Source organism: Lysinibacillus sp. FSL K6-0232 (genome assembly GCF_038008325.1).
GTDB lineage: Bacteria > Bacillota > Bacilli > Bacillales_A > Planococcaceae > Lysinibacillus.
Window position 1 is genome coordinate 589212 of record NZ_JBBOYW010000001.1, and the last position, 115343, is coordinate 704554.

The following is a 115343-nucleotide window of genomic DNA, read 5'->3' on the forward strand; positions in this document are numbered from 1 at the left end:
TGGGAGATATTCAGCAATACTTTATAGACCATAAGGTGCGTAACTATTATTCTGTTTCCATTTCTGGTTACCATATTGCGGAAGCTGGAGCAAACCCTATTTCTCAATTAGCCTTTACATTAGCAAATGGCTTTACGTATGTAGAGTATTATTTGAGCCGTGGCATGAATATTAATGATTTTGCACCAAACTTATCATTCTTCTTCTCCAATGGGCTTGATCCTGAATATACAGTTATTGGGCGCGTAGCTCGTCGTATCTGGGCGATTGTTATGCGCGATAAATATGGTGCAAATGAGCGTGCACAGAAGCTAAAATATCATATTCAAACATCTGGTCGCAGTTTACATGCACAGGAAATTGATTTTAATGATATTCGTACAACATTACAGGCATTAATGGCATTACAGGATAACTGTAACTCATTGCATACAAATGCCTATGATGAGGCGATTACAACACCTACAGAGGAATCTGTACGACGTGCTATGGCTATTCAAATGATTATTACAAAAGAGCATGGCTTAACGAAAAATGAAAATCCACTGCAAGGTGCATTTATTGTGGAAGAATTGACAGACCTTGTAGAGGAAGCGGTTCTTGAAGAATTTGATCGCATTAATGATCGTGGTGGCGTACTAGGGGCAATGGAAACACAATATCAGCGAGGTAAAATTCAAGAGGAGTCTATGTATTATGAAATGCTTAAGCATTCAGGTGAGCTACCAATCATTGGTGTTAATACGTACTTAAATCCGAACCCACCTTCTGATGCAGATATTGACAATATGGAAATTGCACGTGCATCAACAGAGGAGAAGGAAACACAAATACGTAATTTACATGCTTTCTGGAAGGAGCATGAGGACGAAAGCGCAGCGGCGATTGCTCGTTTACAAGAAGTGGCTGTCAACAATGGCAATATTTTTGCGGAGCTAATGGAAACGGTGAAAGTAGCTAGTTTAGGGCAAATTACGAAAGCTTTATATGAAGTAGGCGGACAATATCGCCGTAATATGTAATTTATTTGAAGTGTCTAGTCTTCGGATTAGGCACTTTTTTGTATTTTAGTTATAATAGAACTGTAAAAAAGAGGAGGCGCGGTAGAGGATGAAATCGATTCTTCACTACATCATCATAGTAGCTTTAGTATTGGGAGCCATTTTCCTGTATAATAAGCAAATTGGCGCTATTCCTCTATTGCTATTATCTGTCTACTTATTTTATCTAGGCATTAAAAAAATGCGTAATATAAAAAACAGTAATTGAAGCTAGCAAAGGGGCTAAAACTTTGTATATAATGGGTATTATGCTTATGATATGAAAAGTGACTTTTGCGTAGCTTTTTTGCTGCGCTTGGAAATAAAGCATCATGTAATTTTAAAACCATTGTGATAAGGGAAAGGAAGTGCACGAATTGAATTTTCGTGAAATGACAAAGGAACAATTAGCTGAAGAGTCGTTAATTAACTTAGCGTATGCAATTTTAAATGAAAAACGTACCCCAATAGCTTTTAATGATTTATTGAAAATTATCCAAGAGCTTGTGGGCTATAGTGATGAAGAAATAAAATCTCGCTTACTGCAATTTTACACAGATATCAATATAGATGGGCGTTTCTTATTTAACCAAGAAACAGGCTGGGGCTTACGTGAATGGTTTAAAGTAGAGCAAATTGAAGAAGAAACAGCGCCTTCTGTAAAGGTACAAAAGAAAAAATCAAAAGCTGTTCTCGATGAGGACGATGATCTTGTAGAAGATATCGATTTAGACGAAGAAGATATTGACTTTGATGAAGATTTTGAAGAGTTCGTGGAAGACGATGAGCTTGATGAAGAAGATGATGATAAAGAAGATATCGATTTTGATGATGACGACTTAGAAGACATTGATGAAGAAATTGACGAAGACTTTATCGATGAAGAAGAAGAGTTTGAAGAGGAAGAAGAAGAGCTTTAAGAGCAATAAGCTTAGAATTTTCTTCTAGGCAAGAAGTAAAAAATCTTGACTTCTACCACGGTTACGTTTAATCTTTTACTTGGGCTCCTTAAAAGAAGGAGAAAGACCGTGTATATAATACGTTCCCCCTGCAAACCTATGCAGGAGGAACGTTTTTTTATTTTTTACCTTGGTTCAGTCCAGTTCTCCCAATACAATTGTAAACGTTGGCTGACTACATGTTAGTGTTTCAGGATTTAAAGGAAAGTGATAAAGAGATAGAACCGATTACAGCTTCGAATCGACTACATTTTTGTAGACATTCTCGGCTTTTCTTGTTTTAGGGTATATTCCCGATTCAAACAATGGAACTAGCAATTTTAGTACATCATAAGGAGGAATTTTTCATGACGAAGTATATTTTTGTAACAGGTGGAGTTGTATCATCACTTGGAAAAGGGATTGTTGCAGCATCCCTAGGTCGATTATTAAAAAATCGTGGTTTAGAAGTTACGATTCAAAAATTTGATCCATATATCAATATTGACCCAGGTACAATGAGCCCTTATCAACATGGTGAGGTTTTTGTGACAGATGATGGTGCAGAGGCTGACTTAGACTTAGGGCACTATGAACGTTTTATTGATATTAACCTAGGAAAGCATTCTACAGTAACTTCAGGCCGAGTTTACCAATCTGTATTACAGAAAGAGCGTCGTGGTGATTACAATGGTGGAACAGTACAAGTTATTCCTCATATTACAAACGAAATTAAAGATCGTATCCAACGTGCAGGTCGTGAAACAAATGCAGATGTAGTAATTACAGAGGTTGGCGGAACAGTAGGGGATATCGAATCATTGCCATTCCTTGAAGCCATTCGTCAAATGAAAACAAGCTTAGGGCATGATAATGTCATGTATATCCACTGTACATTAATTCCTTATATTAAAGCTGCTGGTGAATTAAAAACAAAACCAACACAACATTCTGTGAAAGAATTACGCTCTCTAGGCATTCAACCAAATATTATTGTTGTGCGTACAGAGCAAGAAGTACCACAGGATATGAAGGAAAAATTAGCTTTATTCTGTGATGTGCAACCACATGAAATTATTGAATCTCGCGATGCGGAGCATTTATATGAAGTGCCATTAAACCTACATGCACAAGATATTGATGATATTGTGCTAGATCATTTTGGTATTGAAGCACCAGAGGCAGATATGGAAGAATGGCGCGACCTTGTAGAAAAAGTGAAAAATCTACCAAATAAAAGAAAAATAGCGTTAGTAGGGAAATATGTGGAACTACAAGATGCTTATATTTCAGTTGTAGAGGCATTAAAGCATGCAGGTTATGCATTTAATTCGGATATTGATATTGAATGGATTAATGCAGAGCATGTAGAAGCGGACAATGTAGCGAGCCTATTAAAAGGCGTTGATGCTATTTTAGTACCAGGTGGCTTTGGTGATCGTGGTGTTGAAGGGAAAATTTTAGCGATCCAATATGCGCGTGAAAACAATGTACCTTTCCTAGGTATTTGCCTAGGCATGCAGCTAGCAACAGTAGAGTTTGCTCGTAATGTTCTTGGCTTAAAAGGTGCGCATTCTACAGAGCTTGATGCAGATACAGAGTATCCAATTATCGACTTTTTACCAGATCAAAATGATAATGTAGATATTGGTGGTACATTACGCTTAGGATTATATCCATGTAAATTAAAAGATGGCTCTAAAGCAAGCAAAGCTTATGGCAAAGAGCTTGTATATGAGCGCCACCGTCACCGCTATGAATTTAACAACGAGTACCGTGAGGCAATGGAAGCAGCAGGACTTGTCTTCTCAGGAACAAGCCCTGATGGAAAATTAGTGGAAATTATTGAGCTGCCTGATAATGAATTCTTTGTAGCCTGCCAATTCCACCCAGAGCTAGTATCACGTCCAAACCGTCCACAACCATTGTTCCGCGACTTTATTGGAGCAACATTTAAATAAACAATAAATAACAAAACCCAAACTATTACGAAACACTAAATGGCTGTTTCATACAAATAGTTTGGGTTTTTCTTTACTAGAAATTCTGTTATTCTACAGCTCTTCCTCATCAAATTCCAGCATTTCATCATAGGCTATTTTTATTGCTTCGTACACAAAAAGACCAGCAAGCGCATGTGGTACAACAATTCGCTGTCCAGCATCGTTTGGCAATAAACCACCTTTAACACGTGTAGAAATATACGTATAAGCTAAATCTGCCAGCGGATTGTCGGCATTTGCCACTTCACTAGCAATAGCCGCAAATGGAATAAAGCGCTGATGTAATTCTTCCGCTAAGGCTAATGCTTCTATGTTATATGCACTACGGGTAAAAATACAAACACGATCTGCCTCCGTTAAAACCGTATCTGCTGTCCAAGGAACCAATTTATGGAATGGCTCAACTGCTTGCAAGGCATTTAGCTCAATCGTTTGCATTTCACCAAAGCAAGCGAAATAGACATGTCCTTCACCAATGGCTGCTTGTGCAAGGAGCCTTGCTGTTTCCTCAATGGCATCTTCTTCATTTTGCGTAATTCGTTGTAGTAAACCACTTAATTGTGTTGTTAAAATTTTTGACATGTTCCCACCTCTCTCCATATTATAGAGGTGGACAAGATAGAAAGCAAAAGCAGATAATTTACAATATTAGAAGGTATTACGCGGAAAAAGGCGAATAATTAATAATGAAGAAAATTTTTATGAAACAATAAAATAAAAAAGGGTGGAATGGAATGATGGAATGTGAAAAGATTATTAATTGTCGATGATCAGCAGGGGATTCGGTTGCTATTAAATGAAGTATTGAAAAAGGAAGGCTATACGACATATTTAGCAGCTAATGGACCAGAGGCATTAAAGTTTGCCAGTGAGCAAGAGATGGATTGTGTGTTATTAGATATGAAAATACCGGGAATGGATGGTATTGAAATTTTAAGACGTTTAAAAGAGAAATGGCCAAAGCTTCCAGTATTTATGATGACAGCATATGGTGAGCTAGATGTTGTACAAGAAGCTTTAAAGCTAGGAGCAATTCGTTACTTTACAAAGCCTTTTGATATTTTTGAAGTGCGTGATGAGGTTAATAAAACATTACAAGTTTAACTAACGGGCGGTGTAGCTACACGGCCTGTTTTTATTTTAGTTATTTTGTGCGTATTTAGCTCAGAGCCGCGTGTATTAGCATGGACTCCGCGGGTATCTACTCTTAAATCACGTGTATTTCCTTAGATCATAGCAAAAATAATAGCCCCTGCTTTTCAGGGGCAAGAGAGCCTATGTTGCGTTTCACTTCACTTCGGTGGACACTGACGCTTCGTTTCACTGCGCTTTCGTGTAGAAAATAATAGCCCCTGCTTTTCAGGGGCTATTATTTTTGCTATGATTGAGGAGCATATTTATGTAGAAAGAATAGTCCTATAAGGAGGATTTTTAGTATGGCATTAGTATCTATGAAAGAGATGTTAATTAAAGCAAAAGCAGAAGGTTACGCTGTTGGTCAATTCAACATTAACAACCTTGAATGGACGCAAGCAATTTTACAGGCAGCAGAAGAAGAAAAATCACCAGTGATTCTTGGTGTTTCAGAAGGCGCAGGCAAATATATGGGCGGCTTTATCGCTGTCGTTCATATGGTAAAAGGTTTAATGGAATCTTATGGTACTACAGTTCCTGTAGCGATTCATCTTGATCATGGTTCTAGCTTTGCAAAATGTAAAGAAGCAATTGATGCAGGCTTTACCTCTGTTATGATTGACGCATCACATCATCCATTTGACGAAAATGTCAAAATTACTTCGGAAGTAGTAGAGTACGCACATGCTAAAGGTGTTTCCGTTGAGGCAGAATTAGGAACAGTTGGTGGCGATGAAGACGGTGTTATTGGCGGTATTATTTATGCTGATCCAGAGGAGTGCCGTAAAATGGTTGAGCTCACAGATATCGATTGCTTAGCACCAGCGCTTGGTTCTGTACATGGTCCTTACAAAGGTGAGCCAAACCTAGGCTTTAAGGAAATGGAGGAAATTTCTAAGTTAGCAGACCTTCCGCTTGTTTTACATGGTGGTACAGGTATTCCAACAAAGGATATCCAACGCTCCATTTCATTAGGTACAGCTAAAATTAACGTCAATACTGAAAATCAAATTGAAGCAACAAAAGTAATTCGTGAAATTCTTGACAATGATAAAGTTGTTTATGACCCTCGTAAATTCCTTGGGCCAGCACGTGAAGCGATTAAAGCAACAGTTATTGGTAAAATCCGCGAATTTGGTAGTGCACAAAAAGCATAATTTTTGCATTTCATATATGGAAAAAGTATAGATAAATACACATAATAAGAGAAGTGTTGATGCTATCAATCGACCTTCTCTTGTTTTTGAAATCATGAATTTTGGCAAAGACTAAATATAATTAAGGAATGATCAGGAGGAAATAGTATGAAATTTTTCATTGATACAGCAAACTTTGAAGAGATTAAAGAGGCACATGCATGGGGTATTTTATCAGGAGTGACAACAAACCCATCATTAGTTGCTAAAGAAGAGAATGTTTCTTTCCATGATCGTCTTCGTGAAATCGCGGAGCTTGTTGACGGCTCTGTAAGTGGAGAAGTGATTGCACTTGATGCAGAAGGTATGATTAAAGAAGGCTTGGAATTAGCTGCAATTGCGCCAAATATTACAGTAAAGCTACCAATGACACCAGCAGGATTAGAGGCTTGTCGCTTCTTTGCCAACAAAGGCATTAAAACAAACGTAACATTAATCTTTAGTGCCAACCAAGCATTAATGGCTGCGCGTGCAGGTGCTACATATGTGTCACCATTTATCGGCCGTTTAGATGATATTGGTCAAAATGGTGTTGAGCTCATCGAAACAATTGCAGATATTTTTACAATCCATAATATCGATACGCAAATTATTGCTGCCTCTGTTCGCCATCCACAGCATGTTACAGCAGCAGCTTTAGCGGGCGCACATATTTCAACGACTCCATTTAAAGTATTAAAGCAACTTTTCACCCATCCATTAACGGAAAAAGGAATTGAAGGATTTTTAGCGGATTGGAATAAGAGAAAAAGCGAATAATAAGATTATAAAGTGAGCCAATCGCAAAAAACTACTTTCCAATCATGAGGGAGAACGCAAAATGGATGTTTATAAAATTACTGGCGAGAATCGTCTACAAGGTACAATTAAAGTTAGTGGTGCAAAAAATAGTGCAGTCGCCTTAATTCCTGCATCAATTTTGGCGAACTCTCCAGTGACTATTGGAGGGATACCTGAAATTTCAGATGCTTGGACGTTAAAGGCTTTATTAGAGGAAATTGGTGGGGAAGTGACGTTTGAAGATGGCAAGATGACCATTGATCCAACAGAGATGATTGCATTGCCATTACCAAACGGCAACGTGAAAAAGCTGCGTGCCTCTTATTATTTAATGGGCGCTATGCTTGGACGCTTTAAAAAAGCTGTAATTGGCTTGCCCGGAGGCTGCTTTTTAGGACCTCGACCAATTGACCAACATATTAAAGGCTTTGAGGCATTGGGTGCGAAAATTACCAATGAGCATGGAGCCATTTATTTACGCGCGGATGAATTGATTGGGGCAAAAATTTATTTAGATGTTGCAAGTGTTGGAGCAACGATTAATATTATGCTAGCTGCTGTTCTTGCGAAAGGACGTACTGTTATTGAAAATGCGGCTAAGGAACCTGAAATTATTGATGTTGCAACTTTACTAACAAATATGGGAGCTAATATTAAAGGTGCAGGTACAAGTGTTATCCGTATTGAAGGTGTAGAAGAGCTACATGGTACAGCACATACAATTATTCCAGATCGCATTGAAGCAGCAACATTTTTAATTATGGCTGCAGCAGTCGGTGATGGGATTACCATCGATAATGTCATTCCACTGCATTTAGAAGCGATTATTGCCAAGCTTCGCGAAATGGGTGTAAAAATTGAGATTGGTGAAGAAAGTATTTATGTGCCAAAAACCGATCTCGCAACATTGCAGGCAGTGGATGTCAAAACATTGGTCTATCCAGGGTTTCCAACGGATATTCAGCAACCGCTTGCTGTGTTAATGTCACAGGCATTTGGTTCCTCAAAAGTAACGGATACAATTTATACAGCTCGATTTAAACATATTGACGAGCTTCGTCGTATGAATGCTAATGCTCGTGTAGAAGGCAATACAGCAATTATTAAAGGCCCAAGTAAATTGCATGGCTCTACAGTCACTGCTACAGACCTTCGTGCTGGAGCTGCTTTAGTTTTAGCAGGGTTACTAGCAGAAGGCGAAACAGAAATCCATGATATTTACCATATTGAACGCGGTTATAGCTCACTTATTGAAAAATTACGTGATTTGGGCGCTGATATTCGACGTGAAACAATCATGGCACGCGTAGCAGAAGCAAAAGAATAATGAGAGCTAAAAGTTTTCATCTAACTATGTTACAATAGAGGTAATTTGAATGTTTCGGCGCAAAAAGCTGCCGATAGCGGGAGGCAAAGCAACAATGGAACGTAGTTTATCGATGGAAGTAGTACGAGTAACAGAAGCAGCAGCAATCGCATCCGGGAAATGGATGGGACGTGGCTTGAAAATTGAAGCAGATGATGCAGCAACAACAGCGATGCGCAAAATGTTCGATACAATTCCAATGCATGCTACAGTAGTAATTGGTGAAGGTGAAATGGATGAGGCACCAATGCTTTATATTGGTGAAGAACTTGGCTTACGCAATGGTGGTCCGCAAGTAGATATTGCCGTGGACCCGTTAGAAGGTACAAATATTGTCGCAAAAGGTACAAATGGTGCAATGACAGTTCTTGCAATTGCAGATAAAGGAAACTTACTGAATGCACCAGATATGTATATGGAGAAAATTGCTGTAGGACCAGAAGCGGCGGGCAAAGTAGATATCAATGCTTCTGTCACTTATAACTTATTACAAGTAGCAAAAGCTAAAAATAAAGATATTTCTGATGTTGTAGCTACGCTATTAGATCGACCACGTCACCAAGCGATTGTGGATGAAATTCGTGAGGCTGGTGCACGTATTAAATTTATTCAAGATGGCGATGTTGGCGCAGCGATTAATACCGCTTTTGATGAAACAGGCATTGATATTATGTTTGGAACAGGTGGAGCACCAGAGGGCGTTATTGCAGCAGTAGCCTTAAAATGCTTAGGTGGAGATTTCCAAGCAAAACTAGTACCAGAAGATGAGGAACAATTAGCACGCTGCACAAAGATGGGTGTAGATGTTGAGAAAGTTCTTTATTTAGATGATTTAGTAAAAGGTGACGATGCTATTTTTGCAGCAACGGCTGTAACAGATTGTGAGCTATTAAAGGGTGTTCAATATAAAGGTGCATATGCATTAACACATTCAGTTGTTATGCGTGCAAAATCTGGCACAGTACGTTTTGTTGAAGGCCGTCATGCTCTTGAGAAAAAACCTAGCTATTAATGATATTTTCTTCTAAAATATACCTAGTGCATCTACTTGCGCTAGGTACCTTCTTTCTTACAATCAATTATGTCTTGGCGTAATTGTACCTGTCGCGAATGCTTTCAGCACATAAAGCATCTGCTGCTGGCGCTTCGCTTTCACGCAGATAAACAATGTGTCCAGATTTTTTCGAATTCACTCGAAAAGCTCCTCTTCAAAATCTGTGACATGATCTTGATTCAACGGGCGTTTCTATACCCACCGAACTAAGATAAACCATCCCATAGTTTTGTAGGGCTTTGTTTCAATGGTTTATGGTTGTGAAGAGTGCCTATAGTTTGAAACAACCAGACAAGCATTAACAGAGTCATTGTAAAAAACTTCAATGATAACCCCAAAAACGGCATTATATTTTGAAAAAGACTGGAGTTGTGCATATGTCTGCATTGACAATCGCTCAATTAGAAAACATGACGTTAAAAGAGCTTTACGCCCTTGCACGCCAATACAAAATTTCATATTATAGCAAGCTAACGAAAAAAGAATTAATATTTGCTATTTTGAAAACGCGTTCAGAGCAAGAGGGCTACTTCTTTATGGAAGGTGTATTAGAAATTGTTTCGCAAGAGGGCTTTGGCTTCCTTCGACCAATTAACTATTCTCCAAGTAAAGAGGATATTTATATTTCTGCATCTCAAATTCGCCGCTTTGACCTGCGTAATGGGGACAAGGTATCAGGAAAGGTGCGACCACCAAAAGAAAATGAGCGCTATTATGGCTTATTACAGGTGGATGCTGTCAATGGCGAAGACCCTGAAGTAGCAAAGGAGCGTGTCCATTTTCCTGCGTTAACGCCTCTATATCCAAATCGTCAAATTAAGCTTGAAACAACACAGCGTAATGTATCGACACGTATTATGGATTTAGTTGCGCCTGTAGGCTTTGGTCAACGTGGCTTAATCGTTGCTCCGCCAAAGGCAGGGAAAACATCTTTGCTAAAAGAAATTGCAAATGCTATTACAACAAATCATCCAGAGGCAGAGTTAATTGTCTTACTGATCGATGAGCGTCCTGAGGAAGTAACAGATATTGAACGTTCTGTGAATGCAGATGTCGTTAGCTCAACATTCGATGAAGTGCCAGAAAACCATGTGAAAGTGGCTGAAATTGTTTTAGAGCGCGCACGTCGATTAGTAGAGCATAAACGTGATGTTATTATTTTAATGGACTCTATTACACGTTTAGCACGTGCCTATAACCTAGTAATTCCTCCAAGTGGACGTACATTATCAGGTGGTATTGACCCTGCTGCTTTCCATAGACCTAAACGTTTCTTCGGTTCTGCGCGTAATATCGAAGAGGGCGGTAGTTTAACAATTTTAGCAACAGCTTTAGTAGATACAGGTTCTCGTATGGATGAAGTAATCTATGAGGAATTTAAAGGGACAGGCAATTTAGAATTACATTTAGATCGTCACTTAGCGGAGCGCCGTATTTTCCCTGCGCTTGATATTCGTCGTTCAGGTACACGTAAGGAAGAGCTTCTTCTTGCACCAGAGCAACTTGAAAAGCTATGGGCGATTCGCAAAACCTTTTCAGATGCACCAGATTTTGCAGAGCGTTTCCTGAAAAAGTTACGCACTACAAAATCGAATGATGAATTCTTCGAAAAGCTAAATGAAGATATGAAAAAGGCAACAAAAGGTAAAGGACTTTTATAGCATAAAGATCACCATTGATAAGAAATTATCGATGGTGATTTTTTTATCGCTTATTGAAATTGATAATCATTATCACTATAATAATGCTATATACAGCTATTTTTAAAGGAGATAAAGATGAAATATGATGCCTATATGCTTCTCTGGCAAAATGCATTTGTGCAGGTAAAGCATATTGATTACATAAATAAGTCAGATGTTCAAGTGTCAAAGCTATTGACATATAGCACCTTGCTAATTATTACTACAGGAGAAGTACAAATTGTAATTGATAAGCAGCCTTACTATGTACAACGCTTTACAATTTTTCATATCGGCAAATCATAGTATCTTCAAATAACAGCACAGCAGCATGTTAGATACTTTCTTATTAGCTATAAGGGTGATGTGATGTATCAGAATGCCCTTATATAGCATTTGCAAATGTAATACCAGCCATTCCAAACAACGTTCTCCTGTGCTCCAGCAAGTTCTATAGCTATTCAGACAATTCTGCGAGATATGTATAGCAAATGGCAGTCAGGCTCTATTCAAGAGCATTTATCTGTGAAGGCCTTTTTATATGAGTTAATTTATCGGCTATTTCAAGAGCTAGCCGAAGGGCAAGGAAAACCTCATGCAATAGATAAGGCAGAGGCAGCGCGCTTATATATTGAGCAACATCTTCATCAACCATTATCTATACAAGCACTTGCAGATATGCTTCATATAAGTACACGTCATTTATAGCGTACTTTTAAAGCCAGACCACAAGTTTAGTTGCAGCAATTAAGGATAGAAAAAGCAAACCATTATTTACTGGGATTATGAATAGGAGGCTACATTATGCTATTACAGCGTTTTTTTTCATACTACAAGCCATATAAAGGCTTATTTATTTTAGATTTTAGCTGTGCCATATTAGTGGCATTAATTGAGCTAGCATTCCCGATTGTTTTAAATAAAGTGATTGATGATATTTTACCAGATGGTGAATTAAAGTGGATTATTATGGCGAGCTTATTGCTATTTGCCTTATATATTGTTAATTCTATTTTCCATTTTATCGTTTCCTATTGGGGGCATATGCTAGGAATTAATATTGAAACAGATATGAGAAAAGAAGCCTTTAGTCATGTACAGAAGCTATCATTTCGCTACTTTGACAACAATAAAACAGGGCATCTTGTTTCTCGTTTAACTAATGACTTAATGGATATCGGTGAACTAGCTCACCATGGTCCAGAGGATATTTTTATTGCTGCCATGACGATTATCGGTACATTTGGAGTTATGTTCTATATTGATCCAACCTTTACACTTCTTATTTTCCTCCTTGTACCAATTATTTTAGTGCTAACAATTATTTTTGGAAAATTAATGTCTAAGGCTTTTCGCCAAATGTTTGGAGATATTGCCGATTTTAATGCGCGTGTTGAAAATAATGTCAGTGGTATTCGTGTTGTCCAAGCCTTTACAAATGAAGAACATGAGATTAAACGCTTTAAAGTTAACAACGAACGATTTCGAATGACAAAGCTTTTTTCTTATAAGGTGATGGCATGGAATGAAGCCGTTTCAGGTATTCTGACAAAGGTTTTATCATTATTTACACTTTTTGTTGGAGCTTATTTTGTATTAAATGGGCATTTAACAAATGGTGATTTTATTGCCTTTATTTTGCTAGCGGGTATTCTCTTAGGCCCTATTAATAAAATTAATATGTTTATTGAAAGTTATCCAAAAGGTATGGCAGGGTTTAGACGCTATATTGAATTTTTAGAAACGGAGCCCGAAATTGCCGACCGTCCTAATGCAAAAGCTATTGATGAAATCGATGGGGCCATTACATTTACAAATGTTTCATTTGGCTATACAGACAATCAACGTGCCCTTCATCAAATACATTTAAAGGTGCAGCCAGGTGAAACAGTTGCGCTAGTAGGACCGTCTGGAGCAGGGAAATCGACTATTTGCAGTTTATTGCCACGCTTTTATGAAGTAAATGAAGGCTCGATTAAAATTGACGGTATCGATATACGCGATTTTAAGCTACAATCTTTACGTTCACATATTGGTATTGTTCAGCAAGATGTCTTTTTATTTGACGGAACAATTCGTGAAAATATTGCCTATGGTAATTTAAACGCTAGTGAAGAGGAAATTTGGTATGCTGCACAGCGTGCACAACTAACGGATGTGATTCATGCACTTCCAGAAGGAATGGATACATTGATTGGTGAGCGCGGAGTGAAGTTATCAGGTGGGCAGAAGCAAAGATTATCCATAGCGCGTATTTTCTTAAAAAACCCGAAAATTTTAATTTTAGATGAGGCAACATCTGCACTTGATACAGAAACAGAGCAGGCCATTCAACAAGCGTTAAATGAGCTTTCGATTGGTCGGACAACACTAGTGATTGCCCATCGTTTAGCAACAATTAAGGATGCCGATCGAATTGTCGTTGTATCGAAAAAAGGCATTATCGAGGAAGGTACACATACACAGCTAATGGAAAGACAAAATGCTTACTATGGTTTATATACAGCTCAATTTGGCTTACAAATATAAAAAATGAAAGGAAGTTAAAAATGTCGGTACTTGAAATAGAGCACGTTGCAATTGGTTATTCCTCAACGCTAATTGTGAATGATTTAAGCGTAGAGATTCCTGAAGGGCAAATTTCTACGATTATTGGTCCAAATGGTTGTGGTAAATAGACGTTATTAAAAGCGGTTGACAGATACAATTACGTTGGGGCGTAATTGATATGCTAGCTATTTAATATTTTTTACTTGAAAAGATCAAAATACTTATGCTATACTTCATAGGTATGCAACGTGTACATATATAGCTGACATTCCACTTTCAATATAAATTATTGATCGACATATTCGGGCTATGTAAGGTACAGTTCGAGAATACTCTGTTCCAGATGGTTCAGGGCGAGAGGAGAAAACGAATATGAAACAAGGAATTCATCCAGACTACAAAGTAGCAACAGTAACTTGCTCTTGTGGTAACACTTTCCAAACTGGTTCAGTAAAAGAAAACATCGTTGTTGAGTTCTGCAACGAATGTCACCCATTCTATACTGGCCGTCAAAAATTCGCGTCTGCTGATGGTCGCGTGGATCGTTTCAACAAAAAATACGGTCTTAAAAACTAATGTTAGTTTAATACCTGCCAAGCATGTGCTTGGCAGGTATTTTTTTCAGTATATAGAAAATAGTCTTTTCAAAATCTAATGTGATAATAAGAAAGGGAGAAGACATAGATGGCACAGCTTTATTTTAAACATGGTGCAATGAATAGTGGTAAATCAATAGAAATCTTAAAAGTTGCTCATAATTATGAAGAGCAAAAAAAGCCTGTAATGATGTTTACTTCAGGTTTAGATACTCGTGATGAGGTTGGCTTTGTTTCTAGTCGAGTAGGCTTACGACAGCAAGCGATTCCTGTTTATGAAGATACAAATATTTTTGAGCTAGTAAAGAGCAATGCTGTAAAGCCATACTGTGTGCTTGTGGATGAAGTTCAATTTTTAAAAAAGGCACATGTTTTACAGCTTGCAAATATTGTGGATCAATTAGATATTCCGGTGATGGGCTTTGGTTTAAAAAATGATTTTCAAAATGAGCTGTTTGAAGGCAGTCAGTATATGCTTACATATGCGGATAAAATTGAAGAAATGAAAACCATTTGCTGGTTTTGCCATAAAAAAGCAACAATGAATTTACGAGTAGATGAAAGCGGTAAGCCTGTTTATACAGGAGATCAAATTCAAATCGGTGGCAATGATGCTTATTATCCAGTTTGTCGTAAATGTCACGCAAATCCGCCGCTCTAATGCATTGCTAAAGATAGCAAGAAAAAGTAGCATCCATGCAAAATTTTTCTTATACTAAGTAGTGGAAATAGCAATGTTCGTTAATTGTGAAAAAGAAGAAATGCTTAAAAAACTAAATAGAGGTGAAATCCATGTTTGATCGATTACAAGCAGTGGAAGATCGTTATGAAAGGCTAACAGAGCTTTTAAGTGATCCAGATATTGTGAACGATAGTAAGAAATTACGTGAGTATTCAAAAGAACAATCAGATATCCAAGAAACAGTGGATACTTATCGTGAATATAAAAGTGTCAAAGAGCAATTAGCAGATGCACGTGAAATGTTAGATAGCGAAAAAGACCCTGATATGCACGAAATGGTGAAAGAAGAATTTAACCTATTAAAAGCACAGCAGGAAGAATTAGAAGAACGTTTACGTATTTTGTTAATTCCAAAAGACCCGAACGATAATAAAAACGTTATTATGGAAATCCGTGGGGCAGCAGGTGGCGACGAGGCTAATATTTTTGCAGGTGACTTGTTCCGTATGTATTCTCGCTATGCAGAGGCACAGGGCTGGAAAATTGATATTATGGAAGCAACGCCAAACCCAATGGGCGGCTATAAAGAAATTATTTTTATGATTAATGGACAGGGAGCCTATTCAAAATTCAAATTTGAAAATGGCGCGCATCGTGTACAACGTGTGCCTGCCACAGAATCGCAAGGTCGTATCCATACGTCCACAGCGACTGTTGCATGTTTACCAGAGGTAGAGGAAGTGGATGTTGAAATCCATGAAAAGGATATTCGTGTGGATACATTTGCATCTTCTGGTGCAGGTGGGCAATCAGTAAATACAACGATGTCAGCCGTTCGTATGACCCACTTACCAACAGGTGTTGTGGTATCGATGCAGGATGAACGTTCACAAATTAAAAACCGTGAAAAGGCGATGAAAATTTTACGTGCCCGTGTTGCAGATATGTATATGCAGGAAGCACAAAAAGAAATTGATGCTACACGTAAGTCTGCTGTTGGTTCTGGAGATCGCTCTGAACGTATTCGCACATACAATTATCCACAAAACCGTGTAACGGATCATCGTATTGGTTTAACAATTCAAAAGTTAGATCAAATCGTTGAAGGTAGATTAGATGAAATTATTGATGCACTTATTTTAGAAGAACAGGCATCAAAGTTAGAGCGTTTAAATGATGACCTATAAAAATGTGATGGAGGCCCTTGACTGGGCTTCTTCTTTTTTAGTGGATAATGGTCGTGAAGAAACAGCAGCACGTATCGTGATGCAACATGTACTTGGTACTAGCTATGCAGAGGTAATGTTGCATGTACAAGATGAATTAACAGCAGAGCAGCAAACGAAATTTACAGCAATCATAAAGGAGCATGCAGATGGTCGCCCTGTACAATATTGTGTAGGGATGGAGGAGTTTTATGGTCGTTCTTTTGTCGTAGATGAATCGGTTTTAATTCCTCGCCCGGAAACAGAGGAATTGGTATTTGGCACGATTACTCGTATGAATAAGTTATTTCAGCAGCAAGCGTTGAAGCTAGCGGATATTGGTACAGGTAGTGGCGCGATCGCGATTTCAATGAAGTTGGAATGCCCAGCTCTTACAGTTGTTGCTACTGATTTATCAGAGGCTGCATTAGTAACAGCACAAAACAATGCACAAAGATTACAGGCAAATATTGATTTTCGATTAGGCGATTTAACAACACCGCTTGCTGGGGAGAAATTTGATATTGTGTTATCAAATCCTCCATATATCGCCTTTGATGAGGCACAGGAAATGTCCAGTGTTGTTTTAGAGCATGAGCCACATAGTGCGCTGTTTGCTGAAGAGGATGGTCTTCTATTATATCGGAAATTAGCCGAGCAATTACCTGCGCATATGAATAGACCTGCACTTATTGGGCTAGAAATCGGTTATACACAAGGGGACAAAGTAGCCAAACTCTTTCAAGATAGTTTTCCACAAGCTACAATTTCCATAGAAAAAGATATTAATGGTAAACCTCGTATGATTTTTTGTGAGATTCATGTATAAAGAATCCTAAACTTGCCAACAATGTTGAGCAAGGAGGGATTTTTATGTTAAACGAATATAAGATTACAAGATTACCAAAACAGCATATCTTTTTAGCCTTTGCTAGACTTGTAGTGATTGCCATTACATTACAATTATGTATTTTATATATTCCAACAATTATCGGCTATGCAAAGGAAGCTACACAGCAAGTACAAGAAGAGGATTTTCGGATACGTGTTATTGCGAATAGTAATACAGCGCAAGACCAACAAGAAAAAGAGCAGCTTGTGAAAAAGTTAAAGCCCTATTTTACGCAAGTTACTACTGCTGGCATAATTGAAAACGAGCAAATTCTGTTATTAAAACAACAAATTGAAACGGAATTAAGCAGAAATTATCCACAGGTGGATACACAAGTTGTACTTGGGGATAACGTATTCCCACCAAAAAGACAAGGTGCTGTATTATATCCGCAAAATGTCTATCATTCTATTGTTGTAAAAATCGGTGATGCACGTGGAGATAACTGGTGGTGCAGCATTTTTCCAGCTATTTGTGAGCCTGAAAAAGAAGAAGTAAAAGAGGAAGAGCAGGAAGAATCAGAGCGTGTAACATTCTTTATTTGGGAATGGATTAAAGGACTTTTTGAATGAATTGTGCACAAATTCAGATAACTTATACACAATTTTTTCTAAGTTATAAACAATATGTGGATAATTCAGTAAAAACGAATAATTGAAGGAAGGTTTTAATGATGAAAACCGTTTGTAAAGTTGTGGATAGTAATGTGAATAGTCAGACTAATTATACACAAGCTGTGGATATCTTACATGCAGGAGAAGTAGTGGCATTTCCTACAGAAACGGTTTATGGTTTAGGAGCTATTGCTACAAATGATTCAGCAGTGAAAAAAATATTCGAAGCGAAGGGGCGTCCTTCAGATAATCCTTTAATTGTCCATATTGGTACAAAAGAAGAGGTGACGCTTTATGTAACTCATATTTCTGAAGTAGCGAAGCAATGTATGGAGTTATTTTGGCCAGGTCCGTTAACACTGATTATGCCTGTAAAACCGAATGTACTGGCTCGAAGTGTAACAGCTGGCTTATCAACAGTCGGGATACGGATGCCCAATCATCCTGTTGCACTAGCATTATTACAGCAGCTTCAACAACCACTTGCTGCGCCAAGTGCTAATCGTAGCGGTAAGCCAAGCCCCACTGAAGCGGTTCATGTAAAAGATGATTTGGATGGATACATACCTTATATTTTAGATGGAGGCTCTACTGGAATCGGGCTTGAGTCCACAGTATTGGATGTAACACAGGAGCCTCCAGTTATTTTACGTCCAGGCGGCATTACAAAAGAAATGTTGGAGGCTAACATAGGTCCTGTTATACAGCCAACTAAATTAGAGCAAAAGCTTGAGGAAACACCAAAGGCTCCAGGCATGAAATATACACATTATGCACCAAATGCTCCTGTCCTGTTAATTGACTGTGATAAAAATGTGGTGAGTAATGCTGTTCAGCACTTGCAGCGTGAGGGACATATCGTTGCATTACTTGCCCCTGCTAGCTTTCACACGGTCAATGTGGATTTTTACTTTTCGGTAGGGGAAGCAGGAAGTCAAGAAGAAATGGGTGCTACATTATACAATGCACTACGAGCATGTGATAAAACAACTGCGACCATTATATTAGCCACAGCAACTTCAACTGAAGGCGTAGGGGCAGCTATTATGAATAGGCTCGATAAAGCTGCTGGCGGGAAATGGTATTCACACTAATTGTCAAAGCTGATACGGCAAAAGATGTATGGAAACATCTTTTGTCGTTTTTTGTTGAGATGAAAGAATAGAAGGCGCTTGAGTTAATTTTATAATTCTAATTTCTTTCGTATCAAGGGTTCTGCAACAATAAAAAAGCGAGCATCTTCCCAAATTCAATATAATGGTAGCGACCAAACTAAATCGTACTGAATGAGGTGATGCCCTATGACGATTGTAAAGAAAATGAACTTATTTGACATTCGAAAATTATTAGAAATAGGAAGTTCCTGTCATTTTGATGCCATTTTTCTACTTTCGACGTACAGTCAATTTTTTAGCTATTTTCAAAAAAGACGTTACGCGGTGCGCCACGTGAATTAAATTACGGTACGATAATCTAGTTGCTCTTGACTTGTATTATCGAACGCATTCCAATCAGTCAGGATTTCTGTATTTCGCAATTGAAATGTGAGTCATATCGCAATCGAAATTTTAGAACATTCTGGTGGGCAAGATTATCGATATAGCAAGTTTATGGGTAGGCTTTACATGGAGCCCCAGCGGGTATAATTCGCGCTTAAAACGCATAGCCACAAGGATTTAACACCTAAACAAGGGTAACATGCTGCCACTCCAAATAAAGCCGAGGCGTGCATCTGAAAAAGTCACATAGGTTTAAGTAGCTCACTATTGGGTTGCGATATACAGATTTCGTTACACGTTTGGTCAACGATTCGTGCTTTTGGAAAATATGATTTATGAAATTGATTCACTTATGATAATAATGTATTTCCAAGCATAAAATGATAAAATATTAGGGAGCGAAGGAGTGCGTTCTTGCAGGGAATTCTTGCAGGCATATTAACGTCTGTTGATGTAATCGGTCTATATGTTTTGCTGCCAAATGTTAAATATCGCTTATTGTTAGCACTTTGGACGGCTGCATTGCATATGCTGTTCCCGCTATTAGGGTTTGAATTAGGGAACTATTTAGTTCGTTTCCTATTAGAATGGGGACAATGGATTTCGAGTATTTTATTATTTTGTATTGGGATGCATTTACTATTATTTTCTCATAGGGATGAAAAAGTAACAATTTCACCAATACTTTTAGCTGTGACTGCAAGCCTAGATACCTTTTCAGTAAGTGTTTCTTTTGGTATGCTAAACTTAGAAAAAACAATTTTTATTATTAGTGCAGGTATAAGTGCTCTTATTTGTGCTTATGGGTCATTAGTAATAGCTCGAAGAAGCCAAGTCTTTTTTGGCAATAAAATTCAAATAATGGCTGGTATTGTCTTTATTATTATGAGCATTCTAGCTATACAACAATAGATTAGACAGTGGAGAGTGATAAGTGTGAAAATATTATTTGTTTGTACAGGCAATACTTGTCGCAGTCCAATGGCGGAAGTTATTTTAAAACATAAACAGGTGGACAATATCGAAGTGCGCTCAGCAGGTATTTATGCTATGCCAAATGCACAAATGTCAGCATATGCACAGCAGGTATTAGAGGAAGCGCAAATGTCACATCAACATTTGGCAACTCAATTATCAAATGACGAAATAGAATGGGCAGACTTAATCTTAACAATGACGACCACCCATAAAGACACTATTATTTCTAGTTATCCACAAATAGAACATAAAGTATTTACATTAAAAGAATATACAAGTGAAGGTAGCCTAGAAAATGTAGTAGACCCTTATGGAGGCAGCAAAGTAATATACGAAGCAACATTTGAAGAACTAAAGGCACTGATTGATCGATTAATACAAAAACTAGAAAAGAATTGAGGGGCACTATGAAAAAACAATTTGGTTTACGTCTTAAATTGGTGTTGTTTGTTAGCGTTCTTGCGTTAATTACCTACAGTATTAGCTTTATCTACATTGAATTTATACACCCTACTTTCTTCCCTGATACAAATCGAAAATTATTTGAAGTTATTACCTATGTGCTAGGTATAATCTGGTCGGGTATATTAGCTGCTATTTTTAGTATTATTTTAGTGAAACCTTTACAGCGACTTGAACATTCTGCAACTCTTGTAGCTGAAGGGAAAATTGGGCAGGATGTACAAATGCCAAAAACAAATGATGAGATTCGTTCTGTTGCAGAAGCATTCCAACAAATGGTACTCAACTTACGTCAAATGGTAGAAAGCATCGACCATAATTTCCAACAAACAAATCAATCCATTATTCAGCTTTCAGATGAAGCAGAGGTTGCAACCAAAAAGGCTGAGGGTATTGTGTCAACAGTCAAGCATATTTCTACAGGAGCAGAAGCATCGGCAACAGCTGTCCAAGATACTGCTGAAGCGATGGAAGATGTACGAGCTCTAGCAACAGAAGTAAATAGTAGAGCAGAGGCTTCAGCATCGCAATCGAAAGAGATTTTACATAATTTATCAACAACAACAAAAGCGATTGAAACATTAGTGAACAGTATTCAGCAAATTGCTGCTGGCAATAATGAGGCATTGAAAAGCATTCATGCACTAGAGGAAAATGCAGGTCAGGTAGAACGTATTATTGGCTTAGTTGGTGATATTGCTGCACAAACGAATTTATTAGCATTAAATGCGTCCATAGAAGCAGCCCGTGCAGGAGAGCATGGCAAAGGCTTTGCGGTAGTAGCAGAGGAGGTTCGTGGTCTGGCTGATGAGAGTGCCAAGGCTGTCCAAGGTATTACAGCACTTATCCAATCTATGCAGCAAAATGTTGAAGTGGTGGTCAAACAAATGAATCAGCAGGTTGCATTTGCCACACAGGAGGCAGCGCGTGTGTCGGAAACAACAACAGCAGTCGAAGGTATGTCATCCAATGTACATGAAATGGCAACAGCGATTGTTGAAATTTCTTCTTTAATTGAACAGCAAATGCAAAATATTGAAACAACAGCTCGACAATCTCAAGAAGTTGCAGCAATTGCTGAGGAAACATCAGCAGGAGCACAGGAGGTTCGCAGTGCAGCAGAAGAGCAAGCATACGCAATCGAGCAAGTAGAGCACCTTACTCAAAGCTTAAAAGCACAATCAGAAGCATTGCACAAAATGATTCAGCAATTTGATAGACAAGCATAATTCCCACAGGCTATATATAAATGTGATAATCAATCATATTTTATATATAGCCTTTTTATCTTTGTTCAGCAAATTCTTTTTGGATCGAAAGCGAAGTGTCAGATGCTTTATGTACCGAAAGCATTCGCAACAGGTACAATTACGCTGGGGCGTAATTGCTGACAAACGATTGTCCACTGTAGTGAAAAAATAAAAAAACTACAGAAGATAGAATATTACAACAAAAGACCATTATCCGAATTTATACACAAAAATATACACATTATCCACAGAAAAAGACTTTAAAAATGAATGATAATTTGTTAACATACAATTAATGTTCGTCTTTTAGGGGAAATCAGCATAAAAATACAAGAAAAATCATGTTATTCTTTAGAAAGAAGTGGTACACTAAGGGTGACTATAATTCGAAAAGAGGGAACCCAGTGAGAATAGCAATTTCTTCTGATCACGGAGGCAATAACTTACGTCGTGAGATTATGCAGCTATTAGATGAGCTTCATATTAGCTACGAAGATTTTGGTCCACAATCTGCGGATTCAGTAGACTATCCTGATTATGCAAAGCCTGTTTCTGAGGGTGTTGCGAATGGAAAATTTGATAAAGGTATTTTAATTTGTGGCACAGGAATTGGTATGTCCATTGCTGCTAACAAAGTAAAGGGTATTCGTTGTGCATTAGTGCATGATGTATTTAGTGCAAAGGCAACACGTTGCCATAATGATTCAAATGTTTTAGCGATGGGTGAGCGTGTTATCGGTCCAGGCCTTGCGCGTGAAATTGTCCAAGCATGGTTAGCAACAGAATTTGAAGGTGGTCGTCATACACGCCGCATTGAGAAAATTACTGAACTAGAGCAATAAATGAATAGATGAAGGAGCTGAGATAAATGGTTGTCCAACAAATAAGAGAGCATTTGACTCAGTTACTCAGTGAATTTGAAGAGCAGACAACACTACGACCTCATACAATTTTTGTCGTAGGATGCTCCACATCTGAAGTAATTGGTCAGAAAATTGGCACAGCAGGCGCATTGGAAATAGCTGAAGCCATTTTCGAGCCGTTACAAAAATTTGCCGAAAAACACCAGCTCTATTTAGCCTTTCAAGGGTGCGAACATATTAATCGTGCGATTACAATGGAGGCATCAACTGCTGAACGATTTGGCTATGATTTAGTAGCTGTTGTGCCAGTACGAACAGCAGGTGGGTCCATGTCCGCCTATGCCTATACACAATTTGCCCAACCAGTAGTTGTTGAAGCAATACAGGCACATGCAGGTATCGATATTGGACAAACATTAATTGGCATGCATTTAAAATCGGTGGCTGTTCCAGTTCGTACATCTGTGAAAATGGTGGGAGAGGCAGTTGTCACAATTGCAACAACACGTCCAAAGCTAATTGGCGGAGAACGTGCAGTATATAAATAATTATCACTATCATAGTGATAAATAGAAACAATGATACTTAGGAGGCTTTTTCAAACATGGCATACGAAAAATTAGCAGTACAAGACAAAGCAGTATTAGACGGAATTCTTGCAGAGCAAAAACGTCAACAAGCAAATATTGAATTGATTGCATCTGAAAACTTTGTATCCGAAGCAGTAATGGAAGCGCAAGGCTCAGTGCTGACAAATAAATACGCTGAAGGCTATCCAAGTAAACGCTACTATGGTGGCTGTGAATTTGTAGACGTAGTAGAAAATATTGCACGTGACCGTGTGAAAGAAATCTTTGGTGCAGAATATGCAAACGTACAACCACACTCTGGTGCACAAGCAAATATGGCTGTTTACCATACAATTTTAGAGCCTGGTGATACTGTTCTTGGTATGAACCTTTCACATGGCGGTCACTTAACACATGGCTCTCCTGTAAACTTCTCTGGTATTCTCTATAATTTTGTGGAATACGGCGTGACAAAGGATACACAAGTCATTGACTATGAGGATGTACGCCAAAAAGCATTAGAACATAAACCAAAGCTTATTGTTGCAGGTGCTTCTGCATACCCACGTGAAATTGATTTCTCCAAATTCCGTGAAATCGCTGATGAAGTAGGCGCGTACTTCATGGTGGATATGGCGCATATCGCTGGTCTTGTAGCTGCTGGTGAACATCAATCACCAGTGCCATATGCAGATTTTGTAACATCTACAACACATAAAACATTACGTGGTCCACGTGGTGGTTTAATTCTTGCTTCAAAAGAATGGGAGCAAAAGCTAAATAAATCTGTATTCCCTGGTATTCAAGGTGGACCATTAATGCACGTAATCGCTGCGAAGGCAGTAGCATTTGGTGAAGCATTACAGCCAGAATTTAAAGACTATGCAAAGCAAATTATTGCGAATGCTAAAGCTTTAGCAGAAGTGCTAATTGCTGAAGGTGTGGAAATTGTATCTGGTGGTACAGATAACCATCTATTATTGTTAAATGTGAAATCTCTTGGTTTAACAGGTAAAGTAGCAGAGCATGCACTTGATGAAGTAGGAATTACAACAAATAAAAATACAATTCCATATGATACTGAATCACCATTTGTAACATCTGGTATTCGTATTGGTACACCTGCCGTTACCTCTCGTGGCTTTAAAGAAGAGGATATGAAGGAAGTTGGTGCGATTATTGCAGCAGTTCTGAAAAATCCTGAAGACGAGGCAGTAAAAGCAGAAGCAAAAGAGCGTGTGAAAGCATTAACAGATAAACATCCACTATACGCATAATCAAACGATAAAGCTGTGTTTAAAGTGAAAACTTCCTTTAAACACAGCTTTTTTATCATTTTCCGACAGAAGACGCCCACTTCAAGGAATGTGTAGGGCGTAGCCGAATGCGTAGGTGGGCGATGAATGGCGGTTGGTGATAGCCAAAGCTACCCCCTTTCGGTTAAAATAGAAACGAATATTCGGGTAAAGAGAGAGGTGTTTCGTGTGTGGGTCAACAAAGCATACAAATTCCGTATCTATCCAAACAAAGAACAAGAAATCTTCATCACAAAGGCGATTGGCTGTTCTCGTTTTGTGTTCAATCATTTTTTAGCAAAATGGAACGACATGTACAAAGAAACAGGCAAAGGATTATCTTACCATTTATGTTCTGCTGAATTAACGCAATTAAAAAAAGAATTCGTATGGTTGAAGGAAGTAGACAGCATTGCGCTTCAATCTGCCCTTAAAAATCTTGCGGATTCGTATACTCGTTTTTTCAAGAAGCAAAACCAAGCACCACGATTTAAGTCTAAAAAGAATCCTGTTCAATCGTACACAACGAAATATACGAACGGCAATATAGCGATTGTAGGAAACAAAATCAAGTTGCCCAAACTTGGATTCGTCAAGCTTGCAAAAAGTCGTGAGGTTGAAGGGCGTATACTTAACGCGACAATCAGACGCAATTCAAGTGGTCAATATTTTGTATCCATTCTTGCTGAAACAGATGTGCAGCCAGTAGAAAAAACAGGTGCTTCTGTCGGTGTCGATGTAGGACTCAAAGATTTTGCGATTCTTTCTACTGGAATGGTGTATAAAAATCCGAAGTTTTTCCGTTCACTTGAAAAGAAACTGGTGAAAGAACAGCGTATTTTGTCAAGGCGAAAAGAAATGGCTTTGAAGCAAAGGAAGCCGTTAGAGGAAGCAAGAAATTACCAAAAGCAAAAGGTGAAAGTCGCGCGTATTCATGAAAAAATAGCGCATGCAAGAACAGACTATTTGCAAAAAATCTCGACTGAAATCATCAAAAACCACGATGTCATCGGTATCGAAGATTTGCAAGTGTCCAATATGCTAAAAAACCACAAGTTAGCGAAGGCAATCAGTGAAGCAGCATGGTCACAATTTAGAACGATGCTTGCGTACAAAGCAAAATGGTATGGCAAACAAGTAGTAGCTGTATCCAAAACATTTGCTTCAAGCCAATTGTGTTCATCTTGTGGTTACAAAAACAAAGACGTGAAGCATCTCAACCTTCGTGAGTGGGATTGCCCTTCTTGTGGTACGCATCACGATAGAGATATGAACGCAGGACAAAATCTGAAAAACGAAGCGATAAGGCTTCTAACCGTAGGGACTACGGGGATAGCCTAATCCATAACTGGCGGTGACGCTGGTGTTCTTAGGAATCCCCTACTTCAATAACTAAGTGGGGGTAGTTCAAAGTTATGATAAAAGATATGTATCAGCATTACATCAAAAAGATTGCATAAATATAGATAATTTACTTTTGAGGCACTTTCTTTTTTCTGTTATACTAGATAGGATAACATGAAATCTGAACGGTTAGGAGAGAATCCCTTTGAGCAAAGTCTATGTATTTGACCATCCACTAATCCAGCATAAATTAACGTATATCCGTGACAAAAATACAGGAACAAAAGAATTTCGTGAGCTAGTAGACGAGGTAGCAACATTGATGGCATTTGAAATTACACGCGATATGCCAGTAGAAGAAATTGAGATTGAAACACCTGTCACAGTAGCAAAAACAAAGGTGCTTTCTGGTAAGAAGCTTGCAATTGTGCCAATTTTACGTGCAGGTATTGGCATGGTAGATGGCGTCTTAAAGCTTATTCCAGCGGCTAAAGTTGGTCATATTGGTCTTTATCGTGACCCAGCAACATTAAAACCAATTGAATACTATGCGAAGCTTCCAGCAGATGTTGAAGAGCGTGATTTTATTATAGTAGACCCAATGCTTGCAACAGGTGGCTCAGCAGTAGAAGCGATTCATTCCTTGAAAAAACGCGGTGCAAAAAATATTAAATTTATGTGTTTAATCGCTGCGCCAGAGGGTGTAAAAGCAATTCAAGAGGAGCATGCTGATGTTGATATTTATATTGCAGCGCTTGATGAAAAATTAAACGATCATGGCTATATTGTGCCTGGCTTAGGCGATGCAGGCGATCGTCTATTTGGTACAAAATAATAGGTAACATCAAGTATGTTGATGATGCAAATTCTAGGTATTCTCTATAAAATAAAGCTTCATTAGCAAGTCTAAGAAACATGTTGCTGACAAAGAGCGTCCTTCAATTTTGAAGGGCGCTTCATAGTATGGCTAGGAAATCCTCTTTGAATAAATTACAGTAAGAAGAGGCATACCTTCCATACAATTATAAAAAGGATGGTGCAATTCGTTTTGACAAAAAGATGGAAAGTAATGACGATTTTCGGAACAAGACCAGAAGCAATTAAAATGGCTCCGCTTGTACTAGAACTACAAAAACACCCTGAGCAAATTGAATCTATCGTAACGGTAACAGCACAGCATCGCCAAATGCTAGATCAAGTGCTAGAAACATTTCATATCACACCAAACTATGACTTAAATATTATGAAAGATCGTCAAACATTAATTGATGTAACAACAAATGCATTACAAGGCTTAGATAGGGTAATGAAAGAGGCACAACCAGATATTGTATTAGTACATGGTGATACAACGACAACATTTATTGCCAGCTTAGCAGCCTTTTATAATCAGATTGCTATAGGGCATGTAGAGGCGGGACTGCGTACATGGAATAAATACTCTCCTTATCCAGAGGAAATGAATCGCCAATTAACAGGTGTCATGGCTGATTTACATTTTGCGCCAACAGAAGTATCCAAGAAAAACTTGCTAGATGAAAATAAAAATCCAACAACAATTTTTGTGACAGGTAATACAGCAATTGATGCATTAGCAACAACTGTTAGTGAGCATTATACACATCCTGTACTAGAGAAAATTGGCGATGATCGTATGATTTTATTAACAGCGCATCGCCGTGAAAATCTTGGTGAGCCAATGCGTCATATGTTTAAAGCGATTACAAGAATATTAGCTGAACATAAGGATGTACAGGTCGTATATCCAGTGCATATGAATCCAGCGGTAAGAGAAGTAGCAAATGAAATTTTAGGGGACAATAACCGTGTCCATTTAATCGAGCCTTTAGAAGTGTTTGATTTCCATAACTTTGCAGCGAATTCATATATGATTTTAACGGATTCTGGTGGTGTACAAGAAGAAGCACCTTCATTAGGAAAGCCTGTGCTTGTATTACGAGATACAACAGAACGTCCAGAAGGCATTGCAGCAGGCACGTTAAAGCTAGCAGGAACTGAGGAAGAAACGATTTATGCAATGGCAAAAGAATTACTAACAGATAAAGATGCTTACGATGCAATGGCGAAGGCATCCAACCCATATGGTGATGGGCATGCGTCGCAACGAATTGTAAGTGCATTGTTAGAGTTTTTACAGAAAAATCAGTAATATATTATAGTTATTTTTTAAAATAGGTCTAATGTATCTATTGAAATGGGTAAGCTAATTTATGAGCATAATTATGTCGTAAATTAGCTTTTTTAATGCGTAATGAAAGAGAGAAGTTTTAAGACTATGAAGTTTCATACACAAATTTGTCAACAATTTGACAAGACTATAGAGGCTGTGAAGTTTTTCTTCTTTACCAATTGACTTCAAATATCACCTATTGTATGCTTACAAAGGGTAAGAATGATAAGGGTTTCTCTTTAGAAGTAGGACTTTGAAACGCTTGTTATATCAACTTTCTACTAAATTGACAGTTAAAAATAAAGCTGTCGATTTGCAACGTTTTGTGCGTTTCGGTTTTTACCGAGTAGGTAAGGGGTGTAAGTTATTTTTTGGGTATTTACACCTGTAATTGAAATGACTCTCCCATTACTATTCCGCTGTGAGTAGTGTTTTTCACTGCTCTATTCTGATTTCACATAGTGGTCAGCAAACGTTTTCATTACTCGAAAAAATGATTCAGGAGATTACAACCAATGCTAGATTTGCATCACATTTTTGCTGTGCAGAAGAGGGCGTTATTTTTTTTGCTTGCACTCTGCGCATTAGGCTGGGGATTTACTTCCTATCAAACTGTATTTGCGGGCATCGCAGTCGGTGCATTCTTTGGTACGTATAATTTTTGGATTTTAGTTCGGCGTATGGATAAGTTTGACAGATCCATTAGTGAAGGGAAGAAAATAGGCTCACTTGGTACAATGCTTCGCTTTGGATCAGGTGTTGCGGCAGTCGCAATAGCCATTTCGTTGCCAAACTATTTTCACTTAATTAGCACGGTTATAGGGCTAATGATTCCGTACGTTTTTCTCTTTGTCGAGAGAATTGTGTCACATGTAAGGAACCGCTAATGTGCTTTAAATTAGAAAGAGAGGTGAAAAATAACAATGAATCATGAAGCTCCATTAGTAGATGTCGGTTTTTTAACATTTAATTTATCGACAGTTATGATGTTACTAGTTGCCGCAATTGTCGTCTTTTTAATTGCCTTTGTTTCAACTAGAAGTCTAAAGTTAAAACCAACTGGTATGCAAAACTTCATGGAATGGATTATGGATTTCGTTAAGAATATTATCAAAAGCAACATGGACTGGAAAACTGGTGGTCGATTCCATATTCTAGGTATTACATTAATTATGTTTATCGCAATATCGAACTTACTAGGTCTTCCATTCTCAATCGTCTATGGTCATGAGCTATGGTGGAAGTCACCAACAGCAGACCCTACAGTAACGATGACGTTGGCAGCAATGATTTTAGTCTTAACGCAATACTATGGTGTTAAAATGAGAGGTACAGGAAATTACGTTGGTACATTCTTCAAACCAATGTCATTCATGTTCCCACTTAAACTAGTAGAAGAATTTGCAAACACATTAACATTAGGTCTACGTCTTTACGGTAACATTTATGCAGGTGAGATTTTACTTGCTTTACTTGCAGGATTAGCAGTATCTGGTCCTATGGGATTCATCGGAGCAATCGTTCCTATGATGGCATGGCAAGGTTTCTCAATTTTCATCGGCTTTATCCAAGCCTTTATCTTCACAATGTTAACAATGGTTTACATGGCTCATAAAGTGAGCGATGACCATTAATATAAAGCATAAAATTTATGCTTGAATTAAAAAAAACAAACAATTCCAAGGAGGAAATTTTCAAATGGGTTTATTAGCAGCAGCAATCGCAATCGGTTTAGGTGCACTTGGTGCAGGTATCGGTAACGGTCTTATCGTATCAAAAACAGTAGAAGGTATCGCTCGTCAACCAGAGGCTCGTGGCGTTCTTCAAACAACAATGTTCATCGGGGTAGCATTAGTTGAAGCCCTACCGATCATTGCAGTAGTAGTAGCATTCATCGTAATGAACAGATAATTCAGTTGTATACTGAATCGTACTAGTGGCGAAGCAGGATTCTCCAGATGAAACTTCGCCCTTCATTTTGGAACAGATAAAAGCTATGTGTAAATATAGCTTTTTAAAATAGGTAGTTTTTTAAGTTATTAAATTATGTTGAAGTGAAAGCTCTTGAAGGGAGTGAAACAATCGTGTTTTTAGATTATCTTGTACTAGGTGCAGGCGCTGGTAAGTTTAATAATGGTGACATTCTCGCAACATTAGTGATTTTCTTAGCGTTAATGTTCATACTGAAAAAAGTCGCTTGGGGTCCGCTTATGGGCATCATGCAGCAACGTGAGGAATTAGTAGCAAGCGAAATCGAAGCAGCTGAAAAAGCGCGTAAAGAATCGCACCAATTTTTAGAAGAACAAAAGAGCCTTCTTAAAGAAGCTCGCACAGAAGCACAATCGATTGTTGAAGGCGCTAAGAAGCAGGGCGAACTACAAAAAGAAGAAATTCTTACTGCAGCTCGTAATGAAGCAAACCGCTTAAAAGAATCGGCTTTACGTGAAATTGAGTCTGAAAAAGAAAAAGCTATTGCAGCTGTACGTGATGAAGTCGTTTCATTATCTGTACTTGCAGCATCTAAAGTCCTTAGCAAAGAGATTTCTGAGGCAGACAACCGTGCTCTAATTGAAGAGACGATTGCGAAGGCAGGGGAAGCTCGATGAGTAATTCAACTGTAGCAAAACGTTACGCTCAAGCGCTGTTTGAACTAGCGCAACAAAAAAATATTCTTACTGAAGTTGGTGCAGACTTAAACGAGTTAACAAAAGTTGTAAATGAATCTCCTGATTTTTTAACACTATTAACAGCACCTAAGTTCTCCATCGAACGTAAGAAACAAATGGTGGCAAGCATCTTTGCTAGTGCAACACCAGAAGTTGTACACACAATCCAATTACTTGTTGAGAAAAAACGTGTAGATGAAATCAAACTAATTGCTAAGGCATATGCTGAGCTTGCTGCGAATGCACAGGGCACTGCAGATGCAACAGTATTTTCAACACGTGCACTTTCTGCTGAGGAAAGCGCAAATATTTCAACGACGTTTGCGAAACTTGTTGGCAAACATTCATTAAACATAACAAACGAAATCGATCCATCATTACTTGGTGGCATTCGTGTGCAAATCGGTAACCATATTTATGATAGCTCAGTAGCAAACAAACTAGAGCGTCTAAAACGTGAATTAATCGGTTAATAAATTAGAAATGTGAGAGGTGACATACATGGGCATCAAGGCTGAAGAAATCAGCAGTCTGATTAAACAACAGATTGAGAATTATGAATCTGAACTTAAAGTAAGCGAAGTTGGTACAGTTATCCGTATTGGTGACGGTATCGCTCTTGCTCATGGCCTCGACAACGCCATGGCTGGAGAGCTTTTAGAGTTCTCTAACGGTGTTATGGGTATGGCTCAAAACCTAGAAGAAGGTAACGTTGGTATCGTAATTTTAGGTCCATACACTGACATCAAAGAAGGCGATGAAGTTCGTCGTACAGGTCGTATCATGGAAGTACCAGTTGGTGAAGAACTAATTGGCCGTGTTGTAAACCCACTTGGTCAACCAGTGGATGGACAAGGTCCTATCAACGCTACAAAAACTCGTCCAATCGAAAGTCCAGCTTTCGGTGTAATGGCTCGTAAATCAGTACACGAACCACTACAAACAGGTATTAAAGCGATTGACGCATTAGTACCAATCGGTCGTGGTCAACGTGAGCTAATTATCGGTGACCGTCAAACTGGTAAAACATCTGTAGCTATCGATACAATTCTTAACCAAGCTGGTGAGAATATGCTTTGTATCTATGTTGCAATCGGTCAAAAAGAATCTACTGTACGTGGTGTAGTAGAAACGCTTCGTAAAAATGGTGCTTTAGATTATACAATCGTTGTGACAGCTTCTGCTTCTCAACCAGCTCCATTACTATTCTTAGCACCATTTGCTGGTGTATCTATGGCAGAAGAATTCATGTTACAAGGTAAACACGTATTAATCGTGTACGATGATCTTACTAAACAAGCATCAGCTTACCGTGAACTTTCACTTCTTCTACGCCGTCCTCCAGGTCGTGAAGCATACCCTGGTGACGTTTTCTACTTACACAGCCGCTTGCTTGAACGTGCTGCGAAGTTAAATGAAACATATCAAAATGGTTCGATTACAGCGCTTCCATTCGTTGAGACACAAGCTGGGGATATTTCTGCATACATCCCAACAAACGTAATCTCAATCACTGATGGACAAATTTTCTTACAATCTGACTTATTCAACTCAGGTGTACGTCCAGCGATTAACGCCGGTCTTTCTGTATCACGTGTAGGTGGATCAGCTCAAATTAAAGCGATGAAAAAAGTTGCGGGTACGCTACGTCTTGACTTAGCAGCATTCCGTGAGCTTGAATCATTCGCTCAATTCGGTTCAGATTTAGATAAAGCAACACTTGCAAAACTTGAGCGTGGTAAACGTACGGTTGAAGTTCTTAAACAAGATCTTAACAAGCCACTAAAAGTTGAAAAACAAGTTGCGATCCTTTATGCATTAACAAAAGGTTACTTAGATGATATTCCAGTACAAGATATCGTTCGTTTTGAATCAGAATTCTTAAGCTGGTTAGATTCAAACCACACAAATGTTTTAGATCATGTTCGTACGACAAAAGAACTTGCTCCTGATGCTGAGTACGATGCAGCACTTAAAGAGTTCAAAAAAACTTTTGCTAAATCAGAATAAGTTCAAGAAGTCACTTGATTAAAAAACAGAAGGTGGTGAAATACCAGTGGTAAACTTACGCGAAATAAAAGGTCGTATTAATTCAACAAAGAGTACAAAACAAATCACAAAAGCGATGCAGATGGTTTCTTCTTCAAAGTTACGTCGTGCAGAGCAAAATGCTAAAGCTTACGTTCCTTACATGGAAAAAATTCAAGACGTAGTAGGTGCAATTGCTTCAGGAACAAAGGACAGCGGACATCCAATGTTAACTGTACGTCCTGTTAAGAAAACAGCTTACTTAGTTATTGGTTCTGACCGTGGTCTTGCAGGTGCTTATAACTCAAGTATCCTACGTCAAGTGCAACGTACGATTAATGAGCGTCATAAGTCAAAGGATGAATATGTAGTTTTAGCAGTAGGTCGTGTTGTTCGTGACTACTTTGTGAAACGTGATCATAATGTCATCAGTAATGTTGTCGGTCTTCCTGACCAACCGACATTTGCTGATATTAAAGAAATCGCTCGTAATGCTGTTGGTATGTTCATTGATGGTACGTATGATGAGCTTTATATGTACTACAATCACTTTGTCAGCGCAATTGCTAGTGAAGTGACTGAGAAAAAACTTCTTCCATTAACGGATATTGCATCTACAAGCAGTAACGCTTCTTATGAATTTGAGCCATCTGGTGAAGCAATTCTTGAAGTGTTGCTTCCACAGTATGCGGAAAGCTTAATTTACGGTGCATTATTAGATGGAAAAGCAAGTGAACATGCTTCTCGTATGACGGCTATGAGAAATGCGACAGATAATGCCTCTGACCTTATTTCAGAGCTTTCATTGCAATATAACCGTGCACGTCAAGCGGCGATTACACAAGAAATTACAGAAATCGTTGGTGGAGCTGCAGCCTTAGAATAGGCAAGCGGCTTCCCAATGTCGTATAAGAATACGATAGGAGGGTACACAGTAATGAATAAAGGACATGTTATTCAAGTAATGGGTCCAGTTGTTGACGTAAAGTTCGACAATGGCCACTTACCAGCAATCTATAACGCTTTAACAGTTAAGATTGAACGTCCTAATGAAGAACCAACAATTCTTGCATTAGAAGTTGCGCTTCATTTAGGTGATGATTCTGTTCGTACAATTGCGATGTCATCTACTGATGGCTTACAACGTGGAGCAGAAGTAACAGACTCAGGAAAAGCGATCTCAGTACCAGTTGGTGAAGTTACACTAGGTCGTGTATTCAACGTACTTGGAGAAGTAATCGACTTAGGTGAAGAAATTCCAGCTGATGCACGTCGTGATTCAATTCACCGCGAAGCACCATCTTTCGAGAATCTTTCAACTACAGTTGAAATCCTTGAAACAGGTATCAAGGTAGTAGACTTACTTGCACCATATATCAAAGGTGGTAAAATCGGTCTATTCGGTGGTGCCGGTGTAGGTAAAACAGTATTAATCCAAGAATTAATTAACAATATCGCACAAGAGCACTCAGGTATCTCTGTATTCGCTGGTGTAGGTGAGCGTACTCGTGAAGGGAACGACTTATTCTTCGAGATGAGCGATTCAGGCGTTATCAAGCAAACAGCAATGGTATTCGGTCAAATGAACGAGCCACCTGGTGCACGTATGCGTGTAGCTTTAACTGGTCTTACAATGGCGGAATACTTCCGTGATGAACAAGGACAAGACGTGCTTTTATTCATCGACAATATCTTCCGTTTCACACAAGCAGGTTCTGAGGTTTCTGCCCTATTAGGTCGTATGCCTTCTGCGGTAGGTTACCAACCAACACTTGCAACTGAAATGGGTAAACTACAAGAACGTATCACATCTACAAACAAAGGTTCTGTAACTTCTATCCAAGCGATTTATGTACCAGCCGATGACTATACTGACCCGGCTCCAGCTACAACTTTCGCCCACTTAGATGCGACAACTAACCTTGAACGTAAATTATCTGAAATGGGTATCTACCCTGCGGTTGACCCATTAGCTTCGACTTCTCGTGCATTATCACCTGAAATCGTAGGCGAAGAGCACTACGCAGTTGCTACTGGTGTACAACGTACAATTCAACGTTACCGCGAATTACAAGATATCATTGCGATTTTAGGTATGGATGAGTTATCTGATGAAGATAAACAAACAGTAGAACGTGCTCGTCGTATTCAATTCTTCTTATCACAAAACTTCCACGTTGCGGAACAATTCACTGGTCAACCAGGTTCTTATGTACCTGTTAAAGAAACTGTGCGCTCATTCAAGGAAATCCTTGATGGTAAATGGGATCACCTACCAGAAGATGCTTTCCGTCTAGTTGGTTCAATTGAAGAAGTAGTTGAAAAAGCGAAAAGCATGGGCGTAGAGGTTTAATACTAGGGACGAGGAGGAAAAAATATGAAGACAGTTCAAGTCAATATTGTCACTCCCGACGGCCCAGTATACGATTCTGAAGTATCAATGGTAATCGCCAAAACAACTTCAGGAGAAATCGGTGTTCTTGCAGGCCATATTCCAATGGTTGCTCCACTTGGCATTAGTGCTGTGAAGCTAAAAAAAGAAAACGGTTCGACTGATGTTGTGGCGGTTAGTGGTGGTTTCATTGAAGTTCGTCCAGAAAAAATCTCAATTTTAGCGCCATCTGCTGAAATTGCTGAAAATATCGATGTTCAACGTGCTAAAGAAGCCGTTAAACGCGCTGAAGGACGTCTTCAAGGTAAACAAGACGACATTGATTTCAAACGTGCTGACCTAGCATTAAAACGTGCGTTGAATCGTATCAACGTTCATGAGGGTAATATCTAATTCATTTTTAACGGGCAGATGTAGCATCTGCCCGTTTTTTAAAGATTGAGAAGAAAAGGGGAGGAAGCATGGAGCTATATGAAGCAATAGGACAAGAAGCGTTATTAGGTATTTTATCTCATTTATTTTTTATTGCTGTTACTTTTTATGCATTACAAGCATTAATGATGGAGAAGTTATTTAAAAAAAATAAAGTTTTTCAAATTCAACTTATTTATATTTTATTAAGTATCGCGATTGGCTCAGTAGTATCAAACTTTTTCCTTCAAATTTCTGGTTGGTCGGGCAAGCTTCCATATTTATTTTAAAATAATGACTGTACTCTCCTACTAAAGCTACTACATATTTCAAAGGACTTTATAATACAATTTGTGTGGCCCTTTGAACTATGTAAAAGGATTTATCTTGGTTTAGCAAATTTTTTTGTATCGAAAGCAAAGCGTCAGCAGCAGATACAGAAGCACCCTTTCTCTGCTGGGAGAGGATAAATGCTTTTTGAGAGGGTATCCAAAAGCCCACTGAACTAAGATAAAAGCCCCAGCCTAATTGCTCAGTAGTGGCTTTATCTTTATTTGCTTGGCAAAAAAGATAGGCATTTATCTCTCATTACTGATAGCAATAAGCATGTTCTACTTGCAAAATAGGAAAGTTTGTTTTTTGTTCACATATTTTTGGGTATGTATTAGAAGCGCACGGGTTATTGGTCATTCACAAAAAAAATTTACCTGCGTACAATAAATAAATAGCAAAATATCTAAAATTGCCTTAAAATAGTGATTTGGACGCTTGAACGAGCGTTAGAAAAGTTGTACTATAGACTTGTTTGTTTACTGATTATGACATTATACTTCTTTTTAAAATAAAAACTTGTTAGGTTAATAGATTGAATTCGGAGGGACATAGGGTGGATAAAATAATAGTGACTGGTGGCCAAAGGCTACAGGGAAGAGTACGTGTAGAGGGCGCAAAGAATGCAGTATTACCAATCCTTGCGGCATCTTTACTTGCTTCAAAGGGCGAAAATGTAATTAAAGAAGTCCCTAATTTAGCAGATGTCTTTACAATAAATGAAGTACTTAAAAGTTTAAACGCAGCAGTTACATATATACCTGAAGATAATGCCGTATATATTGATGCCACAAAAGAACTTTCTAGTGAAGCTCAATTTGAATTTGTTAGCAAAATGCGTGCATCTATTTTGGTAATGGGCTCTCTACTTGCTCGTAATGGCTATGCTCGTGTTGCACTACCAGGCGGCTGTGCAATCGGCTCTCGCCCAATTGAATTACATTTAAAAGGCTTTGAAGCAATGGGTGCAAAAATTACGTTTGGTCACGGCTATGTAGAGGCAAAAACAGAAGGTCGCTTAAAAGGGGCAAATGTATATTTAGATTTCCCAAGTGTTGGGGCAACTGAAAATATTATGACGGCTGCATCTCTTGCACAAGGAACAACTGTAATTGAAAATGCTGCAAAGGAGCCTGAAATCGTAGACCTTGCTAATTTCATCAATAGCATGGGTGGTCGTGTAATCGGTGCAGGTACAAACACGATTCGTATCGAAGGCGTTGATACACTATATGGTGTTGAGCATCATATTATTCCTGATCGTATTGAAGCTGGCACATTTATGGTAGCAGCAGCGATTACAAAGGGCGATGTCATTATTGAAAATGCAGTTCCAGAGCATATGACAGCGTTAATTGCTAAAATGCGCGAAATGGGCGTGGAGATTACAGAACTAGATGAGGGAGTACGTGTGCGTGTTCCTCAAACATTAAAAGCTGTTGATATTAAAACAATGCCACATCCAGGTTTCCCAACAGATATGCAATCACAAATGATGGCTTTAATGCTCACAGCAGAAGGTACGAGTATTATTACAGAAACGGTATTTGAAAACCGTTTTATGCATGTTGAAGAATTCCGTCGTATGAATGCTGGTGCTAAAATTGAAGGACGCTCAGTGTTTATCGAAGGACCAGTGAATCTTCAGGGAGCTGAAGTGATGGCAACTGATTTACGTGCTGCGGCTGCACTAATTTTAGCAGGCCTTGTATCAGAGGGCATTACACGTGTAACAAAGCTTTACCATTTAGATCGTGGCTATGTGAATTTCCATGGCAAATTAGCAGCTCTTGGTGCAAATATTGAACGTATTACAGAAGAAATTACAGTAAAAGAAGATGTAACAGTTGAATTACCAGCAAACTAATTTGCTTTCAAAACCCTTTGCTTTCTTAGCAGAGGGTTTTTTCATATCCAAAAGCAATCTAGCATATTATTTCCTATGAAAAAATGGATGATTAGTATAGCTGTTATTTGTTTAATGGGAGCATTATATATGCTACCTGTAGCGTTTAGTGAGAAGCAGGAGGATACACGATCTTCCACAACAGAAGAAAATGCTTGTGAAATTTTTATAGAAGTGGAGGGACAACAAGACAAAATTCCTTTAGAAACATATATTACAGGCGTAGTGGCAGCAGAGATGCCTGTTTCCTTTCATAAGGAAGCATTAAAAGCACAGGCGATTGCAGCACGCACATATGCATTGAAAACGACAAATTACGGCGAAAAAGCAATTGCTCCAACTGTTGCAAGGCAAGTTTTTTATGATGAAGCACAAAGAAAAGCAAATTGGGCTAGCAATTTCCTGGGAAATGAAAAGAAAATTGTCGAAGCTATCAATGAAACGAAAGGACAAGTTCTTCTATATCAGAATGAATTAATTACAGCTATGTTCCATTCAACAAGCAATGGCAAAACAGAAAGTGCTTATGGCTATAGCGGAAACGAAATACCATATTTACAAAGTGTTACAAGTATATCAGATCAAGCATCACCAAAATTTGAGGCACAGCAGGAGTGGACATTAGCACAATGGAACTCCTTATGGCCTATCCAATGGCAACCTAGCGATTTTCATGCTATACAGTTATTTTATAATGATTCAGGACGTGTAGAACGCTTGCAGCTAGGCAATAATATTTGGACGGGTAGAGAGGTTCGCACACTTCTTGGCATTCCTTCAACAGATTTTACAATTGCTTATGATGCTGCTACGAAAAAAGTCCGTGTTAACACTCAAGGTTATGGACATGGCGTAGGTATGAGTCAATATGGAGCTGAGGCAATGGCAAACGATGGGAAAACAGCTGAGGAAATTTTACACTATTATTATCAAGATATTGAAATAAAAAAAATAGATGCATGTTTAAAATAATTTCTAGTTGTTCACACTGCAACTAGAGGTGATGAAAATGAGAGAGGATAAAAATAACAAAACTTCTCAAAACGAAAATCCAAATCAAAAGGACAATGGTCAATTACAAAAGAAACCTTGGTTTTGGCCAGCAGTTTACACAGGTGGTGCACTTGTTCTAGCAGGATTGTTATTTGGTTACAATAGTCTTGTATCAAAAGTAGAGGAAGCTCCATTACCAGATTTAGCAGAAGTAGAGCCGGGTCCTGTAGTAGAAACAAATGCACGCACTGAAAAATTGAAATACCCATTCAAAGAAGAGGAACTTAGTAAAGTACAAGTTTTACAAGAATTCTACGAGCTAGAAGCAAATGAAGAATCTCGTGAAAATGCACTAATGGTATTTAATCAAACATTTACAACATCTTCTGGGCTTTCTCTTGCGATGAATGGTGAAGAGTTTGAAGTAGTAGCTGCTATGAGTGGAAAGGTCTTAGAAGTAAAGCTAGACGCATTTACAGGCAATAAAATCGTGATTGAGCATCCGAATGGTATGCAAACACACTACAGCTCTGTAAAAGATATTGCTGTAAAAGAAGGCGATGAAGTGTCACAAGGGCAAGCTTTAGGAAAAGCAACAGATAACGAATGGAATCAAGCAGCTGGTGTTCACATGCATTTTGAAGTTCTTGAAGACGGAAAATATATTAATCCGAAAAAGTTATTAGCCTTTTAATGCACAGTCAGGATTTTAACAGGAAAATGTAAAACGTGTTCTGAATAGCTTTGTCCTTACATAAGGTGAAGAAATGCGCAAATGTGCATCTGATTGCCAAAGCATTTTGTGAAATTGTGTGGAAAGGACGAAGAACGTGCATGAGCACATTCGGAAGCGCTGCATACGCCTCGGTGAATTACTGATTGAGACGCGTGAAACTGTGCGTGTCCTTGCGAAAATGACTGGTTATTCAAAAAGTACGGTGCACAAAGACTTAACAGAGCGATTACCAACAATTCATGAAGGATTAGCTGACCAAGTGAAAGAAATACTCGCCTATCATAAGGCCGTACGTCATATTCGCGGGGGAGAAGCAACAAAAAACAAGTGGAAGGAAAGAGCGAGTCAAGAATGATTCGTTCTTTTTTATTGTTTTGGACAAGCTTTGCTAGAAATTTTGGCACATTAAATATTGAAAGAAAACAGTCTTATTCACTAAATTTAGGTGAAATTACCAATGTAATATGATAAAATATTCTAGATAAAGAGATAAAATGAACGTTATGTAGTTGGAACTGGCGGGAAGGAGAAATTATAGAATGTTTTCGAAGGATATTGGCATTGACTTAGGAACTGCGAACGTATTAATCCATGTAAAAGGAAAAGGAATCGTCTTAAATGAACCATCTGTGGTGGCGATTGATAAAAAGACAAGTAAAGTATTAGCGGTAGGGGAAGAAGCTCGTCAAATGGTCGGGAGAACGCCAGGTAATATCATTGCAATTCGCCCATTACGAGATGGCGTCATTGCAGATTTTGATGTAACAGAAGCAATGCTAAGACATTTCATTAACAAGTTAAATGTCAAAGGATTTTTAGCAAAGCCGCGTATTTTAATTTGCTGTCCAACAAATATTACAAGTGTTGAACAAAAAGCGATCCGTGAAGCTGCTGAAAAATCTGGTGGCAAAAAGGTATACTTAGAGGAAGAGCCAAAGGTAGCCGCAATCGGTGCAGGGATGGATATTTTCCAACCAAGTGGCAATATGGTGGTCGATATCGGTGGCGGAACAACAGATGTTGCAGTTTTATCGATGGGTGATATTGTGACAAGTGAATCCATTAAAGTAGCAGGGGATGTATTTGATAACGATATTTTACAATATATTAAAAAAGAATATAAATTGCTAATCGGTGAACGTACAGCTGAAGCTATTAAAATAACAATTGGTACAGTTTTCAAAGGTAGCCGTAATGATACGATGGATATTCGTGGACGCGATATGGTAACAGGCTTACCACGTACAATTTCCATTCATTCTGAGGAAATCGAACGTGCATTACATGAATCTGTAGCAATGATTGTTCAATCAGCGAAAAATGTTTTAGAAAAAACACCACCTGAGCTATCAGCAGACATTATTGACCGTGGCGTAATTATTACAGGTGGCGGTGCGTTATTACATGGCATGGATCAGCTCTTAATCGAGGAATTAAAAGTTCCTGTCTTTATCGCAGAGCAGCCAATGGATTGTGTAGCGATTGGAACAGGTATTATGCTTGAAAATATTGATCGTGTGCCAGCATCCTTATAAAAATAAAATGAGGTGATTTCTTTGTTTAAAGGGTTTTATACAGTTGCAACAGGTATGATCACGCAACAAAGAAGAACAGAATTACTAACCAATAATTTATCAAATGCGAATACACCAGGATTTAAGGCAGATCAATCTACAATTCGTTCTTTTCCAGATATGCTCATGTCAAGCATCGGAGAAACGAATGCACCTGCCTATCAACAAGCAGGTACTGAATATATGAAACGAGTAGGCTCTTTAAATACAGGGACATATTTACAAGAAACTTTGCCAAATTACATACAAGGTCAAATCTATAGCACGGATTTCACAACAGATATGGCGTTGATTGATGGGAATTTACCGCAAAATGAAGATGGTGTTTCCGGTTCAATCTTTTTCCGTCTAGAGCATCCCAACGGTGGTGAAGCCTACACACGTAATGGTAATTTCACATTAGATGGACAAGGCTATTTAGTAAATGGACAAGGTTTATATGTACTGAATGATGCAGGACAACGTATCCAGCTACCAAATGATGATTTTCGTCTTGATGAAAATGGTGCTATCTTTGTAAATAATCAGCAAGAAGCACGTATTGGCGTATCATTTGCTGCGAATCCGAACAGGCTACTAAAACAGGATAACGGTCTGCTACGTACAGAAGATGGCGAGAATTTACCAACAGCGTATGGAGCGGATGGTGTTACCTTTACATTGCGCCAAAATTATTTAGAAGGCTCTAATGTAGACTCTAGTCGCACAATGACAGATTTAATGACAGCCTATCGTGCATTTGAAGCAAACCAAAAAGTATTACAAGCCTATGATCGCAGTATGGAAAAGGCTGTTAATGAAATCGGAAGAATTTAACGGGCAAACAGGAGGCGTGTTATAAATGCTACGCACAATGATAACGGCAACAAATACAATGGGGCAATTGCAGCATAAGCTAGATACGATTAGTAATAACATTGCCAATAGCAATACGGTCGGCTATAAAGCGAAGGAAGCAACATTCAATGAACTGCTTTATCAACAATTTAATAACGATAAGCAAGACCGCTATGAACGTCAAACGCCTGTTGGGGTTCGCTATGGTGTAGGTGCTATGATTGGTCAAATTCAATCCAATCACAAGCAAGGTTCATTACAAACAACGAATCGGGATCTGGACTTAGCATTCACAGAACCAAAACAATATTTTAATATTTTAATGCCAAATGGTGAAAATGGAACCGAAACAGTGTATACTCGACAAGGTGACTTTTATTTATCGCCATTAAATAATGGAACGGTTATGTTAGTAACAGCTGAAGGATACCCAGTAGCTGATGCAGCAGGACAAGCCATTACATTACCAGATACAGTGCAAAGCTTTGCAGTTCGTGATGGTGGTGTATTAGAGGCGGCATACCCAAATGGTGATGTTATTCGTACGGAATTGGCTGTAACAGAATTCCAAAAACCACAATTAATGGAACATATTGCGGGTTCTTATGTTGGTTTACCAGATAATCTAGCTGAGCTTGGCTATACACAAGCAGAAGTTTTGACAGAGCTCGCTGGCGCTAATCGTCAGCAAATCAGCATGCAGAATGGTGTATTAGAAATGTCCAATGTCAATCTTTCAAAGGAAATGACGGAACTTATCCAAACACAACGTTCGTATCAATTCAATGCAAGAGCAGTTACATTAGCAGACCAAATGCTTGGACTAATTAATGGTATTCGATAGTAAGTCATCCAAAAACGCATAGTAAGGAATGAAGAGGAGTACAATCTATGACAAACGATTCACGTCGACGTTCTGTGCCGACACAAGAAACCGATACGCAACCAGAAGAGAAAGAACGCCGCTCAAATGGAGACCAACGCGAGGTTCGATGGGTGCAAATCCGACTGATTCCGATTTGGTTACGCATTGTAATTGTTCTCATTTTAGTTGTTGCTGCCGCAGCTTTAGGCGCAATGTTTGGCTTTAGTGTTATTGGAGAAGGAAATGCTATGGATATTTTTAAAAAAGAAACATGGCAACATATATTTGATATTATGAATGGTAAAGAATAGCATTATTCTTTACCTTGCTTTGTGTATACATACTTAATTTTGAGGGGGAAATGATATGTTAACAGCAGAACAAATTCAAGCTATCTTACCACATCGCTATCCATTTTTATTTGTAGATCGCATTGTTGAATTAGAGGAAGGGAAACGTGCAGTCGGTCTAAAAAATGTTTCCATTAATGAGGACTTTTTTAATGGTCACTTCCCAGGCTATCCAGTAATGCCAGGTGTGTTAATTGTAGAAGCATTGGCACAAGTAGGAGGAGTAGCCTTATTAAATGCGGAACAATTTAAAGGACGTTTAGCCTTTTTAACAGGTGTTGATAATTGTCGCTTTAAGCGTCAAGTTGTACCTGGCGACCAACTTAAACTTGAAGTAGAATTCGTAAGACTTCGCGGGGCAATGGGCAAAGGTCATGGCGTAGCAACAGTGGATAGTGAGCTTGTATGTGAAGCAGATATTCTTTTTGCTATTGGACCAGAGCAGCCAAAACAAGCTTAATTTGCAATTGTAGACCAAAAGATATAAAATAGATAAGTCGAATCGAAAATTGATGAGTAGGTTCTTAAATTGCGATGGCGAATAAGCGATTGTGAATTGAAATAGATGTAATTTTTAGGTTGTACAAACGTAGGAGGATTATTAAGATGTATAAGGAATTGTCTTCAGGTATTAAAATTAGCATTACTCGTTCGATTTCAACATCTTTTGAAGCATACTTAGCAAGTATTGATTGGGATGAAGAGCGCTTTTCCATGGAAGACTTCATTGCGAACTGGCAAACTTATTTTCAAGAAAATGCCGCATGGATCGAAAAAATCCCAGCCGACACATTGATGAGTACGGAGTTCCATGAAGAGATGGCACAAAAAATCGATGAGGTCATTGCTAAAATTTTAAATGAAGAGCCAACAGCAAAGCAAATAGAAACAATCGAGGCATTGCAAAAAGAGCTAGGTACAAATTACAGCTATGCTTGTAAAGCAGAAGCAGCATATATTGAGCAATTATTAAAAGAAAAACAAAAATAGTTTGTACAAAAATCGGATAGTTCCCTCCTTTCTCGGGCAATCTATGTAAGATCACAAATACAGCTAATGTATTTGCTGACATAGTACCGAAGAAAGGAGGTTTTTTACTATGTGGAAAATGTCATTTTTAACGATTATTCTGGCTACTGTATTCCTTGGCGGCTGTAACTGGGGAGATCGTGCAGTAGAAGATCATCCTGTAGAAGATGCTGCAAATGATGTTCGTCGAGGTGTTGATGATGTCGAAGATGCATTAGATCCAAATGATCGTGATGATGCTTACGACCGCAATGCAAATGATATCGACCGAGGTACTGTAAATGAAAATACAACAGTTCCTGAAGCGACAACACCTGGGTCAAATGCTGATATCAACAGCACAAACGGCTATGATAACGTGCCAAATGCCAATGGCGTAGACGGTGTTGAACGTAATGACAATATTGATAACAATGTTGATAACGATGTTGTTGATGAAAAAGTCAACGAAACCGAAAAATACCGTGATGGCATGAACAACCGCTAATCAAAAAAGAGTGCTTCCACAACGGAACACTCTTTTTTCAATACCTGAAGAATTACAGCAAAATCTATGAGCAAGGGCGAATACCCGCGAAGTTAGAGTAAATACTCGCGAAGCCGGAGCGAATACCCGCGAACCTAAAGCAACTTCCTATTAGAAAAACTCCTTCATATAATCCACTAAATTCACTGGTAAATGATACACACGATTTTTATATGTGCCACTATAAGGAAACTGAAATTTTCGTAGCAGTCGCGTTGCTGCATCACTAGAATGAATATAAAAAAATGCACGTAATTGTTGATTCGTAATTGTACGACTAATTAATAAACGATAATCCTGCAAAGCTTCAGCGAAAATTTCTCTACTCCTATAATGACAATAGGAGCATTTCCATATCCCACGATCAAAATGCATACAATTTTGATACATACATTTTGGGCAAAGCACACCATGGCGCAAACGTGATGGTGCAATAGTCATTGGCATTTCAGTAGGCTGCTGCTTGCGTTGAAGCTCTTGAACCAACTGTCTTAATTGATGATCTGATAATAATCGCTGAGGATGTTTTTGAAAAAGCGAATGAAGGTGTGCATGAAGTCCAGATCGATGGAAAATAGGGATACATGTATTTGCTGAATGAGTAATAATTGTGGAAGGGTTGGCAATAACAACTGCCCCTTCAATAGAAAGTGAATAATGAGTAGTAAGCCCCGAGAGAAATCGCATATGACGTTGTACTTGTGTAAGCGCATTAGGAAATCCCTCCACAGTGCCATCCACCTTTGTACGTATACATTGATGTGTACGGTGATCAAACTCAAGGCGACCATGAATATTTTTAATTTCTAAAACAAGCATAAATTGCGGACAAATAAACAGGCTATCAAGCTGATGTATCTGGTGTTGGGCATTTACAAAAAATAAATCGGGCAATACAAAAAAGTATGTGGATATACTAATTCTAGCCACTCACTATCAACATTTCTTTCACCTGCATATCCAGCTTCAACTCTGTGAAATCGCTCGTGATAGTAATGAAATTCCGAATCCTCCTGCAGAAGATGCCTCATTAAAGCCTCAAGCCACAATAATTTCAAAGACTTTTCTCGAATCATAATAGCCAAAAATATTCCCTCCTTGTTATTTTAAAATGTATTTTACATATAAATGACAATTTGTCCATACAAAAAACGATGCAGTGATTTGCATCGTTACCCGTCATTTTTTAATTTTGGTCGTTGCTTCATATCAGTTTTAAAGCGCTCCAATAGATTTTCTAAGGAAACACCCTCAGCCAGCAGCTCAGAAAGTAATTGTTCGGCATATTTTGAACGTTTTATTTTCAGTGTACCTTTCAACAACACTGAAATATGATCACCAATTTCTTGAACGGTATGTACAATCACCTGAAAAGGAGCGGGCTCATTATCTGGAAATGAAATCACTACACGTACATTAAAGACAGTACCATTCGCTAAAAGTTCATCAAAGATTGGGCGATATTGTCGTTCCATAAATAGTTCAAGAATCCAAGATTGATGGCTGTTTTCCTGATTAATAATAATGCCATCGATTAAAGGGAATGGTTGCACGCCATCTTTTGTGACAAGGTCAAAGGAAAGCATTTTAAAAGTTTTCATTACGGATATTCCTCCTCAGTCTGTCATTCTTTTAGTATAACATATGAAGATGTGTGAACTATCTATTTTAAAAGCTACAAAAATACTAATTTAATGAAAAGGCGTTAACCGCTACAGCCCCAAGCATTTATACCCTAAAATCATTAAAAAACAGCAAAATAAAAATACTAATTTACACACTTTATGCTTAAAAATCGCTAGAAATTATCAATATCGAATTTTGCCCGTAGCGGCATCATTTTGTAAGATAAGGGCAATCAAAAGCAAAGGAGGTGAATGAATGAATCACGTCGGACTGGTCGGAAGGTTTACAAAAGACCCAGTATTACGCTACTTATCTGGTAATCGCGTGCAGACTCATTTTTCACTCGCCATTAACCGCAATTATAAAAACAGTCGAGGGGAAATAGATACGGACTTTATATTTTGCACAGCTTGGGGAAGGCTTGCAGAGCATATTGTCAAATATTGCGGTAAAGGCTCATTAGTAGGAGCAAATGGTCGTATTCAATCAAGATCATTTATGAATGAAGAAAGCACAAAGATTTTTATGACAGAGGTAGTAGTGGAGGATGTACGGTTTTATCAGCTAAAACCAAGGGATAGTGATGGAGCGATTGCAGTATCACAGCCACCAAATGAACAGGAAGAACTAAAGGATTTTGTCTTACCGGGAACGTAGGTTATTAAATTCTACATACGGCGCAAGAGAAAAACATTGTCTAATCCGCCATTCTTCTTTATATTTCTTGCACCGTAATAATACGAAAGGAGTGGTGTGTACTAAATTTTATACTAAACATTGCTGAAGACCGCACAGCAATGGAATATTCAACACAACTGAATAGAGAAATAAAGTAAGTAGGGAAAAGAAGTAAAAGCATGGTTCCACTGAAAAAAGCGCCAAGAATACTTTGCTCTTGGCGCATCTAATTATATATCTAATGTGATTAAATCACGCAATTCGTGATCCTCTAATTCAGTTAACCACTGGCTTGATTGAATAAGCTCTTCCGATAGTGCAGACTTCTGTACTAGCATTTTATCAATTTTCTCTTCGATTGTGCCAATTGTTACAAACTTATGGACTTGCACAAATTGTGTTTGCCCAATTCGATAGGCACGGTCTGTTGCTTGATTTTCAACGGCTGGATTCCACCATCTATCTGCATGTAACACATGATTTGCAGCTGTTAAATTAAGCCCTGTTCCACCAGCTTTTAAAGAGAGGATAAAAATAGGGAAATCTCCTGCCTGAAAAGCCTCTACTAAGCGGTCACGCTGCTGCTTAGGCATAGCACCTGTTAAAAATGGTGCATCTACATTGTATAATTCACTTAAACAATGCTGTAGCAATTGTCCCATTCCTATATATTGTGTAAAGATAAGACATTGCTCGCCATTGTCCACAATCTCCGCAGCCATTTGCACAATGCGCTCTAATTTTGTCGAACGTGAAAGCATTGTTTCGGCATCCTCGAAAGGCTCCTTTAAATATAAGGCAGGATGATTACATAGTTGTTTGAGCTTACTTAGCATTTTTAACACGCGTCCCTTTTTTTGAAAGCCTGTTAACTGCTCTAGCTGATCAAGTGTTTCTAAAATATAGCCTTCATATAGCGAGGCTTGCTCAGCTGTTAATGGACAATACTCATTTGATTCTAGCTTATCTGGTAAATTAAGCTGTAAATGCGGATCACGTTTTGTACGACGTAATAAAAATGGCTGAATTTTAGCTCTTAATTTCTGCTTATGCGCTTCAGATTCATCGCGTTCGATAGGTAAAATAAATTCCTCGTTAAAGCGACTAAAGCTACCTAAATAGCCTTTATGAATAAAATCAAAAATTGCCCATAGCTCAGATAAACGGTTTTCAATAGGTGTACCGGTAAGGGCAATATGATGAGCTCCCTGTAATTTACGAATAGCTCTTGACTGCAATGTTTGCATATTTTTAATATTTTGAGCCTCATCCAATACAACAGTTGCCCACTCGATCTCCTGTAAAAACTCAGCATCCTGCGATACTGTGCCATAAGTAGATAAAATCACTTGCGGTTGCTCGGCTACCACTTGCTGTTTAAATAGCTTATCCTTTGCTCGGTTTGCCTGATAATGTGTATGCACGGTTAAAGAAGGTGCAAATCGAGCAAGCTCTTTTTGCCAGTTACCAAGTACAGAAGTTGGGCAAATGATAATAGAAGGCTTTTTATGATCTGTTGCTTTATAAATATGAAGAAGATAGGAGATAAGCTGAACTGTTTTACCTAATCCCATATCATCAGCTAAACAAGCACCAAAACCTTGTTGACGCATAAAGGCTAACCATTCAAAGCCCTCTTGTTGATAAGGACGTAATTCTGCTTGTAAAGTTGATGGAACTGGTATAGCTGGTAATCCCTTTTTCTCTAAAAGCTGCTCCATATAGGATTTTAATGATTGCTGTATTTCCAATGCAAAAATAGGGTCATCTCTTAGTGCATCATCAGCATCTTCCTCCTCAAGAGGGGCAGATAAATCTTCAGGTAACTCTCTAAATAGTAATTCACGAACAGTCCAGCTTTCATCTTCAGCCTGCTGCATCAATGCACGCATTTCTTGCATCCAATTAGCATCCACGCGAAACCATTCCGTACCAATACGAATAAATTCGCGTTTTTCATCAACAAGCTTTTTAAATTGCTCAGGAGAAATGGTCTGACCATTCATAGAGAATTGCCATTTAAACGTTAAAATATCGTCTAGTCCTGCTACCTTTTTTGTTGCTACATTACTAGTCGTTACACGCACACGCATTTTAGATTGTTTTAAATCTTTTAGCCATGCGGGTAGCACAACATCAAAACCGAGTGCCTGCAATCTGGCAAGGTCTTCACGTAAAAATAAGCGCACCTCAGCATCTTCAAGTGGTGTATGAATAAAAATATCACTTCTGATAGCATCCTTAGATAAAAGGTCTACAATTTGCTGTTGCTGCTGTTCAATTTCATCCGCAAACATTTGCCACTTTGTAGGAAGCGCTTCTGCTATCGGCAAAGATTGCTTACGAATAGCAGGTGTCCAATAATTTTTAGTCGTAGCTGTACTAAGAACGGTTTCTAATAGCCATACATCGGAATCTTCCTCAGGCTCACTTAGCCGTAAAGACAGCGAAACGGCCCCAGTTTGGCGCGATTGTTCTAATGGCCAACCACCACGTAGGAAAAAGGGCAAAAGCTTTGGTAAATCAGAGAAAATTAAGCCAACTTGTGACAGCTTCTGTTGCACAGCTATCTCTAATAATGCTGAATCTACATGCTCAATTGGAAATGCTAATGAGGAAAAATCCTCTGCAATAACGGCATATGACCATAGTGATGGCTCTTGCCAGTATTGCTGTAATGCCAACACTTTATCTAGCCACATCTTACTTTTCTCATCTGTACCGTGCCAGCTAATAAATGGATGCTGGTAGCGTGAGGAAAAAATATCGAGAAGCTCAGCACTTGAAACTTCAATTGTAAAATCAGCTCGATTTGTTAATAAGCCATAGATATTTGCTTCGTAACTAAAAAATAATGAAGAAATAAGTGTATCGGCATCGATGATTTTACCGTCAGCAGTAAAGCCCTGTAACGTAAAATATCCTTCCTGAGCTACTTCAATACGAAGCTGTTGTTTTTTAGAAAACGGGGAAGGAGCATTGATAGTTATCATACTAAGTTTCCTTTCTCAATTTCTTCTTGTAATGCACGAAGTCGTTTATATTCTGTGCGAATGGTATTCATATATGTTTCAAAGTAAGCTATTTTACCTGCTCGCTTTGCAGCACTGCGCATACTTTTCCAAATGCGAACAGCCTGCTTATAATTCATACGTGATTTTTGTGTAATTTCAGCCATTGCATAGACGTGATATAAGGGCAGCACTGTAGCAGGCTCCACCTGTAGTACATCCTTTAAGCCACACATTTCTAAATAAGAAAGTGAGGAGGGATTTAGCTGGTGAAGAGCAGCCCATTCGCGATAACGCCCTTTCTTAATTAAAAAGCTTGAAAATGGCTGAATACCATATACACCAAAGGCACTGTATAGCATTGCTTCTTCTTTCTCAGTAAGCTCAATTTCATCAAACAGCAGCTGGAATTGTCGCACGTATTGAGCACGCTGTACAACTGGAACGACTTTCTGTAAAAAGGCTTCTGTTAATGGCAGAATAGCACGCAAAATAAGCGTTAGTGCATGAGGCTCACCGGCACGCTGAGCAAAGGTAGCTAGCTCAAATAAATCCTGCATTTGTGCTAAATCAATATGTGCCAAATTTTCTTGAAGTAAATCCTCCTTTTGCAATAACACATAAAATAATAAATTTAACGATGATAAAGAAATTTCAGCCGGAGGATTTTCTAAACGATTTAAATACATTAACTCCTGCTCACGTCGTGGCTTTTCATAAAAAAGCACCGCCCAAAACAGCATATATAAGTGAAGTCGATCTGGAAATAGTCCTTGTCGTTCTAATAAAAATTCTCTTATTAGCTCCTGTAAAGCATCATAGAATGGATCAGTTGCAAAAAGGCGAGAACGATTTGTAAGCTCTGTTAGGATGCTTTCAAATGATTGATTGCTTTGATCGATAAAGTATTTCATATACGGTGAATCCAAGGAATGTCCGGGTGTTTCATTTAAGTGACGCCATATTGTATTCAAAATGGCTAATTCCATAAAAAGCTTATACAGCGGCTGCCATTCACGTTCATAGGGCATATGCCGATGAAGACGCTCTAATGCATCTGTTCTGATAGCGGAAAGCCCATAGCCCTCTATTACTCGACCAAAGGGTAATAATCGCTTCATTACCTCGTCAACCATCATGCGCCAGCTTTGTGGACTACGCTCAGCAGCTAGAGTTTTTAGCTGGGCAGACTTTTGTGCACGCCAAGCACTTGACCAATCTTGGACAGAATCAAAATACTGATAAAGAGCAAGCAATGCACCGACTTGATGTCTGCACCATTTTGTTTGAGGACAATTACAACGCAGCTCCTCTTTAGAAAAATCAATTTCAACAGAGGCAGGTCTGACATCCTGGACGCTTGCATATAGTATAGAACTTACACCATTAAAGCGCTCAAACACAATGGATTTATTCCTCACAGAGAAAACAGCACGACGCACTAGCTCTTCGTCTTCTGTAGAGGAAGGGTGTAGCACTTGCTCAGCTTCTTTTAATTTAGTTAGCACAAACTCTTGATGATCTTTCGCTAATTGTGATATAGACAATGCCATAACCTCGCTCCTTTCATCTATTTAACATGGTTAATTTGCTATAAAGGAAAAAAAGACTGTCTTTCCATTATACGATTAAAATGCGACAGTGATAAGCTAAATGATCAGAAAGAAAAAAATTTGAAGTAAAGATAGTTAACAAGACTTTTAATTTGTGTTAAAATCTGAATAATCAGATAACTAAGGAGGGATGAATGATGATGCAAGTCCAATACATGAAGCCGTTCTACACAAAAATTACTGGAGATAAATTACGCCTCGTATTTGCTTATCAATACTTCTCAATCTTAAAAGAGAATGAGATTTTCCATTTCATTCCTATAGAAGGTAAAGAGATGATTATCAACTTGAAGACACAGCAAATCGAAAACTTATCTGAGGTTTTTGTTTTCCAAAAAGGTAACCGTTTTATTCGCTTACCACTATATCAATTGCTGCTTATTACAAATGTTCATGAGCATCTAGCACCGATTCTTGATAGCGTTGCACCGCAGCCACAAATTCAACCTGCCACAACAACAGTAAGTGTAGGTGAGATTGACCAGCTTCTAGCAGAATTAGAGGAGAAAAACTTTGATTATTTAATCGATAAAGCATTAGCAGAAAATAATAAAGCACTCTTTTTTGATTTGCTACAGCAAAAGAACCAGCAATTTGGAGGGTTCGAAATTGAATAGACGAAATTCCTAGTAAGCACCTACTTTTCATTGAATGAGAGGCAGGTGCTTTTACAATGAAACGCTGAAAGCCATTAAAAGTATGTTTACGATAGCGCCTCTTTAAAAAGATATTCAACTATCAAATTGAAAAAATAGAAGATATAGCCGATAAAAAGAATAAGTGATTTTTAGAAACGTTCAATGAAAAAATGCCAACAATAGTGAGGAAGGTTCTGAAAGAAATATGTGGTTTAAAATATAGCTAGTAACCCATGATATCCGCGATAGGGAACAAATAATGATTGTGAGAAATATGAATTGGGATTTAAAATATAGCAGCAAAAAATCCATATTGGAGCAATAATGTATTGCAAGACGAATATCTAGTATACACCAATCAAAGACTGCTTATTTTATGGGCGCAAACAATTGTGAAATCCGAATGGCATAAAATTAGCGTTATATTTTTAAAAATAATCAGCTGGAAAGGTGGTGAGAGCATGCTTGGGAAATGGTCAGCGACAGGGATGTCTATTCTGCGAAATATGAATCAGCATTATAACACGATGAATAAAGCAATGCTGCGAATTTCTACGGGCTATCGCATCAATAGTGCAGCGGATGATCCAGCAGGTCTTGCGATTTCCGAAAAGATGCGGGCTCAAATTCGTGGCTTAAATATGGCAGCTAAAAATATACAGGACGGTATTTCACTTGTGCAAACAGCAGAGGGAGCATTAAATGAAACACATGCAATTGTCCAGCGCATGCGTGAGCTGGCAGTGCAGGCAGCCAATGATACTTTAACAGATGACGACCGTGCACAGCTTGATTTAGAATTTCAAGAATTAAAAAAGGAAATCCAGCGTATTTCAACAGATACAGAATTTAATACAAAAGCATTGCTTAACGGAGAGCATTCAACAAATGGCATTAAAATTCAAGCAGGGGCAAATGCAGGGCAGCATATTGAGCTATTTATCAATGATGTGGGCGCTGAAGCACTTGGTTTACGAGATACTTCCATTGCTACACGTGAGGAGGCAAATCAAGCTATTTCCTCAATGGATGATGCCCTAAAGCAAGTATCCCATGAGCGCTCACGCCTTGGAGCTTATCAAAACCGCTTGGAGCATGCATACAATGTAAATGTTAACACCGCTGATAACTTACAGGATGCTGAATCCCGTATTCGAGATGCCGATATTGCAAAAGAGATGATGAATATGGTGAAGGCACAGATTTTAATGCAGGCAAGTCAATATGTGCTGGCAATGCATATGCAGCAAGCACAGTCGATTTTAACCTTATTAGAAGTCACAAAAAAATGATGAATTTCAACGAGCATTGAAATTCATCATTTTTTTAATGTTTGCCAAAGGCTTCAAGTGCTAATTTTGCTGTAGCTGTTGCTTCATTTTGCAATGGGCGAACAGCCTGACTTAGCTTTTCTTGTACGGAATTATAAGATTCCAGAATAGCGACAGCCTGCTCAAACAATGTTACGCCATTCCAATCATCTACCTCCACATGCCCAATAACAGGCTGTTCAACAATTTCAGCAAATGCATCAATTTTTGGATCATAAGAAATCGCAATAAATGGTGTTGCATAAATAGCTGAGAAGATTAAGGAATGTAGGCGCATACCAATTAGCAGCTGTGATTGCCCAATAACACCAATTTTTTCTTCAATTGATAAGTCAGCAGGTGCTACTATACTTTTTTCCTGCATAAGCGCAGCTACTTCTGCTGATGTTTTTAAATCATGCTCACCGTGCATTGGTACAAAGACAATACGCTCACCTTGACGTGCTAGCTGGTCAAGACTATGTGCAATCTTTTCCTTATACACTATTGCAGATGGCCAGTCACGAACACTTACCGCAATATAGCTTTCATCTAATAATGCTTCGTTAACCAGCCATTCACAATGGAAGTCATCACCATTAAGCCCCATTACAGGATCAGGTACAATCGTAGCCTCTTTTTGTATACCGATCTCTGTTAACAGTGTTTGAGAAGCTTTATCCCGAACTGTAATTTGTGCAATCTTTGTTAGTGCCTGACGAACAATAAACTTACTAATTGGGTGATTAATCGGACCCATACCTTGGGCATAGACAAAGACAGGCTTCTTTAGCCATTTTGCCATTTGAATAATGCCCGCATAGTAAGGAATCGTCTTCATGCTTGTTTGATCCTGCATAAGACTGCCGCCGCCACTAATTAAACCATCCGCTGTTTTCAATAATTGGCGGATTTCTTTTAGCTTCCAGCGATTAACCGCCTTTACACCATATGTTTGCTCTGTAGCGGCTGGGTTATTGGATAAGACAGTAATCTCAATAGCTGGCTGCCATTTCTTTAAAGATTGGATAATCGCTAGAAGAATCGCATCATCCCCAACATTATCAAATCCGTAATAGCCAGATAATACAATATGCATTATGTCCACCTCGCGATTGCCTTAGAAGCCCAACGATAGATAAGTTTAAAAATTAAAATAAAGATAAGCCCTATAACAAAGCCAAGAACGACACTATAGCATGTACGCAATACAGAAACTGCTACTGGAATGTGTAGATGTGTAAAGGTATTGACGATAGATAGGAAGCCGATAACGCCTGGTACAAGCAGGATGCTACCCCATTTGCGATTAATGCCCATTACATATAATGCTAAAACAAAGAATGGGAAACCAATTAAAAATTCCTTCGTTCTTGGACGAACATATAATGTGTTTTCAAGCCATTGTCTAAATGCTAGCTCAAGCTCACTAACAGAGCCAGAGTTACCTGTTCGACTAATATAAAATAATCCAACACCTGCCACAATCACTAATAACAGCACATGCCAATATTTCAGCTCTTTATTTAATAATGTCACAGTATTTGATAAGGATTTTTTAATATTTTGATCAGCTAGTCGATTGATTTCAATAATTGTAAATAGTAATACACCTAAAATTGGAATCAAGTAAACAAGCTTCACACCCTTAAATGTTGCAAAACCTGTTATAAAGGCATTGCCATTTAATAAACCAATCACAATCACAATACCGATAAGGCTAATAGCTACTGCCTTTAAGTATTGAATCAATATTTTTGATATTTGTGTAGAGCCGTTTGCAGCTTTAATAACCGCATATGTTGGTGCAAGAACTGCAATAATTAATGCAAATGCCTGTAAGAATAGGGTGCTTTTTAGTAGGAAGTACGCAATGGCTAACAGTGCCATAAAGCCAGCAGCTGCTAGGCGTAAAGGCATCCATTTCACTAATTCCGTAATAACGAACGTAAATACAATACCTGCTAGCAATACAAGTGCCGTTACCCAAATAGGAATTGTTACCTTATCAAACGGCTTTGGCTCACCTAGTTTGAAATGATTTGGCATAGTATCTTGAACGCCTGTTAAGTATTCAATCGTTTCTTTAATATTTTCATGTGGATTGCCTGATGTTTTAATATGATAGAAAATAGAACGGATATTACGTTCCTTTACAGCTCTTGTTGTACGATCAATGCTCGCATTTAATGTTAGCTTTGTTTCGCGATTAACATTAATGCTATGCAAACGAATCATATTGTAATCTGTAATTTGAGCGATTTTATTTTCGCCTTTTAGTGGGTTACTCTCAATTGTATAGAAGGAATAGCCAGCATCTTTTAATTTTTCCACTAATACATGTCCGTTTTCTTCTCCAAAGCCAATTGCTTCATCACCTGAACCAAGCAAACGACCAGCAGATGCATCCTTTAGTGTCAATAATTGATGCACTAATTGTTCATTCGCTACTTCATTACTTGCATTTTCAACTTTAAAAATATGTGCAAGCCCATGCTCACTAATCATATCAATAGCAGGCTGGTCATAGCCAATTGGTGTTTTTAAGTCATAATGATGATTAGCAGTAGGTAAGAAATAGAAAGCCTCTTCTCCTACCTGCACCTCCTCTGGCTGCACACTATCCATAATAAGCTGCTGATAGCTTGTGTTATCAGGCACTCGAATATAATATCCACGCTTTGTGACATCAATATCGTCTTTATACGGTGTAAACAATAGCTGTGCTGCTAATTCATTCTCCTCATAGATTGTAATAAGGTTTTGCTTTTCCATTTCCCTTAACGTTAGAGGCTCTAAGCTAACCGTTGTAAGCCCAGCCTCCTTTAAAGAAGAAAAAATCTCATCCATTGTTAAATCGCTATTTTTACTAGCAGTTTGTATTTCATCAAGGGGAATGACCATTTCATACGTATTATTGGATTGCTCAGCATTCCACCTCATCACCATACCTGTCGAGGAAACGATGAGTAAAAGAACAATGATTCCCCAAAGCCATTTCTGTTTTGACATAAATGTTCTACCTCTCCTATTTATGAAAATCTTTTGCCGATAATCGGGATTTTCTTTAAATCTTGTTTATGAATAGCTTTCATTACCCATAGTAGAAGGAAGTAAATAGCTCCTCCAATTGTAATTGTGACAATCAAATACCCAAGTGCCCATAATCGTGACCAATCTGCAATATCCAGCCATAATGTTGGTAAACCAACAAGTGCGCCCATAACAATTGAAGCCACAATCATTTTAATTGTATCTGCTCCAAGAACAGTAAAGCGAATCATACGATAAATAACAATAGAATTCACAATAAATAACACAAGGTATACAAACAATGTTGCATAGGCAGCACCATCAAGACCAAATGCCTGAATAAAGAAGATATTGGCAAATATTTTAAGCACAACACCACTTATAATAATCAATGCCCCTGCTTTCGCTGCATTCATCCCTTGCAAAATTCCCGTACCAAGCAGCGTTAAGGATGTAAAAACAGAGCTAAGGTTAATCATTGCTAACATTAAGCTTCCCTCTAAGTCTTTAAAAAGGGCTAGATTTAAAGGCAAGGTTAAGGCTAGAAGCCCAATAGCAGCTGGCCAGGAAATAAGATGTGTCATACGATGTGTTTGCTCAATAATGCTACGTGTATCATCCAGCTTATTTTCCGCAAGCTTCGTTGTAATTAACGGCACAAGCGGTAGAATAATCGAAGAGGCAAAAACGGTTGTAATTTGCACCAATGTTAGTCCTCGACCATAAATACCATAAAGATAGTTAATTTCACTAGCATCTGCTCCTGCACTTCTTAACCCATAGGAAACTGTGAAGGAGTCCACAAAATTAAAGAGTGCCATTGTGACAGAGCCAATTGCAATAGGGATGGAGATTTTTAAAATAGTTTTACTCCACATAGAAAAATCTTTAGCAGCATATTTCTCCTTGCTTGTTACTTTAAACGAAGAACGGAAATATTTAAGACGTAAATAAAGCAATGAGCTCAATGCGCCAATAACAGAGCCAGCCATAATACCACCAGCTACAATATCATTCGAATAATTCATAGCAACAAGGAAATAGGCAACAAGTAAAATTAACGCAACACGCACAAACTGCTCAACTACTTGAGAAATAGCAGTAGGGCGCATATCACCAAAGCCTTGGAAAAATCCTCGATACACAGCCATATATGGTGCAACAAGCAATGTAAGGGCAACAACAATTAATGCAATTTCTGTTGAAGGCCCACCAAGCGCATTGGCAATTTGACTAGAAAAGCCGTAGATGATTGTAAAACTAATGACGCCAAAGGATAGAGCAAGGATGCTTGCGGTTACATAAATTTTCTTGATTTTTGTTGCATCATTTTGCGTCTTGGCTTCTGCAATTAGCTTCGAAATGGCGATTGGAATACCCGCCACAGATAAGTACAATGCCACCATATAAACAGGATAGACAAGACTAAAAATTCCGAGTACATCATCCCCAGCAATATTTTGCAGTGGGATACGGAACATACTGCCAATTATTTTTGATAGCAATGTAGCAACTGTTAAGACTAGGGTGCTTTTCACAAAGGTTGATTGACTCATTTTGCTGCACCTTGACCTTTAAGCTTTGATGTGAAAACCTTCAGTGCAAAGCGGGGAAGTACAAGCATTCTCCCAAAACGACTTGGCTGGCGTAGCAATCGATAGAACCATTCAAGGTTTAGCTTTTGCCAAATAATGGGCGCACGCTTGACAGTGCCAGCGATAACATCAAAGGAGCCACCTACACCGATAAAGACACCCTTTGAAAATTGCCCAAGATTTTCCGTAATCCATTTTTCCTGCCTTGGTACACCTAATGCTACAAACACAAGGTCAGGCTGTAGCGCAGCGATTTCCTCTGCAATAGTATTGTTATGCCAGTCAAAAAATCCATCATGATAGCCAACAACCTCAACATTTGGATACGTCTTTCGAATATTCGCTACAGTTTTTTCAATCGTGTCTTTTTGTGCGCCCAATAAATAAATTTTAAAGCGCTTTTGCTGTCCGACTTCTAAAAGGCGTACCATTGTATCATAGCCAGTGACACGCTCTGGCAGCGAATCACCAAGTATTTGTGCTGCTTTCACAACACCAATCCCATCTGCGCAAATATATGTCGCTTGCTTTAAATAATTCATCACAGTAGGATTTTCATTTGCCTGCATTACCACTTCAGGGTTAGCTGTGACAACGAAAGTCTTTTCTTGCTGTTCAATACGCTGAACGAGTAAATCAACAAACCCTTGCTGATGAATATGTAAAAAGGGTACGCCCATAATCGTTACATGCCTCATATAGTGTTCAAACCTTTCTGTAATTCCTTTTTCACTGCAATCTATCATACCATAAAAGCAATTCTGACAGGAAATTTTCATTTGCTGCGAATGGAGCGGGTTTCCCAAAGTTAATGAGCACTTCCAATAAAGAAATGATCACGCTCATCATAGAAACAACGATGCTCCCTAAATCATAAGAAAAACAACTATCCTCAAAAAATCTGAGTTTCTTCCATTATAATAGTGATTAAAAAATCAGCACAAAAAAGAGCGTGAAACATTGTCACACTCTTTTTTGAATCATCATAATAGGGTCATTTTTTAACAATATAATCGCTATGAACCCATCCTGTTTTGCCATTGTAAATCACCTGATACCAATCGCCATTTGTAATAAATTCACCTTTATCATCCACAGCGCCAATAATAAAGCCATTTGGTTTCACTGTGCCAATAATATTACTTGTTGTAGAAGGCTCACTGCGAACATTCAGCATAATATTCATATTAGTAACCTGTAAGCCATTTTCAAGCTGAACATAATCATCAAGCACCCAGCCTTCTTGTCCATTTGCTCTAACTTTCAACCAGCCACCATTTTCACCAAGCACCTTAAACGTTGTATCCTTCGGCAAATTTGTAATAATTGAAGCATTATCTGCTGTATTCGGGTAAGTTCGCATATTCAAATTAATTGTTGGCATGCCAGTTGCGCCAGCTAAACTAGGGTCTACCGCATAGCGCTTTGTCGGGTCTGGTAACGTAATAGCAGCAGGCTGTCCTTGATAAACAGGAATATCAAATACTAAATTTGTTGTTGCATCCGCACCAATTAATTCATAAAGGTCATAAATCTTTTTCGCCTGTACCTCTGCCCACATCACATGTGTTGCATACTGATGAACTGTAGGGTTATCAGGATTCCAGCGCATTTTATACAATGTATCCTGCCCCTGACTAATATAGCGCTCTGTTACAAACTCCGTGCCGCCAATAATCGCATCTCTTACTGTAAACCAGCCATTTGTATAAGCACGCTCTGCCCCATGTTTATTCGCATTTGCATCAATTGCGCCAATACCATAAGCATTATAAGTTGTCTTTATATCCGTTAGACTTTCTCGATTGTCAGGTGTTACCATAGTAGGCTTCCCAGTTTGATCAAGCCCGACCTCAATCCCTTTAATAAGCGCAGAGGAGCCATTGTTCGTTTCATGTAATGCATGTGATAACAAATAAATCGCATTAACATTGTATTTCATTCCTGCCTCAATAAAGGCATCACCCATACCATTTAAGCTTCCTTTATTCGCCAGCACCTTCTCATCTAATTCTTTTGCACTTAGATTGTTCACAACAGTCGATAGCTTTAAAAATTGATAATAGGATGGGCTATCCTGCATAAAGCTTTTTGGATGTACATAGTATGACACTAGTGCCTCGCTAGCCGTGAAAACACCAGCACCATCAACCTTCGGATTATTACCAGCCTGCTTACTTACCACACTAGCATAATTGTGCGAGTAGTTTGTCGTGATATATTGCTTATTACCAGTAGCAGGCGCATCAAGGTGGATTAAGCGATAAAGCACAGTCGCCGCCTCAGCACGAGTTGTTTGCGCAAGCGGTGCAAATTGATTATTCGGCTTGCCACCAAGCAGCCCTGCAGCAACAACGGCTTGTACATCCGCATAAGCCCATTTTGCAATACGCGCATTATCATTAAACGTAATAGGAGAGAGAGATGTTGGAATATCTAAATGGTGAAGAGCCCTTTTTAACATTGCTGCCATTTGCTGACGATCAATATATGCCTTTGGATTAAACTTACCCTGATCATCACCTTTAATAAGCCCATAATAGCTAGCCTGCTGAACAACACCGTAATACCAGTCATCTTTTTTTACATCGACAAATGTTTGACTACTAGAAGCGGCTGGTAGGTTAAGCGTGCGCACAAGAAATGCCGCAAACTCTGCACGTGTAACAGCAGCATTTGGACGATAATTACCAAGTTCATCTCCTTTCATTAAATCATTTTCAATAAGATAGTTCATTTCATGGTAGGCCCAATGCTTCGAGATATCTTCCGCTGCAGCCGTAGTAGGTGCAAGATATAGCATACCCGCAAGCACAGCCCCATATAGAGGTAATGTTCGTTTCATTTCCAAGCTCCCTTCAATGGTTGATAGTATCATTCTACCAAACTATCAAAAGTGTAGCATAAAAAGGAGGTATCTATTATTACAACATGGGAACAGATAGCAGCAGCTAGTAATAAGATAAGAAAGAAACATGAAATGACCTACACTATATTGCTGTTTCTTTACAAATATAACTAAAATATTACGGTAAACTTTAATTTTTGACAATTTCGTAACCATATCTAAAAAAGACTTGGTTATTATGGAAAGTCAGGTATAATAGGTAACGTAACTATAAGTTACCATTCCAAATGGAGCAATAAATAGTAGGAAGTTTAACGGAAACTAGTTAAAACCATTATTGTTATGGTAAAAAAAACTTCTATACCTAAATTTATGTTTCAGTGCTTGAAATTTGGAAAAGATAGTGTTATATTATTGTAGAAAGTGAATAAGGTTACTAGAATGGTATTCTACTACGCTTTTTCTAGTAACTTTACTAACAAATTTGCTTTAGTTTTGTATTGTTCAAGAAAACTATAAATACATATACTTAGGTCACTAATAAGGTGTTACTATAGTTTTCGTTGAATGAATATTATTTTTAGGAAATCTAGGGAGGAATACATTAATGGCAAAGCAAAACAAAGGCCGTAAGTTCTTCGCGGCATCAGCAACAGCTGCATTAGTTGCATCAGCAATCGTTCCTGTAGCATCTGCTGCGCAAGTAAATGATTTAAATAAAGTTTCTGGTTACGCAAAAGAGGCTGTTCAAAACTTAGTTGACAACGGCGTAATCCGAGGTGATCAAAACGGGAACTTCAACCCACTTAACGCTATCTCTCGTGCAGAAGCTGCTGAAATCTTCGCTAAAGCTTTAAACCTAACAGCTAGTGGCGATGTAAACTTCAAAGATGTAAAATCTAACCTTTGGTACTATGACTCAATTACAGCTGTTGTAGAACAAGGTATCTTTGAAGGTGTAAGCACAACTGAATTTGCACCAAGCAAAAACTTAACTCGTTCTGAAGCTGCTAAAATTTTAGTAGAAGCTTTCGGTTTTGAAGGTGAAGCAGACGTAGATGGTTTTGCTGACGCTTCTCAAATCAAGCCTTGGGCGAAACAATACTTAGAAATCGCAGTAGCAAATGGTATCTTCGAAGGTACTGATGCAAACCGTCTTAACCCGAACAACTCAATCACTCGTCAAGACTTTGCATTAACATTCCAACGTGCGCTTAACCTAGTGGACAACGAAATTCCAGAAGAAGCTGCATTTGTAAAAGCTATTAACAACACAACTGTTGAAGTAACATTAAGCGAAGAGGTTTCAAACGTACAAGCTCTTGACTTTGCGATTGAAGGCTTAGAAATCAAAAACGCTTCTGTGAAACAAACAGACAAAAAAGTAGTTGTATTAACAACAGCTTCTCAAACAGCTGAAAAAGAGTATGTTGTAACACTTGATGGCGAAGCAATCGGCGGATTCAAAGGTATCGCTGCTGTCGTACCAACTAAAGTAGAATTAGTAACTCCTTCCGTACAAGGTAAACTTGGTCAAGAAGTTAAACTTCAAGCTAAAGTTTCTGTAGGCGAAGGTCAATCTAAAGCTGGTATCCCTGTTACTTTCAACATTCCAGGTAATAATAATGATGCTGTTAATCCAACAATTGTAGGTGAAGCAGTAACAAATGAAGAGGGTATTGCTACTTATTCTTACACTCGCTACCGTGCTGATGACGATGCTGTAACTGCATATGCAACTGGCGATCGTTCTAAATTTGCACTTGGCTATGTATTCTGGGGTGTAGATACAATTCTTTCAATTGAAGAAGTAACTACAGGCGATACAATTAACAACGGTGCGAACAAAACTTACAAAATTACTTACAAAAACCCTAAAACTGGTAACACAGAAGCTAACAAAACATTCAACGTTGGTTTTGTTGAAAACATGAACGTAACATCTGATAAAGTAGCAAACGCTACAATTAACGGTGTTGCAGCAAAACAATTAAACAATGTTACTACTCCAGAAGTAGCAAAAGTGACAACTGACTCTAAAGGTGAGGCTACGTTCACAGTTTCTGGTACAAACACAGAAGTAACACCTGTAGTATTTGATGTAAATACTACTGCGAACGAAAGCGCAAACCTTTACAAAGCTTCTTTACTACAAGCTTCTGCTTCTAAAGTGAAATTTGCAGCAGTACAAGCAGAGTACACTATTGAGGTAACTCGTGAAGGTGGCGAAGTAGCTGCACTTGCTGACAGCAACAATATCAATGGTCGTGAATACAAAGTTATCGTAAAAGATAAAGATGGTAAAGTAGCGAAAAATGAAATTGTTAATGTTGCATTCAACGAAGATTTAGATCGTGTAATTTCAACAAATACAAACGCTAAATTTATTAATAATGAAGATGAAGTTTTCTATCCTACTACTGCTGGTACTGATGGAAACACAGCTAAACAAATCACTGTGAAAACAGATGAAAAAGGTGAAGCTAAATTCTATATCGGTTCTGAGGTAAAAGATGACTATGCAACACCAGTAGCTTGGATTGATATCAATACATCTAATGCTAAAGAAGCTACACTTGATGAAGGCGAACCAAAAACAGTTGCACCAATTTCTTACTTCAAACAAGCATATCTTGATGGTGCATCAGTAAAATCTTATGATGCAGATGGTAAGAAAAAAGATAAGTTTGATGGTGCTGCTGAAGCAACATTTAAAGCTGAATTAGTAAACCAAAGTAATAAAGTAATTAAAACAGTGTCACCTAAATCAGTAACTTACACAGTACGTAACACAGGTGCAAATGATGTTTTAGTAGCTGGAGAAATTGTTTCACCAGGTCGTAACATTACACTATCATTCCCTGGTAAGTTAACTTCATCTGATTTAAAAGTGAAACTTAGAGATGCTGAGAAGTCATCATCTGTACATGTAGTTGCTACTGGTGTAGCAGTTAACCCTGTTGATGGTAAAGATTTTGCATTCACTGCTAAAGAAGCAACTGCAACATTTACAGCTTCAGTTGATGTACCTAACAACTATATTGGTCATGTTGTAGCTGTTAATAAAGCAGATGAAACTTTAACATTTAAAGGTAAAAAAGCTATTTCTCTTAAAGGTGCAAAATTTGTATCTGAAAATAATTCTCCACTTGCAGATTTAGATGAATTTGTTAAAGAATTAGAGAAGTTCGAAAAGGGTGTTGAAGTACAATACAGTAAAGATGCTGATGGCAACGTGACATTTAAAATTGTACGTGCGCTTATTGGTGGTGACGCTGGTGATAAAGTAGCTGTTGATCAATACAAATCTACTTTAAATAAAGCTGTTGAAACTACAGCTTATTCTCCTGGTGAACTTGCAACTGCAACTGTTGATACTGCTCAGATTCTTCAAACAGCAGGTCAAACAATCGAAGTGAATGGCGTGAAGTTCACGTATTATAATACATCTGGTGGTATAGTGACGCCTGAGTCAAATTACTATAATTCTTCTGCTGACTTAGAATTCAAAATTAAAGAGCGTACAGGCATTAATGCTACAGTTAGTGGTAATGTTCTTACATTATCAGCTGCTAAAGATGGTAAGTTCAACTACGCTGTTAATGGTGGTGCTAAATTAGAGAGTACTGATGGTAAACTAGGTAAATCTCAAGAAGTTACATTTACATTCTCTAATGCATTGAATATTGCAGTAGGAGATGCAGTAAAAGTTGTAGCTAATGGTACAACTGCTACTGGTACTGTGGCTTCTACAGCAGATGGTAAGAAATCTGTAACTGTGAAATTTGTAGCACGAATTACAGGTCCTGTTACTACATTCGAAGTAACTGATTCAACTAAAAAGAATATAGTAACTGTTAAAGACAGTAGCGTACCTCTTAATAACTAATTTCATTCTTAAGAAAAAGACTTTGTGGAATACTTCCACAAAGTCTTTTTTGTAGTGAGCTTAAGTATGTATATGAACTAGGGTGGTGTAGAAAGTATACCCATAATAGATAGCCCCTTTTCTATAGTTTTAAAGAGATGGCTATTTTATGTAGATATCCTGAAGCATTTTCAATCAAGACGTATATACTGCTCAATGATGTCAGGTTAGAGTAAATCGTTAACACTTGAGTCAGAAGTTTGAACAAGTAAGCTTTAAAATCAATTCTATGTGTCTTTGCTGTTTCAGTTAAGCTAGGACAAATAGCATTTACTTAAGTCTTTGCTTCACTGATAGAGAATAGTCACTTTTTTTACCTGATGACAGTGGGATGAATCACATTTCCTAATATTTAATTAGTGATCAATAGTGAGTTTACTTTTAGTAAGAGAACGTATAATCATCATTTGGAGTTTCTAGCCTGCAACTGTGATATCTCTCTTAACAGTATTTATTATTTGAGATGCTGCTAGTAAATCTAAGTCACATGTTGATGTTACAATATTTTTGATATCTGAATCAGCTGATGCAATTAATAGATATATTCAGTACCATCAATGTTAAGATCTACATTAGACACCTAAAGTATGCTGTAATCACTGTGCTGCTACAGTTCCATTAGCTATTACAGAAAGAGCATCTACTGCTCCTATAGCTATATTAAATCCTATAGTAAAGTTAACAGCCAATTTACCATCTAATACTTTTTCAATTCAGCATAAGTTATTTTAATTGTTCCATTTGTCGAACTAACATTTGCTGACTCAACTACTAATTTCGATGTTGAATTACTTGTAGCAAGATCGAAAATTGTAGTAATTTCTTGGTTTTCTTAGTAGTAATAATATCAACGACTAAGCCATTTAACTCAGTACCAGCAGTTTTAGCCGATACGCTGAAATTAGATGAGCAGATTCTTATATCATCAACAGTTTCAGTTGATGTTGTGTATACTCCTGTAGTAATAGATATAGTTTTATTTGCATCAAAAAGTGATTGAAATGCAGGAAAGTTTGCTAGAACTATTTTTACTTCGTCTTCAGTAGATGAAGTATTTAACTTTGTCAATACATCACCAGTAGTACTAGTACCTTCTTTAATGATATAACATCCTCTTTTTCTTCATAAATTACAATGATTTCTTTATTTTTTTATATTTATAATTTCTTAATACTAAAATAACGTTATCTATAGATGGGGTTGGTGTGTTACCAAGACCGAAATATTTACAAGTTTTTCGCCTTTACTAGCATAGTTAATTACTTTTATCAAATGTAGCAACAAGATATTGCCCTAGTACTATTTCAACAATAGCTTGAGGTGTTAGCTGCTTTTTTTATTACTCTAGTAATATTGTATAAGACGAAGTGATTGTAATTTTATTCGTTGTAATAATGTGTGGATACATAATAATAATTTTGGAACTCTAGATGCCAAATATAGTCTTGTTGTTCCATGTAAAGGCCCATTTCCTTTGCAGTATGCTGTGCTACTTTTTTTAAAGTTTGGTTGCTTAGTGGCTAAATTTTGTAGGAGTGATTGTATCTTTGTCGGGGAAGTTGTTTTGGACTGCTTTACATAAGTTTACGCCGTCTTATCCCAAAGAAAGCCTCGTCTACGCATATGGTATATCAATAGATTTCCAATGCGAGCAATTTCCTGCCGTGTTTTTCCTTGTTCAAGCTGCTGCAAAATTATTGTTGTTTTTTCATCATATTGCATAAGTATGCCTCCTTGCGATTCTAAAGAATGAACGACTTGTTGAAGTGCCTGGAAATCCGTATGCATATAGATAGACGTTGTTCGAACAGTGGCATGACCAAGAAGTCTTTGAATAACCTTGATATTAACATTATACTTTACTAAATTACTAGCAAATGTATGACGCAAAGTATGGCAAGTAATTAGCTGGGGTGCTGCATTTCGCGTCTGGCTTTTTTAAAATGCTATTAATATATTGAGATGAAATGCTATCCATTTTAGCAAGGGCAAAAAATAAAGCGAATTGCTATTTTTCGGGCGAACAGTATGAAGGTACTGTTGTAATAGTTGAACAGTGCGATGATTTAATGGAACAATGCAAGATTTATCGCTCTTACCATGTAGAACATACACAATACGCTGTTCAAAATCCACATCGGTTAATAATAGCTGTGTGCACTCACTAATACGTAATCCTGTATTAGCAATAAATTGAGCAATAACTCGAATGGTTGGATGTGTTATTTGCTGTGAAAATTGTTGGAGTTTTTCTTCCGTTAAAAAATGACGTTCATGTGTTTATGGTTTTAGTGGGATAATATTAAGAGCACAATTACTTTTGAGCATTTTTTAGAAAATGCCAATTAAATAAGCTTTTCATACTATGTGTTTTCCAATTAATCGTTGCAACAGCTAGCTATTTTAAAATAAGCATTTGCTGCAACGCCTCTAAATGGTCAACTGTAACCTCATCCAGTATAATGGGGCCATTTATAGTTTCTGTTAAAAAATTATCCAGCTGTGATAAATCAATTTGATAGCCTCGAAGTGTCTGTTCACTATACTGTCTCAGCGATAAATGCTATAGAAACTGTTGTAAGGCATCTTCAAATAAAGTTATTTTTCTAAAGCATTGCCTCCTTTATTATAAAAATATCTATTTGTCAAATTTATAATCTGAAGGAGGAAAATAGGGAATATTGAATTTTCAATGTTGGAACTTTATATAATTAAGCAATCTTTATTATAATCAAGATGTAATTTATCAAGGAGAGCAAATAAAGTAGTATGAAATAATAATATAAGGCTATCAACTATTTGCAGATAACAGTATTGCCCTGTAATTTGTTTACCATTATTAAAATAACGTGTTAATAAGCAAGACACAGTTAATTTGTGTATATAAAACATGATACAGCAACAAATGCAATGGTTGAGAATCACCAATGTCTTCTGTTCATTAATATTTCACCTGAACATAAACAATGCTTAATTATATTTTCAGATAAGGAGTGAAATATAAATTTAACTTGCGATTTGAGTGGAATATAAAACGAATATGAGGAAAATTGTTATAAGAAGTGACTAGTATACTGTTATTTATTGGACAGGTTTAGTCAATTTGTTACTATGTGTAAAACTAAGTATGTGGATATCTATTTTAAAAATTAAAATTCAAAATTTGTTAAAATATACACTGAAAAGTTTAACATACTTCCATAATACTTCTATATAATATAAGGAAAATTTATAGATTTTAGTGTATAATGAGCCTGTTATCCAAAAATAAACAAGGGATTGTGAATAATGCGACTTAAAGAATCTACAAGAAAATATATATTATTAGGAATGATTTTATTTACTGTCATTGGACTTATTTCTGCAAAAGTAGTAGCAAAAGGTCAAAACGATGAATTTTTAACAGAGGATATGCTGTATCAGCAAGCCAGCCAACTTTTTAATCAAGGTGATTATGCAGAGGCAGCTACTTTGATTGATGAATTATTACTTAAACAGCCAGATTTAGAAGTAGTCAATTATTTGGGTGGACTAATTGCTGCTGGTAATGATGATTATAGTAAGGGAGCTATTTTGTTACAGAAAACATTAGATATCAATCCCCATAAAGTGGAGGATGAAATGTTTATGTTACAATTTGGAGAATTATTATTTTTTGCGGAGCGGCTTGAAGATGCAAAAGTTGTATTGGAGAAGTGTCGTGATTCGGGCTGGACTTCAGAGACATATCCAATGTATCAGGAACGTGTGACAGAATTATTAACTCAAATTGAGAATATGCAATAAGGAAGGTAAATTTATATGGCTCGGTTTTACGAAGAAATACATAAATCAGATGTGGCGAGCGATGAAAGAGAAAACATACAATCGCGTGCAAATATAGATAAATGGATTTTTAGGTTATTATTATTATTAATAGGCCTTATGCCATTAATTGTTATGGGGAGTACAAGAGAAATATTAAGTCCCTTAATTTCAAACCAAGAAGTACTATCATCTGGTATTAAAGGTGATTTATTTACCTACTACAAATCATTAATGATTATAGTGATTACAATCATTACTAGTATATTGTTTGTGAGTAAAATCTTTTTTATGAATGGTCAAATTCGAAAAACACCATTTAATTATATTTTAGGCTTATTACTGACAGCTATTCTTTTATCAACTATATTTTCACCAAGTATTAGTATTGCATTAAATGGTCAACCTAATCGTTCAGAAGGTGCAATCGTTTGGGTTTGTTATATTGCGTTAATATTTATTGCGATAAATATCCAATACCCTAAAAATTTCATGCGTTCTATTATGTATTGTATGATACCTTTTGTTTTGTTGAATGTGTTTTTCATTACAATGAATTTTTATGGTAAAGATATGTTACAGCAAGAATGGTTAAGAATTTTCGTATCTATGACTTTACCAGCAGAAAGCACAATTAGTGATGGTTCACATCTTTTAGGTACTTTAAATCAATGGAACTATATGAGTGGGATGTTTGGTATGATGACAGTTATGTATCTAGCTTATAGTATTTTAAGTAAAGGTACTCTGGAAAAAATTGTAACACTAGTAATGGCTATTGTATCAATGGCTATCACATTTATGTCTGTTTCTACAAGTGGTTTTTTTGCAATTGTCTGTATCATACCACTAATTATTTGGTTAATTTTCAAATCAAATGATAGTAAAAGAGCATCACTAGTTTTTGCGCTATTTTTTATTGTAAGTGGAATCAATATGCATATACTAGCTTCTGAAAATGATAAAGTATGGTCTGAATCCATTGGGTTCTTCTATAAAGGAACAAACCCATACACTGAGATTATAGAAAATAGTGAATCAAACAGTAGGTCTAGTTTTGAATTAGGATTATTAGGAGAAAAGGCTTTTGCAGCAGAAAATTCTTTTGAATTGCCTGTGCTACCAGAGGGAGCTTGGAGTGGAGGAACAGGACGTACATATATATGGAAAGAAACATTAAAGTTAGTAGAAGAACGTCCATGGTTAGGGTATGGATTAGATACATTGGTATATCATTTCCCTCATTACCAGTTAGAAGCAAGAGGGAATTTATTGATTGAAACAATTGTAGATAAGCCTCATAATGTGTATTTAGGTGTTTTGTTTGGAACAGGTATTTTCGGATTTATTTTCTATATGCTATTTGTTATTGGAACATTAAAAGGGGTAATTAAAGAGCTATTTGCTAAAAAAGAAGCAACTACATTAGCAACACTAGCTGTTGTTTGGTTAGCCTTCTTAATACAATCATTATTCAATGATACAACACCTGCAATGACAGGAACATTATTTGTATTAGTAGGTATGCTGCTAGGTATTCAATATAATAAAAAAGAAATTAATGGAGGCAATTAAAATGAAAACAGCTTTAATTACAGGAATTACAGGGCAAGATGGTTCATATCTTGCAGATCTTTTATTAGAAAAAGGATATAAAGTATATGGTTTAGTACGCCGTACAAGCACACCAATCATGGTAAATATCGAGCATATTCAGGATAAAGTTGAATTAATTTCAGGAGATATTACGGATTTATCTTCATTGATTCGCATTGTTGAAAAGATTCAACCAGATGAAGTATATAATTTAGCAGCACAATCATTTGTAGGAACTTCTTGGGAACAACCTATTTTAACAGGGAATACAACAGGTTTAGCAGTGACAAACATGTTAGAAGCGGTGCGCATTGCGAAGCCAGATGCGCGATTTTACCAAGCTTCCTCATCAGAGATGTTTGGTAAAGTGGTAGAAACACCACAAAAAGAAACAACACCATTTTATCCACGTAGCCCATATGGTGTAGCTAAATTATATGGTCACTGGATTACAGTAAACTATCGTGAAAGTTTTGACATGTATGCTTGCTCAGGCATTTTATTCAACCATGAATCACCTCGCCGCGGTGTAGAATTTGTAACGCGTAAAATTACAGATGCAGTAGCGAAAATTAAATTAGGTCTTGCAACAGAGCTACGTCTAGGCAATTTAGATGCGAAGCGTGACTGGGGATTTGCAGGGGATTATGTAAAAGCAATGTGGTTAATGTTACAACAAGATAAACCAGAAGACTTTGTTATTTCTACAGGTGAAACACATACAGTTGAAGAATTCGTAACAATTGCGTTTGAGCATGTAGGGTTAAATTGGAAAGACTATGTTGTAATTGATGAGAAATTTGTCCGTCCAGCAGAAGTAGATTTACTACTAGGTGATTGTACAAAGGCAAAAGAAACATTAGGCTGGGAATTAGAAGTATCATTTGAGCAACTGGTAAAAATGATGGTTGATGAAGATTTGAAAAAGTATGAAGCGATGACAAAGTAAGAAGGTGTGATGAAAATGAAAGCGCTAATTACAGGTGTACAAGGATTTGTCGGAAAGTATTTAGCAGATCATTTACTTTCGCAAGGAATAGAGGTATGGGGGACTTCACGTGAGGAATCCCCCTTGCTTCATTTAACGCATGGTAATGTGAAAATAATAAAAAATGATTTAAATAGCGAAGAAGAGATTTTGAATTTATTGCAAAATAGCAAGCCTGACTATATCTTTCATTTAGCAGGACAAAGTAATGTGAAAAAGTCTTGGGAGGATAAAGCAGGAACATTTTACGCAAATGTCAACAAAACAATTTTCTTACTAGACGCCTGTGTACGTTATCAAAAAGAGAATCCAAACATGCGACTTTTAACAGTAGGTTCCTCCGAAGAATATGGAAAAGTAGAACCCCATGAATTACCAATTAAAGAAACAACACCACTACGCCCAATGAGTCCTTATGGTGCATCAAAGGCAGCCGTTTCTATGTTAATTCAACAATATCATAAAGCACATGGATTGAATGTGGTTCATGTTAGACCATTTAATCATATTGGTCCAGGGCAGGCTGAAGGGTTTGTTGTCCCTGATTTTTCAAATCAAATTGTAAGAATAGAAACAGGACAAATAGAGCCAGTAATCAGAGTAGGAAATTTATCAGCTGCTAGAGATTTTATTGATGTCAGAGATATTGTTGATATTTACACCAAATTAATGATTTTGAAAAGAAGTGATGAATTATTTGGGAGTGTAATCAATGTATGTTCTGGAGAATCAAGAGGAATTCGGGAAATTCTTGATATATTGGTGGAGAATTCTGAAGCATGTATAACAATTGAGATAGATGAAAGTAAATTACGACCGATTGATATGCCAATATACTTTGGTGAGAGAAGTATATTAGATAGATATTTACCTAACTTAGATTACATTAAAGTTGAGGAGACTTTAAGGGATACATTAAAAAGCACTAGGCGGTTAAAAGAAAATGAAAGTGATTAAAGAGTTAATAACATACAGACAAATGCTAAAGACGTTAGTTCAATCAAATTTAAGAACGAGATATAAAGGCTCTGTTTTTGGTTTTTTATGGACATTTATAAATCCATTAATTATGTTATTAATATATGGGGTTGTTTTCTCTAACATAATGAGAATTGATATAGAGAATTATTATCTCTTTATATTTATTGGCATATTACCTTGGATGTACTTCCTCTCTTCAATTCAAGCTGGGGTGGCATCTATAGTTAGCAATTCAAATTTGGTGAAAAAAATTTATTTCCCTAGAGAAGTCTTACCACTCTCAATAGTATTAGGGTCATTAATAAACTATCTGTTGAGTTTAATTATTCTATTTGCTGCTTTTATAATATTAGATGTTAAAATAACTATTACAATTGCATATTTCCCTTTAATTTTATTAATTCAAACAGTATTAACAATTGGATTAACTTTTTTTGTTTCTGCAATTAATGTGTATTTTAGGGATTTAGAACATATGCTAGGCCTTTTGCTAAGTGCATTATTCTATGTTACACCAATCATTTATCCTGTCTCTATGGTACCCGAAAAGTTAAGGTATTTATTTGTTTTGAATCCTTTAAATCCTATAATATCAAGTTATCAGGATATATTTTATTATCACAGGTCTCCAAATTTAGTATCTTTAGGATTTGTAAGTATTGTCGCAGTATTTGCCTTGATTATCGGATGGTATGTTTTTAGAATTTTAAATAAGAGATTTGCTGAAGAAGTATAATTTGGAGTGATGTATATGGACATAGCGGTACAAGTAAAAAATGTAACTAAAAATTATAGAATGTACGCATACAAAAATTCTACTTTAAAAGAGAAGATAGTTAATTTTAAAAAAGAATCATATTCAAATAAATTAGTATTAAATAATGTTTCACTAGAGATAAAAAAAGGTGAAACAATTGGATTGATAGGAAGAAATGGTTCAGGAAAAAGTACATTACTTAAATTAATTAGTAAAATAATTTATCCAGACAATGGTGAAATAGACATTTATGGAAGAGTGTCTAGTTTATTAGAATTAGGTGCGGGGTTCCATCCAGATTTCACTGGTCGAGAAAATATATACATGAATGCATCAATTTTAGGGTTAGCAAAATTGGAAATTGATGAAAAGCTTGAATCAATAATTGCCTTTTCCGAATTAGAGGATTATATAGATTCACCAGTGAAAACTTATTCTTCTGGAATGTACATGCGACTGGCTTTTTCTGTTGCGATTAGTGTAGACCCAGAAATATTATTAATTGATGAGGTGCTCGCTGTAGGAGATAATTCATTTCAAAATAAATGTATAAATAAATTAAGAGAACTAAAAGGTTTAGGAAAAACAATTATAATTGTATCACATGATAATTCTATGATGGAAAAATTATGTGATAAATTATACTGGTTAAAAAATGGTGAAATTATTTCTATAGGCTATCCTAAGGAAATAATTATCCAGTATTTGGATGATGTTTCTAGAGAAGAAAATAATCGATTAATAAGTAATGAAATTGTGGTAAATGAAGAGGATAGTATTATTGATGATATTAATCAAGATATAAAAAACAGCATCGTTAGTGAGAATAGATGGGGAAACAAAAAAGTAGAGATATTGGATGTATTAATAAGAGATAAAAATGGTGAATCTAAAGGAATATTTAAGGTAAATGATAGTATAAATATAGAAATTTTTTATAGAGCAAATGAAAGTTATGAAAATATAGTGTTTGGTATAGGGATATTTAGTTCAGAGAAAATAAATTGTTATGGTACTAATACAGATATAGATAAATTTAATTTGAATAACATTCCTGCTCAAGGGAGTATTGTATTTTCTGTGGAATCTTTAGTGTTGCAACCAGGTGTATATTCACTTGATATAGCTATTCATAAAGATGATGGAGAGCCCTTTGACTATATTAGTGGGAAATACAACTTTACTGTTTATTCTGATATAAACGATATAGGGATAGTTAAAATCAATCATGAATGGAAAATAAATTCTTTGCGTTTAAAGAGAGGAGGAATTGAACTTGACAAGTAAACAAATAGCAAAAATTTTGAAAAATAAAATGGATAAAATGGAAATTAAGAATAATAATTCCCAAAACGGAGATGACTTGAATGATATGTTCGCAACAAACGAATTATATTCAAATATAGTATCTAATAATCAACTATGGGATATACCTGTAGAGGAGAAAATCACTTCACATAGAAAAGTAGTCGGTCCGTTAATAGTTTTTTTGAAAAAAATTACAAAAAGGCTATTGTATTGGTTGGTTACTAAACCATTTTTAGTTCAAAAAAACTTCAATGGATCAGTTACTAGAACACTAAATGAAATATGGAATTTTATTGGTGGTATTCAAGAGCAAAATAAAGCAATTGAAAATAAATTAAAAACTTGTTTTGAAGATATTAATACTACGCAAATTAAAAATCATGAGCATCTTCTTAATGAAATATCAATTTTAAAAAAACAAATGGATGAATTAACAAAAGAAACATATAAATTGAAGCAGCAAAAAGAAGATGAAGATGCTTTTACTATTAACTATCTTGAGTTTGAAAATAAATTTAGAGGTACTGAAGAAGATATAAAGGCCAGACAGATGGAGATTTATTTACCCTATTTAGCTAAGAAAATTAATAGGAAGGTTCTTGATGTCGGGTGTGGTCGAGGCGAATTGGTGAATGGTTTATTTGAAAATGGATTTGATTCTTTAGGTATAGATTTAAATAAGCAAATGGTAAATCATTGTCAACAGAAAGGTTATAATGTTGTATATGGGGATGCCTTAGAGTATTTACATGGAATCGAGGATAATAGTCTAGGTGCAATTTTCTCATTACATGTATTTGAGCATCTTCAGCCAGTTCAAATAATGAATCTACTTGAGAGATTTTATGAAAAAGTTGAAGACGGGGGATTAGTTATACTAGAAACGCCAAACCCTGAATGTTTATATACTTTAGCTTATGGTTTTTCAATGGATTTGACTCACAAAAAAATCTTGCATCCGTATACTATGAAATTTTTGTTGGAAGAAGTAGGGTTTAAGGATATTGAAATTAAACATTTAAGCCCAGTTGCGCAATCTGCAAAATTAAAAACTTTAAATGAACAAGATAATATGGAAACGATTAATGATAATTTTAAGAAAATAAATGATTTATTATTTGGCTATCAAGACTATGCTATTGTAGCTAAAAAATAGGGGGTAAATATGAAGAAGAAAATTGCTATTTGTGCTGCACAAATACCATTTAATTATGGAGGCGCTGAGATTTTAGTAGAAGAATTAAATAGACAACTAAATAAAAGAGGGTTTCAATCAGAAATTATTTATGTACCTTTTAAATGGTATCCTAAATCGCAGTTAATAGAAAATGCTTTGGTATGGAAAATGTTGGATTTAACAGAGAGTAATGGTGAAAAAATTGATCTTGTAATTTGCACAAAATATCCTACTTACGCAGTAAAACATCCGAATAAAATTACTTGGCTATTTCACCAACATCGCCCAATTTACGATTTACTTGATACTAGTTATACAGACTTTGATAAATCAAATATCGAAGATTTAAAGTACATTAAACAAATCAAAAAGATAGATGAGTTAACTTTAAAAGAGTCGAAAAAAATCTTTACAATTTCAAAAAATGTATCAGAGAGATTAAAGAAATTTAATGATATAGATAGTGAGGTAGTGTACCCTCCTACACAATTAGAAGGAAGATACTATACAGAAAAATATGATGACTATATTCTGTCAGCAGGTCGATTAGATCCATTAAAAAGAATTGAATTAATGATAGAGGCTATGAAATATGTGAAATCAAATGTTAGATTTTTAATCGCTGGTAGAGGAAAACATGAGAAAATCTTAAAAGAAGTTGTGAAAAAAAACGGATTAGAAAATAGAGTTGAGTTTTTAGGATTTGTAAAAGAAGAGGAATTGCTTAATTTATATGCTAATGCTGGAGCTATCTATTTTGCTCCTAAAGATGAAGATTATGGTTTTATAACTATAGAAGCATTCAAAAGTAAAAAGACCGTTATAACTACAAATGATTCAGGTGGCGTTTTGGAATTTGTAAAAGATCATAAAACAGGTTTAATTTCTAATCCAAATGCAAAAGAAATCGCTCTTAATGTAGATAAGTTATTTCAAGATAAACGTCAATTAGAAATATTGGGTCAGGAAGCTTTTGAAAAAGTAGTAAATATAAATTGGGATTTTGTTGTTGATAAACTAGTAAATGACTTTTTGAAGTAGGTGTATAAATGAAAATCGCATATTTTAGTCCATTAAATCCACTAAAAACAGGTATATCAGATTATAGTGAAGAAATTTTATTGAAATTAAAAGAAAGAGTGGGACAAATCGATTTATTTACTGATAACTATATTCCAAGTAATACAGAGATAAACTCTAATTTTAATATTTATCAAATTACTTCATTTGAACAAATGTATTCAGAGTATGATGAAATTATTTATCATATAGGAAATAATGCAAAATATCATGAACAAATCTATTTAACAGCTTTAAAGTACCCTGGCATTATTGTACTCCATGATTTTGCTATTCATCACTTAATTGCACAATTAACAGTAGGCAGAAATAATTGGGAAGATTATATAGAAGAAATGAAATATAATTATGGTGAAGATGGAGTAGAAATGGCGATTGAATCCCAAAATGGCCATAGACAGGCTATATGGGAAACTGACATGACATTACAATATCCGATTAATAAAAGAATAATAGACAAATCAAAAGGAGTAATAGTACATTCGAAGTTTGCAAAACAGCAAATTATTGAAAATATTAAACCAGATTGTGTAGTTCAGTATGCCCCTCTTTTTGCCGAAAATATAGAAAAAATCGGAAATCAAGAAATGATACAACTGAGAAAAAGATATGGCATTGATGAACAGGCTCTAGTTTTTAGTTCTTTTGGGTTTATTTCCAGAGCAAAGAGAATAGATGTTGTTATTGATATAATTGAAGAGTTAAAAAATACATATTCAAATTTTATATATCTGCTAGTGGGAGAAGAAGAAAAAGATGTTTATGAAATGAGTAAGTATATTAAATCTAAAAATGTGGATAAATATGTTAAATACATTGGTTATGTTAATTTAGAGGAGTTTAAAGATTATGTTAAATTGAGCGACATTTGTATTAACTTAAGATATCCTACTCAAGGAGAGACTTCAGCCAGCCTCTTAAGAATAATTGGTTATGGGAAACCTGTGATAGTTACAGATATTGGGAGTTTCTCAGAGTTGTCTAATGACTGCTGTTTTAAAGTAAACATGGCATCCGAAAAAACAGATATAAAAAAATATCTAAAAAAGTTTTTAGATAATCCCTATTTAGCAAAAGAAATTGGGCAAAGAGCTTCAAATTATGTACAAGAAAATTATAATGTCAATCAGACATTGGATGCGTATGTTAATATTTTAAAATGGAATTTTGATTTTACAGAATTAAGGTATTATGAAGAGCTTTTTAATAGTGTGACTGAAGATTTAATATCTCTAGGTATATCTTCTTCAGATGATATGGTAGATGAAATATCTAATTTGGTTGGAGAGATTATCTAGCTCAAATAATATATAAGTTGAAATTGATTTTTGTAGTTTATACTATATTTTACAATACAAAGTGGTGCAGCGGTCATTCTTGAAGACTGAAATGAAGAAGTTTCAATTGAAAGAGAGTCAAGTTTGACGAGAACTATGGTTAATTTGTTTGTGGATATAAGTATGGTACCTCCTTCTATAAATGTTGATATACCAATGATTCACATCATTTTGTGTGTCGAAAAAATTTTTTTGGCATGTACATCTATTGTTATTTTGTATTTCTTGATTTTCCTTACAACTATTCGTATGCTCCTTTAATTGATAACTTTATCATACCTGAGGTGTCCGATGTTATATGTGTTATTTGATTATAGGCTTAGAGATTATCTATTTTTTAGCAAATAAGTTATAAATAACAAATATGTTGGTAGTGTTAGGTGGGGAAATTATGAAATAAACCTTTTCTACCAGTTCGTCACCACAAGTTATGGTGAAGAATCGCAAATATAGGTATTTTGGTAAATATGAATGTATTTTAAATGAACAAGAAATTTATAGTATGCAAGTCACACCAGAAATTCAAACAGTGAGTTTTGAGATGGATTTGAAAGAAGGCAATAATTATCTTAAAATTGTTTCTTCTAGAGGAGAGATTCCTAGTAATGTAGATAGTAGTACTGATATGAGAGAGTTGAGTTTTTATATTTCTGCAATTACTATTGAGTAAAGTAGTAATTGCGGAAAATGAGGGGTGTTTTATGAAAATATATATAGATGGACAACCTCTAATAGGAAATAAAACAGGTATTGGATACTATACTCAAAATTTAGTAGAAAGTTACCTAAAAACAAACTTAGATGTAATAATCATTACAAATCAAATATTAAATAGAAAGCGTACAGATACTCTTGCAGAAAATGAGGTATCTCATATAAACAATAAATTATTCCCTTACAAGGTACTCAGAAAACTAATGCTTCCAACACTTTTCTATAAATACCCTATAGATGCAAATCTAAACAAAGAAGAACGTGGGAACGCAGTTTATCACGCCACTAATTTCATTACATTGCCTACTAAGTATGCAAAACAGGTTATCACAATCCATGATTTAGCCTTTATGAAGTTTCCAGAAGTTGTGGACGAGAGTATTTATAAGTATATGATGAAGTGGGTACCTTATTCTATTTCGAGAGCAGATCAAATTATTGCTGATTCGATTCATACGAAAAGAGATATATTAGCGTTTTTTGATATTCCAGAGGATAAAGTGAATGTTGTCTATTTAGCTGCGGATAATCGATTTCAAAAGCGAAGTATAGAAGATATTCACCTTGTGAAATCCAAATATAAGTTGCCTGAAAAATATATACTATATGTAGGGACATTAGAGCCGAAGAAGAATCTTGTCACATTGATTGAAGTTTATTATCAATTAAAAAAGCGCTATGCCATAGAAGAAAAATTAGTAATTGTTGGTGCTAAGGGTTGGAAATTTGACTCCATTTTCGAGAAGATTCAACAACTTGAGTTGCAAGATAATATATGTTTTACTGGGTATATTGATGATGAAGATGTACCAAGTATTTATTCTGGTGCAAGTATTTTTGCTTTCCCATCTACTTATGAAGGATTTGGTATACCATTACTAGAAGCGATGCAGTGTGAAGTGCCTGTTGTTGCGTCAAATGCTTCTTGTATACCTGAAGTGGTTGGGGAGGCAGGTTTATTATTTGATCCATATGATATAGATGGCTGGGTTGAAGGAATGCATAATATTTTAACCAAAGAAGCATTAAGAGCAGAATTAATTCATAAAGGGTTGCAACAAGCTAGTCAATTTTCGTGGGAGAAAACAGCAAAAGAAACATTAGCTGTTTATGAAAAAGCATTAAAGGGTGATTAAGAATGGTGAAAGAAAAGATATATATCAATGGTCGATTTTTATCACAGATTGTTACGGGTGTACAAAGATATGCAATTGAAGTATTGCAAGGGCTTGATCAATTGATAGAGTCAAATTTAATTGATCGTGATAAATATCAACTAATAGTTTTAATACCGAAAAATTCGAAAGCCACTTTGCCACTTCAGCATATTTCATTTCAAACTGTGGGCAAATTGAAGGGGCAGTTATGGGAGCAATTAGAGCTCCCTTTTTTTACGTTTGGCTCTGTGTTGATTAACCTTTGTAATACAGCCCCAATGCTGAAAAGAAATCAAATTGTCACAATACATGATGCATCCACCTCAGCAAATCGTGATAATTATTCGAAGAGCTTTGCATTATGGTATAATATACTGCATCAAGTTCTTTCCAAAAGAACAAAGAAAATTATTACCAATTCAAAGTTTTCCCAAAGTGAATTGTTGAAATATTACCCATTTCACCCAGAGGGTATGACTATTACATATCTTGGAGCGGACCATATTGTAAATGTGGAAGAGGATTCTTCAATTTTGGAACGATATAATTTAGCAGAGCGTTCTTATATATTAGCAGTCAGTAGCGTAAATCCAAATAAAAATTTTCAATCAGTCATCAATATTTTAGACCAGCTAACTGGAAATAAAAAAGTAGTGATTGTAGGGAATATGGATACGCCAATCTATAATAAAGTAAATTTAGAGTCAAAGGAAAATATTGTGTTAGTAGGGTATATTTCTGATGGGGAGCTTAAAACACTATATCAAAATGCAGAATGCTTTATTTTCCCGTCCTTTTATGAAGGGTTCGGATTGCCACCTTTAGAAGCAATGTATTGTGGTTGCCCTGTAGTTTCTTCTAATACAGCGGCCATGCCAGAAGTTTTAGGAGATGCTGCGCTATATTTTAATCCTTTTAATAGTCAAGAAATCGCTTTTCAAGTAAATAAATTAACTGAAAATGAACAATTAAGGAGTTTGTATATAGAAAAAGGTTATAAGAAATCAGTATCCTATACATGGCGCAATTGTTCATGGGAACTTTTTAAGGTAATAGAGGAGATAGTAAAAAATGAAAATAGCCATCGTGCATGATTGGTTGACTGGTATGGGGGGAGCGGAAAAAGTAATAATAGAGCTTCATAAAATGTTCCCTGATGCACCAATTTATACGTCTGTGGTGAATTACGATAATTTAGAGCCGATATTTAGAGAAATGGATATTCGAACAACGTTTATTCAGAAACTCCCATTTAGTAAAAAGAAGTATAATCGATATTTACCGCTTTTTCCATTAGCGTTTGAAGCGCTAGATTTACATGAATATGATGTTATTCTTAGTAGCACAACATCGATAGGAGTAAAAGGTGTTTTAAGAAATTCATCAAGCGTACATATATGTTACTGTAACACACCGCCAAGATATGCATGGGATTTCTACCATGAATATTTAAATTCAGCAGGTAGATTACAGAAGCTACTTATTCCATTTTTTATGCACTACTTAAGAATGTATGATCAACAATCCTCAATGAGAGTAGATTACTTTATAGCTAATTCAACAAACGTAAGCGATCGAATAAAAAGAATATATAATAGAAATTCTATAGTAATTCATCCACCTGTAAATACAGATTATTATCAGTTGAGTACTCAATCTGAAGAGTTCTATTTTATTGTAAGTAGACTTGTTTCGTATAAGAGAATTGATTTAGCTATTGAAGCATGTAATCAATTAAATAGAAAGTTAGTGATCATCGGCAATGGGGAAGAATTAAATAGGCTAGCTAAGCTTGCAGGTCCTACTGTTACTCTATTAGGGTATCAAGTAGATGAGATAATTAGAGATTATATGCAACGTTGTAAAGCTTTTATTTTCCCAGGGTATGAGGACTTTGGTATTACACCTGTAGAGGCGATGGCATGTGGGAAACCTGTTATTGCATTCGGTAAAGGGGGAGTTTTAGATACAGTATCACCTAATGAAACAGGTATTTTTTTTGAGCAGCAAACAGTTAATTCATTAGTAGATGCTATACTAAAATTTGAAAGTTTATCCTTTGATGAGAAGAAAATTCGAATGCATGCAGAGTTTTTCAGCAGGGAGAACTTTAAAAATAAAATAAAGACTTATGTTGACGAAAAGATTTCATTGAATTGACAATGGAGGTTTAAATAATGATAAGGGGAAGAGAATCACTCCTAACCAAATTATATATTATAACGGATTTACTAGTAATCCAAAGCGTGTTTTTTTTAACATGGGTTCTACGTTTTAACTTTCTAGGTGGTGTTGTTACTGAAAGGGTTTCGTTTGAAGATTATTTTATATGGAACTTGATCTTTTCTGTAGTATATGTGATAGTCGGTTTTTTTATGTCGTTATATATATCGAAGCGAAGAAAAAACTTTACTAGTGAAATGATAAAAATATTTCAAGTGAATTTCTTTAGTATGTTTATTATGTTGAGCTTACTATTTTTATTCAGAACTGTAGATATATCTAGGGTATTTTTGTTCATTTATTTCCTACTAAATGTGAGCTTTATAATCTCTTATCGTTTTGCTGTAAAAAAAGGATTATGGAGGATGCGAAGAAGTGGTTATAATAAGCAGTTTATTGTTGTGATTGGTGCAGGGGCATTAGGTAAAAAATTTGCTAAAACTGTGATGGAGCGCCAAGAGTATGGATTTGAAATATTGGGTTATTTAGATGATCGTAAAAAATCTATGAATGAAAAGGATGTGGCATCTCGACCTATATTAGGAAAAATTGAGCAACTAGAAGAAATTATTAATGATAAACTAGTAGATGAAGTAGTCATTGCTTTGCCATTAACAGTTTATAATAAGTATGGTAAAATCATTGCGATATGTGAGAAAACTGGGGTACGTGTTTCGATTATTCCAGATTTTTATGATATTTTACCAGCAAATCCGAACTTCGAAAAATTTGGTGATTTTCCAATTGTAAATGTTCGTGATGTTCCCCTAGATGATTATGTAAACAGGTATTTAAAAAGATTATTTGATATAGTCTTTGCCTTAACAGCTATCATCGTTACTTCACCACTACTGTTATTTATTGCAATAGGGGTAAAACTTACTTCTAAAGGTCCAATATTATTTAGGCAAGAAAGAGTGGGCTTAAATAGAAGGACTTTTAATATGTATAAGTTTAGGTCTATGAGGCATGTATCAGAAGATATTTCAAATACACAGTGGACAGTAGAAAATGACCCTAGAAGAACCAAGTTTGGAACATTTATTAGGAAAACAAGTTTAGATGAATTACCTCAATTTTTTAATGTATTAAAAGGAGATATGAGTGTAGTTGGTCCACGACCAGAGCGACCTTACTTTGTTGAACAATTTAAAGAGGATGTTCCGAAATATATGGTAAAGCATCAAATTAGACCAGGTATAACTGGGTGGGCTCAAGTATGTGGTTTACGAGGAGACACTTCAATTCCAGAACGTATAAAACATGATATATATTATATTGAAAATTGGACATTATTCTTTGATATCGAGATTATTTTTAAAACAATTATAAATGGATTCATTAATAAAAATGCCTACTAAATTTAAACATACAGAAAGAAGATGAATGATTTGGAACTAATTTTATTATCGGGTGGTTCGGGCAAAAGACTTTGGCCGCTATCAAATGATTCAAGATCGAAACAATTTTTGAAAGTTTTACCTGGAGATAAAGAGCTTGAATCAATGGTGCAACGAGTTTGGAAACAATTACAAAGCACACATCTAAGTAATTCAACAGTTATTGCGACAAGTAAATCTCAAGTGGACATGATTCAAAGCCAATTAGGGTATGAAGTACCTTTAATTATTGAACCAGAAAGACGAGATACATTTCCTGCTATTGCACTTGCAGCCACTTATTTATATTCAGTGAAAAATATAGATTTGAATGAGGTAGTAGCTGTCTTACCAGTAGATCCATATGTAGAAACAGGCTTTTTTGAAAAAATAAAGGATTTAGATTCAGCTTTAAGATCTGTAAATGCTGATTTAGCACTAATCGGTGCGTCACCTACATATCCATCTAGTAAATATGGCTATATAGTGCCTGCTCACTCTGGAAAAGAAGATATTGTAGAAGTAAAGAGTTTTAAAGAAAAACCTTCAGAGAGCGAGGCTGAACAATTAATTCAAGAAAATGCCTTATGGAATTGTGGTGTATTTGCATTTAAATTAGAGTATTTAATTTCACTTTTAAAAGAAAAGAATTTACCAATAGATTATCATGTTTTATTAGAACGATATAGTGAATTAGAGAAAATTAGTTTTGACTATGCAGTAGTAGAAAAAGCTAAAAACATCATTGCATTACCATATTATGGTACTTGGAAAGATCTTGGTACTTGGAATACATTAACTGAAGAAATGGGCAACAATGTGATTGGTAAAGGTATTTTATGTGATGAGTCAGTAAATACCCATTTAGTAAATGAATTAGATGTTCCTGTTACAGTGATTGGTTTAGATAACGCAATTGTTGCAGCAAGTCCAGACGGTATTTTAGTATCTGATAAACTTTCAAGTCCTAAAATAAAAGAAATATTAACAGGGTTTGAGCAACGACCAATGTATGAAGAACGACGTTGGGGATGGTATAAAGTTTTAGAACATACTAAGTTTGATGAAGGTAATGAAGTACTAACAAAAAGAATTTGTGTAAATGCAGGAAGTAATTTAAGCTATCAAAAGCATTATGCACGTAGTGAAGTTTGGACAATTATTAAAGGTGAAGGTTATTTTGCTTTAGAAGACAAAATTGTCAATGTAAAATCAGGCGATGTTTTAGTTATTCCAGTAGAATCGAAACATGGTATTAAAGCAGTAACAGAGTTAGAGTTTATTGAGGTGCAAACAGGCGATCAACTTATCGAAGAAGATATTGTTCGCATTTTTATGACATGGGAAGAAGTCGAAGAACATTGTAATGTAACTACGAATTCTAAATAAAAAACTTTATTTTTCTTACTTTAAGAATTAAAGCTTAAAGTAGTAGAGTATTACTGTTATAAACATTTTAAATAATATAAGCTTTCTACTGAATACTTTTTATCGAGAGTAAGTATCTAAGTAGAAAGCCTTTTATATTTTAATATAATTGAAATAATTTATGAGAGTTTGTTATGGAGGGATAGCTTGTGAAGAAAATACGCAAAGCAATTATTCCAGCAGCTGGATTAGGTACTCGATTTTTACCTGCCACAAAAGCAATGCCAAAAGAAATGTTACCAATTGTTGATAAACCAACAATTCAATATATTGTTGAGGAAGCAATTGCCTCTGGAATTGAAGATATTATTATTGTGACAGGAAAAAATAAACGTGCGATTGAAGACCATTTTGATAACGCTTGGGAGCTTGAAACGAACTTAATGGAAAATGGTAAATTGGACATGCTAAAAAAAGTACAAGCATCTGCTGATGTAGAGATTCATTATATTCGTCAAAAAGAGGCGCTCGGCTTAGGTCATGCAATTTGGTGTGCCCGTAAGTTTATTGGGGATGAACCGTTTGCTGTATTATTGGGTGATGATGTGGTGAAAAGCGATGAGCCATGTTTGAAGCAGCTTATGAATCAACATGAAAAAACTTTTTCAAGTGTTATTGGAGTACAGGAGGTTTCTGATGTAGATGTACATCGTTATGGTGTGATTGATCCTGTTAATACCACTGAACGTTTAATGCAAGTGACACAGTTTGTAGAAAAACCCGATTTAGAAGATGCTCCATCAAATTATGCAATTATTGGGCGTTATGTGTTAACACCTGAAATTTTTCGCTTTTTAAATGAGAAGAAAAAGGGGAAAAATGGAGAGATTCAATTAACAGATGCTATCGAATCATTGAACAATATTCAAAGAGTATTTGCTTATGCTTTTGAAGGACATCGTTATGATGTAGGGGAGCAATTAGGCTTTATTGAAACTACAATTGATTTTGCTTTAGAACGTGATGATTTACATGAGGGTGTAAAAGCATTAATTTTACAAAAGGCGAGAGAGTTAAGTGGTGAAATATTATGATTCTAGTTGTGGGCGGTGCAGGCTATATTGGTAGTCATTTTGTGAAAGAGTTGGTGAAATTTCAAGATGTTGTTGTGTTAGATAACCTTAGCACTGGGCACCGTTGGGCTGTTGATAACAGGGCTGTTTTCGTCGAGGGTGATTTAGGTAATACAACAACAATTCAGCGATTGTTTCATACTTATAAGATTGATGCTGTTTTACATTTTGCAGCATTTAGTCTAGTGGCTGAGTCAGTAGAAAACCCATTAATGTATTATGAAAATAATGTAGTTGCTACTTTGAATTTATTGAAGACAATGAAGAAAAATGGTATCGATAAGTTTATTTTTTCTTCAACTGCTGCAACATATGGTATACCAAAAGTTCCACTTATTGAGGAAAACACGCCAACGAACCCTATTAATCCTTATGGCCGTTCTAAGTTGATGGTTGAACAAATACTCGATGATTTTGCAAAAAGTTATGGTATGAAATATGTTGTTTTACGTTATTTTAATGCAGCTGGTGCGTATGAAACAGCTGAAATTGGTGAAAGTCACTCCCCAGAGACACATTTAATTCCGTTAATTTTAGGACATTTATTAGGACAACGGGATACAATTTCAGTTTTTGGTACGGATTATGATACACATGATGGGACTTGTATTCGAGATTATATTCATGTCACAGACTTAGCAAAAGCACATTTATTGGTCTTGGAAGGGTTATTGAATGGTAGAATTACGAAAACTACATATAATTTAGGTAATAGTCACGGTTATTCAGTAAAAGAAATTATTACTATATGTGAACAAGTGACTGGTAAAAAGGCTAAAATCAAATATATGGATAGACGTGCCGGTGATCCCGCAAAGCTTGTTGCAGATTCAAGGAGGATTTATGAAGAATTAGGATGGCAGGCACAGATAGATATAAAAGGTATTATTGAAAGTGCATGGGCGTGGCATCAAAGGCAACTCTGAAAATAGCTTTTCTAACAACTCTATGTAATACTGAGAATATCTTATTCACTGAAAGAAATGAGGGCTTTATTTGTGTAGTAAGGAGATTGTTAAAATAACATTACCCAATTGTTCGTTAGACGAGCAAACTATACTAACTTATAAAGGTCGTGTAAGGGAAATTCATTCTCATATACTACAACAAAATTCAACAGGATGGATTGACTTTCCTATACAAAACAATGAGAGTTTGTTAGATTCCATCAACTATATCGCAAGCGAAATTAAAGCTTGTGCGGATGTGCTGGTTGTGATCGGGGTTGGTGGTTCTTTTTTAGGGGCGCGTGCAATTCAAGAGGCATTGACACCATACTTTGGTTTAGCTAAGGGCGGCATTGAGGTTGTCTATGTAGGGCTGAATATGAGTGGTGCTTATATAAAAGAGGTACTTGCTTATTTAGACAGCAAGCAGGTGTATGTGAATGTGATTTCAAAGTCAGGTGGCACGATGGAGCCAGCGCTTGCTTTTCGTGTTATGCGTTTATATATGGAAGAGCGTTATGGTGACAAGGCGAAAGAGCGTATTATCGTGACAACGGATGCAGAAAAAGGTATTTTGAAAGGAATTGCTGATAAGGCTGGTTATCGTCAGTTCGTGATTCCTGATGATATTGGTGGACGTTATTCTGTATTAACGGCTGTTGGATTATTACCTGTTGCTGTTGCTGGAGTAGATATTATTGAATTAATGGATGGTGCTCGACATGCGGCAACAGAGCTGGCGCAATCTGATTTAGCGTTTAATGATGCTTATCAGTATGCAGTGATGCGCCATATTTTACATGAGCAAGGCTATTCAGTGGAGCTTTTGGCTTCATTTGAACCAGGCTTAAGTAAATTTCATGAATGGTGGAAGCAGCTTTTTGGCGAAAGTGAAGGGAAAGACCGCAAAGGGTTGTATCCTTCAACGGTCAGCTTTTCAACAGATTTACATGCTATTGGACAGTATATTCAAGATGGCCGTCGTATTATGTTTGAAACATTATTACATTTCCATGAGATTGAGGGAGATATGGCCGTTCCTTATGATGCGCGTGATGAGGATGGTCTTAACTATTTAACCAATCGTACATTTAATGAAATCAATGCTATATCAAAGCAAGGTACAGCACTTGCCCATGCAGAGGGCGATGTACCTGTTATTCAAATTGAATTGCCAAAGCTAGATGCCTATCATCTTGGCTATTTAATTTATTTCTTTATGAAGGCTTGTGCTATGAGTGCTTGTTTATTAGAAGTAAATCCTTTTGATCAGCCTGGTGTGGAGGCATATAAGCAAAAAATGCTGGAATTATTGAAGGTAGAAAAGGTGGTAAAAGAGTGAGCGTGCAACAATTATATAAACAATGGCTACAGCAACCATTGCCTGATTACTTAGCAACGGAATTAGCAGAGATTGCTTCTGATGAACAGGCTATTGAAGATCGATTCTATCAATATGTATCATTTGGGACAGGCGGTATGCGAGGTGTGCTAGGTGCTGGAATAAATCGTATGAATATCTATACGATCCGTCGCGTGGCAGAGGGGCTTGCTTGTTATATTATGTCTAATGGCGAAGAAGCTAAACAGCGAGGTGTGGTCATTGCTTATGATACACGCCATTTTTCCTATGAATTTGCCTGCGAAACTGCAAGTGTACTAGGCGCACATGGCATTCGCTCGTATGTATATACGGAAGCTAGACCAACGCCTCAATTATCATTTACTGTTCGACAATTAAATGCCTATGCAGGTGTTGTAATCACAGCAAGTCATAATCCAAAGCAATATAATGGCTTTAAGATATATGGTGAGGATGGTGCACAGCTTACACCACAATTTGCGAATGAAATTGTAGCTCATATGGCAGAAATTGATGATATTTTTGCAATTGAAGCGGCGACATTATCTAAGTTGGAGCAACAAGGAACTTTTACATGGCTTGCTAATGATTTAGACCGGGCTTATTTAACAGAGCTTTTAACATTAAAGAGTAACGATGCGATTGATTGTAATATAAAGCTTGTTTATACACCGTTGCATGGTGCGGGATTAGTACCTGTTTCTGAGGGCTTGCGAGCATTTGGCTTTCAACAAGTATATCTTGTAGAACAGCAGGCAGTACAGGATGGTGCTTTTCCAACTGTACCGTATCCAAATCCAGAGGAGTCAGAGGCATTTGAGCTAGCGATGAATCTTGGTGAACAGGTAGGCGCAGAGTTACTGCTAGCAACGGACCCTGATGCAGATCGGTTAGGTGTAGCTGTGAAAAATGGCGAGTATTATGAGCTTTTAACAGGGAATCAGCTGGGTGCATTACTGTTACACTATTTATTAGCTACAAAACAGCAGCAAGGAGCATTACCTCACAATGGCGTAATGCTGAAAACGATTGTGACCTCTGAGCTAGGTACACATATTGCCGAAGCATTTGGTGTTGCAACAGTCAATACATTAACGGGCTTTAAATATATTGCTGAAAAGGTTGCGGAATATGAGAAAACAGGAGATTTCACATATTTATTTGGCTATGAGGAGAGTTATGGCTATTTAATTGAAATATTTGTACGCGATAAGGATGCTGTTCAAGTGGCATTAAAGGTTGCTGAAATGGCTGCTTTCTATAAGACAAAGGGCTATACATTGCTAGAGCAACTAGAGAATTTGTATAAAGAATTTGGCTACTACAAAGAGGCACTACTTTCTCAGCAATTCGAGGGCAAAAATGGGCAAGTAAAAATGCAGGCAATATTACAGCGTTTGCGTGATAATATGCCGAGAGAGGTAGCTGGTCTAACTGTATCATGTGTAGAAGATTATTTAGCTAGAACAGCTACATTTGTAGATGGCACGGTAGAGCAGCTTACATTGCCGCAAGAAAATGTCTTAAAATTTATACTAGCAGATGATTCATGGATTGCCATTCGTCCATCTGGCACTGAGCCAAAATGTAAGTTTTATATTGGCGCTGTTGGAGAAACAGCTGAACAAACAGAGCAAAAGCTTGAGCAGTTAAAGCAGGCTGTAGTGGCGATGGTACAATTCTAAAAAATGCTTCTTACTTGTTAAATATGTTAATGGACCATTGGTTTATTTAAAAGAATATTTACTACTGCCATAAAGATACCTCATGAAACGTAACTGATGGTATCCTCGAATTTCAGTAAAAAAAGTAGCGTAAACTGTAGATATAGTGGACTAACCTAATTTTATAAGACAACATAAAACACCTTCGAATGGGGCATATTGGAAAATATGTACAAATTATTCGGAGGTGTTTTTGCATGGGCAAAAATGTATATTCATCGGAAGTTAAGTGGGCAGTAGTAAAAGAAAAATTAAGTGGTAAGTTAACAACGAAACAAATCATGGAGAAATATGATATTAAAAATAAATCACAGGTTGAGACATGGATGCGTTGGTATAAGAACAATGAGATTTATCGTTTTGATCAACCGATTGGTAAACAATATACTTACGGACATGGACCAGAAGGACAATCGGAAACAGATAAAATAAACCGTAAAATGATGCATTTAGAAATGGAGAACGAAATCTTAAAAAAGTTTATGGCAATCGCAAAGGAGTTGAACGTAAAGTAGTATTGCCAACTGTACAGAAGCTTAGTGAAAAGTATACGGTGACGATGATTCTGAAAGTGTTAAAGATTCCACGTTCTACGTATTATCGCTGGTTAAAAGAAGGAATTAAAGATAAATTAAGTGAAACTGAAATCATACTGATAGAATTATGTAGACGTACAAAATATCGAAATGGGCACAGGAAAATCAAGGCGTTATTGAAGAAGGAATATCATATAGAATTAAATCGAAATACGGTACAAAGCTTGATGCAAAAACATAATCTACAGTGTCGTATTAAACGCAAGCGGAGGTGGAAATCGCAAAGTGGACAAGAAGTAATTGTACCGAATATATTGGCTCGTAATTTTATCGCAGTAAGTCCGAATGAGAAATGGGTAACGGATATTACGTATATTCAATATGGTAGTACTACTCTTTATTTAGCAACTATATTAGACCTTTATAACAATGAAATTATAGCTTATAAGTTATATGACCACCAACAAACACCATTAGTAATGGACGTGTTGAAAGAGGCTTTAAAAGTACGAAATTATCCTAAAGGCGTCATTGTACATTCAGATCAAGGTAGTGTCTATACTTCTTATGCTTATCAAAACCTTATAAAAGAAAGAAATTTAGTAGGAAGTATGTCTCGACGAGGAAACTGTTGGGATAATGCGGTTATTGAGTCATTTCATTCAAACTTAAAAACAGAAGAATTCCAATATACTAAATTTAATTCACTAAATATCGAGGAGGTAAGAGAACGAATTGATGCATATATCAAATATTATAATGAGGAACGAATTCAAGAAAAATTAGGCTACTTAACGCCTATTGAATTTAGTCGTCAAGTAGCCTAAAACAAATAATTCGGTTAACAACAGTATGTTCGGTTAAAAGGAATCTTAAACATACATCGAAGAACGGCTTTACATGGAGTGGCGGGCATGATAGCCTAGTTGGGCAAAGCCAGCTCTATCAAGCTGGCGCTATGGCTCAAGAATTATGCCCGCAGAGGCTCCATGTCAAGCCACTAGAGCATAAATAACATTATTTAATAAAAAGGTGTTTTATGTTTGTCTCAAATCACTAGGGCAGTTCATAGTTACGCTACTTTTTTATCTATTATAATCAACTACATATTTTACGTAGTTGTGTTTTTCAAATTTTTAAGGTCCCTACTGAATTTTTGAATAGCTTTATCATTAGCGTTTAATAGCATTAAAATTAGTTCTTTATTGTCGTCACTGCATGGTAGAAACTTTAGACTATGCTGTATAACCTCTAATACGATTCTACTCAAAGCATATAAATCAATTTCTTTTTCAGTAGATTTTTTTCCAGAACGACTTTGTATAGAGATGTTTTGAGAGCCATCCACATGGTAGTAACTAGCTACTTCTGACAGGTTTAAATGAACCTCATTAGAATATAATCCATATAGCTTTCCGTATTTTGGATTTAGCTTTTTTAAATATTTTATACAATCTGTAACCTTTTTACGTTTTACTTCTTCTTCATCTTTCGCCTGTAATAAAAAACAAGCCCAAGACAATTGCTCATATATAACTCGATAAATTGAGGATACCTCAATATAGTAACCAAACTTCAACATAATAACGGCACTTTCAAACGATGCAATAAGCCGTGAAAGACAGCCTAAAAATAAATAATGCCATGATGGTAGTTTGTCATTTTTGGTTAATGTCACAAAGGTTTTAATTGTTAACGTAACCATATCAACACACTTATCCTTGTTTAAATCCGTGTGAGGAATGCGACCCATATTTTGATAAGCATCTTTATCGAGAGAATTCAGAGCTTCTTCAAAAGGTATTTTTTGCGTATAAGAAAGAATTGCTGCTGCCATATGTATATGAAAGTCTACACTACTATCTGTAGGAAGGGCATACAGCATGCCATCTAAGGAATACGGCGTTATTTTAAATATTTGGTTATCTTTATCTAATGCTCTTTCGAAAAACTCTGCATTAAGTGATTGGACCATAACGTGTTCCTCCATTCGTTTAAAGTGATCATATTTATTCATGAAAAAAGCGAAAACATTTCTACCATAATAAACGTGCTCGCTTTGGGTTATTTACTACTAATGTTGATACCCTTCATTTGCTAACATCTGTACACGTTCTTCAAAGCTCATGACTCTATGTAGCTCGTGTAGCATCTAAAGGTAGCCGAATTCATCGCTAAATATAGCATTGGCTATGCCGAAATCAGGCGTTTTTGTGACGGAATGGATTAGCCCTTTTCCTTTAGGTTTTTCCCATCTGCAAATTTCCACTCTAGATAGCCATTAGGATAAGGAGGACCATCTAAACCTAGTGAAAAGGCAACTGTACCACTAGGCGTTCCAAAAAGAGGCTGCTTTACGATATAGCCGTTAGCTATTTCTTCAAGGCAACCTAGCCTTGCAAGCTCTTTAAGATTTTTTATCATCCATAAATCTTCCATTTGATTTTTTGATAGGATAGAGTCAGGTAAAATTGTTATTCTTTGATAGCGTGTAGCATCTTTATCATAGTATCCTTTTACTTTGCCATTATTTAAAAATACGTTTGGTTCTTTTGATGGTACATCCGCTGGCTTTACTGCTAAGCGCATACTAACACCTCCGATTGTTTTACTTGTCTTAGAAGCATTTCACTTTTATTGGAATATCTATCGTTGTTCTGCTGATCATCTGAATAAAGCATCTTGATATGTAAAATTTATATGAATATGTGCCTCCTTATCTATAATTTACCAAAATAAGTGAAATTATAAAATGAATTTTTATCTACTTGATTTTTAGATACTCTCAAATGATTGTATTGAATAGGTGAAGTATTCAATGGAAATACATACAAAAAAGCGAAAACCCCAAAAAAGGAGTTTTCGCTTTCTATTTTTAATGTTGATTTCCTTCGTCTGCTAAAATTTGTACGCGCTCTTCAAAGCTCACGACTCTATGTAGCTCGTGTAGCATCCAAAGGTAGCCAAATTCATCGCTAAACATAGCGTTGGATATGCCGAAATCAGGCATTTTTGTGACAGGCTGAACTTCTTTGCAGCCTGCATTTATTGCTTTTTCATATGTTTCAGCGATATTTGGTACTAAAATATTAAACCAAATTGGCTTTGGATCATCTGGCTTCGGAGCAATCATTTGGTATTCAGGATTTTCATCTAACATATGGAATCGTACGTCGTATAGCTTAAATATTACTTCATTCTTTCCAGGTGAAAAATCTGTTACCTCGACACGTTCAATATCAAAAATTTTCTCATATAGTGCTAATGCCTTTAAACTATCTGTGACAACCATATCAATTTCAACGCCAACCATCTTTAACACTCCTTCTAGAAAAAATTATATTGCTATCGTTAGCGTAACACATTTTTTATTGTTTATGCAGTGAAACGAGGATTTTATTGTTGTTATTCTACATGGAAACAATCAGTAAGATGTTGTATTAAGTTGGTTCATATGTGCCAAATGACAAATGTGTACATATTCTATATACTTATAGATAATAATAATTTTAGTTGAAGGAGCGATAATAAATGATTGATACTTCGCTCTGGAAACGAGATGAAAAAAGCCAAGCTTCAGGAACCCGAACAAAGTTTTGGCTACTCGAACCAGAAGCTGATCAACAAAATATTACAAAGTACCTTTTTAAAGTGCCTACCCAAGGAACTGGCGGTCACTGGGCTGAATTTGTTGCAAGTAAAATTGGTGCCCAGTTGGGGTTTAATACTGCTGAGGTAGAATTGGCAATGCATAAAGGTGTTATAGGTACAATTTCTAAAAATTTTCGAATGAGGACAGAGGAATTATATGAAGGTGGTGACTTATTCCTAGCACAGTTTGAGAATTTTCAAAGACATTCTTTAATTGACTATGAATTACCCCATATTATAGAGCTTCTTGGTGCATATGATTTAGAGAAAAGTTTTGTTGATATTCCAATTTTTGATGCGTTGATTGCTAATAATGATCGGCACTGTGATAATTGGGGGCTTTTAAGCAGTTCTAAAGGGTATCGCTTAGCTCCTATTTATGATAATGGCTCCTCTCTAGGATTTAATGAAGTTACTGAAAAAAAACAAAAGATGCTGACAGATGTTTATATGCTTGCTGGTTTTTGTAATAGGGGTAGACCAAGTATCGGGTTACCTAATAGAAAACGACCTAAGCATTTTGAATTACTATCGTTTCTTCATACATGTTTACCCTTAGAATTGGAAATGGCCATAGCAAAGATCCGTAAATTGAACGAAGAGATGATAGCTACAATTGTTCATAATATACCTGTTGACTTAATGAGTGATTTAGATAAAGAATGGGTTATTCGTCTTTTAATGTATCGGAAAGAGTGGATAATTAATTGGTATGAAGGGAGTGAAAAAGTATGAGAAAGAGACCGTTTGAGCTATGGTTAATTTGGCAAAATAATGAAACTCGTCAACGCTATCACGTGGGTAGGCTATTTCATGAAGATGGTGTGTATATTTTTTCCTATGAAAAACATGGCTATAGAAGAAAGTTAGACGAAGCTATGGACAATGGCTATCGACCTCATTTGGCATTCCCAAATACGGATAAGGTTTATACCTCTCATACATTATTTGGACCGTTTGCGCGCCGATTACCAGATTTTCGGAGACCTGATTATACTTCAGTACTTCAGGAGTTAGGGCTTTCAGCAGAATGCAGTGAAATGGATGTCTTGCGAGCTACAGGCGGTATTTTGGCAACAGACTCTTATGAATTTGTTTCACCAATCATTGTCGAAAATAATGTCTTTGCTTTTGATTTCTTTATTGCAGGCTGGCGTTATTATGATGGCGAGCAGGTAATGAATCAACTACGAGCGGGAGATATCGTCGAACTTGTAGTAGATCCTGAAAATAAGCAGGATCATAAAGCTGTTATTGTAATGTCGATAAATGGAAATAAACTAGGTTTCATTCCTGCCTTTTATAGCGGCTGGATGCATGAAGTGATTGGAAAGAACTGTAGCTACCAAGCGAAAATTGAAGCTATTCATCCTCAGGCAGCCCCACATCGTAAAGTGAATATTTCAATTTTAGGTGAAGTAAATCAATCCGTTAATATTCAAAAAGTATTGAATGACAAGGACGAATTACGAGTAGTGATGTGTTAAATAGTCATAACTAAATCTTTATAATAATTTATACAAAAGCTGATTTGTACTTTTTTAGTACAAATCAGCTTTTTTCGTTGGATGAAAAATAAAGGTTACAAAGGAATATTAATCATTAAAGAATTTAAAAACATGTAACTTTTTAGGTTGATTATCAGTCTACTTTTAAGAGAATAGTCGGCTATACTAGTAAAACATTCACTCATATATAGAGCTTAATAAGTTTGGTAGAAAATGTTCATGCAATGCTAGAAAACTTTTTGTACTAACTAAAGCTTTTGAAGGAGAGAAGTTAGCACTCTAGTACCGAATTCTATTCTTTTCGGCAAAATCCCACATTTTAGGTTTTTTTCGTGTTAAGATGATAAAGACTATTTGAATGTGAAAAAAAGGAGATTAGAATGTTTAAGAAACTAAAGACTACATGTATTGTAACAGCAGTTGCTTTGGCTACAATTTTGCCAGGACAAGCGTCTGCATCAGCTTCTGGTAGCAAGGGGATTCAAATAAAAAATAATGTATCAATTACGGTGAATGGAGAAACGCTTAATGTCTATGATCCTATCTTAAACAAGTCAGATTTTTTACTATTACCAATGCGTGCATTATATGAAGCAGTTGGTGCGAGTGTATCTTGGGATAAGGAAACGTTGACAGCATCAGCTTATCGTAATGGTAAAACTGTTGATTTAACAATTGATTCAATGAAGGCTCTAGTGGATGGTCAAGAAATTGGTATGGATGTTGCACCGTTTATGTATAAAGACCGTACATATATGCCATTGCGTTTTGTGAGTGAAAACTTTGATGGTATTGTTAATTGGGACGAGGCTACTCAATCGGTAGATATTACATTATCAGATGATCAGCCAGTAGAACAGCCACAACGACCACAGGAAGACCCGTATATCTTACATATCAATAATAAACGTATTGTCATGAAAGATTCGATTGTTACAAAGGAAGGCAGAACTTACTTACCTGCAAGCTATATCCATGATTATTTAGATGGCTCCACTGGTACATGGCTGCCTGATGGTTCCTACGAATTACAGATTGGCGGCACGAGCTTTATTTTCACAGATAATAGCAATCAGGCATTGATTAACAATGAAGCTGTCACAATGGCAGAAAAGCCATTTATTCAAAAAGGAAAAATGTATGTGCCTGCTAAGTTTCTTGTGGATGCATTAGGTGGAAATTTACGCTATATCACAGAAAAAAAAGAAATGTATATTTATGTTTATAGCTATATGTACACAAGTCCGTTCCTTGAAAAATCATATGGCTCAACATCATTCCCAACAGCTGTTCCATCAGCACAAATAGAAGGGGATCGCGATTTACTAATTAGTGATAATCCTGAAACATTAAAGCGTAAGTTTGTACCATTAAACAATGCAACGCTTGCACAATATGAAGTAAAATCGACATCTACAACGAATAAGCACCGTATCTTTGGCTGGCATTATAATCAGCTTGGAACAGATGTAAAATTAGGCATCACTGTTCAAAATACATCGAGTGCAGATAGTATTCGCATCGAGGACTCAAGAGGTACTAGTCAAAAAACGGGCAATAGCTGGGTAGGGCATGATATTGGCTTAACAATTGCTGATGTAGTATTAAATGATAGATTAACTAAGTCAGAGAGTAGCGGTATCGTTATTGCACCAGGGGAAACAAAGGTTATTGAAACATATGATTTACATTTGGATTATATTATCGGCTTTATCCATGATTTAGATATTCAATCGGTAAACGGTGGCAAGCCAGAATATACAATTCGTACTGTACTAACAAAGGATAATAGCGATCTAGCAAGCATTAAAACAGAGCAGGTTGCGATTGATGAATATGCGAAGCATCCACGAGGTGTATGGCCAAGCGCTGCAATTAAGGCTGAGCTACCAGCTTATACAGTGGATTCGCCAGAGGTAGGCTACAATATTTCAAATGGTAGTACAGACCATTTACAAACAGCCGAAAACTCAAAGTCAACAGTAAATGGAGCAGTAGGGAATCCAGGCCACTTTGGTGTGAACTATAAGGTTGATATTCCTATTGACAATCCAACAGGCACTAACAAAACGATTAAATTAAAGCTAGCTGGTCGAGGCGGCTTATATAGTGGTGCTATTAAGGTAAACGGTGAAGTATATTTAGTGCCTTCTTTACGAGTAGGGGCTGAATATGTAGAGCTACCTGATATTAAGGTGAATGGCACAAAAGATAAGATTGAATTAGAAATCATGCATGCTGGTGGCGTTAATCTTCCAGTAGCAATCTATGTAGAAACAAAATAATAAAGCACTTGGCACGCGTCATAGCTATGATGTCGTGCCAAGCTTTGAATTAATATGGAGTGAAAAAATTGGCAAGAAAACTAGTAATGATTGTTGTCGTCATGTTTGTTTTGATGCTAGCAGTTAGCCCTATGAATGGACAGGCAGCCACTTTAGGTAATAAAGTCAGCGAAGTGAAAAAAGAAGTATCGCCACAGGTCACACATATACAGCAAAGCTATCAATCAGGTTCTACGCGTCAGTTTGTAAATGTTTTAGATGTAAACTTAAATAATACATATACAAAGCTAGAAATTGGTATGCCGAATCCTATTAATTCCTTAAAAACAACAACAGCAATGGCTAAGCAGAATACAACTGATGGTCATCGTGTTGTTGGTGCTGTGAATGCTTCTTATTTTTTAGGCAATGGTATGCCTGCAAATCTATTAGCAGAAAACAATGAAATTATTAACTATGGTATTTTAGGAGATTCCTACGATAGCCCAACACAAAAGCCAGTTGCTTTTGGTCTATCTAAATCTGGAAAAGCAATAGCAGACTATTATTCTACACAATTATCTTTCCAAGTGAACGGTAAAAACTATCCTATTGATTTAATTAATAGTGAAAGAGGCACAAATAAAACAGTTTTATATACACCTGAAAAAAGAGCAACAGGTACAAATAATTGGGGTATTGAAATTGTTGTAACAGGTGCAAGTCAAGATACAAGCTCGCTGCATTTCGGGGACCGTTTCTCAGGTATGGTTTCCCATATTACAGCCTATGGTGCTGAAGGAAATTCCACTGTACCAGCAGATGGCTTTGTTATTTCTGTGCAAAATAAGGAGCTAGCAGCAGAGCTAATAAGCAGTATATCAGCAGGTACAACTATTGATGTAAGCCTAACGATTGATCAAAAATGGATGGATGCGCAATTTATATTAGCAGCAGGCCCAATGCTTGTACGAAATGGCAAGGTGGATATTTCAATGCCAACGAATTCAGGCTTTGCTTCAACACGCAGTCCGCGTACAGCAGTAGCGATTGATGCTACAGGTACAAAGGTATCCCTTGTTACAGTGGACGGTCGATTAAGTGGTCATAGTAATGGTGTAAACTTATCTGATCTAGCATCTCATTTAATTTCAATGGGGGCATCCTCAGCATTGAACTTAGATGGTGGTGGCTCAACAGCAATGGTTGTACGTAATCCAGGCGGCTATTTTGCAAATCTTGTTAATAAACCATCAGAGGGCAGTGAACGCCGAGTATCTGCTATTTTACAGGTTGTGAATACAGCACCGCCAGGACAAGCTAAATCGATTACATTAAGCAGCGTGAATCAGGTGATGAAAGGTTCATCTGTAAATATGCAGGTAGCAAGTGCTTATGATCAATACTTGAATCCAATGACAATTAATCCAGCAAATATGACATGGACAGTTGAGGGCAATATTGGACAGATGAACGGTGCAACCTTTACAGCTACACAAAAAGGTGAAGGAAAAATTATTGGTGAATATCAAGGCATCCGCACATCTGTACCTGTGAAAGTTGTAGATTTAGCTGAAAAGCCTATTTTACTAGATAGCTTTGATAATGCTTCAGCTTGGACAGCAGAGATTGCAAAGGCAAAGGCATCTTTAGCCAGCTCCAAAGAATATGCTAGACAAGGCACTGCTAGTATGCAATTAAACTATGACTTTACCGTAGCAGGGGCAGGCACAAAAGCTGCCTATATGGTTGCCAAATCGCCAATCGCCATTTCAGGTCAGCCTAAAAATATCGGTGTTTGGGTATTCGGTGATGGTGGCAAGCATTGGCTACGAGGTGTTGTCATCGATGGCACAGGAACAAAGCAAACAATTGATTTCACAAGTCAGGGCGGCTTAGACTGGCATGGCTGGAAATATGTAACGGCTGATATTCCAAGTAATTTACCACTGCCATTGAAATTTGATCGCCTATATGTAGCACAGCCAGATGCTTCTTTACAAAAGAACGGTCAGCTTTATTTTGACCAATTACAGGCTGTTTATAAGGATAATCACGAGGAATTAGTGTACACAGATGTGGCTAAGGGACATTGGGCATTTGCAGATGTTCAAAGCTTATATGATGAGGCATTAATTAAAGGTTATTCAAATGGTACATTTAAGCCAGAAGCATCTATTACACGTGCAGAGGCAGCAACGATTATTGCACGTGCGCTTAATTTGACAACAACAAAGAATTCAAGCTTTAAAGATGTAGGCAAGAGCCATTATGCATATAGTGCCATCGCAGCAGTTGAGCAGGCGGGCATTATTAAAGGGCAGGCAGCAGGGAAATTCAACCCGAATGGACAGCTATCACGTGCAGAAATGTCTGCAATTTTAGCAAGGGCCTACCAATTAACAGGCACAAGCCAAGTAAGCTTCAAAGATGTGAAGTCAACGCACTGGGCATACAGCAATATTCAAGCGCTTGTTGCAAATGATTTAACAAGCGGCTTCCCAGACAATACATTTAGACCAGACGCCCAAATTACCCGCGCCCAATTCGCAAGCTTCTTAAATAGATGCCTAACATTATAATAACACTAACCCCCTGTAGACGAACTACAGGGGTTTTTAGGTGAGTGATTAAGGAAGGTGAATACCCGCGCGAGTAGAGCAAATACCCGCGAATTAGAGATCAATACCTGCGGAGCAAAGAAATACCCGCGATCAAGGAGAGAATACCAGCGGAGCCAAAGCAAACACCCGCGAATCGAAGAGCGATACCCGCGGAGCAAAGAAATACCCCCCAAGCAAGGAGCAAACACTCGAAAATCCAAGCGTTCACTCCCTATTAAAAGTAGCACCTAAAAAGGAAGAGGCTAGGACATAACTCATTTTATTGAGAAAAATCAAAAAATGAATGTTATCTTTGTGATTTATTAAAGTATATGTGTTCTAATAACGCAAAAAAATGTTAGACCAAACTTGTAAATGGTCTAACATTTTTTCTTTTGTCCCAGCCTCTTGTATTTAGAAAACAATATATTTAACATACTGCTGCCATGTTAAATCTTTAAAGTGGCTCCATTGGATTTTCTCTACAGGCATTGTGCGGAACGTATAGGCAGCAATATTACGCGGCTCATTAGAAATCATTGGTGTTCCTTCCTCTAAAAAGTCCGTAAAAATTGCTGAGTTTGCCGTGTTGAATTCCACATTAATAGTCATTAAATGGATTTTTCCATCTGAATCAATTGTATAGAGCTTTTTCTTACCATTTTTCGTTGTTGTTACCCATGATTTATCGACTCGATAAGAATCAAAGGCTTCATTCACAATAATCGAAGCTTTCCCAGTTGTTGAAAATGGAATATCCTCTAATAAGTCATCCTGCTGTAATAGCACTTCATAATTAGTTGGCTGCGGCAAAGTGGCTGTTTTTGCAAGCTCTTGTGCCCATGCTGTGTCAGCATTTGTAGGAATCGCTTGTTTCTCGATAACAATGCCTGATAATGAATCCTTGACATGCTTCACCTTTAAATCAACCGTTTGACCCTCTTGTACCTTCTGCCATTCTTTTTCAGATAAATAGGCATACATCGCTTTTTCAGAAGAATAAATTTCAATTGTCAGTGTTCCTGCTTCTTCTTTAATGGCAGATACGACACCATCTATCGGGCTAATAAGTCCTTGACGCGCTTGGATTTCTACAATTTGTGCCTCGATAACCGTAATTTGACGATTTGTTTCCGCAATATGTCGATTTAACAAGGCAATTGCTGTCGATGGTGAATTTTGCTGAGCCAGCTCAAATTTTAGCGTAACAGACAAATTATCATCAATTTGGTCTGTATCAATAGAGCTTTTTGGATCAGCATCATTGTAATCATCCTCAATTAAATCAAGCGCATCCTCTAAATCACGTAATTCAGTTTCATAGGCAGCAAGCTCTGATTCAAGCTTTGTTAGCTCATCATTTATCTCATCCTCTTTATAGGTAGCAAGTAAATCGTTCATCATCACCTCTTGGCCACGCTTTACATTGACAGCTGAGAGGCTTGTTGCATCGGCAGAAACAGTGTACATTTCAGCTGGTGCAACAATGGCGTCCTTATTGACACGCTCTGTATGTGTGCCAATATGAGCCTTTTGAAATTCATCAATAAAATAAGAGCGTGCTACAACGCTATCATCCTTAAAGACAAAATAAGCATTTATACCGATGATGAGCATTCCCAACAAAATGGTGATGCTTGTCCATGGTCTTGCTTTGATAAATGCCATCATCCTAACCCCCTAGCAATCCATTCTTTAATTGGTAGCACACTAATCATGCCAACAAATAACGCCATAAATAGTTGCACACCAATAAGTTTAATGATTAAAAACTTTCTACTTGCCTCTTCCTCCCATTTTGATAGGAATAAATATTGTACAACAATAATAATAATCGTTGTGACAGTGATTTGATTAATTGTAAATAACACAAAATCTGTTTCCATCACTTGCAAGGCAAGAGGCGTCAATGAAAAGAAAGAAAACATTGTTGTATAACCGACTGCATAGAAAACAGCAAATAAAATCGCTTTTTCAATCAATAAAAAGGCAACAACATAAAGCTGAACTTTTTTAACCCATGTATAAGGAATATCGGTTAATAGATGCAAAATATATGTAACACCGTAATAATGGAAGCAAAAATAGACAATCGCCCATAAAACAGCACCAAGCATTGACAGTAATCGTGCTACATAGTATTCATTTTGTAAATCTGTTGCGAATAAGGTCGTTAAATTTTCTGTGCCCATCCCCCAAAACTCACGAGCCGCGAATAATAGGACAAAAAAGATGAAAACTGTAAATACACGTTTTTTATATCCAGTAATCTCGCCTTCTTCGACGATGTTTGTAAAGTAAGTTGGATTTTTTAAGCTATGCCAAAACTTATAATGATAAAACATAAACAAGCGTCCTTTCCTCCAAAATAATCAATATCAAAATTGTAGTATACACTCTATAAAGAGATTATGACATATAAAGATTACTAGAATCCGTCAATATATGTCGAATTTAGATAATACTATTGTATAGTATAATTGAAATAACTTCCTGTTTTTCTTGCTACTAATTTTGAAAAATTACTTTTGATGCTCATAATTTTGTAAAAGTAATAGAATGGCTTGAAAATTTATTATTTATTCCGATACAAAAGTAATGATTCGAAATGAAAATGAACATAATCATTTTCCTATATATAGAAAGATGAAAGGGTGGTTCGATTGAATCGAAAACTAACGGCAGGCGTTATAACGAGTCTTTTACTAACAGCACCTACAGCTATAACAAATGCCCAGGAAAATGATATACAGCCTCGCACAGAACAGGTTGCTCCTATTGTTACAGTAGCAGCAGAAACAGCAAAAGAGCAAATTCTTGCTCGCTTTGGCAAGCTATCCGAAAGCTCAACAAATGATGAAATGGTACTGGCAAAAGAGGACTTAATTATTGTACAAAATTCAGGTGATTTTGCTGAGGAACAAGAATTAATTGAAGCGAAATATAACTATATAATGGAGCAACGCCGATTACTAGGTGAGCTAAAAACGATTGGAAACAGTATTAATGCTATCTCGCATTCTAGTAAAAGCTTTTTCACGGATGTCGAAAGTGCTGCAATAAAATATAGTGAATTTTTAGGGGATACAGCAACAGAAGATTCATATTTATATGTACAAAACCAATTCCAACAAGTTCTTGCTGCTGCATTGGCAGATGGCAAAGCGAACCTTGTTGCAACAATTCGAGGTACATCTCTACAGTATGGCTATGACGAAACTGCACGTAATGCCTATTTTAAAGGTAAAGGAGCAGATATTGACAAGCTAAAAAAATTACAAGCAGATGCAGAGAAAACACAACAGGCTGCAGATGAATTAACTGCATTTGTAACGCTGTTAGAAAACGGAGCTCCTATTGCAGATATTTCTACGGCAGTAAACAAGGTGGCAACTACTTATAATGCATTAACAGCAGATCAAAAGAAAGTGATTGCAGCATATAATCCAAGCAATGCTGCGGTAACACCTTATAAGCAATATACAGAAACGCAAGCCAATATAGCTTCTGCCAATAAAGTTGTGACAAGCATTACGGAATTGAGCAATAAAAAGCCTGAGGATTTTAAAACAGCTTCAAACTTTATTAGTGCTGTAGCTGCGATTGAAAAAGCCTATAATGCGCTTGATGCAAATTTAAAAAATTGGGTGACCAATTATGCGGAGCTTGAGCCATATAAGCAAGCAGCGGATATTGCTAAGCGAATTTCAGCATTGCGTGTATCAAGTGATGCTACATATCGTACAGAAGTGAATGAGCTTGCAACACAATATGAGCAATTATCCGATAAAAAAAGCTTTGTCAAAAATGCAGCTGATTTAAATCAGGCTGTGGTCAATATAGCTGCTGCTGTATCGATTGAAACGCTTATTACAAATATTTCAACAGCTCCAAATAAAGTTGATGCTATTCAACAAGCACGTGCAGCCTATAATGCGCCACCCTCTGGCACTGCCAAAGATGTTAAAAAAATCGTTAATAATGCAGCAGAGCTTACAAAATGGGAAAAGGATTACAAAGCTTCCTTAAATGTCAATAAGCTAATTGCTAATTTAGACCCAGCATCCAAAACCTTCGAAAAGAAAACGATTGCTGCAAAGGCTGCCTATGATAAGCTAGCAGCGGAAGAGCAGCTATTCGTTCAGGAAGCAGCAAAGCTTACGTTATTTTTCAGCTATGCGAATGCCTTGAAGCAGTTAGGTGACTTAAATCCAACGGCAGCAAACTATACTACAAAGCTGGCAGAGGTGAAAACAAGTGTTGCTAGCTTAGATGCTACAGGTAGCGAGCATAAAGAAGCACTGGATGCAATCAAAGCACAGCTTGAGGCAGAGATAGCAGCTTTTGAAAATGAAGATGTGGCTGTTGCGGCAGTGATCGCTCAAATTGACGCATTAAGTGGCTCATCAAAGTTAGTGGAAGATATGCTAGCGGCACGTACAGCATATGACGCATTACCATCGTCAACTGCTAAAAAACGTGTAACAAATATAAAAATTTTAACAGACTTAGAGAAATCGCATAAAGCGGTTGTCAATGTTGTGTCACTATTTGAAAAGTTGGATACAAGTGCTAAAAACTATTTATCCAAAGCAAAATCAGCCTATACAGCCTACGATAAGCTTGCTGCAGCAGATCAAGCGTACGTCAAAAATTATAATGGCTTGAATGACGTTGTAAGAGTAACAGCTGTTGTAGTACAAATTAATGCCTTAAATCCATCGAAAAAAACATATAAAGATGATGTAAAGGCAGCAACAGATGCGTATACAATTTTAGATGTAGCACTTCAGGAGCAGGTTGTTAATTATACAGATTTAACAAAGGCACAAGGCTATATTGATACAGCGAAGGCTTTTGATGAACGTATTCTAGCGTTAGCCAATGAAAATCCTGATACATTTGTGACAACAGTGGCTACCTTATCTGCGGACTATAAGGCAATGGATAAAAATGCGAAAAAGTTAGTGGAGCAGGCAAAAACATTAGCGGCTTATGAAAAAGATAATAAGACGATTATAAAGGTGATTCAAATGATTGATGCCTTAGACCCGACAAGTAAGGATTATACAAAGAAGGTGCTTGCTGCACGCAAGGCTTATAATGGGCTTGATGAAGTAGCTCAAAAGCGTGTAACCAATTATGCAAACCTTACTGCTGTTGAAGATGTTGCTTCATTAATTGGTCTTATTTCTTCCTTAAAGCCAACAAGTAAAACATTTTTAGAGGATTTAAAAACAGCGCGTGAGCTATATGATGCATTGCCAGAAGCAAAGCAGCAGGCAATTATTAATTATGATGCACTTGTAGCGGCAGAAAATGAGCAAACAACGGCAGCGGGTGTTATTGCGTTAATTGAGCTGACTGAGGAGCAGGATGCGGATTATTTAACAAAGCTGATGAATGCGCGAGTAGCCTATGATCAACTATCATCAAATCAAAAGAAATTAGTGACAAATATTAAAGATTTAACAACACGCGAAAAAGCTGTGAAGCCCATTTTAAAGGTCATGGTACAAATTAATGAATTAGACCCTGAAGCGAAAAACTTTGTAAGTAAAGTAAATGCAGCACGTAAGGCTTACGATAAGCTAACAAAGGATCAGAAAAAATATATTGATAATATTGATGCGCTGCTAAAATATGAGCCTGTATCAAATGTGGTGGAATTGATTAGCAAGCTAAAATCATCAAGCAGCACATTCCTGCAAGATACATCACGTGCACGCTCCCTTTATGATGCACTTCCTGTGGATATGCAGCAGTATGTGACAAATTATTACTTATTAGAGGCAGCGGAGGCTAGCATTTTAGGTGCGGGTAATGTGATGCAAATGATTACAGATTTACCGTCTGTTGATCCAAAGCAATATGTAAAACGTGTACAAGAAATTCGTGCAGCCTATAATGCTTTACCAAAGGATCAGCAGCGAGCTGTCCAAAATTATAAAGTTTTACAGGAGCAGGAGAAGCTTGTAAAGCCTGTGATAAAAGTTGTTGAGGAGATTGATCGACTATTCACAGCGAAGGATATGAATAGCCAATATCAAAAGATTTTAAAAGCCTATGATAAGTTAAATGCCGATCAACGTCGTTATGTCTATAACGATCAGCTATTGCTATCATTAGACAATGTTATTAAAGTTTATAACAATATTGCCAAGCTAAATCCAAAGGATAAGTTTTACTTTGGTATGGTGGAAGCGGTACGTAAAGAATACGATAGCCTAAATTCAGTAGATAAACAGCGCATTTCTAATTACTCGATATTACTAGATGCAGAGAAAAGCATGGCTGATGTGAAGAAGGTTGTAGAGATGATTTCAGCACTTTCGCCAACCTCTGTCACATATATAGAGGATGTGGCAAATGCTGTTGCTGCCTATAAAGCATTGGACTCTAAAGTACGTGGGCAGGTTATTAATGAGGATGCGCTGAAGCAAGCTGAAAAAGATGTAGCGGCTGTACTAAAAGTTGTGCAAGCAATCGGCAATATTGATCCAGATAGTTCATCCTTTGAGAAAAAGGTGCTAGATGCTCAAAAGAAATATAGTGCCCTATCATTGGAACAGCAGGATTTAGTCTATAATTACCGCATTCTAGATGAATATTTAAAAATGATACAATAGTACGACAGAAAAGGAGTTTTCCCGACATGATTTACGGGAAAACTCCTTCTATAATAAGAAATAATGAAACTTTATCTGCTGGAAATTCGTATCTTATAGTGTAAATGGTAATATAACCACTACATTTTATACATAGTTTAAATTGAAGACAAGGGAGGTGGCTGTATTGAAAAGATTGATGTGTATAGTGCTGCTTGCAATTGTAACAGTGCTGGGGAGCCTTACAGGTGTTGGGCAAGTGGAAGCGGCATCATTCAAGGTGATAGATATTCCCAATTCGTATTGGGCAAATACGTCGATTCAGCATATGCTATCAAAGGAATATATGGCTACATATAGTGATCAAACATTTAAGCCTGAACAAGCGATTACAAGAGCAGAAGCTGCCGCAGCTATTGCACGCTCCATTCAGCCAAATATGGATACAGTGAAATCCACAAGCTTTAAGGATGTTCCTGCAACACATCCGTATTATAAAGAAATTTGCCAGCTTGAGAAGCTAGGTATTATTCAAAAAAGTGATGCCTTTCATCCAGAAGAGCCTTTAAAGCGCATGCAAGTAGTGAAGATGCTCGCATTAGCCTATAAGCTAAAAGTAGATAGTCAAAATCATAGCCAGTTTACAGATGTTCCTCGTACACATTGGGCAAAGGATTATATTGAATCTCTAGCAGATATAGGTATTATTGGTGGTGTTAACGCTAAACAATTTGCCCCTAACCAATTCGTGACACGTGCACAGTTTGCTGTATTTGTGGAGCGTAGCATTAACTTTCAGCAAAAAGTTACACGGCTGGAAGTAGCTTATGATTATTTAGCAAAAGATTATATTCCAACGATTAACCTTTCTACAGCATGGTCGAAAGAGGTTGTAGAATTAATTAATATGGAAAGACAGGAGCATAATTTAGCACCCGTTGTCTTTGATCCAGAGCTCACACAAATTGCTGTTATTAAAGCACAGGATATGGTGAAGCGCCATTATTTTGAGCATACTTCTCCTTATTATGGAGCACCATGGGATTTAGCGACATTATTTGATTATACGTATACAAGCTTTGGAGAAAATATTGCACGCAATTTCAAATCACCAGAGCTTACTGTTAAAGCATGGATGGCTTCTCCTTCACATCGAGATAATATTTTAAAAGAGCACTATACAAATACAGGTGTTGCTATTGCACAGGATAACAAAGGAAATTACTATTGGGTTCAAATGTTTGCTAGTCAATAAGTAGTAGTGTAACAAAGTATCTCTAATATTACAGAAATGTTACGAAAGCTCAAGATTACAATAAAAATAGTCTTTTTTGAACGCTGGAAATACCACCAAACGTTGGTATATCAGCGTTTTTTTACTTTCTAAAACCGTTACACAATTGAAAAATAATAATCTCCTCTTTTGTGATAGTCTATGTATAGGCAAAAAAGTTCTGAGAGGGGTATAACAAAAGTATGAAAAAGAAATGGTTACTACCGATTTTTGCATCATTTATGTTATTTTCAACAACTCATATCGATAATGCTGAAGCAGCGACAAAATCAGATGTCACTAGCACAGCTTCTAAATATTTAGGTATTCCTTATAAATACGGCGGTACAACAACAAGCGGTTTTGATTGCTCTGGCTTTACTTCTAAAGTATTTGCAGATCTAGGCATTAAATTAAACCGCACATCAGGCTCACAATATCAACAAGGTACTGCAGTAGCAAAAAGTGATCTTCAAGTTGGGGATTTACTATTTTTCAACACAAGTGGTCGTGGCATTTCACATGTAGCAATATACATAGGTGACGGAAAAATGATCCACTCTCAAACGAATCAAGGTGTAAGTTACTCAAACGTTAATGATCCATATTATTGGGGTTCTCGTTATGTAGGTGCTAAACGTGTTGCAACATTTGATGAGAAGCAACAAGCTGAGGTAAAACAAGCAGCAATTGACTTTTCTGTATATGCTTCTCGTGCAGAAGTAGCAGTACAAATTGCCAAAGCTTTAAACTTAGATACATCTGATACAAATACTGGCTTTGTAGATGTAAAACCAACAAATGCAAATGCAGGTGCTATTGCAGCTGTAGCAAAATTAGGTATCTTTGAAGGCGATGCAAATGGTAAATTTAATCCGTCTTCACCAATTACGCGTGCACAAATTGCTAAAGTATTGGTACTAGCATTTGGTCTTGAAAACCGTGGTGAAGCAAGAACATTTAGCGATGTTCCTCAAAATAGCTGGGCATATGAATATGTTTCAACTCTTGCAGCAAATGGTGTAACAACTGGTGATGGTGATGGTCAATTTGGTATGGATGAGTTACTTAAAATCGATCAATTAAAAACATTTATTAATAGAATTCAGCCATAAGTTGTTCATAAAATTTACATTTTCATGATGGAATAGATTGCAAGAAATGATCTTTAAATAACGTATAATGGAAGAAGGGTTTGCCATCGCAGACTCTTCTATTTTTATGATAATAGCACTGAAAAAAGGATGTGATTTGGAAAAAATATTTGTAACAGTTCTATTGTATGATGTTTTATTTAGTTAATTTTGTTAAAATGGACACGTTAAGAGAACAAGAAGGGAGGAAATAAGACATTGAACATCAAAAAAATTAGTCTTATCTTGTGCGTCTTATTCATTTCAGCTTCTATGTTTACATTACATAGTGCAAGTGTCAGCGCGAATACAAATATCAAGTTTGAAGATGTTTCTACTAATCATCAAGCCTATGAAGAAATCAATTATTTAGTAAATTTAGGTGTGATTCAAGGTTATTTTGTCAATGGTAAAAGAGTTTTTGGCCCAAATAATAATGTAACAAGAGGACAAGCAGCAAAAATGGTTGTTGTTGCCTCTGGAAACAAACCATTAGTTGTTAGTAAATCTAGCTTTTCAGATGTAACAGCAGGCACTGAAATGTCTGGTTACATAGAACGAGCTGTACAACTAGGGTTTTTCGACAAAAATACAAAAGGTCAATTCCTACCAAATAAAGCTTTAACTCGTGGTGAAATGAGTTATGTATTGTCGAAAGCATTTAATTTAGATACAAGCGAGTATGAAGGTGTTGATTCACCATTTATTGATGTAGGTATTACACATGAGTACGTAAAATATGTGAATACTATCTATTATAACGGTATTACAAATGGTACAGGCAATAAATATTTACCAAATGGTACAGTAACACGTGCACACTTTTCACTGTTTGTTGCTCGTGCAAAAAGTGAGAAATATCGTTTAGAGTTACCTGTAAAAGGGACATCTGTTCCTGATACATCACAGGTAATTGGTTTAATTAAAGTCACAACAGATGGCTTAAATATTCGTAAGTCAAAGGATTCTTCCTCAAGCACGAATATTGTAGGTCAAGTAAATAAAGGCGGTAAACTAGCTGTCTATGCCGTTGAAGGCAATTGGTTAAAAGTAACTTATAAAGGGGCATATGCTTATGTCTTTAAGCAATATGCAGAGTTTTTAGATGCAGATGGCAATGAGTTAGGAGCTGTTGCCAAAGAGGTTGTAACAAAAGGTGCTGTGAACTTGTATGTCAAACCAACTTCATCAGCAAAAATCATTACAACACTTAAAGCAAACGAAAAATTACCCGTTTATAAAACAGTTGGTGGCTACTATTTAACAAAAGTAAATGGTATGCCGGGCTATATTGTAGCGAACAGTACAACAGATGCAGCTGCAGAAGAAAAGCCAAATCCTAACCCAAATCCAACACCACCACCAGCAACTTCTGGTGATACACTTGGAAGAGTAACAGTTGCGAATCTAAATGTTCGTAGTCAAAGCAATGCAACATCTGCCGTATTATTCAAGTTGAATAAAGGAGCATATGTTCAAGTCCATAACGTTAACGGATATTGGGCACAAATCTCTTATAATGGTCAAACAGGCTACGTGCATAAGTCTTATCTAAAACTATTAAATCAATCAGGAAATCCTTTAAAAGATCGTGTAATCATCTTGGACCCAGGTCATGGTGGTAAGGACCCAGGCGCAGTAGTAGGCTCTGTTTCTGAGAAAAGTATTACATTAAAAGTGGGTACACAAGTAAAGCAAATGCTAGAAAATGCTGGTGCAAAGGTTTATATGACACGTACTGGCGACACATACCCATCATTACAGGATCGTGTAGATTTTACACAAGCAAACTATGGTGAAATTTTTGTGAGTATCCATGTCAATGCCGCTTCTAGTACATCTGCATCTGGTACTGAAACATACTATGCAATCTCGACAGGAGATATGTATCAGGAGGACATTGATTTAGCAACTTTCGTTAATAATCAAATCGTCAATAACTTAAATATGAAAAATCGTGGTGTGAAGCAGCAACAATACTACGTTATCCGTAATATGGCTATCCCATCTATTTTAGTGGAGCTTGGTTTCTTAACGAATAGCCAAGATCGCAATAAAATGACAGATGATCAATACGTTAAAGTATTTGCCGAATCGATCTATAATGGGATTTTACAATACTATAAAAAACAATAAAGCTTTTACAAGAAACGGTTCCAATAATTTTTGGAATCGTTTCTTTATCTATTGGCAAAGTGCAAGGCTAATAGTTTAATAAGCCATTAACCTTTCTATGTTATATACCCACACTACACAGACATAAACAATCTATATATGCAGCCATCGCTGAAAGACAAAGAAAAAGCTCCATATACATCTGCTGTTGGTATCAAAATTATCTATACAGCTACTTAATGTGTAGAAAATAAAATTATCAAGCATATTGATGATGTAAAGCCTATGGAAAGCATTGAATGTAGAATGGAGCCATGGATACATCCCAGTTAAGTAAGTATTATTATAATCAATAGAGGATGTGTCTTTTTATGAATTCAAGCAAACTTGTAGTGGAGGCTCTATATCAAGTTGTAATTATACGTTTACTTGTATAAAGAAAATGTCTATGAACGACAGTGAGCATGGTTAAATAAGCAAAAATGTACACTAGGATATTGATATTTGTACCAAAGTAATTTGTCCTGAAAACCAGCTAGTTTTCGGGACAAGTAGAACTTTAAGCTTTTTATTAGCTCTTCTTTAGTAAATTAGGAAAAGATTTGGTCATATGTTTTATAAAATAGCTTATTTCGATTCTTACCATCTAACTGGCATAAGTATGCAAAAAATAACTGTGCCATATTGTCCAGTTACCTTTTTGATTGGCGAGCTTTTTCATTTTTATAGCTTTCGAAGCTATAGGATGTATAACAATGCCTTCATGTTATTTTGAATGTGTTCGTTGTCAAAAATTAATTTCGATGAGGATAGTATTATATTGTGACAGAATTTTTGATAAATGGATTTAGAAACATTAAATCCGTTTATCAACAGGTGCCAAGCCCATGATTCATAGTGATCGTGGATTTCAATATACATCAAAAGAGTTTAAACGAATCGTAGAGCAAGCTTAGGTGATGCAAAGTATATTTCGTGCAGGATGTTGTTGAGATAACACATCCATTGAAAATTTTTGGGGTACGCTCAATTCAGAAATGTACTATCTTATGTGAATTTCAGTCTTGCGAGGAGCTGAAGAAAGCAATTGAGGTGTATATTCATTTCTATAACCATCAGCGCTATCAAAAAAACTAAACGGCTTAAGCCCTATAGAATTCAGAGCTCAAGTCGTTTAGATCCGTTTTATTATTTAGTCTGTCTACTCGACAGGGAGCAGTTCAAATTTTCTCGATGCCTTTTACTTATATGTTATCGAACCGTATTGATAACTTTTATATAATCTAGACTAATATAGGCTGGTTCTGTGTATGGTTTATCAGAGATAATTTGGCACCAACCATTTAAGCTGGCATCTGTTATAATAACAGGCATATTGCTTTTATTGAATGTATAAAGAGGGCTTTGGCTTGTTGATGCGTCAGGGCGCACATTAAGACCAGCCGTTGTTGTAACAGCAACTTTATATGGATTGCTAGCATCTTTAAAGCCTAATGCCTTTTCAGCGCGATAGTAGTGCCCTGCAATTTTAGCTCCCCAGAATGGGTCAGAGGCGTATTTCACATTAAAGCCCATCGCCTTAGAGCCAACGACTGCACCGTTTGTATAACGTCCACCAGGTGTAATATAGTTTGGCTGTAAGAACTTTTCAACAAGCTCATGAATATTTGCTTCCACACTATCAAACTTTTTATTTAATGGATTTGTATCATAAACGTATAGACCAAATAGATTATTTAAATTTTGAGCATGGTCACTCATACCATAAGCACTTTCATGTTGTGCAAGTGCCAAAATTAGCATTGCATTAATATGAGAGTTTACCTCCACTTCTTTTAACACAGAGCCTAAGCCAATTAATTTACTTTTCGTTGTGGCATTTTTATAAAGCGAAGCACCTGAGCTTTCAACCTCAGCTAATTTTTGCAAAATATATTGATCGAGCTCTTCAGCTGTATATTGTGTTTTCGCACGAGCAGGTAAAAATTGATAGTAGTTATAGGCTTCTCCTTTTGAAGAACCATTGGCATTTGTAAAGTTAATGCCATCCCAGCTGAAATATTTTTCACCTTGCTTCATAAAGCTAGGAGCCTTGCCATACACATAGCTAGCTGCATATTTATTTGATTTATAGTCATATAAAGTATGCTTAATCTCGCCATTCTCATTTGTATAGTAAGAGCGTCCTTTCATTAATCCAGAAGGAATTAACGAAACATCAGCCTGCTTTAAATAGCCGACATGGCCTGCTAAGCGTACTTTTACTTGTGTTGCATCACTGTCTAAGTATTCCATTTCAGTACTAGCAGCAACCGCCATTTGATCTTTAATGTTTTCAGAATATAATGCTACATAGTTATTTGTTACAACATGGCCTGAGGTCATTTTAATAATTTTATTATTATGTGTAATGACAAGTGAATGATTGGACATTGCTTTTTCGGCTGCTTCAAAGCTAGCAAAGGCTTGCTTCTCCACTAAATCACCATTTGAAATTTCCTTTACAATATACGTGGCAGTATTCCCATTATTGCTACCACTGTTATTGCCTGAGTTGCCATTGTTATTGTTGTTTTCAGGGGAGGTAGGGTTTTGACGAACACTATCAGCAAGGACAATTAAACGGAAAATAAACGTTGATGCCTCGCCAATTGTGGCATTATCTCTTGGTAAAAACATCCCATTTGAGCTACCTTTAATTAACCCTAGCTGAGCGCCAATTGCAATATCTTGACGGAAATCTTTAAAAATTGTGGCATTATCTTTAAACGTAATAGAAGAAGTGCCCTTTGGTATTTTTAAATAATCAACAGCTCGGATTAGCATAACAGCCATATGCTCTCTTGAAATATGTGCATTTGGCTTAAAGGAGCCATCTGTATAACCAGTAATAATTCCAGCCGTCGCAGCAAGTTTAATTTCGTCTGCAAATACGTATGTATCTGGAACATCTGTAAAGGTAATATTATTTTTTGTTGCTAAATTTAAAGCTTTTGCTATGTATGTGGCAAACTCACCGCGAGTTACTGTATCATTTGGTCGGTAGCTACCATTTTCATCTTTTAACAAAGCTTCTTTAGCAATTAAATAACGAAGACCGCTTTCATGCATATGTCCTGATAGCTCATCAGCATAGGCATTTTGGGGCTGCCAAATAACTATGCTGACAAACATCAAGAGTGATAGAAAAATTGATAGTTTTCTCATATTTTGACCCTCCTAAACTGATATTATTTTAACAAAGTTATAAAATCGGCATAAGGGTCAAAGGATATGAAAAAATATAAAAAGTACCAATTTGTTATAGGGAATAAGTATGGTTTTATCAAATGCAAGGGGAAATACATCAAAATAATTATGAGTTTCTTCTATTATATAGATATTTGTATACGTTATTAAAAAGTGAATCTCCTTTCGCTATTATTCGTATAACTAGTAAGCACTCTAAAATAGTAGGAGGGATGATACAATGTGGGTGATAGGTATTCCTTTTTTAATCATTGGCTTCGT

General features: G+C 36.6%; 99 protein-coding genes and 3 pseudogenes (2 of these 102 cut by a window edge). 83 read left to right on the plus strand and 19 right to left on the minus strand.

The annotated features are described in order from the left end of the window. The 3 genes from icmF to MHB42_RS02760 form a co-directional block, all read left to right on the plus strand. On the plus strand, positions 1–1022 hold the 3' end of the coding sequence (gene icmF, locus MHB42_RS02750; RefSeq protein ID WP_340804255.1) for a fused isobutyryl-CoA mutase/GTPase IcmF. The gene continues 2227 nt to the left of window position 1, outside the view; only the last 1022 of its 3249 coding nucleotides appear in the window; the start codon falls outside the window, past its left edge; its stop codon occupies positions 1020–1022. A gap of 395 nt (positions 1023–1417) precedes the next feature. After that, positions 1418–1960, plus strand: coding sequence for a DNA-directed RNA polymerase subunit delta (gene rpoE / locus MHB42_RS02755; RefSeq protein WP_340804256.1), 543 nt, complete (start codon positions 1418–1420; stop codon positions 1958–1960). A gap of 386 nt (positions 1961–2346) precedes the next feature. Continuing rightward, positions 2347–3939: a CTP synthase gene (locus MHB42_RS02760; RefSeq protein ID WP_340804258.1), complete on the plus strand. Its 1593-nt coding sequence runs from the start codon at positions 2347–2349 to the stop codon at positions 3937–3939. A 93-nt stretch (positions 3940–4032) separates the two neighbouring features. Here MHB42_RS02760 and MHB42_RS02765 read toward each other — a convergent pair whose 3' ends face one another. After that, a complete protein-coding gene (locus MHB42_RS02765) occupies positions 4033–4563 on the minus strand; it encodes a DUF2529 family protein (RefSeq protein WP_340804259.1) in 531 nt (176 codons plus the stop codon). 162 nt (positions 4564–4725) lie between these two features. Between MHB42_RS02765 and MHB42_RS02770 the strand changes: the two genes are divergently transcribed. The 46 genes and pseudogenes from MHB42_RS02770 to MHB42_RS02995 all read left to right on the plus strand — a co-directional run bounded on the left by MHB42_RS02770 (position 4726) and on the right by MHB42_RS02995 (position 44787). Further along, positions 4726–5085 (plus strand): response regulator, encoded by a 360-nt coding sequence (locus tag MHB42_RS02770; protein WP_340804260.1) that lies wholly within the window; start codon positions 4726–4728, stop codon positions 5083–5085. A gap of 332 nt (positions 5086–5417) precedes the next feature. Then, complete coding sequence (locus tag MHB42_RS02775) at positions 5418–6272, plus strand: class II fructose-bisphosphate aldolase (protein WP_340804261.1); 855 nt, start codon at positions 5418–5420, stop codon at positions 6270–6272. Between the two features lie 147 nt (positions 6273–6419). After that, positions 6420–7070 (plus strand): fructose-6-phosphate aldolase, encoded by a 651-nt coding sequence (gene fsa, locus MHB42_RS02780; protein ID WP_340804262.1) that lies wholly within the window; start codon positions 6420–6422, stop codon positions 7068–7070. A 61-nt stretch (positions 7071–7131) separates the two neighbouring features. After that, the gene (locus MHB42_RS02785) at positions 7132–8418 is read left to right on the plus strand and encodes a UDP-N-acetylglucosamine 1-carboxyvinyltransferase (RefSeq protein ID WP_340804263.1); all 1287 of its coding nucleotides are present in this window, start codon (positions 7132–7134) and stop codon (positions 8416–8418) included. Between the two features lie 94 nt (positions 8419–8512). Continuing rightward, complete coding sequence (gene glpX, locus MHB42_RS02790; RefSeq protein WP_053993411.1) at positions 8513–9469, plus strand: class II fructose-bisphosphatase; 957 nt, start codon at positions 8513–8515, stop codon at positions 9467–9469. Positions 9470–9888: 419 nt separating this feature from the next. Then, positions 9889–11172, plus strand: coding sequence for a transcription termination factor Rho (gene rho / locus MHB42_RS02795; protein ID WP_340804264.1), 1284 nt, complete (start codon positions 9889–9891; stop codon positions 11170–11172). Positions 11173–11289: 117 nt separating this feature from the next. Then, positions 11290–11499 (plus strand): hypothetical protein, encoded by a 210-nt coding sequence (locus MHB42_RS02800; protein ID WP_340804265.1) that lies wholly within the window; start codon positions 11290–11292, stop codon positions 11497–11499. Between the two features lie 174 nt (positions 11500–11673). Next, positions 11674–11901 carry a hypothetical protein gene (locus MHB42_RS02805; RefSeq protein ID WP_340804266.1) on the plus strand — a complete coding sequence of 76 codons (228 nt, stop codon included), beginning with the start codon at positions 11674–11676 and terminating at the stop codon, positions 11899–11901. Positions 11902–11997: 96 nt separating this feature from the next. Further along, positions 11998–13722, plus strand: coding sequence for an ABC transporter ATP-binding protein (locus MHB42_RS02810; RefSeq protein ID WP_340804267.1), 1725 nt, complete (start codon positions 11998–12000; stop codon positions 13720–13722). Between the two features lie 20 nt (positions 13723–13742). After that, a pseudogene (locus MHB42_RS02815) lies at positions 13743–13868 on the plus strand (ABC transporter ATP-binding protein); the annotation flags it as partial. Between the two features lie 247 nt (positions 13869–14115). Beyond that, entirely contained in the window at positions 14116–14319 is a 204-nt protein-coding gene (rpmE, locus tag MHB42_RS02820; protein ID WP_340804268.1) for a 50S ribosomal protein L31, read from the plus strand. A gap of 108 nt (positions 14320–14427) precedes the next feature. Then, the gene (locus MHB42_RS02825) at positions 14428–15000 is read left to right on the plus strand and encodes a thymidine kinase (protein ID WP_340804269.1); all 573 of its coding nucleotides are present in this window, start codon (positions 14428–14430) and stop codon (positions 14998–15000) included. Positions 15001–15131: 131 nt separating this feature from the next. Then, complete coding sequence (gene prfA, locus MHB42_RS02830) at positions 15132–16208, plus strand: peptide chain release factor 1 (RefSeq protein ID WP_340804271.1); 1077 nt, start codon at positions 15132–15134, stop codon at positions 16206–16208. After that, positions 16195–17055, plus strand: coding sequence for a peptide chain release factor N(5)-glutamine methyltransferase (gene prmC, locus MHB42_RS02835; protein WP_340804273.1), 861 nt, complete (start codon positions 16195–16197; stop codon positions 17053–17055). Before prfA ends, prmC begins: the two co-directional genes overlap by 14 nt. A gap of 44 nt (positions 17056–17099) precedes the next feature. Further along, positions 17100–17690 carry a stage II sporulation protein R gene (locus MHB42_RS02840; protein ID WP_340804274.1) on the plus strand — a complete coding sequence of 197 codons (591 nt, stop codon included), beginning with the start codon at positions 17100–17102 and terminating at the stop codon, positions 17688–17690. A gap of 101 nt (positions 17691–17791) precedes the next feature. Further along, on the plus strand, positions 17792–18826 hold the full coding sequence (locus MHB42_RS02845) for an L-threonylcarbamoyladenylate synthase (protein WP_340808514.1): 1035 nt from the start codon (positions 17792–17794) through the stop codon (positions 18824–18826). A gap of 819 nt (positions 18827–19645) precedes the next feature. Further along, the gene (locus MHB42_RS02850; RefSeq protein ID WP_340804275.1) at positions 19646–20143 is read left to right on the plus strand and encodes a manganese efflux pump MntP; all 498 of its coding nucleotides are present in this window, start codon (positions 19646–19648) and stop codon (positions 20141–20143) included. Positions 20144–20167: 24 nt separating this feature from the next. Further along, the gene (locus MHB42_RS02855; RefSeq protein ID WP_340804276.1) at positions 20168–20608 is read left to right on the plus strand and encodes a low molecular weight protein arginine phosphatase; all 441 of its coding nucleotides are present in this window, start codon (positions 20168–20170) and stop codon (positions 20606–20608) included. Between the two features lie 8 nt (positions 20609–20616). Beyond that, positions 20617–21900: a methyl-accepting chemotaxis protein gene (locus MHB42_RS02860; protein WP_340804277.1), complete on the plus strand. Its 1284-nt coding sequence runs from the start codon at positions 20617–20619 to the stop codon at positions 21898–21900. 425 nt (positions 21901–22325) lie between these two features. Then, positions 22326–22763: a ribose 5-phosphate isomerase B gene (gene rpiB, locus MHB42_RS02865; RefSeq protein ID WP_340804278.1), complete on the plus strand. Its 438-nt coding sequence runs from the start codon at positions 22326–22328 to the stop codon at positions 22761–22763. Between the two features lie 26 nt (positions 22764–22789). Beyond that, the gene (locus tag MHB42_RS02870; RefSeq protein WP_340804280.1) at positions 22790–23332 is read left to right on the plus strand and encodes a TIGR01440 family protein; all 543 of its coding nucleotides are present in this window, start codon (positions 22790–22792) and stop codon (positions 23330–23332) included. 56 nt (positions 23333–23388) lie between these two features. Continuing rightward, positions 23389–24630: a serine hydroxymethyltransferase gene (glyA, locus tag MHB42_RS02875; RefSeq protein ID WP_340804281.1), complete on the plus strand. Its 1242-nt coding sequence runs from the start codon at positions 23389–23391 to the stop codon at positions 24628–24630. Between the two features lie 207 nt (positions 24631–24837). Continuing rightward, positions 24838–25989: an IS200/IS605 family element RNA-guided endonuclease TnpB gene (gene tnpB, locus MHB42_RS02880; protein WP_340808515.1), complete on the plus strand. Its 1152-nt coding sequence runs from the start codon at positions 24838–24840 to the stop codon at positions 25987–25989. A 208-nt stretch (positions 25990–26197) separates the two neighbouring features. Further along, complete coding sequence (gene upp, locus MHB42_RS02885; protein WP_340804282.1) at positions 26198–26827, plus strand: uracil phosphoribosyltransferase; 630 nt, start codon at positions 26198–26200, stop codon at positions 26825–26827. 213 nt (positions 26828–27040) lie between these two features. After that, complete coding sequence (wecB, locus tag MHB42_RS02890) at positions 27041–28162, plus strand: non-hydrolyzing UDP-N-acetylglucosamine 2-epimerase (RefSeq protein WP_340804283.1); 1122 nt, start codon at positions 27041–27043, stop codon at positions 28160–28162. A 536-nt stretch (positions 28163–28698) separates the two neighbouring features. Beyond that, positions 28699–29070 carry an ATP synthase subunit I gene (locus MHB42_RS02895; RefSeq protein WP_340804284.1) on the plus strand — a complete coding sequence of 124 codons (372 nt, stop codon included), beginning with the start codon at positions 28699–28701 and terminating at the stop codon, positions 29068–29070. 36 nt (positions 29071–29106) lie between these two features. After that, entirely contained in the window at positions 29107–29817 is a 711-nt protein-coding gene (atpB, locus tag MHB42_RS02900; RefSeq protein WP_340804285.1) for a F0F1 ATP synthase subunit A, read from the plus strand. 64 nt (positions 29818–29881) lie between these two features. Next, a complete protein-coding gene (gene atpE / locus MHB42_RS02905) occupies positions 29882–30094 on the plus strand; it encodes a F0F1 ATP synthase subunit C (protein ID WP_053993118.1) in 213 nt (70 codons plus the stop codon). Positions 30095–30267: 173 nt separating this feature from the next. Then, the gene (gene atpF / locus MHB42_RS02910; RefSeq protein WP_340804286.1) at positions 30268–30789 is read left to right on the plus strand and encodes a F0F1 ATP synthase subunit B; all 522 of its coding nucleotides are present in this window, start codon (positions 30268–30270) and stop codon (positions 30787–30789) included. Next, on the plus strand, positions 30786–31322 hold the full coding sequence (locus tag MHB42_RS02915) for a F0F1 ATP synthase subunit delta (RefSeq protein ID WP_340804287.1): 537 nt from the start codon (positions 30786–30788) through the stop codon (positions 31320–31322). The genes atpF and MHB42_RS02915 overlap by 4 nt, the downstream gene beginning before the upstream one ends. Before the next feature lie 28 nt (positions 31323–31350). Then, positions 31351–32859 carry a F0F1 ATP synthase subunit alpha gene (atpA, locus tag MHB42_RS02920; protein ID WP_340804288.1) on the plus strand — a complete coding sequence of 503 codons (1509 nt, stop codon included), beginning with the start codon at positions 31351–31353 and terminating at the stop codon, positions 32857–32859. A 46-nt stretch (positions 32860–32905) separates the two neighbouring features. Then, positions 32906–33763: an ATP synthase F1 subunit gamma gene (gene atpG, locus MHB42_RS02925; protein WP_340804289.1), complete on the plus strand. Its 858-nt coding sequence runs from the start codon at positions 32906–32908 to the stop codon at positions 33761–33763. A 51-nt stretch (positions 33764–33814) separates the two neighbouring features. Further along, the gene (gene atpD / locus MHB42_RS02930; protein WP_340804290.1) at positions 33815–35230 is read left to right on the plus strand and encodes a F0F1 ATP synthase subunit beta; all 1416 of its coding nucleotides are present in this window, start codon (positions 33815–33817) and stop codon (positions 35228–35230) included. Positions 35231–35254: 24 nt separating this feature from the next. Continuing rightward, a complete protein-coding gene (locus tag MHB42_RS02935) occupies positions 35255–35662 on the plus strand; it encodes a F0F1 ATP synthase subunit epsilon (RefSeq protein ID WP_340804291.1) in 408 nt (135 codons plus the stop codon). 68 nt (positions 35663–35730) lie between these two features. After that, positions 35731–35970 (plus strand): DUF1146 family protein, encoded by a 240-nt coding sequence (locus MHB42_RS02940; RefSeq protein WP_340804292.1) that lies wholly within the window; start codon positions 35731–35733, stop codon positions 35968–35970. Between the two features lie 596 nt (positions 35971–36566). Further along, positions 36567–37877, plus strand: a complete 1311-nt coding sequence (gene murA / locus MHB42_RS02945) for a UDP-N-acetylglucosamine 1-carboxyvinyltransferase (RefSeq protein ID WP_340804293.1) — start codon at positions 36567–36569, stop codon at positions 37875–37877. 75 nt (positions 37878–37952) lie between these two features. Continuing rightward, the gene (gene spoIID, locus MHB42_RS02950; protein ID WP_340804294.1) at positions 37953–38888 is read left to right on the plus strand and encodes a stage II sporulation protein D; all 936 of its coding nucleotides are present in this window, start codon (positions 37953–37955) and stop codon (positions 38886–38888) included. A 37-nt stretch (positions 38889–38925) separates the two neighbouring features. After that, positions 38926–39603 carry a M23 family metallopeptidase gene (locus tag MHB42_RS02955; protein ID WP_340804295.1) on the plus strand — a complete coding sequence of 226 codons (678 nt, stop codon included), beginning with the start codon at positions 38926–38928 and terminating at the stop codon, positions 39601–39603. Positions 39604–39739: 136 nt separating this feature from the next. Beyond that, the gene (locus MHB42_RS02960) at positions 39740–40000 is read left to right on the plus strand and encodes a sporulation transcriptional regulator SpoIIID (RefSeq protein WP_004269485.1); all 261 of its coding nucleotides are present in this window, start codon (positions 39740–39742) and stop codon (positions 39998–40000) included. A 184-nt stretch (positions 40001–40184) separates the two neighbouring features. Then, on the plus strand, positions 40185–41180 hold the full coding sequence (locus MHB42_RS02965; RefSeq protein ID WP_340804297.1) for a rod shape-determining protein: 996 nt from the start codon (positions 40185–40187) through the stop codon (positions 41178–41180). A 21-nt stretch (positions 41181–41201) separates the two neighbouring features. Next, positions 41202–42035: a flagellar hook-basal body protein gene (locus tag MHB42_RS02970; RefSeq protein ID WP_340804298.1), complete on the plus strand. Its 834-nt coding sequence runs from the start codon at positions 41202–41204 to the stop codon at positions 42033–42035. A gap of 25 nt (positions 42036–42060) precedes the next feature. Beyond that, positions 42061–42900, plus strand: coding sequence for a flagellar hook-basal body protein (locus MHB42_RS02975; RefSeq protein WP_340804299.1), 840 nt, complete (start codon positions 42061–42063; stop codon positions 42898–42900). A gap of 47 nt (positions 42901–42947) precedes the next feature. Then, positions 42948–43232, plus strand: coding sequence for a DNA-directed RNA polymerase subunit beta (locus MHB42_RS02980; protein ID WP_053993104.1), 285 nt, complete (start codon positions 42948–42950; stop codon positions 43230–43232). A gap of 55 nt (positions 43233–43287) precedes the next feature. Then, positions 43288–43731, plus strand: a complete 444-nt coding sequence (gene fabZ / locus MHB42_RS02985; RefSeq protein ID WP_340804300.1) for a 3-hydroxyacyl-ACP dehydratase FabZ — start codon at positions 43288–43290, stop codon at positions 43729–43731. A 146-nt stretch (positions 43732–43877) separates the two neighbouring features. After that, positions 43878–44261 (plus strand): hypothetical protein, encoded by a 384-nt coding sequence (locus tag MHB42_RS02990; RefSeq protein WP_340804301.1) that lies wholly within the window; start codon positions 43878–43880, stop codon positions 44259–44261. Positions 44262–44370: 109 nt separating this feature from the next. Further along, complete coding sequence (locus MHB42_RS02995; protein WP_340804302.1) at positions 44371–44787, plus strand: hypothetical protein; 417 nt, start codon at positions 44371–44373, stop codon at positions 44785–44787. 150 nt (positions 44788–44937) lie between these two features. On the opposite strand, the gene MHB42_RS03000 is transcribed toward MHB42_RS02995, so the two are convergent. The 3 genes from MHB42_RS03000 to MHB42_RS03010 all read right to left on the minus strand — a co-directional run bounded on the left by MHB42_RS03000 (position 44938) and on the right by MHB42_RS03010 (position 46427). Further along, positions 44938–45756, minus strand: a complete 819-nt coding sequence (locus MHB42_RS03000; protein ID WP_340804303.1) for a nuclease-related domain-containing protein — start codon at positions 45754–45756, stop codon at positions 44938–44940. Beyond that, a complete protein-coding gene (locus MHB42_RS03005) occupies positions 45699–45911 on the minus strand; it encodes a hypothetical protein (RefSeq protein WP_340808653.1) in 213 nt (70 codons plus the stop codon). Before MHB42_RS03005 ends, MHB42_RS03000 begins: the two co-directional genes overlap by 58 nt. 87 nt (positions 45912–45998) lie before the next feature. Beyond that, on the minus strand, positions 45999–46427 hold the full coding sequence (locus MHB42_RS03010; protein WP_340804304.1) for a YwpF family protein: 429 nt from the start codon (positions 46425–46427) through the stop codon (positions 45999–46001). Positions 46428–46707: 280 nt separating this feature from the next. Between MHB42_RS03010 and MHB42_RS03015 the strand changes: the two genes are divergently transcribed. Continuing rightward, the gene (locus MHB42_RS03015) at positions 46708–47109 is read left to right on the plus strand and encodes a single-stranded DNA-binding protein (RefSeq protein ID WP_340804305.1); all 402 of its coding nucleotides are present in this window, start codon (positions 46708–46710) and stop codon (positions 47107–47109) included. Between the two features lie 251 nt (positions 47110–47360). Here the strand turns inward: MHB42_RS03015 and MHB42_RS03020 are convergent, their stop codons facing one another. Next, positions 47361–50123: a DEAD/DEAH box helicase gene (locus tag MHB42_RS03020; protein WP_340804307.1), complete on the minus strand. Its 2763-nt coding sequence runs from the start codon at positions 50121–50123 to the stop codon at positions 47361–47363. After that, positions 50120–51694, minus strand: coding sequence for a hypothetical protein (locus MHB42_RS03025; RefSeq protein ID WP_340804308.1), 1575 nt, complete (start codon positions 51692–51694; stop codon positions 50120–50122). Before MHB42_RS03025 ends, MHB42_RS03020 begins: the two co-directional genes overlap by 4 nt. Positions 51695–51891: 197 nt before the next feature. Here MHB42_RS03025 and MHB42_RS03030 point away from each other — a divergent pair, with 197 nt between their 5' ends. Next, the gene (locus tag MHB42_RS03030; protein WP_340808516.1) at positions 51892–52371 is read left to right on the plus strand and encodes a transcriptional regulator; all 480 of its coding nucleotides are present in this window, start codon (positions 51892–51894) and stop codon (positions 52369–52371) included. A 482-nt stretch (positions 52372–52853) separates the two neighbouring features. Then, positions 52854–53684, plus strand: a complete 831-nt coding sequence (locus tag MHB42_RS03035; protein ID WP_340804309.1) for a flagellin N-terminal helical domain-containing protein — start codon at positions 52854–52856, stop codon at positions 53682–53684. Between the two features lie 34 nt (positions 53685–53718). Here the strand turns inward: MHB42_RS03035 and csaB are convergent, their stop codons facing one another. The 5 genes from csaB to MHB42_RS03060 form a co-directional block, all read right to left on the minus strand. Further along, positions 53719–54801 (minus strand): polysaccharide pyruvyl transferase CsaB, encoded by a 1083-nt coding sequence (gene csaB / locus MHB42_RS03040; RefSeq protein ID WP_340804310.1) that lies wholly within the window; start codon positions 54799–54801, stop codon positions 53719–53721. Then, on the minus strand, positions 54801–56714 hold the full coding sequence (locus MHB42_RS03045) for a DUF5693 family protein (RefSeq protein WP_340804311.1): 1914 nt from the start codon (positions 56712–56714) through the stop codon (positions 54801–54803). Before MHB42_RS03045 ends, csaB begins: the two co-directional genes overlap by 1 nt. Positions 56715–56734: 20 nt before the next feature. Continuing rightward, on the minus strand, positions 56735–58291 hold the full coding sequence (locus MHB42_RS03050) for a putative polysaccharide biosynthesis protein (protein WP_340804312.1): 1557 nt from the start codon (positions 58289–58291) through the stop codon (positions 56735–56737). After that, positions 58288–59010, minus strand: coding sequence for a WecB/TagA/CpsF family glycosyltransferase (locus MHB42_RS03055; protein WP_340808517.1), 723 nt, complete (start codon positions 59008–59010; stop codon positions 58288–58290). Before MHB42_RS03055 ends, MHB42_RS03050 begins: the two co-directional genes overlap by 4 nt. Before the next feature lie 314 nt (positions 59011–59324). Next, complete coding sequence (locus MHB42_RS03060; RefSeq protein ID WP_340804313.1) at positions 59325–61175, minus strand: S-layer homology domain-containing protein; 1851 nt, start codon at positions 61173–61175, stop codon at positions 59325–59327. 610 nt (positions 61176–61785) lie between these two features. On the opposite strand from MHB42_RS03060, the gene MHB42_RS03065 reads away from it, so the two are divergent. Continuing rightward, positions 61786–65067, plus strand: a complete 3282-nt coding sequence (locus MHB42_RS03065) for an S-layer homology domain-containing protein (protein WP_340804315.1) — start codon at positions 61786–61788, stop codon at positions 65065–65067. An 810-nt stretch (positions 65068–65877) separates the two neighbouring features. Here MHB42_RS03065 and MHB42_RS03070 read toward each other — a convergent pair. After that, positions 65878–66174, minus strand: coding sequence for a hypothetical protein (locus tag MHB42_RS03070; protein WP_340804316.1), 297 nt, complete (start codon positions 66172–66174; stop codon positions 65878–65880). Between the two features lie 516 nt (positions 66175–66690). After that, a pseudogene (locus tag MHB42_RS03075) lies at positions 66691–67359 on the minus strand (tyrosine-type recombinase/integrase); the annotation flags it as partial. A gap of 1035 nt (positions 67360–68394) precedes the next feature. Between MHB42_RS03075 and MHB42_RS03080 the strand changes: the two are divergent. The 20 genes from MHB42_RS03080 (at position 68395) to MHB42_RS03175 (ending at position 91505) form a co-directional block, all read left to right on the plus strand. After that, on the plus strand, positions 68395–68892 hold the full coding sequence (locus tag MHB42_RS03080; RefSeq protein WP_340804317.1) for a tetratricopeptide repeat protein: 498 nt from the start codon (positions 68395–68397) through the stop codon (positions 68890–68892). 15 nt (positions 68893–68907) lie between these two features. Then, positions 68908–70485, plus strand: coding sequence for an O-antigen ligase family protein (locus MHB42_RS03085; protein WP_340804318.1), 1578 nt, complete (start codon positions 68908–68910; stop codon positions 70483–70485). Between the two features lies 1 nt (position 70486). Next, on the plus strand, positions 70487–71455 hold the full coding sequence (gmd, locus tag MHB42_RS03090; protein WP_340804319.1) for a GDP-mannose 4,6-dehydratase: 969 nt from the start codon (positions 70487–70489) through the stop codon (positions 71453–71455). 15 nt (positions 71456–71470) lie between these two features. Beyond that, positions 71471–72451, plus strand: a complete 981-nt coding sequence (locus tag MHB42_RS03095) for a GDP-mannose 4,6-dehydratase (protein WP_340804320.1) — start codon at positions 71471–71473, stop codon at positions 72449–72451. Beyond that, positions 72438–73211 carry an ABC transporter permease gene (locus MHB42_RS03100; protein ID WP_340804321.1) on the plus strand — a complete coding sequence of 258 codons (774 nt, stop codon included), beginning with the start codon at positions 72438–72440 and terminating at the stop codon, positions 73209–73211. Before MHB42_RS03095 ends, MHB42_RS03100 begins: the two co-directional genes overlap by 14 nt. A gap of 15 nt (positions 73212–73226) precedes the next feature. Next, positions 73227–74519, plus strand: a complete 1293-nt coding sequence (locus MHB42_RS03105; RefSeq protein ID WP_340804322.1) for an ABC transporter ATP-binding protein — start codon at positions 73227–73229, stop codon at positions 74517–74519. After that, entirely contained in the window at positions 74509–75696 is a 1188-nt protein-coding gene (locus tag MHB42_RS03110) for a class I SAM-dependent methyltransferase (protein ID WP_340804324.1), read from the plus strand. The genes MHB42_RS03105 and MHB42_RS03110 overlap by 11 nt, the downstream gene beginning before the upstream one ends. Positions 75697–75705: 9 nt before the next feature. Next, the gene (locus MHB42_RS03115) at positions 75706–76758 is read left to right on the plus strand and encodes a glycosyltransferase family 4 protein (RefSeq protein ID WP_340804325.1); all 1053 of its coding nucleotides are present in this window, start codon (positions 75706–75708) and stop codon (positions 76756–76758) included. 8 nt (positions 76759–76766) lie between these two features. Continuing rightward, a complete protein-coding gene (locus MHB42_RS03120) occupies positions 76767–78095 on the plus strand; it encodes a glycosyltransferase family 4 protein (protein WP_340804326.1) in 1329 nt (442 codons plus the stop codon). A gap of 469 nt (positions 78096–78564) precedes the next feature. Further along, positions 78565–78804 carry a hypothetical protein gene (locus tag MHB42_RS03125; RefSeq protein WP_340804327.1) on the plus strand — a complete coding sequence of 80 codons (240 nt, stop codon included), beginning with the start codon at positions 78565–78567 and terminating at the stop codon, positions 78802–78804. After that, entirely contained in the window at positions 78797–79984 is a 1188-nt protein-coding gene (locus MHB42_RS03130; RefSeq protein WP_340804328.1) for a glycosyltransferase family 4 protein, read from the plus strand. The genes MHB42_RS03125 and MHB42_RS03130 overlap by 8 nt, the downstream gene beginning before the upstream one ends. A gap of 2 nt (positions 79985–79986) precedes the next feature. After that, positions 79987–81099 carry a glycosyltransferase family 4 protein gene (locus MHB42_RS03135; RefSeq protein ID WP_340804329.1) on the plus strand — a complete coding sequence of 371 codons (1113 nt, stop codon included), beginning with the start codon at positions 79987–79989 and terminating at the stop codon, positions 81097–81099. Continuing rightward, positions 81077–82165 (plus strand): glycosyltransferase, encoded by a 1089-nt coding sequence (locus tag MHB42_RS03140; protein ID WP_340804330.1) that lies wholly within the window; start codon positions 81077–81079, stop codon positions 82163–82165. The genes MHB42_RS03135 and MHB42_RS03140 overlap by 23 nt, the downstream gene beginning before the upstream one ends. A 17-nt stretch (positions 82166–82182) precedes the next feature. Then, positions 82183–83589: an undecaprenyl-phosphate glucose phosphotransferase gene (locus MHB42_RS03145; RefSeq protein ID WP_340804332.1), complete on the plus strand. Its 1407-nt coding sequence runs from the start codon at positions 82183–82185 to the stop codon at positions 83587–83589. Positions 83590–83619: 30 nt separating this feature from the next. After that, positions 83620–84996, plus strand: a complete 1377-nt coding sequence (locus tag MHB42_RS03150) for a sugar phosphate nucleotidyltransferase (protein WP_340808518.1) — start codon at positions 83620–83622, stop codon at positions 84994–84996. A gap of 188 nt (positions 84997–85184) precedes the next feature. Then, a complete protein-coding gene (gene galU / locus MHB42_RS03155) occupies positions 85185–86069 on the plus strand; it encodes a UTP--glucose-1-phosphate uridylyltransferase GalU (protein WP_340804334.1) in 885 nt (294 codons plus the stop codon). Beyond that, a complete protein-coding gene (galE, locus tag MHB42_RS03160) occupies positions 86066–87034 on the plus strand; it encodes a UDP-glucose 4-epimerase GalE (RefSeq protein WP_340804335.1) in 969 nt (322 codons plus the stop codon). The genes galU and galE overlap by 4 nt, the downstream gene beginning before the upstream one ends. Positions 87035–87104: 70 nt before the next feature. After that, positions 87105–88397 (plus strand): glucose-6-phosphate isomerase, encoded by a 1293-nt coding sequence (locus MHB42_RS03165; protein ID WP_340804336.1) that lies wholly within the window; start codon positions 87105–87107, stop codon positions 88395–88397. After that, a complete protein-coding gene (locus MHB42_RS03170) occupies positions 88394–90103 on the plus strand; it encodes a phospho-sugar mutase (protein WP_340804337.1) in 1710 nt (569 codons plus the stop codon). Before MHB42_RS03165 ends, MHB42_RS03170 begins: the two co-directional genes overlap by 4 nt. A gap of 236 nt (positions 90104–90339) precedes the next feature. Then, positions 90340–91505 (plus strand): IS3 family transposase gene (locus MHB42_RS03175; RefSeq protein ID WP_340804338.1). Its coding sequence is split into 2 segments (ribosomal slippage): positions 90340–90616 and positions 90616–91505, totalling 1167 coding nucleotides; the frame shifts between segments, so codons are not numbered across the junction. Between the two features lie 284 nt (positions 91506–91789). Here the strand turns inward: MHB42_RS03175 and MHB42_RS03180 are convergent. The 3 genes from MHB42_RS03180 to MHB42_RS03190 form a co-directional block, all read right to left on the minus strand. Continuing rightward, the gene (locus MHB42_RS03180; protein WP_340804339.1) at positions 91790–92653 is read right to left on the minus strand and encodes a DUF5677 domain-containing protein; all 864 of its coding nucleotides are present in this window, start codon (positions 92651–92653) and stop codon (positions 91790–91792) included. Positions 92654–92904: 251 nt separating this feature from the next. After that, positions 92905–93267 carry a hypothetical protein gene (locus MHB42_RS03185; RefSeq protein WP_340804340.1) on the minus strand — a complete coding sequence of 121 codons (363 nt, stop codon included), beginning with the start codon at positions 93265–93267 and terminating at the stop codon, positions 92905–92907. Between the two features lie 286 nt (positions 93268–93553). Further along, entirely contained in the window at positions 93554–93991 is a 438-nt protein-coding gene (locus tag MHB42_RS03190) for a VOC family protein (RefSeq protein WP_340804341.1), read from the minus strand. Between the two features lie 218 nt (positions 93992–94209). Here MHB42_RS03190 and MHB42_RS03195 point away from each other — a divergent pair, with 218 nt between their 5' ends. The 4 genes from MHB42_RS03195 (at position 94210) to MHB42_RS03210 (ending at position 100683) form a co-directional block, all read left to right on the plus strand. After that, positions 94210–95064 carry a HipA domain-containing protein gene (locus tag MHB42_RS03195; RefSeq protein ID WP_340804342.1) on the plus strand — a complete coding sequence of 285 codons (855 nt, stop codon included), beginning with the start codon at positions 94210–94212 and terminating at the stop codon, positions 95062–95064. Further along, a complete protein-coding gene (locus MHB42_RS03200) occupies positions 95061–95816 on the plus strand; it encodes an HIRAN domain-containing protein (RefSeq protein ID WP_340804343.1) in 756 nt (251 codons plus the stop codon). Before MHB42_RS03195 ends, MHB42_RS03200 begins: the two co-directional genes overlap by 4 nt. Positions 95817–96217: 401 nt before the next feature. Beyond that, a complete protein-coding gene (locus MHB42_RS03205; RefSeq protein ID WP_340804344.1) occupies positions 96218–98122 on the plus strand; it encodes a copper amine oxidase N-terminal domain-containing protein in 1905 nt (634 codons plus the stop codon). Between the two features lie 68 nt (positions 98123–98190). Then, a complete protein-coding gene (locus tag MHB42_RS03210; protein WP_340804345.1) occupies positions 98191–100683 on the plus strand; it encodes an S-layer homology domain-containing protein in 2493 nt (830 codons plus the stop codon). 435 nt (positions 100684–101118) lie between these two features. Here MHB42_RS03210 and MHB42_RS03215 read toward each other — a convergent pair whose 3' ends face one another. Both MHB42_RS03215 and MHB42_RS03220 read right to left on the minus strand, forming a co-directional pair. Beyond that, entirely contained in the window at positions 101119–102375 is a 1257-nt protein-coding gene (locus tag MHB42_RS03215; RefSeq protein ID WP_340804346.1) for an HlyD family secretion protein, read from the minus strand. Beyond that, positions 102372–103049 carry a hypothetical protein gene (locus MHB42_RS03220; protein ID WP_340804347.1) on the minus strand — a complete coding sequence of 226 codons (678 nt, stop codon included), beginning with the start codon at positions 103047–103049 and terminating at the stop codon, positions 102372–102374. Before MHB42_RS03220 ends, MHB42_RS03215 begins: the two co-directional genes overlap by 4 nt. 309 nt (positions 103050–103358) lie before the next feature. Between MHB42_RS03220 and MHB42_RS03225 the strand changes: the two genes are divergently transcribed. The 5 genes and pseudogenes from MHB42_RS03225 to MHB42_RS03245 all read left to right on the plus strand — a co-directional run. Next, on the plus strand, positions 103359–107333 hold the full coding sequence (locus tag MHB42_RS03225; RefSeq protein WP_340804348.1) for a cell wall-binding protein: 3975 nt from the start codon (positions 103359–103361) through the stop codon (positions 107331–107333). Between the two features lie 157 nt (positions 107334–107490). Then, positions 107491–108567: a CAP and S-layer homology domain-containing protein gene (locus MHB42_RS03230; RefSeq protein WP_340808519.1), complete on the plus strand. Its 1077-nt coding sequence runs from the start codon at positions 107491–107493 to the stop codon at positions 108565–108567. Positions 108568–108788: 221 nt separating this feature from the next. Continuing rightward, complete coding sequence (locus MHB42_RS03235; RefSeq protein WP_340804349.1) at positions 108789–109700, plus strand: C40 family peptidase; 912 nt, start codon at positions 108789–108791, stop codon at positions 109698–109700. A 291-nt stretch (positions 109701–109991) separates the two neighbouring features. After that, positions 109992–111854 carry an N-acetylmuramoyl-L-alanine amidase gene (locus tag MHB42_RS03240; protein ID WP_340804350.1) on the plus strand — a complete coding sequence of 621 codons (1863 nt, stop codon included), beginning with the start codon at positions 109992–109994 and terminating at the stop codon, positions 111852–111854. A gap of 845 nt (positions 111855–112699) precedes the next feature. Further along, positions 112700–113011: pseudogene (locus MHB42_RS03245) on the plus strand (transposase); the annotation flags it as partial. Positions 113012–113084: 73 nt separating this feature from the next. On the opposite strand, the gene MHB42_RS03250 reads toward MHB42_RS03245, so the two are convergent. Further along, complete coding sequence (locus tag MHB42_RS03250; protein ID WP_340804351.1) at positions 113085–115040, minus strand: S-layer homology domain-containing protein; 1956 nt, start codon at positions 115038–115040, stop codon at positions 113085–113087. 262 nt (positions 115041–115302) lie between these two features. Between MHB42_RS03250 and MHB42_RS03255 the strand changes: the two genes are divergently transcribed. Beyond that, positions 115303–115343: the beginning of a hypothetical protein gene (locus tag MHB42_RS03255; RefSeq protein ID WP_340804352.1), read on the plus strand. 181 nt of this gene lie beyond the right edge of the window; 41 of the gene's 222 nt are visible here — the first part of the coding sequence; its start codon is at positions 115303–115305; its stop codon lies beyond the right edge, outside the window.

Excerpts from the sequence above, each read along its gene's own strand:
- MHB42_RS02760 (WP_340804258.1), top strand. The coding sequence starts at position 2,347 with ATGACGAAGTATATTTTTGTAACAGGTGGAGTTGTATCATCACTTGGA.
- MHB42_RS02765 (WP_340804259.1), bottom strand. The coding sequence starts at position 4,563 with ATGTCAAAAATTTTAACAACACAATTAAGTGGTTTACTACAACGAATT.
- MHB42_RS02775 (WP_340804261.1), top strand. The coding sequence starts at position 5,418 with ATGGCATTAGTATCTATGAAAGAGATGTTAATTAAAGCAAAAGCAGAA.
- fsa (WP_340804262.1), top strand. The coding sequence starts at position 6,420 with ATGAAATTTTTCATTGATACAGCAAACTTTGAAGAGATTAAAGAGGCA.
- MHB42_RS02785 (WP_340804263.1), top strand. The coding sequence starts at position 7,132 with ATGGATGTTTATAAAATTACTGGCGAGAATCGTCTACAAGGTACAATT.
- glpX (WP_053993411.1), top strand. The coding sequence starts at position 8,513 with ATGGAACGTAGTTTATCGATGGAAGTAGTACGAGTAACAGAAGCAGCA.
- rho (WP_340804264.1), top strand. The coding sequence starts at position 9,889 with ATGTCTGCATTGACAATCGCTCAATTAGAAAACATGACGTTAAAAGAG.
- MHB42_RS02800 (WP_340804265.1), top strand. The coding sequence starts at position 11,290 with ATGAAATATGATGCCTATATGCTTCTCTGGCAAAATGCATTTGTGCAG.
- MHB42_RS02805 (WP_340804266.1), top strand. The coding sequence starts at position 11,674 with ATGTATAGCAAATGGCAGTCAGGCTCTATTCAAGAGCATTTATCTGTG.
- MHB42_RS02810 (WP_340804267.1), top strand. The coding sequence starts at position 11,998 with ATGCTATTACAGCGTTTTTTTTCATACTACAAGCCATATAAAGGCTTA.
- rpmE (WP_340804268.1), top strand. The coding sequence starts at position 14,116 with ATGAAACAAGGAATTCATCCAGACTACAAAGTAGCAACAGTAACTTGC.
- MHB42_RS02825 (WP_340804269.1), top strand. The coding sequence starts at position 14,428 with ATGGCACAGCTTTATTTTAAACATGGTGCAATGAATAGTGGTAAATCA.
- prfA (WP_340804271.1), top strand. The coding sequence starts at position 15,132 with ATGTTTGATCGATTACAAGCAGTGGAAGATCGTTATGAAAGGCTAACA.
- prmC (WP_340804273.1), top strand. The coding sequence starts at position 16,195 with ATGATGACCTATAAAAATGTGATGGAGGCCCTTGACTGGGCTTCTTCT.
- MHB42_RS02840 (WP_340804274.1), top strand. The coding sequence starts at position 17,100 with ATGTTAAACGAATATAAGATTACAAGATTACCAAAACAGCATATCTTT.
- MHB42_RS02845 (WP_340808514.1), top strand. The coding sequence starts at position 17,792 with ATGAAAACCGTTTGTAAAGTTGTGGATAGTAATGTGAATAGTCAGACT.
- MHB42_RS02860 (WP_340804277.1), top strand. The coding sequence starts at position 20,617 with ATGAAAAAACAATTTGGTTTACGTCTTAAATTGGTGTTGTTTGTTAGC.
- MHB42_RS02870 (WP_340804280.1), top strand. The coding sequence starts at position 22,790 with ATGGTTGTCCAACAAATAAGAGAGCATTTGACTCAGTTACTCAGTGAA.
- glyA (WP_340804281.1), top strand. The coding sequence starts at position 23,389 with ATGGCATACGAAAAATTAGCAGTACAAGACAAAGCAGTATTAGACGGA.
- MHB42_RS02895 (WP_340804284.1), top strand. The coding sequence starts at position 28,699 with ATGCTAGATTTGCATCACATTTTTGCTGTGCAGAAGAGGGCGTTATTT.
- atpB (WP_340804285.1), top strand. The coding sequence starts at position 29,107 with ATGAATCATGAAGCTCCATTAGTAGATGTCGGTTTTTTAACATTTAAT.
- atpE (WP_053993118.1), top strand. The coding sequence starts at position 29,882 with ATGGGTTTATTAGCAGCAGCAATCGCAATCGGTTTAGGTGCACTTGGT.
- MHB42_RS02915 (WP_340804287.1), top strand. The coding sequence starts at position 30,786 with ATGAGTAATTCAACTGTAGCAAAACGTTACGCTCAAGCGCTGTTTGAA.
- atpA (WP_340804288.1), top strand. The coding sequence starts at position 31,351 with ATGGGCATCAAGGCTGAAGAAATCAGCAGTCTGATTAAACAACAGATT.
- atpD (WP_340804290.1), top strand. The coding sequence starts at position 33,815 with ATGAATAAAGGACATGTTATTCAAGTAATGGGTCCAGTTGTTGACGTA.
- MHB42_RS02935 (WP_340804291.1), top strand. The coding sequence starts at position 35,255 with ATGAAGACAGTTCAAGTCAATATTGTCACTCCCGACGGCCCAGTATAC.
- MHB42_RS02940 (WP_340804292.1), top strand. The coding sequence starts at position 35,731 with ATGGAGCTATATGAAGCAATAGGACAAGAAGCGTTATTAGGTATTTTA.
- spoIID (WP_340804294.1), top strand. The coding sequence starts at position 37,953 with ATGAAAAAATGGATGATTAGTATAGCTGTTATTTGTTTAATGGGAGCA.
- MHB42_RS02955 (WP_340804295.1), top strand. The coding sequence starts at position 38,926 with ATGAGAGAGGATAAAAATAACAAAACTTCTCAAAACGAAAATCCAAAT.
- MHB42_RS02965 (WP_340804297.1), top strand. The coding sequence starts at position 40,185 with ATGTTTTCGAAGGATATTGGCATTGACTTAGGAACTGCGAACGTATTA.
- MHB42_RS02975 (WP_340804299.1), top strand. The coding sequence starts at position 42,061 with ATGCTACGCACAATGATAACGGCAACAAATACAATGGGGCAATTGCAG.
- MHB42_RS02980 (WP_053993104.1), top strand. The coding sequence starts at position 42,948 with ATGACAAACGATTCACGTCGACGTTCTGTGCCGACACAAGAAACCGAT.
- fabZ (WP_340804300.1), top strand. The coding sequence starts at position 43,288 with ATGTTAACAGCAGAACAAATTCAAGCTATCTTACCACATCGCTATCCA.
- MHB42_RS02990 (WP_340804301.1), top strand. The coding sequence starts at position 43,878 with ATGTATAAGGAATTGTCTTCAGGTATTAAAATTAGCATTACTCGTTCG.
- MHB42_RS02995 (WP_340804302.1), top strand. The coding sequence starts at position 44,371 with ATGTGGAAAATGTCATTTTTAACGATTATTCTGGCTACTGTATTCCTT.
- MHB42_RS03010 (WP_340804304.1), bottom strand. The coding sequence starts at position 46,427 with ATGAAAACTTTTAAAATGCTTTCCTTTGACCTTGTCACAAAAGATGGC.
- MHB42_RS03015 (WP_340804305.1), top strand. The coding sequence starts at position 46,708 with ATGAATCACGTCGGACTGGTCGGAAGGTTTACAAAAGACCCAGTATTA.
- MHB42_RS03020 (WP_340804307.1), bottom strand. The coding sequence starts at position 50,123 with ATGATAACTATCAATGCTCCTTCCCCGTTTTCTAAAAAACAACAGCTT.
- MHB42_RS03025 (WP_340804308.1), bottom strand. The coding sequence starts at position 51,694 with ATGGCATTGTCTATATCACAATTAGCGAAAGATCATCAAGAGTTTGTG.
- MHB42_RS03030 (WP_340808516.1), top strand. The coding sequence starts at position 51,892 with ATGATGCAAGTCCAATACATGAAGCCGTTCTACACAAAAATTACTGGA.
- MHB42_RS03035 (WP_340804309.1), top strand. The coding sequence starts at position 52,854 with ATGCTTGGGAAATGGTCAGCGACAGGGATGTCTATTCTGCGAAATATG.
- csaB (WP_340804310.1), bottom strand. The coding sequence starts at position 54,801 with ATGCATATTGTATTATCTGGCTATTACGGATTTGATAATGTTGGGGAT.
- MHB42_RS03045 (WP_340804311.1), bottom strand. The coding sequence starts at position 56,714 with ATGTCAAAACAGAAATGGCTTTGGGGAATCATTGTTCTTTTACTCATC.
- MHB42_RS03050 (WP_340804312.1), bottom strand. The coding sequence starts at position 58,291 with ATGAGTCAATCAACCTTTGTGAAAAGCACCCTAGTCTTAACAGTTGCT.
- MHB42_RS03055 (WP_340808517.1), bottom strand. The coding sequence starts at position 59,010 with ATGGGCGTACCCTTTTTACATATTCATCAGCAAGGGTTTGTTGATTTA.
- MHB42_RS03060 (WP_340804313.1), bottom strand. The coding sequence starts at position 61,175 with ATGAAACGAACATTACCTCTATATGGGGCTGTGCTTGCGGGTATGCTA.
- MHB42_RS03065 (WP_340804315.1), top strand. The coding sequence starts at position 61,786 with ATGGCAAAGCAAAACAAAGGCCGTAAGTTCTTCGCGGCATCAGCAACA.
- MHB42_RS03080 (WP_340804317.1), top strand. The coding sequence starts at position 68,395 with ATGCGACTTAAAGAATCTACAAGAAAATATATATTATTAGGAATGATT.
- MHB42_RS03085 (WP_340804318.1), top strand. The coding sequence starts at position 68,908 with ATGGCTCGGTTTTACGAAGAAATACATAAATCAGATGTGGCGAGCGAT.
- gmd (WP_340804319.1), top strand. The coding sequence starts at position 70,487 with ATGAAAACAGCTTTAATTACAGGAATTACAGGGCAAGATGGTTCATAT.
- MHB42_RS03095 (WP_340804320.1), top strand. The coding sequence starts at position 71,471 with ATGAAAGCGCTAATTACAGGTGTACAAGGATTTGTCGGAAAGTATTTA.
- MHB42_RS03100 (WP_340804321.1), top strand. The coding sequence starts at position 72,438 with ATGAAAGTGATTAAAGAGTTAATAACATACAGACAAATGCTAAAGACG.
- MHB42_RS03105 (WP_340804322.1), top strand. The coding sequence starts at position 73,227 with ATGGACATAGCGGTACAAGTAAAAAATGTAACTAAAAATTATAGAATG.
- MHB42_RS03115 (WP_340804325.1), top strand. The coding sequence starts at position 75,706 with ATGAAGAAGAAAATTGCTATTTGTGCTGCACAAATACCATTTAATTAT.
- MHB42_RS03120 (WP_340804326.1), top strand. The coding sequence starts at position 76,767 with ATGAAAATCGCATATTTTAGTCCATTAAATCCACTAAAAACAGGTATA.
- MHB42_RS03125 (WP_340804327.1), top strand. The coding sequence starts at position 78,565 with ATGGTGAAGAATCGCAAATATAGGTATTTTGGTAAATATGAATGTATT.
- MHB42_RS03135 (WP_340804329.1), top strand. The coding sequence starts at position 79,987 with ATGGTGAAAGAAAAGATATATATCAATGGTCGATTTTTATCACAGATT.
- MHB42_RS03140 (WP_340804330.1), top strand. The coding sequence starts at position 81,077 with ATGAAAATAGCCATCGTGCATGATTGGTTGACTGGTATGGGGGGAGCG.
- MHB42_RS03145 (WP_340804332.1), top strand. The coding sequence starts at position 82,183 with ATGATAAGGGGAAGAGAATCACTCCTAACCAAATTATATATTATAACG.
- galE (WP_340804335.1), top strand. The coding sequence starts at position 86,066 with ATGATTCTAGTTGTGGGCGGTGCAGGCTATATTGGTAGTCATTTTGTG.
- MHB42_RS03180 (WP_340804339.1), bottom strand. The coding sequence starts at position 92,653 with ATGGTCCAATCACTTAATGCAGAGTTTTTCGAAAGAGCATTAGATAAA.
- MHB42_RS03185 (WP_340804340.1), bottom strand. The coding sequence starts at position 93,267 with ATGCGCTTAGCAGTAAAGCCAGCGGATGTACCATCAAAAGAACCAAAC.
- MHB42_RS03190 (WP_340804341.1), bottom strand. The coding sequence starts at position 93,991 with ATGGTTGGCGTTGAAATTGATATGGTTGTCACAGATAGTTTAAAGGCA.
- MHB42_RS03195 (WP_340804342.1), top strand. The coding sequence starts at position 94,210 with ATGATTGATACTTCGCTCTGGAAACGAGATGAAAAAAGCCAAGCTTCA.
- MHB42_RS03200 (WP_340804343.1), top strand. The coding sequence starts at position 95,061 with ATGAGAAAGAGACCGTTTGAGCTATGGTTAATTTGGCAAAATAATGAA.
- MHB42_RS03205 (WP_340804344.1), top strand. The coding sequence starts at position 96,218 with ATGTTTAAGAAACTAAAGACTACATGTATTGTAACAGCAGTTGCTTTG.
- MHB42_RS03215 (WP_340804346.1), bottom strand. The coding sequence starts at position 102,375 with ATGATGGCATTTATCAAAGCAAGACCATGGACAAGCATCACCATTTTG.
- MHB42_RS03220 (WP_340804347.1), bottom strand. The coding sequence starts at position 103,049 with ATGTTTTATCATTATAAGTTTTGGCATAGCTTAAAAAATCCAACTTAC.
- MHB42_RS03235 (WP_340804349.1), top strand. The coding sequence starts at position 108,789 with ATGAAAAAGAAATGGTTACTACCGATTTTTGCATCATTTATGTTATTT.
- MHB42_RS03240 (WP_340804350.1), top strand. The coding sequence starts at position 109,992 with ATGTTTACATTACATAGTGCAAGTGTCAGCGCGAATACAAATATCAAG.
- MHB42_RS03250 (WP_340804351.1), bottom strand. The coding sequence starts at position 115,040 with ATGAGAAAACTATCAATTTTTCTATCACTCTTGATGTTTGTCAGCATA.